Below are 115343 nucleotides of genomic sequence, written 5' to 3'. Positions count from 1 at the left end.
AAGGGCTTTATTGAGCCGCTGTATGACGACCTGTCAGCGGCGGTGCGAGGCGGCTGTGGCCGCAACGGTATCGCAGCTGGTCACGGTGGGTAGAACGGCAGTGGCTGCAAGGAAGTTACTGTGCCACCGTGGTCTCTATGGAGGCATACGCGGACCACCACCACGGCCCTGGCACCGGCCGAAGTCACACCCATGGCCCGACCGAAGCGCACAGCGGCGGGCGCGCCCCCGATCACCACCCCGATCACTACCCCGAGCATCACCACGGCCACGACCAGGGCCGACACGGCGGTCGCGCGGGGCGCAGTCTCGCCCACCGGCTGTCGCACGTCCTCGGGCCGCACTCGCACGAGGCCGCCGCCCGGGTGGACGACGCCCTGGAATCCTCCGGCCGGGGCCTGCGCACGCTCTGGACGTCGCTGCTCGTCCTGGGCCTGACGGCCGGGGCGCAGGCGGCGATCGTCGTACTCTCCGGCTCGGTCGCGCTGCTCGGCGACACCGTCCACAACCTCGCCGACGCCCTCACCGCCGTACCGATCGGCCTGGCCTTCCTGCTCGGCCGCCGGGCCGCCAACCGTCGTTACACCTACGGCTACGGGCGGGCCGAGGACCTCGCCGGGGTGGCCGTGGTGCTCGCGGTGCTGGCCTCCTCGGTCCTTGCCGCGGCCACCGCCGTGGACCGGCTGCTCCACCCGCAGCCGGTCACCCACCTGTGGGCGGTCGTCGGGGCGGCGCTGGTCGGCTGCCTGGGCAACGAGTGGGTGGCCCGCCACCGGATCCGCACCGGGCGTGCGATCGGCTCGGCCGCCCTGGTCGCGGACGGTCTGCACGCCCGTACGGACGGGCTGACCTCGCTGGCCGTACTGCTGGGCGCGGCGGGCAGTGCGCTCGGCTGGAAGCTCGCCGACCCGGTCGTCGGCCTGATCATCACGGGCGCGATCCTGCTGGCGCTGCGCACCTCCGTGCGGGAGGTGGGGCGACGGCTGATGGATGCCGTCGATCCGGCGCTGGTGGACACGGCGGAGCGCGAACTCCGCGCGGTGGCGGGTGTCCAGGGGGTGGGCGCGCTGCGCATGCGCTGGATCGGGCACTCGCTGCGGGCGGAGGCCGAGGTGGTGGTCGACGGCGGGCTGACGGTGATCGCCGGGCACCAGGTGGCGGAGGCGGCCGAACAGGCGCTGATCAGGGCCGTTCCCCGGCTGCTGGCAGCCACCGTGCATATCGACCATCCGCCTCTCGGGGTGAAGCCCTGACGATGGATCATGGTTGGCTCAGGGGTGGGACGGGGGTGTCACCGATGGCCGCACCGGTGCGGCGGACGGCAGACTGCTGGGCATGGAGATCAACGCCGCCCCCGCCGCCACCCGCCCCTCCCTTGCCCGCCGGGCCGGGACCGCTCTCGCCGGGGCGGCCGCCGTGGCCGTTCTTGTGGCGGCCTACGCTCCGGGCTTCGCCTACGCCGACGACGTCGCCGTCCCCGCGGCCCAGGGCCGCGCTCCGCTGTCCGGGACGCCGGACCACCGCCTCGGCCTGCCTCCCCGGACGGCAAGCCGATGACCTACGAGGCCGAGCACACCTTCAAGACGTACGACCGGCTGCCGGCCCGTTGACCTACGCCTCTGCTCGTCTGCCGGGCTCTGCCCCCTGGTGGGTCCGCAGCGCCGCCGCCGCAGGGGCGGCAGCCGTACGCCGCTCCCAATCGGCCCGGTTGCGATCGGAGCAGTCCCGCTGGGCGGACGTCCGTTCGTGCTGGCCGGCCTCGGCGCGGCCCGCCTCGGTGCGGGCCGGCTCGGCGCAGCACTGGCTGGGAATGCGCGCTCTGCCGCCCCGGGTGCGGGCCGGGGCCTCGACCGCCTCGCGCGCGGCGAGGTACGCCTGGACTGCTGCGATGCCGTAGACGGGCTGGATCAGCTGGTGTCCCTTGAAGAAGGGGCGGGCCGGGGCGAACCCCGCCGCGATCACCAGCTCGCGGATCTCGGCTATCTCCTCCTCGGTCCGCGCGGTGAAGCGGACCTCCCAGCCCTTCTTGTACGTGCGGCCGTCCTCGCCGTTGCGGCGGGCCAGGTCTGGCTGGCGGACGTAACCGGGCAGACGGCCGAGACGAAGTTGGGCGGCACGCAGGCCGGCGGACTCATCGCGTGGCATGAGGTGATGGTAGGCAATCGAGAAGGTCGGCCGTGACCTCGGGGTGGTGCTTCACCGTATGGCCTTCGTCACTGTCGGTCAGACGTCCCAGCTCAACAGGCTGCCGTGGATCGACCCCGGCGGAAGTTGCAGATGGCGAAAAATCGGATGGCACAGGCCAACTGCGGTCGAAACCGGCAACAGGATGAACGTCCGTTACGCCGAATGAGTGAGGGTATGGGGACTTTAGTGCAGGGCAGTCCCGATTTCGCGACGGTTGGGTAACAGTGCGTCAGGTCGCCGATGCGGCAGCCGAGCTGTTGGGGAGGGTGTCGGCATGAACTACCAGATTCCTTCTTCGCATCCCTCCCTCGAAGAACTGGCGCGCCGTCAGCAGAACGTCGTCACGGCCAGTCAGCTGCGCGCCCGGGGCGTGCCGGCCAGAGTGGTCGGCGAGCACTGCCGGCGGGGCGGCCCGTGGCAGCGGCTGCTGCCCCGGGTGTACCTGCTGCAGGGTGGCGAGCCGACGCCCGAGCAGCGGATGTGGGCGGCGCTGCTCTACGCGGCGCAGGACGGTCGTGAGGAGGGGCGCCGCGAGGGGGCGGTGATCACGGGTGCGGCCGCGCTGGCGCTGTACGGCTTCGCCTCGGCGCCCCGGCTGCCCGCCGTCACCGAGGTGGACGTCCTGGTGCCCAGGCAGCGGCGGCTTCGGGATGCCGGGGAGGTCCGAATCCGGCGCACCGAGAGGGAGTTGGAGGCCAGATCGGTGCACGGACTGGCCTGCGCACCGGTGCCGCGGGCGGTTGCGGACACCGTGCGCGAGTGGATGGACGAGGGCGCCTTCGAACGCGGCGAGGCCGATGACCGGCTGCTGCGGGCGGTGCTCGGGGAGGCCGTGTCGCGCAGCGGGCCGGCCTGCACGCTGCGGGAGTTGCTGGCCGAGCTGAGGGAGGCCGGGCTGCTGGGCGAGGTCCGGGTGCGGGCGGTGCTGGACGAACTCCTCGCAGCGGAGCGGGAGTCGGTGCTGGACCGGCTGGGCGAGCTGGTGGACGAGTGGCTGCTCCCCGTCCCGCTGACTGGCCCCGAGCTGCGGATGCGCGGTGGCACCTATGTCGCCGTGCCCGACCTGTACTGGCCCCGGGCGGGTGTCGCGGTCGAGGTGGACTCGGAGCTGCGCTGTGTCAGCGAGGGCGAGGCGGCCTGGGTCCGGGGCGGCCAGCACCGGATGGAGTACCTGGGGGTGCGGGTGGTGTACGTCTCCGGTGAGCGCGTCGCCGCCGAGCCCGATGCGGTCGGCGGCGAACTGCGCGAGGCCTTCGTGGCGGGTGGTACGGACGTGGTGGAGCTGGTGGTCACGGAGCGCTGACGCCGACGGACGCCATGAGCTCGCCTGCTCACCTGGGGCTCAGTCGCGGACGATCGGAGTTCCCGTCAATTCGACTCCCGCCGAACGGAGTTCGGCAATGGCCTGCTCGGTGGTCGCGGCGGCGACCCCGGCGGTGAGATCAAGCAGAACGCGGGTGGTGAAGCCCTCCCGCACGGCGTCCAGGGCGGTGGCTCTGACGCAGTGGTCGGTGGCGATGCCCACCACGTCCAGCTCGGTGACGTTCCGCCCGCGCAGCCAGCCGGCGAGCGTCTCGCCCCTCTCGTTGGCGCCCTCGAACCCGCTGTACGCGGCCGCGTGGGAGCCCTTGTCGAAGACCGCCTCGATCGCGCCCGAGATGACGGAGGGCGCGAAGTTGGGGTGGAAGCCGACGCCTTCGGTCCCCGCGACGCAGTGCGCGGGCCAGGAGTCGATGTAGTCGGGCTCGGCGGAGAAGTGCGGACCCGGGTCGACGTGGTGGTCGCGGGTGGCGACGATGTGCGCGTACCCGGGGGCGGACTCGCCGATCAGGTCGGTGATCGCGGCGGCGACCTCGGCGCCGCCGGCGACGGCCAGGCTGCCGCCCTCGCAGAAGTCGTTCTGCACATCGACGACGATCAGTGCCCGGTGCATGGGGTGCTTCCTCGGTGTGGATTCGACGGTGGGGCGGCGTGGTGTCGCCACTCTAGGGAGTGACACGTGCGGGCGGAAGTCTGTCGACCGGTCCCGCCCGGTCGCATGGTCGACCGTTCGTCCCCGATGCGGCGCACGGCGTTCAGGCGCCGGCGGTGAGCAGCTCGGTGGCCAGGACCGGCTCGCCCTTGGACAGCTGGGTGGCCGACAGCGGCAGGGCGGCCCGCGCCCGCCGATGACGCTCCCGGGCGGCGGTCAGCGGCTCGCGCCCGACCACCTCGCCGCCCTGGACCAGCGGGACGTGCAGCAGGTGCGGCGCCAGCTCCTCGGGCACCGGACCGGTGCCGACCACCTCGGCCTCGGCCACGCCGTCCGCGTCGGGGCGGCGGGCGGCCCACTTGAGTCCGCCGACGCTGGTCTTGCCACCGGCCGAGCGCTTGGCGACCGGGACCAGCGGCCCGTCGGGCGTGGTGGCGCGGGCGACCAGTTTGTAGACCATCGCGCAGGTCGGGTGCCCGCTGCCGGTGACCAGGCTGGTGCCGACGCCGTAGCCGTCCACGGGGGCGGCCGCGAGCGCGGCGATGGCGTACTCGTCCAGGTCGGAGGTGACGATGATCCTGGTCTTCTCGGCGCCCAGCTCATCCAGTTGGCGGCGGACTCGGTGGGCGAGCAGGGTGAGGTCGCCGGAGTCGATCCGGACGGCGCCCAGGGTGGGCCCGGCCACCTCGACGGCGGTGCGGACGGCCTCGGCCAGGTCGTAGGTGTCCACCAGCAGGGTGGTTCCCCGGCCCATCGACTCGATCTGCGCGCTGAAGGCGTCCCGCTCGGTGTCGTGCAGCAGGGTGAAGGCGTGCGCGGCGGTGCCGGCGGTCGGGATGCCGTAGGTGTAGCCGGCCTCCAGGTCGGAGGTGGCGCTGAAGCCGGCGATGTAGGCGGCTCGGGCGGCGGCCACGGCGGCGCCCTCGTGGGCCCGGCGGGCGCCCATCTCGATGCAGGGGCGCTCCCCGGCCGCGCTGGTCATCCGCGAGGCGGCGGCGGCGATCGCCGAGTCGTGGTTGAGGATCGACAGGATGACGGTCTCCAGGATCACCGCCTCGGCGAAGCTGCCCTCGACGGTGAGGATCGGCGAGCCGGGGAAGTAGACCTCGCCCTCCGGGTAGCCGTGCACATCGCCGGTGAAACGGTAGTCGGCGAGGAAGCGCAGAGTGTCCTCCTCGACCACGCCCTGGTCGGCGAGCCAGTCCAGCTGCCCGGAGGTGAAGCGGAAGCTCTCGATCGCGTCCAGCAGCCGCCCGGTCCCCGCCACCACGCCGTAGCGGCGGCCGTTGGGCAGCCGCCGGGTGAACACCTCGAAGACCGAGCGGCGGTGTGCGGCCCCGCTGCGCAGGGCTGCCTGCAGCATGGTCAGCTCGTAGCGGTCGGTGAGCAGCGCGGTGGAGCGGTGCGTCGTCATGGCGTCCATACCGATGATGTTACTACCACTTAGCGTCAGAGTGACGATTTCTGCCGGGCGGCGCGCCCCGGATTCGCCCGCACCTTCCCCGGATGGAAGCATGAGAGGCGGAAACCGTGTCCTGATGAGGAGTGTCTGCCGTGAGTGTCGCGCCCGTGGAGATCGAGCGCCCGGAGGTCGAAGGCATTCCGGCACTGGAGCCGGACACCCCGTGGGTGACCATCGTCCACAATGACCCGGTCAACTTGATGAGCTACGTCCAGTACGTCTTCCAGGCCTACTTCGGCTACCCGAAGGACAAGGCCAGGCAGTTGATGATGGAAGTGCACACCAAGGGCCGCACGGTGGTCTCCAGCGGTACGCGCGAGGAGATGGAACGGGACGTCCAGGCGATGCACGGCTACGGCCTGTGGGCCACCCTCCAGCACGACTGAACCGATCAAACAACGAAGACGGGCTGACTGAGACTCATGGCTGGGTTGTTCGAGAGTGCCGGCGGCGGCAGTGCGGCGATCGCGCTGGACGAGCTGGAGGCGTCCATCCTGCGTTCGCTGGAGGTGCAGATGCTGGAGCTGATCGGGCCTGGTCCGGGCGGGGACAGTGACGACCCGCTGGCGGCGCTGTTCGCCGAGGGGCCCACCGAGGCGCCCGCGGATCCGGCGCTGGCCCGGCTCTTCCCGGACGCGTACGGCGAGCCGGGCGAGGCCGCCGATCCGGAGACCACGGCGATGGCCGGCGAGTTCCGCCGCTACACCGAGCTGGACCTGCGGGCCCGCAAGCGCGAGGACGCGCTGGGTGTGATCCACGCGCTGGACGGCCTCGGCGGCGAGGGCGGTGTGGTGAAGGTGCCGGCCGCCGAATGCCGGCACTGGCTCGGCGCGCTGAACGACCTGCGGCTCACCCTGGGGGCCCGCCTGGAGGTCACCGAGGACGACGAGGAGCTCTACCGGCTCCCCGACGGCGACCCGCGCAAACCGCTGGTGATGGCCTACCTCTGGCTGGGCGGCATGCAGGAGTCACTGCTGGCCGCGATGACCGGCTGACGGAGGGTCGCCCACGTCACCCCTTGTCCACCAGTTGGACAAGGGGTGACAGCATTTCCGGTAAATCACCGCAAAATAGGACATGACATGCTCAAATAACGCTCAGATGGGCGCCGGTATCCGGGCGCACCGTGGTAGGACTTCTCCTCTCCCCACGATCCAAGGACGGTTGCCATGGCCGATCAGGTGTACGACGAAGTCGTCGACCCCGTACCGGACGAGGAGGGCTACGCCCGAGGACTGGGCAGCCGCCAGATCCAGATGATCGCCATCGGCGGCGCCATCGGCACCGGCCTCTTCCTCGGCGCGGGCACCGCCATCTCCAAGGCCGGCCCCAGCCTGATCCTCAGCTATGCGGTGGCCGGCCTGGTGATCTTCGCGATCATGCGGGCGCTGGGCGAGCTGCTCACCTACCGCCCGGTCTCCGGCAGCTTCGCCGAGTACGCCCGGGAGTTCCTCGGTCCGTTCGCCGGGTATGTCACCGGCTGGACGTACTGGCTGTTCTGGGTGGTCACCGGCATGGCCGAGACCACCGCCGCCGCCGTGTACGTGAGGTTCTGGGAGCCCGGCATCCCGCAGTGGCTCAGTGCGCTGGCCTTCCTGGTGATCCTCTATGCGGCCAACCTGATCTCGGTGAAGCTCTTCGGCGAGATCGAGTTCTGGTTCTCGATGATCAAGGTGACGGCGATCATCGGCATGATCCTGATCGGCATCGGGGTGCTCACCCTCGGCTTCAGCAAGGCGGGTGACACGGCGTCAATCGGCAATCTGTGGAACGACGGAGGCTTCTTCCCCAAGGGGATCGGCTCGACCGTGATGACCCTGCAGATCGTCATGTTCGCCTACCTCGGAGTCGAACTGGTCGGCGTCACCGCGGGCGAGAGCGAGAACCCGGCCAAGACCCTGCCCCGGGCCATCAACACCCTGCCCTGGCGGATCGCGCTGTTCTACATCGGTGCGCTGATCATCATTCTGGCGCTGGTCCCGTGGCGGGAGTTCCAGCCCGGCGTCAGCCCGTTCGTGGCCGCCTTCGGCAAGGTCGGCATCCCGGCGGCGGCCGGAATCATCAACTTCGTGGTGCTCACCGCCGCGCTCTCCTCCTGCAACTCCGGGATGTACTCCACCGGCCGGATGCTGCGCGACCTCGCCCTGCGCGGTCAGGCACCCGCCAGGATGACCTCCCTCAACGCGCGCAAGACCCCGGCGGCCGCGATCACCGCCTCCTGTCTGCTGATGGGCCTCGGCGTGATCCTCAACTACCTCGCCCCGGCCAAGGCGTTCGAGTACATCACCTCCGTCGCCACCGTCTGCGGCATCTGGACCTGGGCGATGATCCTTATCTGCCAGATCCGCTACCGCGCCGCCTGGAAGGGCGGCCACCTCCCGCCGCCCACCTTCAAGGCGCCCGGCGGGGTGGCCGTCAGCTGGGCCGCGCTGGCCTTCCTGGCCCTGGTCGTGGTCCTGATCGGCTTCGACCCGGACAACCGGATCTCGCTCTATGTCTTCCCCGCCTGGGCGGCACTGCTGGTGATCGGCTACCAGGTGCTCAAGCGCGTCCGTCCCGAGGCCGTCCACGGCCAGGCGCACGACCACCTGCACGCCGGGTCCGGCAGCTGAGACACCGGAACCGGCTTTCGAACCGGGCTGGCTATCCTGACCGCATGCTGACCATCACCCGAGAGCTGCACGACGCGATCGTGGCCCACGCCCGCGCCGATCACCCGGACGAGGCCTGCGGCGTGGTCGCCGGACCGGCCGGCAGCGACCGCCCCGAGCGCTTCATCCCGATGCTCAACGCGGCCCGCTCGCCCACGTTCTACGAGTTCGACTCCGGTGACCTGCTCAAGCTCTACCGCGAGATGGACGACCGGGACGAGGAGCCGGTCGTCGTCTACCACTCGCACACCGCCACCGAGGCGCACCCCTCGCGCACCGACGTCAGCTACGCCTCCGAGCCGAACGCCCACTACGTCCTGGTCTCCACGGCCGAGGGCAACGGCGCAGAGGATCCGTTCGAGTTCCGTTCGTTCCGCATCGTGGACGGCGTGATCACGGAGGAAGACGTCCAGGTCGTCGACGCGTAGCGGCCCTGCCCAGTGCGGACCGAACGGGCCCGCCGCACCCCCGCCGGGGGTGCGGCGGGCCCGTTCGCGTCGGTGCTGTCTCAAGGGGAGAAACGGAAACATCCGCATCGCAAGACGGAGATGTCGATGCGGGGGCGGGAATCTATACGATGAGCCCATGCGTTCCGTCGATGTGAGCAACCAGGCCCCGGGCATCCGCCTCGTGGCGCGCCTGCACGTCGACCTGTGCCGGCTCGCCAGCGCGATCTGTCCCGGCCCCGCCGACGCCAGCTGACCTCGGCACCGACCGCCGCCCCGCCCACCGGGGCCACCCGCCCTGCCGCGAGCCGTGCGGCACCCGAACCCACTCCACAGGAGCTCAGCCATGGCCATCGAGGTCCGCATCCCGACCATCCTCCGCACCTACACCGACGGAGCCAAGGCCGTCGAGGGGGCGGGCAGCAACCTCGGGGAGCTCTTCGCCGACCTCGACACCCGCCACCCGGGCATCGCCGAGCGCCTGCGGGACGAGAGCGGAGAGCTGCGCCGCTTCGTCAACGTCTACCTCAACGACGAGGACGTCCGCTTCCTCGGCGGCGTCGCCACCGAGCTCGCCGACGGCGACAGCGTCACCATCCTCCCGGCCGTGGCCGGCGGCGCCAACTAGCCTTCCGCAGCAGGGCGGCACCGTCGCAGCGCCCTGCCGGATCCTCAACCACCCTCGACCGCCGGAGGCCCCGTGCGCTACGACAGCCCGCTCGAAGCCGTCGGCAACACGCCGCTGGTCCGACTGCCCAGCCTCTCCGCGGCCATCCCGGGGAACGAGAGCGGCCTGGTCAACCTCTGGGCCAAGCTGGAGGACCGCAACCCGACCGGCTCGATCAAGGACCGCCCGGCCCTGCACATGATCGAGCGCGCCGAGGCCGCGGGCAGGCTCACCCCCGGCTGCACCATCCTGGAGCCCACCAGCGGCAACACCGGTATCTCGCTCGCCATGGCGGCCAAGCTCAAGGGCTACCGCATGGTCTGCGTGATGCCGGAGAACACCAGCGAGGAGCGCCGCGAGCTGCTCCGGATGTGGGGCGCCGAGATCATCTCCTCGCCCGCAGCCGGCGGCTCCAACACCGCGGTCAGGATCGCCAAGGAGATCGCGGCCGAGCACCCCGACTGGGTGATGCTGTACCAGTACGGCAACCCGGACAACGCCGGTGCGCACTACGCCACCACAGGGCCGGAGATCCTCGCCGACCTGCCGTCCGTCACGCACTTCGTCGCCGGGCTCGGCACCACCGGCACCCTGATGGGCGTCGGCCGCTACCTGCGCGAGAAGGTCCCCGGCATCCGGATCGTCGCCGCCGAGCCGCGCTACGACGACGTGGTCTACGGGCTGCGCAACCTGGACGAGGGCTTCGTCCCCGAGCTGTACGACGCCGAGGTGCTCAGTACCCGGTTCAGCGTGGGGTCGGCCGACGCGGTGCGCCGCACCCGCGAACTGCTCCAGCAGGAGGGCATCTTCGCGGGAGTGTCCACCGGCGCCGTCCTGCACGCCGCGATCGGGGTCGGCCGCAAGGCCGCCCAGGCCGGGGAGCGGGCGGACGTGGTCTTCGTGGTCGCCGACGGCGGCTGGAAGTACCTCTCCACCGGCATCTACACCGCCGCCTCCACCGAGGAGGCCGTCGAGGCCCTCCAGGGCCAGCTCTGGGCCTGAGCCCTCGTCGGTCCGTACGGCTTCCGGGCGCGGTACCCCTCGGGGTGCCGCGCCCGGTTCCGTCTCCCGCAGGTCTGTGACATTCGGGTAATTATCCGTTCCAAGCTCCTGGTTCGTCACGGATCGACCACAGGGTCCGTTGTGTGACGGAGTACGCCGGTAGGCCGGAAAAGGGTGGTCGCAAGACCCCGAGAGCAGTCTCGGAGACCGTGCCCCTAGGTGGTCCAGATGAGCTCACGCAGCAACGAATTGTGGTCCTATGCGGAGATCGCCCGGCATATCAACGTCCAGCCCGACAGCGTCCGCAGCCTCCGCAGGCACGGCGTGCTCCCGGAGCCGGACCTCACCGACGCCGGAGGCCACCCGCGCTGGTACGCGGACACCATCCGGGCCTGGGCGCGCAATCGGCCCGGTCGCCGCTGAGCACCCGAACGGCTCTGCCCGGGGCACCCGTCCCCGAGCACCCGAACGACTCTCCCCCGAGCGCTCGAACCGCTGCCGCCGGGCGTCCGCACAGTCCCGGCTCCGGCCCGGCCCGTTCTGGTGATTCCAGCCACAGCGCGGCACGGGGACGGGGGCAAAGTGCCCCTCCGCCCTTACTCTCGACAGGCGACCACAGTGCTACCGACAGGTAGTGGCAGCGGGTGTGGACCATGACCCAGCGGGGCGGAGGGGCTCGGCATGAAACTGACCGTGGTGGGGTGCTCGGGGAGCTTCCCGTCCGCCGAATCTCCCTGCTCCAGCTATCTGGTCGAGGCCGACGGCTTCCGCGCCGTGCTGGACCTGGGCAACGGCGCGCTCGGCGCCCTGCAGAACTACTGCGGCCTGTACGAGGTCGACGCCGTCCTGCTCAGCCATCTGCACGCGGACCACTGCGTCGACCTCTGCGCCTACTGGGTCGCCCGCAACTACCGGGTGGAGGGCTGCCCCGCGCCCGTCCCGGTCTACGGCCCGGCCGGGACGGCTGCGCGGCTCGCCCGCGCGTACGACATGCCCGAGGACCCGGGTATGAAGGAGGTATTCGACTTCCACACCCTCAGAGCGGGCAGCTTCAAGCTCGGCCCGCTGGGGATCACCGTCGCACCCGTGAACCACCCGGTCGAGGCGTACGCCTTCCGGATCGAACACGGCGGCCGGAGCCTGGTCTACTCCGGGGACACCGGCGAGAGCGCCGAACTGGTCGAACTCGCCAAGGGCGCCGACCTCTTCCTCTGCGAGGCCGCCTTCACCCACGGCAAGGAGGAGATCGAGGCCGTCCACCTCAACGGCCGCCAGGCCGGCGAGCATGCCGAGGCCGCCGGGGTGGGCCGCCTGGTGCTCACCCACATCCCGCCGTGGACGGACGCCGAGTACAACCGGCGGGATGCCGGCAAGGAGTACCGGGGCCCGATCGAACTCGCCCGCGCCGGCGCGGTCTACGAGGTCTAGGTCTCCGCAGTCGGCAGCCGGGTACCGCCTGCACGCCGCCGCCGGGCGGCTGTGACCCCGTGGATACGAGCGGACCCCGCCCTGGTCGACAGGGCGGGGTCCGTGGGCCGAGGAGGCGTCAGGCCTTGGTGACGTCCTCGATCTCGCCCTCGGGCTCGCGGCCCGGGGTGGGGAGGTTGAACTTGGTGATCGCGAAGCGGAAGAGCACGTAGTACAGCGCCGCGAAGACCAGGCCGATCGGGATGATCAGCCACGGCTCGCTGGCCTTGCTCCAGGCGAGTGCGTAGTCGATCAGGCCGCCGGAGAAGGTGAAGCCGTCGTGGACGCCGAGGGCCCAGGTGACACCCATCGAGAGCGCGGTCAGCACGGCGTGGATCGCGTACAGGACCGGCGCGATGAACATGAAGGAGAACTCGATCGGCTCCGTTACACCGGTGACGAAGGAGGTCAGGGCCAGGGAGATCATCATGCCCAGCACGGCCGGACGGCGCTCGGGGCGGGCACAGTGCGCGATGGCGATGGCGGCGGCCGGGAGCGCGAACATCATGATCGGGTAGAAGCCCGACATGAACTGTCCGGCGGTGGGGTCACCGGCGAAGAAGCGGGTCAGGTCGCCGTGGACGACGGTGCCGTCGGACTTGGTGAAGTCACCGGTCTGGAACCAGGCGTAGGAGTTGACGAACTGGTGCATGCCGACCGGCAGCAGGCCGCGGTTGATCAGGCCGAAGGCTCCGGCGCCGAAGGCACCGGCACCGATCAGGGTGTTGTTCAGGCTGCCGATGGCGTCACCGACCGGGCCCCAGCAGAGGGCGAAGAGCACGCCGACGGCGGTGCCGACGAAGGCCATGATGATCGGGACGAGTCGGCGGCCGTTGAAGAAGCCGAGCCAGTCCACCAGCTTGGTGCGGTGGTACTTCTGCCACAGGACCGCGCTCAGCAGACCGATGACGATACCGCCGAGCACGCCCGGGTTCTGGTACGTCGCGGCGACCCACTTGCCGTTCTCGATGTGGCCCTCGGTGATCGGGAACGCGGTCAGCACGTTCTTGTAGACCAGGAAGCCGACCAGGGCGGCGAGGGCGGTGGAGCCGTCGGCCTTCTTGGCGAAGCCGATCGCGATGCCCACCGCGAAGAGCAGCGGGAGGTTGTCGAAGACAGCCCCGCCTGCGGTGGAGAACACCGCGGCGACCTTGTCCCACTGCAGCCCGTCCTTGCCGAAGACGTCATCCTGGCCCAGCCGCAGCAGCAGGCCGGCTGCGGGCAGGACCGCGATCGGGAGCTGGAGGCTGCGGCCGATCTTCTGAAGGCCCTGGAGCAGGTTCTGGCCGAACTTCTTGGCGGGGGAAGGGGCCGGTGCCGCAGCGGGCGTCGGTGCCTGCGCAGTCGTACTCATGGGGGATGGTTCCTAACGACAGGGCGGGTCGGTCGGGGGAGGTGCTTCGGGGGCCGAACCGCGAACTGGTCTACACCACTAGTGGTGTAGACCAGTTTTGTAGCACGCGCCGACAAGGGGGGGAACCCCTGGAAGCCGTGCGGCTGGGAAGTGCTATGAAATCGAAACCTTGTTGCGGATTGACGATCATGGCCACCGGGCGTGATTTCGATTTTGGAGAGTTGCGCAACAAAAGGCCCCGTCCGCCGCCGGTGCACCGCGCCGGGGCCCGCTCTCGCCCTGCCGCGGTGCACCGATATTCGGGGCAACTGATTCCGGCGGGGCATTCGGCCCCTTTCCAGGATGCCGAAAGGCCCCCGGGCAGTGGGACCGGGAGCCTTCTGCGGACCGGGATCAGGCTTTGGTGACGTCCTCGACCTCGGACTCGTCCTCGCGCCCGGGGGTCTTCAGATCGAACCTCACGATGATGAAGCGGAAGACCGCGTAGTAGACCACCGCGAAGCAGAGTCCGATCGGGATGATCAGCCACGGTCTGGTGGCCAGACCCCAGTTGATCACGTAGTCGATCAGGCCGGCCGAGAAGCTGAAGCCGTCGTGCACCCCCATCGCCCAGGTGACCGCCATGGAGACACCCGTCAGTACGGCGTGCGCACCGTAGAGGGCCGGGGCGATGTAGGCGAAGGAGTACTCGATCGGCTCGGTGACACCGGTGACGAAGGAGGTCAGCGCCACCGAGGTCATCAGGCCGTAGATCTCCTTGCGGCGGTGCGGCTTGGCCGAGTGCGCGATGGCCATCGCGGCGGCGGGCAGTGCGAACATCATGATCGGGAAGAAGCCGGAGGTGAACTGTCCGGCCGTCGGGTCGCCCGCCAGGAAGCGGGGGATGTCGCCGTGGGCCACGGTGCCGTCGGGCTTCGGGTAGTCGCCGAACTGGAACCAGACGAAGGTGTTCAGCAGCTGGTGCATACCGATCAGGAGCAGCGCGCGGTTGGCCAGGCCGAAGATTCCGGAGCCCGTCGCGCCCAGATCGGAGAGCCACCTGCTGAAGGAGGTGAGCCCGTCCCCGATCGGCGGCCAGACCCACAGGCAGAGGCAGGCGAGGGCCAGTCCCACCAGTGCGGTGATCATCGGCACCAGGCGGCGGCCGTTGAAGAAGCCGAGCCAGTCCACCAGCTTGGTGCGGTGGAAGCGCACCCACAGCCAGGCGGACATCAGGCCGATCAGGATGCCGCCCAGCACGCCCGGGTTCTGGTACGTCGCGGCCGCCGCCCTGGCCGAGGTGAAGTCCACGCACTGGTCGCCGACCAGCTCGGTCGGCGCCTTGCAGTCGACCGGGAAGGCGTGCAGCACCTTGTAGTAGACGAGGAAGCCGACGACCGCGGCCAGCGCGGTGGAGCCGTCGGCCTTCTTGGCCATGCCGATGGCCACGCCGATGCAGAACAGCAGCGGAAGGCCGAGCGAGGAGTCCAGCAGGGCGCCACCGGCGGCGGCGAAGACCTTGGCGGCGTCGTCCCAGCCGAGGCCGTCCTTGCCGAAGACGTCGTCCTGGCCGAGCCGGTTCAGCATGCCCGCCGCGGGGAGCACGGCGACCGGCAGCTGAAGGCTGCGCCCCATCTTCTGCAGGCCGCCGTAGAGGTTGTGCCACCGCTGTGTCCGGGGGACTGCCGTGGCACCTGCTGAACTCATCTTCGCCCTCCGGGTGCGCTTGGCCCGCCTGTGACGGCCGTTCGGTCGGTGCGGGTGTCAGGAACACCGGGGGCCGGTCCCGCGTTGTCCGGAGTGCACCTAATATTGGTGTAGACCACTTATCGCAGAGTCGGTCGCGTCGGACCCAGGTCCCACTGATCGTTCATCCTTGGGTGAAGATCAGTAACTCGCGCGCCGAATTGGGCCAAAAGTGGACTAACGTGGCATATCGGCCAGACTCGGGTGATGCTGGTCGCGCTGTTGGGCAGCGCGGCATCTGAGCCCGCATCACCTCCGGCAGTAACCCAACGCACCGAGCAGGACGGCACCCGGCAGAGCAGCCGACGCGCCGAGACAGAGGGAGAAAGACATGGCCAGCAAGGCTGAGAAGATCGTCGCCGGCCTCGGCGGCCTCGACAACATCGAAGAGGTCGAGGGCTGCATCACCCGCCTGCGTACCGAGGTCGTCAACCCCGAACTGGTCGACGAAGCCGCGCTCAAGGCCGCCGGCGCCCACGGTGTCGTCAAGATGGGCACCGCGATCCAGGTCGTCATCGGCACCGACGCCGACCCGATCGCCGGTGAGATCGAGGACATGATGGACTGAGCCGACGGCTCACCACGAAGGCCCGCCGACCCACACGGTCGGCGGGCCTTCGTACTCCCCGGGAACGACTAGGCTCGGAGGCTATGTCACGCATCGACGGCCGCACCCCCGACCAGCTCCGCCCCATCACCATCGAACGGGGCTGGAGCAAGCACGCCGAAGGCTCCGTCCTCATCTCCTACGGCGACACCAAGGTGCTCTGCACCGCAAGCGTCACCGAAGGCGTCCCCCGCTGGCGCAAGGGCAGCGGCGAGGGCTGGGTCACCGCCGAGTACTCCATGCTCCCGCGAGCCACCAACACCCGCGGCGACCGCGAATCCGTCCGCGGCAAGATCGGCGGACGCACCCACGAGATCAGCCGCCTGATCGGCCGCTCGCTGCGCGCCGTCGTCGACCACCGGGCACTCGCCGAGAACACCATCGTCCTCGACTGCGACGTCCTCCAGGCCGACGGCGGCACCCGCACCGCCGCCATCACCGGCGCCTACGTCGCCCTGGTCGACGCCGTCTCCTGGGCCCGCGACAAGAAGCTGCTCCGCGCCAAGGGCCAGCCGATCACCGGCGGCGTCTCCGCCGTCAGCGTCGGCATCATCGACGGCGTCCCGATGCTCGACCTCCAGTACGAGGAGGACGTCCGGGCCGAGACCGACATGAACATCGTCTGCACCGCCGACGGCCGCTTCGTCGAGGTCCAGGGCACCGCCGAAGGCGCCCCCTTCGACCGCGACCTCCTCAACCAGCTGCTCGACCTCGGCAGCCTCGGCTGCGCCGAACTGGACGAGATCCAGCGCAAGGTGCTGGAGGGCTGACCCTCCGTCAGGGGCACGGGCTCCGGGCGCGACCGCTGTACAGGCGGGCCCCGGAGCCCGTACCGTTCGGCACAGTCGTCCGGCCCCGGGAACCGTCGGCGCCCGAACGACCGTCTTCCGCTACCGGACCAGCCCCAGCGCCATCACCGGAGGATCAGCGATGCAGCACAGCATCAACCGCTCCACCACCCTTGCCGTGGCCGCGCTCATCCTTCTCCTCCCACTCAGCGCCGTCAGTTGCTCCGCCACCCAGAAGGCGATCGACTGCGGCAACACCGCCGTGAAGATCACCGGCGATGTCGCGGACGCCTCCACCGCCTTCAACAACGCCGACAAGGACCCACAGGCTGCGGGCCGGGCCATGCAGAAGCTCAAGAAGGACCTCGACCAGCTCGGCCGCAACTCCAGCGACACCGACCTCACCAAGGCCATCGCCGACCTCCAGACCCAGGCCGACAAGGTGCAGCAGGCGGTCGACTCCAAGGAGGCCCCCGACCTCAAGCCGCTCGGCGACGCGGCGGCCAAGCTGAGCAAGGTCTGCACCGGCTGAGCCACTGGTTAGGGTGGGCTGCATGACTACCCGACGCCTCGTCCTCGCCACCCGAAACCAGCACAAGGTCGCCGAGCTGCACGCCATCCTCGGCGACGCCGGCCTGGACGTCGAACTCGTCGGAGCCGACGTCTACCCCGAGATCCCGGACGTGCCCGAGACCGGTGTCACCTTCGCCGAGAACGCCCTGCTGAAAGCGCACGCCCTGGCCCGCGCCACCGGACTGCCCGCCGTCGCCGACGACTCCGGCCTCTGCGTGGACGTCCTGGGCGGCGCACCCGGCATCTTCTCCGCCCGCTGGGCCGGCAAGCACGGCGACGACCGCGCCAACCTGGACCTGCTGCTCGCCCAGCTCTCCGACATCGCCCAGCCGCACCGCGGCGCCCACTTCGCGTGCGCCGCCGCACTCGCCCTCCCCGACGGCACCGAGCGCGTGGTCGAGGGCCGCCTGCTCGGCACTCTGCGCACCGCCCCCTCCGGCGACGGCGGCTTCGGCTACGACCCGATCCTCCAGCCCCTCGGCGACACCCGCACCTGCGCCGAACTCACCCCCGCCGAGAAGAACGCCATCAGCCACCGCGGCCAGGCCTTCCGCGCCCTGGCCCCGGTGGTCGCCGAGCTGCTCGGCTGACGGGATATCGGCGAAAAGGCGAGAGCCCCTTCTCCTTGGATTTGAAGGAGAAGGGGCTCTTTTTCCTGTGCGCCCGGTGGGACTCGAACCCACGACACTGCGATCCTAAGTCGCACCTCTCTAGCCAGCTGGAGTACGGGCGCAGGCTGAAGTCAGCCTACCGTCTGCGAGTCGCGGGAGGGTAATGGGCAACGGGTCCAACTTCAGGCCGCGCGTCCGTCCTTCTTGTTTCGTCCGCAGTAGGTCGGGGTGATGGAGTGACAGTTAGGGCACAGCAAACGGAGGTTCTCGACCCGGTTGTCGAGCCAGTCGCCGTTGATGTGGTCCACCTCCAGTGTCATCGGCTCGCCGAGCCAGGTGGGGGGAGTGCCGCACATGCCGCAGATGTCGGGTTGGCCGATGTGCACCAGCATGGCGCGCAGCCGGTCCCCGGGAGTTCGGTGGCTGCCGGGAGGTAGCTGTACGAGTAGTTCCTCGGGCTTGCGCCGCGGGCCGGTCTTCTTGCCCTTGTTGTGCAGCTGTCCGGTGAAGTGACTGGTGTCGATTCCGTGCAGCTCGATGTTCTCCTTTACTCGTCGTCGGGAGGTACCGCTCTCGACCAGGTCGAGTGCTTGCAGGACGCCGCTGATGCTGAAGCGCTCGGCGACCACTTGCGCCAACACGTCCTTGGAGATCAGCTTTGGGCCGCGCCTGCCGTCGCTCCGGAAGGTGAAGTGCGATGTGTCTATGCCGAAGTCAGCGAGTCGCTTCTTGAAGTACGAGTAGATGCTGTCGTACGGCGTGACGCCCATGTAGTCGAGCATTCCGTTGATGCTGGTGCTGTTGGCAGCGGCCTCCGCCAGTTGTTCCCTGGTGTAGCGGCGACGTCCGTAGTCGGGGCGACCCTGGTTGAAGTGGGTGGTGTCGATGCCGTAGTGCTTGAGGCGCTTGCTGAGGTAGCTGTGGGTGCCGCCTGCCATCGGTACGCCGAGCCTGCGCATCATGTCGTTGACGCTGCTCGACTCGGTGGCGAGTCGAATGAGCAGCTCGCGCGTGTACTTGACCGGCATTGTCGTCCTCCCGGGCTTGATGATGCGCCCGTCCCCCACGGATACGAACGAGTGGTGGGGGAGTGGGGTTACGGGGTGCGGGAGATGAAGATGTGATGAGAGTCACCGCATGGACTTGACAACGGACGGCGGTCAATTGGTGCAGACCTATTGACCCTTCTGGTTCAGACCACATACGGTCACGCCAACCTGCAGCGTGGCAGTCCGGCGAGTTGACCGTGGGTCAGCTGTGGGGTGTGTCCGAAACCCCCACATGCGCGTCCCCCACAGCGCGCCGACACTCACTCCTGGAGGCCGAGTGTTGATCCGAACCATGGCGGAGCAGCGTCCCGCCGCTGCCGGCCGCCGGAACTCCGGTACGCGGGTGGCGTTCGCTGCCGCCGCCGGTTCTAGCAGCCCGAGCACTCCCGCGAGCTGCACCGGCGCGCCGAGCTGGGCCGCGACGACCGCGTACGCCACCACCGGCACCAAGGTCTCGTGGAAGGGCCACTACTACACCAACAGGTGGTGGAGCCAGGGCGAGGACCCCACAACCACCGGCCAGTGGGGTGTCTGGAACGACCTCGGTCCCTGCTGACCCGAGGTGACGGCGCCGGTGCCACCGCGTCGTCGACGAGGCGGTCGGGGCGAAGGCCCGGGCGTCCGAACTCGGCATCGACCTCAGGGCGGTGAACCCCGGTGCCCGGATGAACCGTTCGGCTCCCTCGGTGGACGGACCGGGGGAGCCGAACGGAGCGTCAGGCTGCGGGGATCTTCAGGTCGCGAAGCAGCTTGGCGACGTGCCCGGTGGCCTTGACGTTGTAGAGGGCGTGCTCGACCTTGCCCTGCTCGTCGACGATGACGGTGGAACGGATCACGCCGACCACGGTCTTGCCGTACAGCTGCTTCTCGCCGTAGGCGCCGTACGCCGCGAGGACGGACTTGTCCTCGTCGGAGACCAGGGTGACCTTGAGGTCCTCGGTCTCGCGGAACTTGCCGAGCTTCTCGGGCTTGTCGGGGGAGATGCCGATGATGTCGTACCCGGCGCCGGCGAAGACCTCGAGGTTGTCGGTGAAGTCGCAGGCCTGGGTGGTGCAGCCCGGGGTGAGAGCGGCCGGGTAGAAGTAGACGATCACCTTGCGGCCGAGGTGGTCGGCGAGGGACACCTGCTTGCCGTCGGCGTCGGGCAGGGTGAAGGCGGGGGCGGTGTCGCCGGCCTTGAGGCGCTCGCTCACGATTGGATCTCTCCTCGTGCGTGGACTGGTGGTCGTACCACGGCAAACTTACTACCGTTCCTCTTCGGTGAGCGGGGGGAGTCCGTGGTCACTGCGCACGCCCCGAACGGTGCAACACACAGCTGCACGCACTCGACAGCCAGCAGTTACCGACCCCCCGATGGTGGGTGGGCCGCGCGTACGAGCGGGCCAGCTGACAGACTGACCTCGACGGACGATACGAGTGATCAGGTAAGGGGTGGCCCGAGTGGGCAAGGCCGGCACTGAGGACAAGGCGGCGCGGACGACCGCCCAGATCGAGGCGGACATCGAGCGGACCCGCAAGCAGCTGGCGGTGACCCTGGACGAACTCGCCGTGCGCGTTCACCCGAGCACGGTGGCGGCGCAGACCAAGGCGAAGATGATGGCCTCGGTCGAGCAGAAGGCCGGGCGCGCGTACGTCGCGGCGAGCGGTGCCGTCGAGCAGCTGAAGGCGCAGTTCACGGACGCCAGTGGCCGGCCGCGCCAGGAGCGGATCGTTCCGGCCGCTCTGGTGGGCGTCGGCGTGCTGCTGCTGCTCGCCTCCTCGCGCAGCAGGCGCAAGAAGGGCTGAGCGCGGCCGTACACGGGGTGGGAGGGGCCGGGCCACCGGCCCCTTCGGCTTTGCCGGGTCAGCGTCACGGCGGCGGCGCGGGGCGGGTACCGTCGGGGGCGTGAGCACGAATGCAGAGCAGAGCGAGCAGTACGAGGCGCTGCGCCACGACCGGCTCGGCGAGAAGCTGCCGATCAAGATGTTGCACGACCGGGTACTGGTGAAGACCGAGGCCGGGGAGGGCGAGCGCCGTTCGACCGGTGGCATCCTCATCCCGGCGACCGCGGAGCTGTCCAAGCGCTGCGCGTGGGCCGAGGCGGTCGCCGTCGGTCAGAGCGTGCGGTCGGTGGAGCCGGGGGACCGGGTGCTGTACGACCCGGAGGACAAGTTGGAGGTCGAGGTGCGCGGCGCGACGTACGTGCTGCTGCGCGAGCGCGATCTGCACGCCGTGGCGGCGGTGCGCTTCGGTGACACGGAGGGCTCGACGGGTCTGTACCTCTGACGAGGCCCCCTGGTTGCGAGAAGAGGACGAGCCCTCCCCGGACACCGAGGAGGGCTCGTGCTCTTGGGGTTGTGTACCAGCCGGGTTCAGCGGCCCTGCGCGCAGAGATCGAAATCGCGTGCCGGGTGGGGGCAACGGTCAACATGGCTGTGTCATCAGCCGGTTGGAAAAGTGTTTGTCCGTCAGTCCCGAATGTCGGAGCACGGGTTCAGTGCGTGCCGGATGCTGCGGGGGTCGGGCGGGGACGGGCGGCGAGCCTGGCTTCGCTGAGGGCGAGGCCGGTCACCGAGGCCAGCAGGACGGCGGTGCCGGCCGCGGTCGCGGTGGTGAGGTGCTCGCCGAGGAGGGCGACAGCGATCACGGTGGCGCTGACCGGCTCGATCAGGGCGATCACCGAGGCGGTGGTCGCCCGCACCATGGCGGCTCCGGCGAAGTACAGCGCGTACCCGAGTGCGGTGGGCACGGCGGCGATGTAGACCATCAGGCCGAGGGTGCGTCCGAGCTCCGCCGACTGCGGCCACAGCCCCTCGGCAGCGGCGAACGGGAGCAGGCAGACCGTGCAGACCGCGAAGGAGCGGACGGTGGTGCCGAAGGCGTCCGCCGACCGGCCGGAGCGGCCCTGATGGCGGGTGTAGAGGGTGATGCAGGCGTATCCGGCGGCGGAGAGCAGTGCCCAGGCCACCCCGGCGGGACGGACCTCGCCGCTGCCGCTGCCGTCCCCGAGGACCAGGACGGTGAGTCCGGCCAGCGCACCGGCCACGGCGGTGCCGCCCGCGCCGCCGATCCGCTCACCCATGGCCAGCCGGGCGCCGACGGCGATCAGCACCGGTGCCGCGCCGAGTGTGACCACGGTGGCCACCGCCAGCCCGGTGCCCCGGACGGCTTCGAAGTAGGCGGCCTGGAAGACGGTCAGGCCCAGGCCGTTGACCAGGGTGTCGGTGATCCGTCGGCGGCGTGGCTGCGGCGCGGCCGGACCGGTGCGGTGGCGGCCGGTGGCCAGGGAGGTGAGCAGCAGCAGGGTCAGGCCGCCGATTGCGCGCCAGAAGGTCAGGGCCATCGGGCCCAGGCCGCTGCTGCCGTAGAGCAGTGCGGCGGCAGCGCCCGCGGTGCCCCAGGAGGTGGCGGCGACGGTGATGTAGAGCATGCCCCGCCCGATGGACAGGGTGCGTACGGCAGAAGACACGGGTGTTCTCCCACAGAAGACTCGGATGTCGGTCGTGTGCTCCCGTCTGCGGGCAGCGGCGACCGGCCCGGGGACTCGCGCCCGGGTCAGGGTCTTGTGTGGCCTGCCGCCCGCTCAGGCGGCAGGAGGTGGCAGAACTCCGACGTGCATGGGGGTCACCCTACTCCTGGTCCGTTCACCGGCCGTGGGTGCCGCTGCCGGGGTTCGGGACGGTGGTGGTTTCGGCCGGGTTCCAGGGCAGGCGGCCGGAGGGGAAGCGGCTCGGGAACCCGGGAGGGAGGCCGGGCAGGCTCGGCGAAGGTACGGAGGGCATGGAGGCCGCGGGAGGTGCGGACGGTGTGGGGGCCGGTCTGGGCGAGCGGCTGGGTGCGGGGGACGGCGCCTTGTGGGGCGCGGCCCGGTGCGGAGGGACGTCGGTGGGCTCGTGGTTGTCACCGCTGAGCCGGAGGTCGAAGTCCTTCAGTGGGCTGCCGCGCAGGGCGCCGTCCATGTAGGTGGTCCAGATCGCGGTGGGGAAGGCGCCGCCGTTGATCCGGGCGAGGCCGGCCGTCCCGGCCAGCGGCAGTTTGGCGTGCGTCTTCGGGTTCTCGCGGAACAGGCCGACGGCGGCGGCCAGTTCGGGGGTGTAGCCGGCGAACCAGGCGGAGCGGTTGCTGTCGGTGGTGCCGGTCTTCCCGGCGGCCGGGCGGTCGAGGGAGAGGGCTCGGGCACCGGTGCCGCTGGGGCTGATCACGTCCTCCAGCACGTCGGTGACGGCATCGGCGGTGTCCCGGCTGACGGCGGTGCGAGCGGGGTGCCCCGGCAGTTCGGGGACTCCGCTGTCGCCGGGCCGCTCCAGCCTGAGCACTGACCAAGGGGCGATCGCCCGGCCGTGGTTGGCGAACGTGGCGTATGCGGCGGCCAGGTCGATCGCGCTCGGTGTGGCGGTGCCCAGGGTCATCGAGGTGTTGGCCGGGTCCATGCCGGGGACGGTGTCGGGGAAGCCCAGTTTCACGGCGGTCTGCCGTACCTCGGAGAGTCCGGCGTCCACGCCCTCCTGGGCGTAGACCGAGTTGACGGACTTCATCATGGCGTAACGGAGCGAGGTGGGGCCGTAGTCGATGTCTTCCTCGTTGGGCGGTGCGTACCGGGTCGGGCCGCCGACGACCGGGCGGCGGGAGTCGCCGTCGTACAGGGTGCGGGTGGTGATCCAGTGGCCTTCCTGGGTGGTGCGGTCACCCTCCAGGCCGGCGGCGAGGTCGATCGGCTTGAAGGTGGAGCCGACCTGGTTGTCCTGCCGGGTGGCGTCGTTGAAGGGCTGGCTCGCGTAGTCGGGGCCGCCGTAGACGGCGACGATCCGGCCGGTCGCGGGGTCGATGGAGGCGCCGGCCACCCGGACGTCGGTGTCGGTGTCGGGGCGGGCCTGCGGGTCGAGTTCGGCGGTGAGTTCGCTCTTGACGGCGGCGACGAAGGCGTCCTGCTTGGTCTTCTCGAAGGTGGTGGTGATCTTCCAGCCGCCGGCCTTGAGACTGGCGGCGTCCAGGACTCCGGTGGTGGAGAGGTAGTCGTCGGCGATGCCGACCAGGTAGCCCGCCTGGCCGCTGAGGCCCTTGGTGGGCCGTGCGTCGATCGGCTCGGGGAAGGTGAGCGAGGCGCGGGCACTCTGGTCCAGGAAGCCGAGCGAGACCATGCCGTCCAGTACGTAGTTCCAGCGGGCGATCGCCTTGTCCCGGTTGGCGGGGGTGCTGTTCTTGACGTCGTACGAGCCCGGGGCCTGCAGCAGGACGGCCAGATAGGCTCCCTGGGCGGTCGTCAGGTGGTCCGAGTCCACGCCGTAGTACGCCCGGGCGGCGGTCTGGATGCCGTAGGCGTTGCGGCCGAAGTAGCTGGTGTTGAGGTAGCCCGCCAGGGTCTGGTCCTTGTTCTGCTGCTGGTCGACCTTGAGTGAGATGAACAGCTCCTTGACCTTGCGGGTGAGCGTCTGGTCCTGGGTCAGGTAGTAGTTCTTGACGTACTGCTGGGTGATGGTGGAGCCGCCCTGGGTGCCTCTTCCGGTGGTCGCCACGCTCCGGAGGTTGTACCAGGCGGCGCGGACCATGCCCTTGAGGTCGACTCCCTTGTTGCGGTAGAAGGTGCGGTCCTCGGCGGAGACCACGGCGTGCCGGGTGTCCGGCGGGATCTGCCGGATCGTCACGTCCTCGCGGTTGACCTCGCCGGTGCGGGCCAGCTCGGTGGTCCCGTCCGCGTAGTAGTAGACGTTGCTCTGGGCCACCGCGCGGGCGTTGGGGTCGGGTACGGGGACGAGCAGATAGAGCGTCACGAATGCGGCGATGCCCAGCAGTAGCAGGCCGAGCAGGCTGCCGAGCGCCATCCGCCAGGTCGGCACCAGGCGGCGCCACCGGCGCATCGCCCGGCGCCGGGCCTTGCGGGCGGTGCGCCTGGCGCGGCGGCGGTCGCGGCGGGAGCCCTCGGCGCGGTCCTCTCCCTCCAGCGAGTCGGGCGGTCCGGGCAGGCCGGTCGGACCCGGCGTGCTTCCGGTGGCGGGCGGCTGGTCCGGTGACTCCTGGCTCATGGGTGGATTATGGGCGATTTGGTGCGTAATCAGATGTTTTTGGCTGAGATCGGGGCGCGGGTCGGACTTTGCGCCCCCCGGGGGCTTGCGGCATCGAAAAGCGGCTGCGCCGGGCGACGGCCGGCGCTACGGTGAAAGGTGACAACCACATAGCGCACCCGAGAGCCCGCAGCTCCGCCCGCACCCCGCCACCCCCGGGGGTCCGTCGGTCGGAGCCGATCGGCGCTGCGCGTGCGCAGGTGGTGAGCCGCCGAGTACCGCGCCACAAAAAGTCGACAAGGAGACAATATGGAGATCCCTGTGGGGCTCGGACCGGAGAACGGAGCCCATGCTCCGGACACCGGACAACTCTCCCGTGACGGCCGGTGGGACACCGGACGGCTCTACCTGGCCATCGCCAAGGGAGCCTTCCGCCGCTACTCCACCTATCGCGCGGCCACCGTCGCGGGCACCGTCACCAACACCGTCTTCGGCTTCATCCTCGCCTACACCTTCCTCGCGCTCTGGCAGGCCAGGCCCGGCCTCGGCGGCTACGACACCGCCCAGGCCGTCACCTACATCTGGATCAGCCAGTCCCTGCTGGTCACCGTCGCGGTCTGGGGCGGCGGCTTCCAGGACGAAGTCCAGGACCGGTTCCGCACCGGCGACATCGCCATCGACCTCTACCGCCCGGTGGACTTCCAGGGCTGGTGGCTGGCCACCGACCTCGGCCGGGCCGCCTTCCATCTGGTCGCCCGGGGCCTGCTGCCCACCCTGGTGGGCGCGCTGGCCTTCCACCTCAGACTGCCCACCGACCCGCTGGTCTGGGCCGTCTTCCTGCTCACCGTACTGATCGCCGTGGTGGCCAGCTTCGGACTGCGCTTCCTGGTCTCGCTCACCGGCTTCTGGCTGCACGACTCCGAAGGCATCAGGGCGGTGATGCTGGTGGTGGCGATGTTCTTCTCCGGGATGCTGCTGCCGATCGGCCTCTTCCCCGGCCGGCTCGGCGAACTCGCCCACGTCCTGCCCTGGGCCGCGCTGATCCAGATCCCCACCGACATCCTGCTGGAACGCCGCACCGGGGGAGCCGTGCTCACCGGGATCGCCTTCCAGCTCGTCTGGGCCCTCGTGCTGCTCGCCGCAGGACGCGCCGCCCAGCTGCTCGCGACCCGCAAGGTGGTGGTCCAGGGTGGCTGAACTCCTCGTCCCCGAACCGCAGGTCCGAGGGCCCGAGCCGCAACTCCTCGCCCCCGAGACCCGGATGGCCAGGGTGCGCTGGGCGCTGCGCTCCTGGCGGCTGGTCGCCGCCATGTGGACCCGCGCCACCATGGCCTACCGTGCCTCCTTCTACCTGATGTTCGCCGCAAGCATCGCCGCGACCTCGCTGGACTTCGTCGTCCTGCTGCTGATGTTCCAGCACACCGACAGCCTCGGCGGCTGGTCGCTGCCCGAACTCGGCTTCCTGTACGGGACGTCCGGGCTCTGCCTGGGGCTGGCCAACCTGCTGGTCGGCAGCGCGGACGCGCTCGGCGACCGGATCCGCACCGGCACCCTCGACACCATGCTGATCCGGCCCGCCCCCGCGCTCGCCCAGCTGTGCGCCGAACGCTTCTCGCTGCGCCGCCTCGGCCGTCCCCTCCAGGCCGCCTCCGTGCTCGCCTGGTCGCTCACCGAACTGCACGTCCGGTGGACGGCCGACCGGGTGCTGCTCGTCCCCGTCCTGCTGGTCTGCGGCACCGTCATCTTCGGCGCCGTCTACATCGGTGGCGCCACCCTGCAGTTCTGGTGGGGCGAGGTGAGGGAGCTCCAGAACTCCCTCACCTACGGCGGTGCCACGCTGATCCACTACCCGCCGACCATCTTCGCCAAGGAGCTGGTCGCCGGGGTCGTCTTCGGCATCCCGCTGGCCTTCGTCAACTGGCTGCCCTCCCTGCGCATCCTCGGCAAGCCCGACCCGCTCGGCCTGCCCACCGCCTTCCAGTACGCCTCCCCGATCGCCGCCGCCCTCTGCGTCCTCGCCGCCGCCCTGGCCTGGCGGGCCGGGCTGCGCGCCTACCGCGGCACCGGCAACTGACCACCAACACACAGGAGTTCCCATGAGCCTCATCGAACTGCAGGACATCCGGCGCAGCTTCACCATCCGCACCAAGGCCGGCCGGCTGCGCCGTGAGAAGCGCGAGGTGCACGCCGTGGACGGCCTCAGCTTCAGCATCGACGCCGGTGAGTGCGTCGGCTACATCGGCCCGAACGGCGCCGGCAAGTCCACCACCATCAAGATGCTCACCGGCATCCTCGTCCCCAGCAGTGGACGCCTGCGGGTGGCCGGGGTGGACCCCGCGCGTGAACGGGTCAGGCTGGCCCGGCGGATCGGCGTGGTCTTCGGCCAACGCACCACCCTCTGGTGGGACCTGCCCCTGCGCGACTCGTACGAGCTGGCGCGCCGGATCTACCGCATCCCCGACGCCCGCTACCGCGCCAACCTCGACCGCTGCATCGAACTCCTCGACCTGGGCGGCCTGCTGGACACGCCGGTACGCCAACTCTCGCTCGGGCAGCGGATGCGCGGCGACCTGGCCGCGGCCCTGCTGCACGACCCGCAGGTGCTCTACCTGGACGAGCCGACCATCGGCCTCGACGTGGTCAGCAAGGCCCGGGTGCGGGAGTTCCTGCGGGAGGTCAACACCCGGCAGGGCACCACCGTGCTGCTCACCACCCACGACCTGGTCGACATCGAGCAGTTGTGCGGCCGGGTGATGGTGATCGACCACGGCCGGGTGGTCTACGACGGCAGTCTGGACGGGCTGCACGCCGCCGGGCAGAGCGAGCGCACCCTGGTGGTCGACCTCGCCGAGGCCGGGCCCGCCATCGAGGTCGCCGGAGCCCGCGTGGTCAAGGTCGAGGGCCCGCGCCAGTGGCTCGCCTTCCCCGCCCAGCAGAGCGCCGCACCGATCGTCGCCGCCGTCGCCGCCCGCTACCCGCTCGCCGACCTCTCGGTCCGCGAACCCGCCATCGAGGACGTCATCGCCCGGATGTACGCGGAGGTGGCCATCGGCTGAACGGTGGATGTCCGGGGGTGCGGGTCTAGGCCGTCGGGGTGAGTGCGCAGTGACCTGGGAGTGGCAACGGCGTTAGTCGCCTTGTGACTTCACGAGGGCCGGCGCAGCGGACGGTCTCGCCCGACGTCAGCGTCGTTATCGCCGTCTACAACACCATGCCGTACCTCACCGCCTGTCTGGACTCCCTGGTGGGCCAGAGCATCGGCCATGAACGGATGGAGATCGTCGCCGTCGACGACGGCTCCACCGACGGCGGCGGCGAAGAACTCGACCGGTACGCGGCACTGCATCCCGGGCTGCTCAAGGTCCTGCACCAGGCCAACTCCGGTGGCCCGGCCCACCCCACCAACCGGGGGACGGCCGAGGCCACCGGACGGTACGTGCTCTACCTCGGCGCCGACGACTGGCTCGGCGCCGAGGCCCTGGAACGCATGGTCGCGGCCGCCGACCGCTGGGAGTCTGAGGTCCTGATCCCCAAGCAGGTCGGCGAGAACGGCCGACTCGTCCCGCAGGGCATCTTCGACCGCACCGCCCCCGAGGTCGGCTTCACCGACTCCGCGCTCGCCTGGGCCCTGGCCGACACCAAGCTCTTCCGGCGGGACCTGCTGCAGCGCCACGGCCTGCGAAGGCTGGAGGACCTCCCCGTCCACAGCGACCAGCCGTTCACCCTGGAGGCCCTGCTGCACGCCAAGCGGGTCTCCGTCCTCGCCGACTACGACTACTACCACCTGGTGCTCCGTCAGGACGGCAGCAACGTCACCCACCGCGCCGGGCCACTGGACCGGCTGCGCGGCGTGCGGGCGATCCAGGAGGTCGTCCAACGCCGCACCCGGCCCGGGCCCGAGCGGGACGCCATCCGCAGCCGCCACTTCGGCTGGGAGGTACCGCAGTTGCTCCAGGCGGACTTCCTGCGCCTGGACCACGAGTTGCAACGGCAGGTCTGCGCGGGAATCGCCGCACTGCTGAGCGACTACGCCTCGCCGGCGCTGCTTGCCCGCCTGCCCGTCGCCGACCGGCTGCGGCTGGTCCTCGCGCAGCGCGGTGAACTCGCCGTACTGCGCGGCCTGATCGAGTACGAGCTCGCCAACGGCAGCCCGGCGGCGATTCGCTGGCGCGAACGCGAGTACGCGGGCTACCCCCTCTTCGGCAGCCGCCGACGGCTGCGACTGCCGGTCGAAGTGTTCGCGCTGGCGGATCCGGGCCCGCCCGTCGGGAGTCTGGTGGTGCTGCGGCGGCGAATCATGCGGCGGCTGCCGCCGAAGCTGCGGCGGGCCCTACGGCACAGTCTTGGACGGGCAGTTCGGCGAGGGCTTCCGGCCCGAGCCGGTGCACGAGCGGGCGAGAGGTGAGCGGGATGGACATCTGCGTGGTCGGGCTGGGGAAGATCGGCCTGCCGCTGGCGGTGCAGTACGCCGGGAAGGGCCACCGCGTCACCGGTGCGGACATCGCACCCGAGGTGGTCCGGACGGTCAACGACGGCCGCCCGCCCTTCCCGCGCGAGGCCGAACTCGCCGAGCGGCTCAAGCAGGTGGTGGCCGACGGGCGGCTCACGGCCACCACCGACACGGCGGCGGCCGTCGCGGGGGCGGACGCTGTGGTGATCGTCGTCCCGCTGGTCACCGGCGCGGACGGCACACCGGACTTCTCCCTGCTGGACGCCGCCACCGACGCGGTCGCGGCCGGGCTGTGCCGGGGCACCCTGGTCAGCTACGAGACCACCCTGCCGGTCGGCAGCACCCGGGGACGCTGGGCCAGCCGTCTGGAGGCCGGTTCGGGCCTGTCGGCCGAACGGGACTTCGGGCTCGTCTTCAGCCCCGAACGGGTCCGTACCGGACGGGTCTTCGCCGATCTGCGCCGCTACCCCAAACTGGTCGGCGGGGTGGACGAGCGCTCGGCCCGGCAGGGCATCGAGTTCTACCAGTCGGTGCTCGACTTCGACCCGAGGCCCGACCTGCCGCGCGGCAACGGCGTCTGGGACCTCGGCTCGGCGGAGGCCGCCGAGTTCGCCAAGCTGGCCGAGACCACCTACCGGGACGTCAACATCGCGCTGGTCAACCAGTTCGCGCGCTTCGCCGACCGCTGCGGGGTCGACCTCGCGGCCGTGATCGAGGCGTGCAACTCGCAGCCGTACAGCCATCTGCACCGGCCGGGCATCGCCGTCGGCGGCCACTGCATTCCGGTCTACCCCAGGCTCTATCTGTGGAACGACCCGCACGCGAGCGTGGTCCGGGCCGCGCGGGAGGCCAACGAGACCGTGCCCGCGTACGCGGTCGGGCTGCTGGAGGGTGCGCTCGGCCCGCTGTCCGGGGTCGGGGTGCGGGTGCTCGGCGCCTCCTACCGGGGCGGGGTCAAGGAGACCGCGTACTCGGGCGTCTTCCCGCTCGTCGAGGCACTGCGGGCGGCCAGAGCCGTGCCGTACGTCAGCGACCCGCTGTACACGGAGGCGGAGTTGACGGCACTCGGACTGCCGCCCCACCGGGACGAGCCGGTGACGGCCCTGGTGGTCCAGGCCGACCACCCCGAGTACCGCGAACTGTCGGCGGCGGACTTCCCGTCCGTCCGCGTCCTGCTGGACGGCCGCCGGGTGACCGACCCGTCCCGCTGGGCGGGCGTACGCCACATCGTCCTGGGCGGCGGAGGCCGACCAGTCCCCTGAAGACCGCAGGGTCCGCGCGTCCGTGAAAGCAACCGCAGGTTCCCCGTGGATCCCGTACGGGGAAACCCCGGTGTGATCCCGACTCGGTGGGCTGGAGGGCTCTGCGGCGGGGGCGTCGGGGCAGACTGTCGGGGTGAGCGTCGAAGAGAGGGTCAGGACGGCCTCCGGGGTCAGCTTCACCGCGGCCGACGAGGTCAAGCGCCGGGGTGTCCGGCGGATGAAGACGATTGCGACCGGCCTGCTGGCCTTCGCGACGGTGGTGTTCGGCCTGGCCACCTGGGCGCAGGCGGCCGGGGCCGGTGCCTGGGCGGGCTATGTCGCGGCGGCGGCCGAGGCGGGGATGGTCGGTGCGCTGGCCGACTGGTTCGCCGTGACCGCGCTGTTCCGCCGCCCGTTCGGACTGCCGATCCCGCACACCGCGATCATCCCGACCAAGAAGGACGCCTTCGGCCAATCGCTGGGTGACTTCGTCGGCGACAACTTCCTCTCGGGTGCGGTGGTGCGCGAGCGCCTCGCCGCGATCGGGATCGCCCGGCGTCTCGGCGAGTGGCTGGCCGCGCCGGGCAGCGCCGAACGCGTCACCAGGGAGGCGGCGGCCGCCATTCGCGGCGTCCTCGCAGTGCTGCGCGACGACGACGTCCAGGCGGTGGTGGCCGAGGCGGTGAGCAGGCGGGCCGCCGCCACCTCGGTCGCCGAACCGGCCGGACGCCTGCTCGGCAAGGTGGTCTCGGACGGCGGCCACCGGGGCGTGGTCGACCTGGTCGCCGTCCGCGTGCACGACTGGCTGACCGAGAACCACGAGGAGGTCATCCAGCGCGTCACCCAGCGCACGCCCGGCTGGACGCCCAAGTTCATCGACCATCAGGTGGGCGAGCGGGTCTACAAGGAGCTGATGCGCTTCGTCACCGACATCCGGGACGACCCGCAGCACCCCGCCCGGGGCGCGATCGACAACTTCCTCGCCGACTTCGCCACCGAGCTTCAGCACGACCCCGCGACCATCGCCAGAGTCGAGCGTGCCAAGGCCGATCTGCTCGCCCGCCCCGAGGTGCAGGACCTGATCGCCTCCTCCTGGGCCGCCGTCCGCACACTGGTGATGAGTGCCGCCGAGGACGAGCACAGCGAGCTGCGCCGCCGGATAGCGGTCGGCCTGCGCTCCTTCGGGCAGCGACTCGCCACCGACGCGAGGCTTCAGGCCAAGACGGACGGCTGGTTGCAGGACGCCGCCCAGTACGTGGTGGGGACCTACCGGAGCGAGATCACCTCGCTGATCTCGGAGACCGTGGCAGGCTGGGACGCCGACGACGCCTCCCGCAAGATCGAGGCCAACGTCGGACGGGACCTGCAGTTCATCCGGATCAACGGCACGGTGGTCGGTGCGCTGGCCGGATTGCTGATCCACACCGTGGCCGTTGCACTGGGCGGTTAGCATGCAGGATCTGACAGCTGTGCGAAGGAGAGTGTGTGGTGGCTGAGGCCAGGAGCGGGATCGAGGCGTTCATCGCGGGGATGCCGAAGGCGGAACTGCACGTGCACCACGTCGGTTCGGCCTCGCCCCGGGTGGTCGCCGAGCTGGCCGCGCGCCACGCGGGCAAGTCCAGGGTGCCGACCGACCCGCAGGCGCTCGCCGAGTACTTCACCTTCACCGACTTCGCGCACTTCGTCGAGGTCTACCTGAGCGTGGTCGACCTGATCAGGGACGCCGAGGACGTCCGCGCGCTGACGTACGGCGTGGCCGAGGACATGGCGCGCCAGCAGATCCGCTACGCCGAGCTGACCGTCACCCCGTACTCCTCGGTCAGCCGGGGCATCCCGGACGTCGCCTTCATGGAGGCGATCGAGGACGCCAGGAAGGCGGCCGAGAAGGAGCTCGGCGTCGTCTTGCGCTGGTGCTTCGACATCCCCGGCGAGGCCGGGCTCGCCGCCGCCGAGGAGACCGCACGCCTCGCCGTCGACCTCGCGCCCGAGGGCCTGGTCAGCTTCGGCCTCGGCGGGCCCGAGATCGGCGTGCCGCGCCCGCAGTTCAAGCCGTACTTCGACCGCGCCCGCGCGGCCGGTCTGCGCAGTGTCCCGCACGCCGGTGAGACCACCGGGCCCGAGACGGTCTGGGACGCGCTGCGCGCCCTGGGCGCCGAGCGGATCGGCCACGGAACCCAGGCGGTCAAGGACCCGGCGCTGCTCGACCACCTCGGCGAGCACCGCATCCCGCTGGAGGTCTGCCCGACCTCCAACATCGCCACCCGGGCCGTCGAGCGGATCGAGGAGCACCCGATCAGGCAGATGGTGGACGCCGGCCTGCTGGTCACCGTCAACAGCGACGACCCGCCGATGTTCGGCACCGACCTCAACACCGAGTACGCCGTCGCCGCGCGCCTGCTCGACCTGGACGAGACCGGAGTCGCCGCCCTCGCCAGGAACGCCGTCGAGGCGTCGTTCCTGGACGAGAGCGGCAAGGCCCGGCTGACCGGCGAGATCGACAGCTACCTGGCGGGCTGGACCGCCAAGGGCTGACCGGCGCCCCGCTCCCGGTGCAACCAGGCGCGCTCGGCGAAGCTCCAGGCGGTGGTGGTGAGCAGGTAGATCCCCGCCGCCAGCGGGACCAGCGCGGCGAAGAGCACGGTGCCGAACGAGAGGTACGGCATCAGCGCCGCACCGGGGCCGTCGGGTCCGGCGCCGTCCGTCGGGCCCGCCGGAACGACAGGTAGCCGACGGCGGCCAGGGCGGCGTACAGCAGGCCGAAGACCAGCAGCCGGCCCGGGCCGTGGGCCGAGCCGACGTGCAGCCCCAGCGGGACACCGAAGGCGGTGTGGTGCAGCAGGTCGCCCCGGGTGGTGAACAGGCGGTACATCACCGAGAGGAACGGCGCCTGCGCCAGCATCGGCAGACAGCCCGTGAACGGCGACGCCTTCTCGGCGCGGTACAGCTCGGCCATCGCCGCCTGGAACTTCTCCGGATCCCTGGCGTGCTTGCGCTTCAGCTCGGCGATCTGCGGCGCCAGCCGCAGCCGGGCCTTCTCGCCGCGCGCGGCGGCCCGGGCGAGCGGATGCAGTGCGAGCCGTACGCAGACGGTGAAGACGACGATCGCGAGTGCGGTCGGCAGCACGGTGGCGAGGGCGGCGACGGCGTCGTGGGCCAGGCCCACGGCCGGGTCGAGCACGGTGAGAACGGACATGGTGGAGCGAGCCCTCCGGGGTCTCGTGGCATGAGAGGTCGGCGGAGGGCGGCCGCGTGGGGCCGTTGGGAGCAGCGGGGGTTACGCGGCCGCCGGGGCCGCGCCCGGCGCCCTGGGCCGACGCCGGCCCCGGGCATCCGGATCACGCTGCGGGAGGAAGGCCGTCCGCAAGGCGCGCCTGCGCAGGGTTGCGGAGCGTACGAGAGCCGGGGCCCGGGCCCCGAGCCGTCGGCGGCCCGCCAGGACGCCGGCCGCGACGGCGGCCAGCAGTACCAGGGTCGCGGCGGCGGCAACGGCCGTCAGTCCGGCGGGCCCGAGCAGCAGCTCGCCCGTCAACACCCGCAGCAGGCCGAGCAGTACGGCGATGAACTGCACGGCTGGCCTCCTCGGGTCGGTAGCGGACTCGGCTGCGATCGTACAGCCGGAGAACCTCCGCGCGGGAGTGCCGGTGGGCCCGGAAGGCGGCGCGGTGGTGCGAGGCGTGGCGGATCCGGCACACCTCGCACCAGAAGCCTGCACCGTTCTCTCACCGCCGAGTCCCGCCCGGGCAGTTGGCGGGCGATCCCCGGGCGGCACCTGGTCGTGCTGGGGTAGCTTGGGCCCCCGGAAATCCCGAATGCCAGTACATCGAATGCCAGTACACCAACCGTCGTACCGAGTCGGTGGCAGCAGGACCGAGGAGGCTCGTTTGAGCACGTATCAGCAGGCACCAGGGTGGGGCGGCGGTTTCGCCTCCGTCCCCGTGGGGCACCCGGCGCTGCAGCAGACCGCGGCGCACCACCTGCGCCCCGGCGAGCAGCTGCTCGGCGTGTTCGCGCCTGCGCTGGACGACCTCCTGCCGCTCTACTTCGACGCGCAGCAGACCAAGCACGATCTCCTGTGGGCGCCGGTGCGGGCCGTCGTGAGGTTCCTGCGCGGTGTCTGGCGAGGGATCTGGACCTACTTCCTGCCCCGCTGGTTCGTGGAGATCTTCGTCACCGACCTGAGGTTCCGCCGGCCCTACGGGCTGCGCCTGGAGCGGCGGATGTACCGGGCGATCCGGCGGCCGTTCCACGGCGGCTCGTGGAGCGGCAGCAAGGAGAGCATCGCCTGGACGGTGTGGAAGGCCGTACGGACCACCCCGGGTGAGAAGCTCAGGGCCGATCACGACGATTTCACCCTGGTGCTCACCGGACATCGGATGCTCTTCCTGAGCCGGAAGTGGGGGTTCGAGCGCCACGAGCACTACCAGGCCGTGCCCTTGCTCGAACTGCCGCGCGGCACCTACGGGTTGCGCCGCGACATTCCCAACTCCTGGTTCAACCGCCGCCTCGACCTGACGTTCAGCGACGGTTCGTGGATCGCGCTCAACATGCACAGCGACGATGACCTGAAGCAGCTGTCGGCTCTGCTGGGCTGACCGGTCCGACGGCGACGGGGGGCACCGTGACGAACACGGTGCCCCCCGTCGCCGTATCAGCCCGAGGTTCGAAGGCTCACCCGAAGGCCTGCTCGATCCGGGAGCGGTCGACGCGGTAGGGAGTGGGGTCGCTCTCCAGCCCGAGGTCGTGCCCGAGCTCGCCCTTGACGGCGTCGATGTTGGTCGGGTCCTTGAGGCCGTCCTTGGCCGCGCCCCAGGCGGACTTCCCGGCCGCCCCGGCGAGGCCCTTGACACTGAGGTCGTCGGACCGCTGTGCCCCGTCGTCGAAGCCGAGGGCCTGGTCGAACTGCTGCTGGGCGAACTCCGTCCCCTTCTTGTCGGCGTAGCCGACGGCCTTTCGGGCCGCGAAGTCCTTGAGCCCGTCGCCGACCCCGTCGAGCGACTTGTTGCGCCAGGCGTCCTTGGCCATGTCGCCGACGCCCTTGCCGCCCTGCTCGAAGTCCCTCAGGCCCTGGACCGCGGTCTTGACCTTCTTGACCTCCGAGAGGGCGTTCTTGACGTCCTTGACCTTCCGGACCGCCTTGACCGCGGAGCCCAGCTCCTTGAGGGCCTTGAGGATCTTCTCCAGGTTCTCGGCCAGCTCCGTGGACACCTTGGCGACACGGGCGACGAAGACCGCGATCTCGGCCTCGGTGATCAGCGCGTCGGCGATGAGGCCGATACCCGCCGTCAGGATGGCGATCACCGCCTCGGCGGCGAGCGAGGCGATCAGGGCCTCGATCGCCTCGCTGATGATCTCGACGATCATGCCCTCGGCGAGCGCGCACTCCTGGGCCGCCGAGTTGATGATCTGGGCGGTCTGGAACATGCCCTCGGCGGTGGAGTCGAGGGCCTCCACCACCTCGCCCATGTGGTTGCCGAAGGAGTCGGAGGCATTGCCCTCCCACTGCCCGGCCAGGGTCGTGGCGTTGCCCCGCAGGGCCTCGGCCACGTACTGCACGGCCCTTGCCTGGGCCTGCCACTCTTCGGCGGCGGCGTTCAGCTCCGCGAGGTTTCCGGTGACCTTCTCCAGCACGTCCATCAGGCCGGACTTCTCGAGCGCGTACTGGACGGCCTCGTCCAGCATGCCGCCGATACCGTCCCTGGAGGGGTGGGTCGCCTCGGTGAGCGGAGCCGTGGGCGGCTGCGGGGCGGCCTGGGCCCAGCCGTAGGCCGAGCTTCCGCCCGAGACGGAGGCCAGCCCCGTGTAGGAGCCGCCGGGGGCGGGCATCGTCCGGTAGCCGGCGGACGAGTTGCCGACCGCCGCCCCGACGCCTGCGACGGCCCCGCCGACCGCGCCGATCGCCGAGCCTTCACCGCCCTGCTCGGGGCCGCCGCCCTCGCCCGAGCCGCCGCCCTCGCCGGAGCCGCCGCCCTTGTCTCCGGAGCCGTCGTCGGGCTTCCCGAAGATCGCCTCCTTGGCCTTGTCGACCGCGAAGGTGCCGACGGCCTCGGATCCCTTCTCCTTGATGGTGTCGCCCGTCTTGCCGACGAAGTCCCTGAACCAGCCCTTCGGCGCGTCGCCGCCGTCGGCCGGGGCGTCCCCGCCACCCGGCTCCGTCTCCCCGCTGCCGGGAGTGTGGCCCGGGGTGTGGCCGGGCGTGTGGCCGGGGGTGTGCGGAGTGTCGTCCTGCGACTGCCCGGGATGCCTGCCGGGGGTGACAGGCCCGGTGGAGGGAGCAGGCGAGGGCGCGGGGGCAGGCCGGTCGGGGTGGCCGCTCGGCCGGTGGTCGGGTTCCGGGCTCGGGCTCGGAGTGTGGCTCGGGGTGTGGCTCGGGGTGTGGCCGTGCGACGGCGAGCGGTGGGTACTCACTGTCCGCCCCCGAGAGCCGAGCTGATCTCCTGGTCGTGCGCGGCGTAGTTCTCAGCCGCGTGGTTGAGCCCATCCGCGGTCCCCGTCAAGGCCTCGGAGAGGTCATTGAGGTTCTGCCGGCTCGCGTCGGCGTGCTCCTGGTAGGTGTGCGCCAGGTTCTGAGCGTTCGGCAGGTGCCCGAAGGCGTCGGGCGAGATGACGATGCCCGCGATCGCGGACTGGACCCGACTGAGCTGGTCGAGCTGCTCGGTGATCGTTGACGCATACCTTCCGAGAGCGTCGGGCTGTACCCGAAACCCGGTGTCCCCCATGACCATGTGCCTCTCATCAAGCCAGTGTTGAGCGGCTTATCCTACTGACGCCTTGTCGGGCTGATCGCCAAATAGGGGTCTGCTGGACGTGAAGGTTTGCCGCACAGTTGCAGGTGAGAGCGAGAGGCACAGCACCGTCCCGGTCAGGGGAGACGGACCACCGTCCCCGTGGCCGCGGAGGAGTGTGCGGCCTCCAGGACGGCCAGCGTGGCGACGGCGTCGCGCGGGTCCACCGGCGGCGGTGTGCCGTCGGCCAGGGCGGCGGCGATCCCGGCGTAGTAGGCGGGGTAGTCGCCCGGGTCGGTCGGCACCTTCGACCTGCCCTGGTGGCGGGTGACGGACTCGTCGGTGCCCAGGGTGCCGTACGCGGCGGGGTCGTCCGCGCCCCAGGCCCGGCCGTCGTCCGGGCGTCGGCCCGAGCGGAGATCCGCCTCCTGCGGGTCCATGCCGGACTTGACGTACCCGGCCGCATCGCCGAGCACCCGCAGGCGCGGCCCGGCGAGCGGCGCCAGGGCGCTGGTCCACAGGTGCGAGCGGACGCCACCGGTGTGGGTCAGTGCGAGGAAGGCGTCGTCGTCCACCACCGCGCCGTCCCGCCGTACGTCGACCTCGGCGTACACCGCCTCCACCGGACCGAACAGGGTGAGCGCCTGGTCCACCAGGTGGCTGCCCAGGTCGTACAGGGTGCCGCCGACCTCGGCCGGGTCGGCCAGCTCGCGCCAGCCCGCCTTCGGCTTGGGCCGGAACCGCTCGAACCGGGACTCGAAGCGGTGCACCCGGCCCAGTGCGCCGGAGGTCACCAGCCGGCGGGCGGTCAGGAAGTCGCCGTCCCAGCGGCGGTTCTGGAACACCGAGAGCAGGACGCCGGTGCGCTCCGACAGTTCGCAGAGTTCGCGGGCCTCGGCGGCGGTGGCCGCCAGTGGCTTGTCGACCACGGTCGCCACACCGGCGTGCAGCGCGGCGCGGGTCAGCGGGACATGGGTGCGGTTCGGCGAGGCGATCACCACCAGGTCGAGGCGGTCGGCCTCGGCGAGCAGTTGCTCGGGGGTGTCCAGCGGATGGGCGCCGGGGTGCTCCCGGTGCAGCTGGGCCCGGCGCTCGGGGTTGGCGGTGACCACCGCGTCCAGCCGCAGACCGGGAGTTGTGGCGATCAGCGGGGCATGGAAGGCGGAGCCGGCCAGGCCGTAGCCGATCAGACCGACGCGGAACGGAGAGTGGGACGCGCTGCTCATGCGCTTACTCAATCACGCGCGCCTGCCGGTCCGCTGACACGGCCGCGCCCGGGGTGGCGATGGTGAGCCCGGGCACCGGGCGCGCCGGGGAGGGGGGATCGCAGGCGCGCGGTCGGTGCCCGGGGGTCGGGGGTGAATCGTCTGCCGGAAGCCGTTCAGCGGGCGTGGTTGCCCGCAGCGCGGCGCCGGCGGTTGAGGTACGCGACCGTGCCTCCGGCGAGCACGAAGGACGCGCCGACGGCGGCCGTCATGCCGGTGGCCCGGTCGGTACCGGTCTGGGCGAGCTGCTCGGTGGCCCGGGCTCGGGTTCCGGCAGCCGGTGCGGCAGCCGCAGCCGCAGCCGGGGCCTGGGCCTGCGCGTTGACCGCTGCGGCCGGTACGGCAGCCGGGGCAGCGGCGTTGGCGGCCGGGCTGTCGTGGACGTGCCCGACCCCGCTGTCGGAGGCCGGGAGGGCCGCCGTGCCCGCCGCGCTGCCACTGCCGTCGAAGACCACGTCCGAGCAGGAGTAGAACGCCTCCGGGCTGTCCGAGCGCTGCCAGATCGCGTAGATCAGCTGGCGGCCGGTCCGGCCCGCGGGGATCTTGCCGGGCAGTACGTACTGGCCGTCCACCAGTTGCGGGTCGGTGATCGTCAGGAAGGGCGTCGGCTCCAGGTCCGACCAGCTCAGCGGCTGGGACGGGCGGTAGCTGCTGTTGGTGATGAAGAGTTGGAAGGTGCCCCGGTGCGGCGCGGTGGCGCGGAACCGGAAGGTGAAGTCCGCGCCCGAGGTGAGGTTGGTCGCGGGCCAGTCGGCGCGCGGCAGGTCCAGGCCGGCGAACTCGGTGTTGTTGGCGCTGCACAGCCGGCCGTCGGGGATCAGCCGGCGGTGCTGCCCGTCGGCGTCGCCGATCCGTACACCGTTCCAGTCGTACATGGCCTGGGTGCCGCCGAGCGAGACGGCGGCCTTGCAGGCGTCCGACTTCGGCTGCTCCGGACCTTCCAGATAGCAGCCCTCGACTCTGCTGAGCGGGTTCTGCATCGAGCCGTGCGCGTACGCGGTACCGGAGCCGAGGGCGCCGGCCAGGGCGCAACCGGCGACGGCGAGCGCGGCGACCGTGGTGGTGCGGCGAGCGGACATGGCGGGTGGTGCTCCTTCGCGTGGGGGACCGTGTGCCCGGTGTGGGGCTCGGTGTCTGTGCGTGGGGGCCGGCGCGGGTCGGGTCCGCTCCTCTTCTCCGTACGGTAGCCAGGCGGCGACGGTCGACTGACGGTATGTCAGCTCCCTTAGGGGGCGCTTAAGGAGCCGTTGAGGATACGAGCGGGCCGGGGCGGGGCACCGACGGGTGGAGTCCGGTGGGCGGGACGCGCTGCCCTCGGACAGACGTGCGGATTAGGCTGGGGGTGTTGGGGCAGCCAGTAGCACCCCTCCACCAGCCCGCTCCGGGCGGTGGGGGCGCAGTTCCGTACGGACCGGACGTCCTCCGTACGACCACCGCACGACCTCTGGAGACACGCACGTGGCAGACCGCAAGCCCATCGAGTCCTGGCTGACCGACATGGACGGCGTCCTCATCCACGAGGGCACGCCGATTCCGGGCGCGGAGGAGTTCCTCCGGCGCCTGCGGGAGTCGGGCAAGCCCTTCCTGGTGCTGACCAACAATTCGATCTACACGCCCAGGGACCTCAGCGCCCGCCTGGCCGGGATGGGCCTGGAGGTGCCGGAGGAGTGCATCTGGACCTCCGCGCTGGCGACCGCGAAGTTCCTCAAGGGCCAGCGCCCCGGCGGTACCGCGTATGTCATCGGCGAGGCCGGTCTGACCACCGCGCTCTACCAGGCCGGCTACGTACTGACCGACAACAACCCGGACTACGTGGTGCTCGGCGAGACCCGCACCTACAGCTTCGAGGCGCTGACCAAGGCGATCCGCCTGATCAACGCGGGCGCCCGTTTCATCTGCACCAACCCGGACGAGACCGGCCCGTCCACCGAGGGCGTGCTGCCGGCCACCGGCTCGGTCGCCGCACTGATCACCAAGGCGACCGGCGTCGACCCCTACTTCGTCGGCAAGCCGAACCCGCTGATGATGCGCGAGGCGCTGAACACCGCAGGTGCCCACTCCGAGTCCGCGGTGATGATCGGCGACCGGATGGACACCGACATCGTGGCGGGCATGGAGGCCGGTATGGAGACCATCCTGGTGCTCACCGGGCTCACCGGCGCGGCGGATGTCGAGCGCTACCCGTACCGGCCGGGCCGAGTGGTCAAGTCGATCGCCGACCTGATCGAACTCATCTGAGAGAACCCTTCAGGGCAAGGGGTAACCACCAGGGGCGCGCGCCCCTGGCGGTTACCCCTTGCGCCTAAAGGACCCTGAAAGGGTTCGCGGCTCCGGCTGTCGGTGGGGCTGTGTAGCGTTCGGGGTGCAAGAAGGACGTGCGGTCCGGGCGCAGCCCGGTGGGAGGTTGAGTCGTGACGGAGCTGGCTGAGGTGGCCGTGGGCACGGGGTTCGAGGTGCCGGAGTCCTGGCGCGAGGCGCTGGCAGGCGAGTTGGAGAAGCCGTACTTCGCGGAGCTGGCCGAGTTCGTGGCGCAGCAGCGTGCCGAGCACCAGGTCTTCCCGCCGAGCGGGCAGGAGTTCTCGGCGCTGGAGGCCACGCGCTACCAGGACGTCCGGGTGCTGGTCCTCGGTCAGGACCCGTACCACGACGACGGCCAGGCGCACGGGATGAGCTTCTCGGTGCTGCCCGGCACCAAGACCCCGCCGTCGCTGCGGAACATCTTCAAGGAGCTGCACGCCGACCTCGGCGTCCCGGCGCCGGACAACGGCTATCTGATGCACTGGGCCGAGCAGGGCGTGCTGCTGCTCAACGCGGTGCTCACGGTGCGTGCCCATGAGGCCAACTCGCACAAGGGCAAGGGCTGGGAGAAGTTCACCGACGCGGTCATCAAGGCGGTCAGCGACCGCGAGGAGCCCTGCGTCTTCGTGCTCTGGGGCAACTACGCCAAGAAGAAGCTGCCGCTGATCGACACCTCGAAGCACGTGGTGGTGCAGGGCGCGCACCCGTCGCCGCTCTCGGCCAAGCTGTTCTTCGGCAGCCGTCCGTTCTCGCAGATCAACGAGGCGCTGGCCGGCTTCGGTGCGGAGCCGATCGACTGGCGGGTGCCCGATCTCGCCTCCGCCTGAGGCCGGTTCGGGCACCGGGGGGCCGCTGAGCCGCTGACGCGCGCATGTTCGCCCAACCGCCCCCCGGTCGGCACCGGCTGTGCAAGGCTGGTGCCGACCGTGATGGCGGGGAGGGGCGGTTGTGGTGCGCCTGCGGTGGCGAGTGGTGACGGCGGTCCTACTGGCCGCGCTGTCGGCCGGTGCGGTGGCCGGGTGCGGTGGCGGGGCGTCGGGGGGCGCACGGCCGGCACCGACCGGGGGCGGGGGCGGGTTGCTCGCCCAGCAGTCGGGGCAGACCTTCTTCGTCTCCGACCAGACCGCCGCCGCGCGGCAGTTGGCGCGGACGACCGGCGCCGACGCGAAGACCCTGGCCCGGATCGCCGACCAGCCCTCGGCCCTGTGGCTCGGCGGCCAGGACGCCCGCGCCAAGGCCGAGGACCTGACGCTACGGGCCACCGCGGCAGGGCGAACGGCGCTGATCGTCGCCTATGACATACCGCACCGCGACTGCGGCCAGTTCTCGGCCGGCGGTGCCGCCGACGCCCCCGCCTACCGGGCCTGGATCGACCAGCTCGCCGCCGGTCTGGCCGACCGCGCGGCCTGGGTGGTCCTGGAGCCGGACGCCGTCGCGCACACCCTGGACAGCTGCGGGGTCCCGCCGACGGCCGCCACCGAACGCTACGAGCTACTGACCTACGCGGTACGGGAGTTGAAGAAGCACCCGAAGGTGCGTGTCTACCTCGACGCGGGCAATGCGGGCTGGCTCAAGGACCAGGAGCGGCTGGCCGGGGCCCTGCGTGGCGCAGGGGTCGCGGAGGCCGACGGCTTCTCCGTCAATGTCTCCAACTTCTATACGACGGAACAGAGTTCGGCCTACGGTGACCGACTGTCGGCGCTGCTCGACGGCAAACACTATGTGATCGACACCAGCCGCAACGGCAACGGACCGCTCGGCGACCGCGACTGGTGCAACCCGGCCGGACGGGCCCTGGGCGAGTCCCCGACCACGGAGACCGGCCGACCGGGCGTGGACGCCTACCTCTGGATCAAGAACCCCGGCGAGTCGGACGGCGACTGCGGGCGCGGCGAGCCCAGGGCAGGGGACTTCTGGCTCGGGTACGCCCTGGGTCTGGCGCACGGGAGCTCTTGAGGGGCAACGGTGAACCCGTCAGGGGCGCGGGGCTCTGACGGGTTCACCGTTGCCCCTGGAAGTCAGGCCGTGATCTGGATCCAGCGGGCTACGGAGGGGGTCCCGTTCCGGTCGGTGGCGAAGAGCATGTACCAGCCGGGCGGGAGGAGATCGGGGTTGCGGGGGAGGGCGAGGGAGAGGCCGGTGCCGCCGCGGGAAGTGATGGTGAGGGCGACCGACCGCTGTTCCACGTCGGTGGCGTGGGTGACCGAACTCGGGCGGATCAGCTTGGCGGTGGCGATGTCGCCCGGGTGCGGGGTGGAGACCGTGATGGAGTCGCCCAGCGCGGCTCTGCCGGGAGCGGCGGTGATTTCGGGCCGGTCGCCGTGGAAGAGGTAGGCCGGGGAGTAGATCTCGATCCGCTGCTCGAAGGCGGCGGGCTGGGTGTCGGCCTTGTCGGCGAAGAGCGGGTTGGAGCCGAGCACCACCACCCGGCCGTCGGGGAGCAGCAGCGCCTCGGAGTGGTAGTCGCGGCCGATGGAGGGCTCGGCGGCGGTGGTGAAGCTGTTGGTGTCCGGATGGTAGGTCTGTGCCTTCAGCAGATCGCTGCGGTGCTTGCCCCGGTAGTCGCCGGAGCCGCCGGTGGTGAAGACGGTGTCGTCCGGGAGGATCACGCTGTTGAGGTACCGGGTGCCGCCGGCCGGCAGGTCGGGGCCGGGGGTGAAGTGCGGTTGGGGTGCCGTCAGGTCGGCTATGCCGGTGCGGGCGGTCGAGGCCGGGGACTCGCCGACTCCGCCGCCGCCCAGCACCATCACCTTCTGCTGCTGTGCGGGCGGCAGCAGCACGGAGGAGGAGGTCTCCAGCTGGTCGGGGTCGCGCAGACCGTCGACGGTCTGGAAGCTGTTGTCCTTGAGGTTCCACAGGCCGGGCGTGCGGCCCTTGTCAGCCGGTCCGTAGCCCGCGTTGGAACCCGAGTAGAAGAGCTTGCCGGAGGCCGTCAGGAAGAGCGAGGGGTAGGTGGGGAAGTACCGGTCCGGGGCCTTGGACCAGGTGCGGGTGGCCGGATCGTAGAGCTCGTTGTCGTTGCCGCTGAGGATCTGGCCGGTGTCGTCCAGGCCGGAGACGGTGACCACCTTGCCGTCGCCGAGTCCGGTGAGGGTCGGATACCAGCGTGCGGACGCCATGTCCGGGACCTGCTCGTACAGTTCGGTGTCCGGGTTGAACTCGTAGGCGTTGCGGATGCCCTGGAAGTCCTGCTTGTCCAGGGTCATCGCGGTGCCCATGCCGTAGAGGTTGCGGGCGTCGGCGCCGGTGAGGCCCTTGACCGTGTACTGGGCCGGGTTCCGGTCGACGTACGAGGTGCCTGCGGTGACCGCCTCGACGAAGACCTGCCGCTCGCCGGCGGTGACGGTCACCTTGGTGGCGCCGGTGCCCTTGGAGGCGTTGGCCCTGGCGATGGTCTTCGTGGCGGCGGGCACGGTGACTTCGGCCGTACTGGCGTACTCGCGGCCGTCCGGTGCGGTGAAGACCGTGCCCTTGGGGAAGGTGCGCGCGGCGTCCGGGTTCTCGTTGCGCACCCGCATGGTGCCTGCGGCCTTCTTGACCGCACCGTCCAGTGCCTCGTAGCGCAGTGTGCCGCCGGCCACCAGGACCCGGCCGTCGGGCAGCGAGGTGTGGCCGCCGCAGAACATGTCCACGGGGGTGGGTATCAGCTTGTAGGTGCTCTTCGCCGGGTCCCAGAGCAGGGTCTTGAAGGTGTTGGCGTCGAAGGCGTTCTGGTCGTTTCCCGAGCCGGCGACGATCAGGATCTTCCCGGTGCGCAGCAGGGTCGCGTGGATCGCGTTGATCCGGAACCTGGTCGGCAGCGTCAGGGTCTGCCAGTGGCCGTAGTCGGCCTTGTAACCGGGCTGGTTGATGACGTACTGGTGGTACTGGTCCCCGGCGAAGCCGAGGACGGCCGGTGCGTTCATGCCCCCGACGAGGAGCGCGACGGTGCTGCCCAAGGCGAAACGCCTGGTCCGGCCGCCGGTGTGGCGGATCTTCATGACTGGCCCCCCAGTGCAAATGGACTGCTGGTGTGGTGTGTTGTGCCGTGGCCGGCGAGCGAGGGCGCGGCGGTGCGGCGGTGCGGCGGTGCGACGGTGCGACGGTGCGACGGGGAAGGTGCCGCCCTGCTCAGACGCTTCCGGTGTCCCGGCCGCGGCGGTGGCGCAGCGAGTCGTACGCCAGGATGAGCATCGGCAGCAGGCTGAAGAACAGCGCGATGCAGGCCCAGGTGCGCATGGCGACATGGTTGTGACCGGTGGCGAAGGACGCGGCGAGCGATCCGCCGAAGAGCAGCACCCAGAACAGGTGGATGCGGAAGGTGGCCGGCCGGTCGGGGCTGGCGGAGTCGCCCTTCGGGGTCACCACGAAGCGGCTCTTGCGGCGCATCGCGGCCTGCAGCAGGGAGGCCGCGTAGATCGGCCCGCAGAGCGCGGACATCACCATGCCGGCCACGCCGGAGGACCCGGCGGGCTCGTGCGGGCTGACGTTGTGCCTGCGGTTCCAGGTGTAGAGCAGCACCTGGAGGGCGGCGGCGTCGCTGTAGAGCATCATCCAGATCTGGGAGGAGACGTGCACACCGGACGCCCCGAAGCCCAGGTAGAGCACGCTGGAGACGCCGCCGAGCAGCCAGGTGAGCGCCGCCATCGGGTAGAAGCACACCATCAGCGTGTAGTTGAGCAGCCGGCCGGGCGACAGCCGCCAGGCGGCCCGCCAGTACTGGGTGAGGATCGTCTCGTAGGTGCCGCGGCTCCAGCGCAGCTGCTGCGAGAAGAAGTCCGTCCAGGAGGACGGGCCTTCGCCGACGGCCAGCACATCCGGGGTGTAGACCGACTTCCACTTCGCGCCGGTCACCGGATTGCTCCGGCGGTGGAACTCGAGACCGGTGGCCATGTCCTCGGTGATCGAGTCGTGGAGTCCGCCGATGGACTGCAGGGCCTTGATCCGCACCGCGTTGTTGGTGCCCACGAACATCGGTGCGCCGTAGCGGTTGCCCGCTCGCTGGATCAGCGCGTGGAAGAGGAACTGCTGGCTCTCCGAGAACTTGGTGACGGCGGACGGCGAGCTGTCGTAGTTGCCGTACACCTGCGGGCCGACGACGAAGGCGACGTCCGGGTCGCGGAAGTAGCCGAGCATCCGCTCGCAGAACTCGGGCAGCGGGACGTGGTCGGTGTCCACCGACACCCAGTAGTCGTAGTCGTCGCCGTGGGCCTGGAGCCAGCTGTTGTAGTTGCCGTGCTTGGTGCGTTCGCGATACGTGCCCTTGGGCTGGTTCCACCGGCCGACGCCGTGGCGGCTGAAGTGGCGGGCGCCCAGCCCGGCACAGAGCCGGCGCATCCCCGGGTCGTCGCCCTCGTCCAACAGCCAGACGTCGTACGGTCCTTGGTGGCGGACGGCGAGCGCGGCCGTCAGGGTGGCCCGGACCATCTCCGGGGGCTCCTTGCCCGGAACACAGGTCGTGATGAACGCGACTCTGGTGCCGGTCTCGGGAATCACCGGGACGGGGTCGCGGGCGACCAGGGTGGCGTGCGCGTTGGAGACCACGTTCAGCAGGCGGAAGACCTCGATCAGGGAGACGATCCCGATCATCACCTTGTCCGCGACCGGCAGCCACAGGTGGGTCTCGCCCGGTCGGACCGGCCAGTGTCCGGGGAGCAGCAGCCACACCAGCAGGATCGTCTCCACCACCGGTGCCGCGATCAGCAGCAGCGCGGCACGGAGCCGGTGCGGTTCCTCGCGCAGCAGGCTGCGGTACTGGACGCGGTAGACCGTGCCGGTGGCGGTCGAGGGGTCCGCCGACGGATCGGTCAGCGGCCCGGCCAGTCGGCTGAAGTGCTCGTAGTCGTACGGTGTCTTCCGGCGGCCCGGGCCGTCCGGGGGAGGCGGGTCCTCCTGTCGGCGGTCCTGCGGGTGCGGCAGGGCCCGGCCGGGTAACCGGCGCGGTATCTGCGGTTGTGGGTATGCCTCTGTCTTCGGCATGGCGGTAACTCCCCCCGAGGGACGCAGTGCTGCGCCCCCTGTTGCTGCCCCTGAGCTCGCTGCGGACTCGTCCCCCCGGACTTGTCCTCTGGATCTGTGGTCCCGGGATCGAAGCGCGACCTGATGAACCATCGGAGTCACGACGGTTTCCGGACCGGCACTGCTTCAAGCGGGTACTCCGCCCCCGCCGGAAGCCCGGCTTCGTGGCGCCCGATCCTGTTCGGATCCACTGACGGACCGGATCGTTGCTGAGGGCGAGAGCCGGATGCGATGGCAGGCTCCTGATTGACCCCAACTGTCCTCAGTGCCAAGGGTGATCGCAACCGATGTCGGAAATGACCTCGGTCGGAGGGTGAAGATCTGGCGGAATAGATGCGATGGGCGGCCGATCAGTGCTACCGGCGAGAACCCGTGTTCGATCGAAAAGCGTGCGAACGGCAGCCCGCGAGGCCGGCCGCCTCGGCATGCCCCTGAAACGGCGCAGGGCGACCCGGCCGGCGCCCGAGGCGCCGGCGGAGTCGCCCGGCCACTGGTTGGCCCTGGGAGTCAGCCCGCCGAGCCGGCCGTGCCGAGGAAGCTCGCCCAGCCGCCCGCCGGCTCCTTGCCGACGCCCAGCGTCCGCAACTTCCGCAGCGTGGACTCGTCCTGGACCTCCAGCCACTCCACCAGCTGCCGGAAGGAGACCAGCCGGACCTCGGGCTTGCCCGCGATCGCCTTGAGGGTCTCCTCGACGGCGTCCATGTAGATGCCGCCGTTCCACTGCTCGAAGTGGTTGCCGACGAAGAACGGCGCCCGGTTGGTGGTGTACGCGCGGTCGAAGCCGGCCAGGTACGCCTCCTTGGCCTGGGTCCGCCACTCGTCGTGCTTGGCCGGGTCGCCCTTGGTGCTGCCGGCGGACTGGTTGGCCAGGATGTTGTAGTCCATCGACAGCACCTGGAAGTTGTGCCCGGGGAACGGTATGCCCTGGAGCGGGAAGTCCCAGATCTTGCCGTCCTGGACCTTCTGCGGCCATATCTGGAGCCCGCCGGGCGAACTGGCGTCGTACTTCCACCCGAGCTTGGCGGCCGTCGGCAGCAGTGCCTTCTGGCCCTCGAGACACGGGGTGCGGCCGCCGATCAGTTCCTTCTTGTAGTCGAAGGGCAGCGGATCGACGTCGGTGAAGCCGGTGTTGGTGCGCCACTGGGTAACGAAGGAGACGGCCTGGTCGATCTCGCTCTGCCAGTCCTCGGGGCTCCACTTGTTGACCCCGTTGCCGTCCGACCGGGTCGAGCAGAAGTGCCCGTTGAAGTGCGTGCCGATCTCGTGTCCGGCCAGCCACGCCTGGCTGATCAGCTTCAGCGTGTTCTTCACCGCCCCGTCCGACAGGTACGGGATGTCGGACGCCCCGACCGAGTGCTTCGGCGGGTGGTAGAGGTTCGCCTTGCCCTTCGGCAGCGCGTAAATGCCGGAGAGGAAGAAGGTCATCGTGGCCTTGTACTGCTCGGCCAGCTTCAGGAACCTCGGGAACTGGCCGTCGTCGGTGCCGCCGGCGCCGTCCCAGGAGAACACCACGAACTGCGGCGGGCGCTCGCCCGGCTTGAGCTTCTCCGGCTTCGGCTGGTTGGGCTGGGCGCCGGTGTCGGACGTCGAACCGTCCCCGATCGGCGTTCCCTTGACCGCAGGAGCCCCCGACTTGCCTCCGCTGCCGGCGCCATCGGCGGAGCCCTTGTCCCCGGATCCGGAGCTGCCGCCACTCGAACAGGCGGCGACGGCCCCTAGGGCGGCGGTGGCCGCTGTGGCGCTCAGCACGGTCCTGCGCGAGATGCTGCTCATGGTCTCCCCAGCCGATCGGCGTCCGCGCCCGCAAAACGTCCGGAGGCCCCGGCGGAGGGCATCCGGACGTCCAGGAGAAAACGGACATTTACTGTCTATTACATCTTCAGGATGTCATGCGAACAGACCATCATCCAATGACCCTGCGCACTGTCTGCCATCACGCGGAGTTCGGGCTGCGTGGATGCACCGCCCCGGCGACTGTTGCCCACCTGAGACACTTCGGCGACCGCAGCATCGAGCATCGGTGCAGGTGGAGGCTGGTGAGACGGGTGCTGCCGAGAGGGTGCGGGGAGGCCGGGAGACCTCAGGCGGCCGCCCGGCGGCGGTGACGGCGGATCACCTGGGCGACGGCGGTGCTGATCGCAGTGGCGGCGGTGCACGAGACGGCGAGACTCAGCCAGGCGGTGTTGAACCAGTGGCTGTTCAGCCAGCCCAGGGTGACGATGTAGCCGGCCCAGACCACCGCGGACAGCGCCGACCAGCGAAGGAAGCTCAGGGAATGGTCCGGGGAGTGCCCGACGGCAAGGTCGAGGACCGTCCGCCCGGCCGGGACGAAGCGGGCGATGATCACCATGGCGGCGGCGGCACGATTGGTCCGGCCCGACAGACTCCGCTGGACCCGCTCGACGCTTGCCGCAAGCTCCGGCTTGCCGGCCAGCCGCCGGTTCACCGAAGGCGCGCCCCGGCGGGCCAGTTGGAGCAGCAGGAGGTCGCCGAGGAACGAGGCGAGGGCCACGCCGAGCCCGAGGAACACCGGAGCGCCGGCCACCTGGGAGGTCCGGAGCACAGCGAGGATGACCAGCGTGCCGCTCGGCAGGAAGGGGAGGAAGGCGTCCCCGAGAACGGCGCAGAGAGCCAGGACACAGATCCAGGCAGGGCCGATCAGCGCTATGGCATCCAAGGTCGTTCTCCCTCCAGACCGCCCGGAGGGAGAGGGTGGCTGCTGGGGGCAACGCTAGCGGCTCGACATTTCATGCCATGAAGCACCCCCGGGTGGGCAGGGTCACAGTGTCAGGTCGCGATTCCCGGGCTCTGCGGCTCCCCCTGGCCCCGCGCCGCGGGAGCCCGCGCCGGCGCCCGAGGCATCGGCTCCCGGCGCGGCGGGTGTGCTCGCGCGGGGGGTGTGCCTGCATGAAGGGCGGGTGCCGGAAATTGCGCGAGCCCCCGGAGCGGGGTGCCGCTCCGGGGGCTCGTCCGGGCCTGGCGGAGCTGGTCCAGCCCGCCGGCCTTGCCGGTGAGTGCGGCCGTGGTGCGTGGCCTTCACTGATCACCAAGGGTGCCCGAAACCGGGTCCGATCCGCGACCCCTTCGGCTGGCGACTTTCCTGCGCTGGCGTGAAGTCGCCACCCCTGCGGCCGTGCTGTCGGCCGGTCAGGAACGGGCCGCCCGGCCGACGGCCCCGGCCCGGGCTCCCGTGCGGCACCGGCCTGCGGCCGGCCCCGGTCCCGGCGCCCTGACCTTGGGAACACGCTGCCCCGCTGCCGGGTTGACCCCGCATGCGGGAGCGGAGTCCCGCATCCGATCAGGTCGAGCAGGAGGACAGAGGCATGACCACCGAGGACGAGCAGGCTCCCGACGCGGCACGGCCCACCGGGCAGGCGCTCCCTGATCCCGTCCGTGGCGTGGCCCGGGGCACCGCACCCGCCCCGCTCTCCATCCTCGACCTGGCTACGGTGGGGGAGGGCTACACGCCCGCCGAGGCGCTCGAAGCCACCACCGGGCTCGCCCGCAGCGCGGAGAGCTGGGGATACCACCGCTTCTGGGTGGCCGAGCACCACGGCATGCCGGGCGTCGCCAGCTCCACGCCTGCGGTCCTGCTGTCCCACCTCGGAGCCCACACCCGTACGCTGCGGCTCGGTTCGGGCGGGGTCATGCTGCCCAACCACGCCCCGCTCGCCATCGCCGAGCAGTTCGGGCTGCTGGAAGCCCTGCACCCGGGCCGGATCGACCTCGGTCTCGGCCGGGCCCCCGGCACCGACCAGGCGACGGTCCGCGCGCTGCGCCGAGGAGTCGGCGAGGACGCCGACGACTTCCCGCGCCAGCTGTCCGAGCTGACGCACTTCCTGGACGGCGACTTCCCGGACGGCCACCCGTACGCCAGGCTGACGGCCGTGCCCAGGAGCGAGGCGCGCCCGCCGATCTGGCTGCTCGGTTCGTCCGGCTTCAGCGCTCAGCTGGCCGGCCGGCTCGGCCTGCCGTTCGCCTTCGCCCACCACTTCAGCGCCGCCAACACGGTGCCCGCGCTGGACCTCTACCGGGACAGCTTCCAGCCGTCCGCCGTACTGGACGAGCCCTATGCGCTGATCGGAGTCGGTGCGGTGGCCGCCGCCGATGCGACCGCGGCCCGGCGCCTGGCCCTGTCCGGGGCCCTGGCCATGCTGCGGCTTCGGCGCGGCACCCCCGGTCTGATACCGACCCCCGAGCAGGCGGCGTCGTACCCCTACAGCCAGGTCGAGATGGAGTTTCTCGACAGCTGGCTGGCCAATCTCGTCCTCGGCTCGCCCGGTGAGGTGGCCGACGGCCTGGAGGCCCTGCGCAAGCGGACGGGGGCGAACGAGCTCATGGTCACCTCGCACATCCACGGCCACGAGGCACGCCACCGCTCCTACGGACTGATCGCCGAGGCGTACGGCCTGAGCTGATCCGAGCTCCGGCCCCGCCGCCCCCCGGGTGCCGTGGCGCCGGGGCTCAGCCCACCCGCCCCGCGCGCAGTATGGCGGCGACGCGCTCCGCCCCTCCGGGTTTGGCGAAGTACCAGCCCTGGGCCGTGTCACACCCGGTGAGGCGGAGCCGCTCGGCCTGCGAGGCGTTCTCGATGCCCTCGGCCGTCACGCTGAGCCCGAGTGCGTGCGCGAGCTGGACCATCGCGCCGACGATCTGCTCGTCCGCGTCGGCGCGCCGGCACCGGTTGTCCGGGCGGCCGCCGGGCGCGGGGTCGCGGAAGCCCTCGATGAAGCTGCCGTCCAGCTTCAGGACATGGACCGGGAGCCGGGAGAGGTAGGCGAGGTTGGAGTAGCCCGTACCGAAGTCGTCGATGGCGATCCGTACGCCCATGTCGGCCAGTGCCTGAAGTGCCTGGACAGGACGGCCGCCCGGCCCGAGCACGGCGCTCTCGGTGATTTCGAGTTGCAGCAGCCGGGGCGGCAGCCCGGTGTTCTCCAGCACCTGGGCGACGTCGGCCACCACGTCGGAGTCCCAGATCTGCCGGGCGGCCAGGTTGACGCTCACGAAGATCTCGGTGTCCGGGAACTCCGCCAGCCAGCGCTGGGCCTGACGGCACGATTCCTCCAGCACCCACTTGCCCAGCGGCACGATCGCGCCGGACTCCTCCGCGAGCGGGATGAAGCGGTCGGGCGAGAGCGTGCCGTACCGGGGATGGCGCCACCGTACGAGTGCCTCCGCACCGTGCACCGCGCCGTCCGCAAGCCCCACCAGGGGCTGGTACTCGACGGTGAACTCGCCGCGCTCAAGGGCCGGCCGCAGCGCGGTGGCCAGGCGCTGACGGGTGAGCTGGTGGGCGCCGCGGTCGGGGTCGTAGAGCGTCCAGCGGGCCCGGCCGTCGGCCTTGGACCAGTACAGGGTGGCGTCGGCGTCCTTCAGCAGGTCCGTGGGTGTGGTGTCGTGCACGGGCCGCTCCACCACGCCCACACTCGCGGTGACGACCAGCTGCTGTCCGGCGATGTCGAACGGCTGCTCAAGAGCGGAGATCAGCTCGGCGGCGAGGGAGGTCAGTTGCTCACTGCTGGCACTGTCGGCGACCAGCACGGCGAACTCGTCACCGCCGAGCCTCGCCACCAGCCGTTCCGTGTCCCGCGAGAAGGCACGCTCCAGCCGGGCCGCGACTGCGACCAGCAGCTGGTCGCCGACATGGTGCCCGAGCGTCTCGTTGATCGCGGCGAAACCGTCCAGGTCCACGTAGCAGAGGCCGACCCGGCGAGCTCTGCGGCCATCGGCCCCTCTGGGCTCTGCCGTCACGGTGGCCGCACCGCCCAGCAGCCCGGGTCCTGTCCCCGGCCCGGACTCGTGCTTGAGGTCGGCCGTGCCGCGCGCCTCGGGCGGAGCCTCACCGTCGACGGGCATGAAGGCCGCATTGAGGCGTTCGAAGAACAGCGTCCGGTTCGGGAGCCGGGTGAGCGGGTCGTGCAGCGCCTGGTACGCCAGCCGGTCACCGAGCAGACGCTGTTCGGTGACGTCCTCGACCATGGCCAGCGTGTAGAGGGGGTGCCCCGAGCCGTCGCGGATGAGCGAGATCGTCACGTTGCTCCAGACAGCGCGGCCGTCGCTGTGCTTGAGCCGCTTCTCCACCCGCAGCCGGTCGCGTTCGCCGCGCACCAGCTCCAGGTAGTGCAGCCGGTGGTTCTCCTCGGGGTCGATGATGTCGTGGATGTGGGTGCGGACGAGGTCCGGTACCTCGTGGCCGATCATCGCCGCGAACGCGGGGTTCACCTCGATGATCCGGTCGTCGGAGTCGATCAGCGCCATCCCGATGCCGGCGTCGGCGAAGGCGGCCCGGAAACGGGATTCGCTGGCCCGGAGGGCGGCGAGCAACTCCCTCGTACTGCCGCCCAGCGGGGCGGAGCAGGTGGGGCAGTAGCTGATCGACCGGCCGTCGGACAGGCCGGGGAGCAGCTGGGCCTCGTGCCGTTGCTGCTTGACCTCGACACTGTCGGCCGTACCCTGGGCGGGGCGGCACATGTCTGCGTGCCGCACGCGCTGGCGGTGTGCGTCGGCCCCCTCGTTCCGGCCCGGCACGGCACGCTCCCGTCCGCTGCTGACGCTGATCCGGCCGGCTTTCCGCACCGCGGTGGCCGGCTTCCCGCACTGTCGAGGCCCCCGGAACTCGGTGCAAGGGCGCCTGGTGGAGGCGCTCGGCGAGGAACAGGGCACTGCCGCTGATCATAGGCCGCGCGCGGATCCGGCGGCGACCGCCGCCAGGGTGATTCACCGCGTTCTGGACGGGGAACCGTGCCGTACGCGCTGCGCCCCCGGCGCGCATCCCGAGATGCGCACCAGGGGCGCGTGAAGTGAAGTCGTACCTGCCGGTGTCAGGCCGCGAGATTGGCGGTCAGGGTGATGGTGGTGCCGGTCAGCGCCTGGCTGACCGGGCAGTTGGCCTTGGCGTCCTCGGCGGCCTTGGCGAAGCCGTCCTTGTCGAGACCGGGGACCTGGCCGGTCACGGTGAGGTGGATGCCGGTGATGCCGGTGCCGGGCTGGAACGTCACGTCCGCCTGGGTGTCGAGCTTGGTGGGCGGAGTGCCGGCGCCGGCGAGCACGTGCGAGAGCGCCATCGAGAAGCAGGCGGAGTGCGCGGCGGCGATGAGCTCCTCGGGGCTGGTCTTGCCGTTCGGCTGCTCCGAGCGGGCCGGCCAGGAGACCGGGTACTCACCGATACCGGAGGAGGCGAAGGTCACCTGGCCCTTGCCCTCAAGCAGGTTGCCTTCCCACGCGGTGCGTGCGGTGCGAGTGGTTGCCACGATCAGGTACCTCCTGTGATGGGGGAACTGCTGGTTCGTCACGTCCGGCCATGAAGTGCCATGCGGTGCCAAGACTACGGGTCGACCGGGCGGCAGTGGCCGAAGGCCGGGCGGCCGGCTGCGGCTGTTCACGGTTGCGGTCCGGATAGTGGACGGATGTCCCGAATTCCAAGGGCGCCTTTGCGCTCTCCTGTTAGATTTGCCCAGGCCCGGGGAGGTCCAGGAGGAGCGTGGGTCACCCGGGTGCCGTCCGCACTGCCAGCCTCCGGAGCCGCCCCGATGACTGATCAGCCCACCGAGCCCGCCAGCTCTGCCGCCGCGTCCCTCGAAGCGATCGACGAGGCCGTGCGCGAGGAACTGACCAGTCTCCGCGAGAGCATCGACAATATTGATGCGGCCGTCGTGCACATGCTGGCCGAGCGGTTCAAGGCGACTCAGCGGGTCGGGCGGCTCAAGGCCGAGCACAAGCTCCCGCCGGCCGACCCGGAGCGCGAGCGCACCCAGATCACGCGGCTGCGTGAGCTTGCGGCGGGTGCCCACCTTGATCCGGTGTTCGCGGAGAAGTTCCTCAACTTCATCATCGCCGAGGTGATCCGCCACCACGAGGCGATCGCCCGCGCCTGAACCCCCCACGGGGGGCTGCCGTGGCGTTCGCCTGGAACCGTTCGGAGCCGCTCTGCGTGAGCATCGGCTAAATGCCGGATTTCGTGGCGCTTCGCAGGCAGCGTTAGCGTGCTGTCTTCCCCACTCCCCTGGAGGTGGTCCGCCGGTGGCACGCAAGCGGACGCAGAGCACGGCCCAAAGCACCGGGCACAGGCACCTGCGAGACAACGGCCGGCGCCGGCAGCACAGCCGTGGCGCCCGCCGTGGCAGCGGTGCGCTGCCGGCCGGCGCGGCTGCTCCCGCCGTACAGGCGGTCTGCCTGTGACCACTGGATCACAACCGGCCCCGACCGCACCGCAGGTCGGGCGGCCCCAGCAGGCCCACGGGACCGGCCACTCCCATCAGGACCACCATGCCCACCGGGCCAGGTCCCCGCGCCCCGCGAGGCCGGCCCGTCGGCGCTGGCCGTGGTGGGTGGAGCTGCCGGTGATGGTCGCGGTGGGCCTCCTGGTGGCGTTGATCGTGAAGACCTGCCTGTTCCAGGTGTTCACCATCCCCTCGGGCTCGATGGAGAACACCCTGCGGATCGGCGATCGGGTCGCCGTCAACAAGACCGTGTCCCTCTTCGGGTGGAAACCGAAGGCGGGTGAACCGGTGGTGTTCAAGGACCCGGGTGGCTGGCTGCCCCCGCAGGCGCCCGCCACCGGTCTGATGTCCGGCGTGGTCGGGGATGCTCTGAGCTTTGTCGGCCTGCTGCCGCCCAAGGGGGACAACTACCTGGTCAAGCGCGTGATCGCGACGGGCGGCCAGACCGTCCAGTGCAGCGGCACGACCCTGCGGGTGGACGGCAGGCCGGTGAGCGAGCCGTACCTCCACCCCGGGGACGACTCCTGCGCCGGTCTGGACTTCGGCCCGGTGACCGTGCCCAAGGGCTACGTCTGGGTGGAGGGCGACCACCGCAGCGACTCCGCCGACTCCCGCTTCCACCGGGAGGAGCCGGGCGGCGGCGCCGTGCCGGTGGCGAACGTGGTCGGCCCGGCGTCAGCGGTGGTCTGGCCGCTCAATCACCTCGACTGGTTCGGCTGGACCGGTATCTGACGTCCGGCGGCGATGCCGGCTCCGAGGTCCTCGTCGGCCCCGGCCTCGTCGGTGCTCCCGTCCTCGCCCCCGGCGCCGGAGATGTCGGCCGCTACGGAGGCGGGGTCGGCTCCGGGTCCTGATCGGGGCCCGCCCGTGGCTCCGGCAGCCTCGGCGGGCTTGCTGGTCTGCGCCGCGAAGGCACCGACCAGCACCAGCAGGCCACCCGCCAACTGGGGTGCGCCCAGCTGCTCGCCGAGCAGGAACCAGGCCGTCACCGTGGCGACCACGGCCTCCAGGTTGGCCACCACCGCGGCGACGGCCGGTGACAGGTACTGGACGGAGACGACCCCGGTCAGATAGGCGAGCACCGTCGCTACCAGCACCATCCACGCGGCGGGCAGCAGGGCGGGCAGGCTGTGCCCGTTCATGTTCACGTGGCCGCCGAGGATGCTCCAGTCCGCCTCCCAGGGGCGGGTGAACGCGGTCAGCGCGATGGCGCCGATCAGGAGTCCGTAGGCGCTCACGGCCATCGGGTCCACCGGCCGATCGCCCCGCCGCCCGGCGTCGGCGAGCAGGAAGTAGCCGACCTGGCAGCAGGCCGCACCCAGGCCGAACAGCACGCCGAGCGCGTCGAAGGCCAGGCCGTGCCAGATCTCGACCACGCACGCCAGCCCGGTCACGGCGACCCCGGCGCCGATCGTGGCCGCCCGCGAAACGGGCCGCCGCTGGACGTACTTGATGTAGCCGAGCAGCAGCAGCGGGCCCAGGTACTCGATCAAGAGGGCCACGCCGACCGGGATCCGGGAGAGCGAGGCGAAGTAGCACGCCTGCACACCGGCCACCGCGAGCAGACCGAAGCCCAGCAGCAGACCGGGGCGCCGGCGGAAGGCGTCCCGGTGCCGGTACGCGAGCGGGAGCAGGACCAGTGCGGCGCCGGTCACCCGGAGCCAGACCACGTGCAGGGGTGAGAGACCCGCCTCGATCAGCGGCTTCGCCGCTGTGCCGGACCCGCCGAAGGCGAATGCGGAGACCAGCGCGAGGGGGAGGCCGAGACGTCCGGCCATGGCGCCGGCGGTGGACTTGGAGCTGTGCATCGACGCATTCTGCCAGCCGACAGCGCTCTGGGTAAGGTGCTATCTCGCTTTTTGGTCCTGCACTTTCGGCGGGCCTTCCGCAGCGGACGGTCGGGCGTGCCGGGGAGCGGCCCGCCGGGTGCCTAACCCGTCTGCAGCTGGGTGTTCGGTTGCCCGCTGGGGCCCGGGGCGGGCGTGGTGGTCGGCTGGACCGTCGGGTCCGGCTTGGGTGTCGCGGCGCGGGTCGGGAAGGGCCTGGGAGTGGGCCGGCTCGTGGGCGAGGAGCTGCTGCCACCGGAGCTCGAACCGCCGGACGACGCCCCGGTGCCGGACCCGCCCGCAGGCGCGGACGGCGCGGACGGTGAAGGCGTGACCGCCCCGGCGGCCGGAGTGCTCGACGTGCCGTTGGACGGAGTGCTGGACGGACCGGTCGAGGAGCCCGAGCCCGATGGGCCCGACAGCAGCGGGTTGTCCGGGGAGCCGTCGAAGTCGCTCACCGGCTGCCCGGAGAGGGCTGCCTTCATGTAGGCCGTCCAGACCTGGGTCGGGAACTTGCCACCGGCCGCGGCCGAGACGCCGCCGACCCCGTCCAGGGTGACCTGGGCGCCGCTCGACGGGTCCTGGCCGAACAGCGCGACCGAGGTCACCAGCTCGGGCGTGTAGCCGACGAACCACACCGACCTGGAGTTGTCGGTGGTACCGGTCTTGCCCGCCGTCGGCCGGCCGAGCGCCTGTGCACGGTAACCGGTGCCGCCCGGGTCGCTCACGACGCCCTGCAGCATGCTGGTGACGGCCTGCGCGGCGCCCTTGCCGATCGCCTGGGTCGCCTTGGGTGCGGGCAGGTTGACCTGCTCGCCCTCGTGCTGGAGCGACTTCACGACCCAGGGGGTGATCTGCTGCCCGTCGTTGTCGAGGGTGGCGTACGCCCCGGCCATGTCGAGCACGCTGGGCGTGGCGGTGCCGAGCGGGATCGAGGGGTGGGCGTCGAGCCCGGGGGTGTCGGCCGGCAGGCCCATGGCGACGGCGGTCCGGCGGACCTTCTCCAGGCCGGTGTCCTGGGCGAGCTGGGCGAAGACCGAGTTGACCGACCAGTCGGTGGCCTGCTGGAGCGTCACCCGGCCGTAGTTCGTGCCGCCCTCGTTCGGCGGGGCGTACGGCGTGCCGCGCCCGCCGGTCACCGGTCGGCCGCTGGTGCCGTCGTAGACCGTGTCGGGGCTGATCCGAACGCCGTCCTGGGTGCGTGCGCCGCTGTCCAGGGCGGCGGCCAGTGCGATCGCCTTGAAGGTCGAACCTGCCTGGTAGTCCGCCCGGGTGGCGTTGTCGACCCAGTGCTTTGTGGCGTCGGCGCCGCCGTAGAGCGCCACCACCGCGCCCGTCTTCGGGTCCACCGAGGCGGCGCCGGCCTGGGCGTCGGCGTCCTTCTTCCGCTGCCCGGGCGAGAGCTTGTCGGTGAGCTGCTGCTGGACGGCGTCCTGAAGGTCCTGCTCGCGCTTGGCGTCGACGGTGAGCGTGATGGTGTAGCCGCCCTGGGCGAGCGCCGCGTCGCTGACGATCCCGTGCGAGGTCAGGTAGTCCGTCGCGGTGCCGACCAGGTAGCCCGCCTGGCCGGACAGGCCGGGAGCGCTCTGCGGTTCCTGCACCTTGGGGAAGGTGACGGCGGCGCGTTCGTCGGCGGAGAGCCAGTTCTGCTGGACCATGCCGTCGAGCACGTAGTTCCAGCGGTTGACCGCGTTCTGCTTGCCCTTGGCCGTCGCGGTCGAGACGTCGTACGCGCTCGGCGCGTTGAGCAGGGCGGCCAGGTAGGCACCCTGCGCGGGGTTCAGCCGGCTGGCGTCTATGCCGAAGTACGCCTGTGCGGCGGCCTGTATGCCGTACGCGCCGCGGCCGTAGTACGAGGTGTTGAGGTACCCGGAGAGGATCTCGTCCTTGCTCTGGGTGGCGTCCACCTTGAGCGCGATGAAGAGTTCCTTCACCTTGCGGCTGACGGTCTGCTTCTGGTTGAGATAGGTGTTCTTGACGTACTGCTGGGTGATCGTCGATCCGCCCTGGGTGGCCTGGCCGGTGGCGGTGTTCACGGCGGCCCTGGTCAGGCCCTTCAGATTGACCGCGCCCTCGTGGTAGAAGTTCCGGTCCTCGGCGGCGAGGGCGGCGTGCTGGGCGGCGGGGGAGACCTTGTCGAGGCCGACGTTCTGCCGGTTGGTCTGTCCGGTGCGGGCGATCAGCGTGCCGTCCTGGTAGAGCCAGGTGTTGCTCTGCGCGGTGGCGGCGGCATGTGCGTCCGGGACCTTGACCAGGGTGAGGCCCAGTACGAACAGTCCGACCCCGAGCACGACGGCGGTGACCAGGCCGAGCAGGGTCAGCCGCCAGGTGGGTATCAGTCTGCGCCAGCCGGTCCGGCGCGGCCGCCCGGGGCGCGGGGCGCGGCGGCGGAGGGACAGCGGGCGGCGGCCGGTGGTCGAGGTGCGCGGCAACGTAGAGCCTTTCCAGCGAGCCCTGTGACAGTTGCTCACGCGATCTGGGATGGACGGCAGACCGAATCAGCCTGCCTGAGGTCCTTGTCAGATGTTAGGGACCTTTGTCCCGTTTTGTTTCACGATCCTGTAACTGGACCGGGGTGTCCCTGACGCGGTGGAAGCCGGAAAAGCCTCAGGGCCTCCTCACCGTAGTGAGAAGGCCCTGAGGCTTGTCTGTGCGCCGCCAGGGACTCGAACCCCGGACCCGCTGATTAAGAGTCAGCTGCTCTAACCAACTGAGCTAGCGGCGCCTGCTGACCTGGAGAACAATACACGGTCCGACGGGATGGTCCGAACCGGGCCTCCCGGCCCGCATCGGAAGATGTCCTGCTTGTGGACATTAGGGTGGTTTGGTGCCCAGTTCTCCTGAGCCCGACCGTCCCGAGCCCGACGACGCGGTTCCCGGCGTCCGGCCCCGCAGCCGCCCGTGCTCCGCCTTCCAGGCAGGGCGGGGGGTGTGGTCGCTCGGTGCCGGTCAGCGGCTCCAGGTGCTGCTGGTGGCGCTCTGGCCGGCCGTGCTCGCGCGCAGTGTGCGGGCGTCGGCCTCGTCCTCCCCGGCCGTGCGCCGGACGGACGATCAGGCATGACCGTGGCGGCCGGTGGCCGGGACCCGTTCCGGGAGGCGGCCCTCGCCCGGATCGTCCTGATCGACGGCACCCCGCTGTACGTCAGGTCCGAGGGCCGGGGCCCGGTCTGTGTGCTCAGCGGCGGCCTGGGAAGCAGCTGGTTCGACTGGGATGCCGTCACCGCCCTGCTCGCACCGCATCGGACCGTGGTGCGCTTCGACCGCCCCGGCTACGGCCTCAGTGCCCCCGCGCGGTTCGTCCCCACGGCGGCACGGGAGGCGGAGCGGATCCGTCAGGTCCTGGACGCCCTCGGTCTGCCCGGCCGCTGCACCGTGGCGGGCCACTCCCTCGCGGGGTTCCACGCGGAGACCTTCGCCCGGCTCCACCCGGAGCGTACGGCCGGGCTGGTCCTGCTGGACAGCAGTGTCGAGACCGGGCCGCGACCGCGTCCCGCTCCCGGCCTGCGCGATCTGACGGCCCGTGCGCTCGCCCAGGCGGCTCGCGCACTCGCGATCCCGTACCTGTTCGGACCGGTCGGACGCCGGACGGTCGCCCGGATGAGTACCGTCCGGCGTGCGGATCCGGCGCCGGTCGAGCTGGTCCGCCGCTGCTATCGGCCGAGTCGGGCGCTGCGGGCGGCCCTGCGGGAGAACGCCGCCTACCTGGATGTCGCCGCCCAGCTCGCCGAGCTGCGCCACAGAGCCCCGCTGCCGCCGGTGCCGGTCACCGTGCTGGCGGCCGACGACGGCGGGGGCTCGCGGCGCAACCGGCGCTGGCTCCAGGCGCAGCGCTCTCTCGCGGACTTGCTCGGGGCCGAGTTCCGTACGGTGGCCCCGGTGGGGCACCTGCTGATGTTCGACCGGCCGGATGCGGTGGCCGCCGCGATCCTGGCCGCCCGCTCACCTGCCTAGCGGCGCAGCACCTTGCGGGCCAGCAGGTTGCCCGTCAGCTGCGCGGCCTCGATCACCCAGGGGTCCACCGAGACCGATCCAGGGGTGGCAGACGGTGGGAGGGGGCGCGATGACGCCTGCCTTGGATCCTATGCATGAAAAGCTGCTCATCCTTAAAATGCAAGGCAGAGTTCATGCTGGTTCAAGAGATCGAAACATTCAGGACCGGAAACGCCTGAGGGCCCCTCCATCGAAGTGGAGAGGCCCTCAGGCTTGTCTGTGCGCCGCCAGGGACTCGAACCCCGGACCCGCTGATTAAGAGTCAGCTGCTCTAACCAACTGAGCTAGCGGCGCTTGCTGACGTCGAAGACTTTACGCGATTTCGCGCGAATCTCCGAATCGTGAGCGGACGGTCACCGCAGGTAGCCCCGGCGGGGCCGGGAGCCTCGCCCCCGCTACGCCTCCGGGTAGTGGCAGGCGGCGGTGTGGTCCTGGCCGGGAGCGGCTTCGGTGAGGACGGGTGTCTCCGTCTCGCAGCGGGCGTGGCGGGTGGCGGGGAGGGCGGCGTAGACGGGGCAGCGGGCACGGAAGGGGCAGCCGGTGCGGCGTTCGGTGGGGGAGGGCGGGTCGCCGGCCAGCAGGATGCGCGTCCGGTTGCGCTCGGCGGCCGGATCGGGCAACGGGACGGCCGAGAGCAGCGCCCGGGTGTACGGGTGCCTGGGCTGTTCGAAGACCGCGTCCACCGCACCCGCTTCGACCGTCCGCCCCAGGTACATCACGCTCACCCGGTCGGAGAGGTGCCGGATCACCGAGAGGTCGTGCGAGACGAAGAGGTACGCAAGCCCGAGCTCGGCCTTGAGCTGTTGCAGCAGGTTGAGCACGCCCGCCTGTACGGACACGTCGAGCGCCGACACCGGCTCGTCCAGGACCAGCAGCTGCGGCGACACGGCCAGTGCCCGCGCGATCGAGATCCGCTGGCGCTGCCCGCCCGAGAACTGGTGCGGGTAGCGCGAGGCGTGGGCGGGTTCGAGCCCGACCTGGCGCAGCAGCTCGGGTACGCGCCTGGCGATCAGCTCGCGCGCCGCTCCCTGGGCCAGCAGCGGCTCGGCGATGATGTCCGAGATCGGCATCCTCGGATCGAGGCTGGCCATCGGGTCCTGGAAGACGATCTGGATGTCGGACCGCAGCCGGTGGGCGCTTGCCCGGTCGAGCTGCGCGGTGTCCTGCCCGAGGAGTTCGATCCGTCCGGCCTCGGGCTTGGCGAGGTGCAGCAGCTCGAAGAGCGTGGTGGACTTGCCCGACCCGGACTCGCCGACCAGCCCCAGTGTCTCGCCGCGCCGGATGTCCAGCTCGACGCCGTCCACGGCGTAGACCTCGCCGACCTTCCGCTTGAACACGCTGCCCTTGAGCACCGGGAAGGTCTTGGTCAGCCCGCTGACCCTGAGCACCGGCTCCCGATCCTCCCGAACCGCGGTGTCGGCGACGGCGGGCGCCACCTCGGGCACCGGGTAGACCTCGCTGGGTGCGGGGGCACGCTCCGCCAGCTCGGCCGACCGGACGCAGGCGGCCAGGTGGCCGTCTGCGTCCGGTCGCCCGAGGAGCTCGGGCTCGACGGTGCGGCAGCGGTCCTCGGCGAGCGGGCAGCGGGCGGCGAAGGGGCAGCCGGGCGGCAGCGCCGCGAGCGAGGGCGGCCCGCCGGGGATCGGGACCAGTGGTCCGCCGCTGGTGTCCAGCCGGGGCACGGCGCCGATCAGGCCGAGGGTGTACGGGTGCTGCGGGCGTGCGAACAGCTCGTCCACGCCTGCCGTTTCGACCACGCGCCCGGCGTACATCACCGCGACCCGGTCGGCCATCCCGGCGATCACGCCGAGGTCGTGGCTGACCAGCACCAGTGCCGCGCCGGTCTCCCGCTGCGCGGTGCGCAGCACGTCCAGGACCTGGGCCTGGATGGTGACGTCGAGGGCGGTGGTGGGCTCGTCGGCGAGCAGGATGTCGGGATCGTTGGCGATGGCCATCGCGATCATCGCGCGCTGGCGCATACCGCCGGAGAACTCGTGCGGGAAGCTGTCGAGGGCTCGGTCGGGCGAGGGTATGCCGACCAGGTCGAGGAGTTCGGCGGCCCGCTTGCGCGCCGCCGCCCTGTCCAGGTCCTGGTGGATGCGCAGGGCCTCGACGATCTGGTCGCCGATCCGGTAGACCGGCGTGAAGGCGGAGAGCGGGTCCTGGAAGACCATCGCCACCTTTCGGCCCCGGATCGCGGAGAGTTCCTTGTTGGGCAGGCCGACCAGCTCGCGCCCGTCCAGCTTCACCGAGCCGCTCACCGCCGCGGTGCCGGGCAGCAGGCCCAGAATCGCCAACGATGTGACGGACTTGCCCGAGCCGGACTCGCCGACGATGCCCAGTGTCTCGCCGCGCCGCAGCCGCAGGTCCACGCCGCGCACGGCAGGGACGCCGGCGAAGTCCACCGTCAGGTCGCTGACCGTCAGAAGATCCGTCTCTACGGCCGTGGTCACTTGGAGCTCCGGGAGGTGCGGCGGGTACGGGACTTGCGTGGCGGCCGGGCGCCTTCCGAGGTGGGGTCGAGGGCGTCGCGCAGCCCGTCCCCGATCAGGTTGATCGCCAGGACGAAGAGCACCAGCAGTGCGGCGGCGAAGTAGAACAGCCAGGGGAAGACGGGTGCCTGGTCGGTCCCGGCGGCGAGCAGGGTGCCGAGCGAGACGTCGGGGGCGCGGACGCCGAAGCCGAAGAAGGAGAGTGCGGTCTCGCTCATCACGGCGGCGCCGACCGCGATGGTGGCGTCCGTGATCAGGAAGGAGGCGACGTTCGGCAGGATGTGCCGGACGATGATCCGCAGCGGCCTGACCCCCATGAACTCGGCCGCCCTGACGAACTCGCGCTCCTTGAGCGAGCGCGTCATCGAGCGGACCACCCGGGCGGTGATCATCCAGTTGAAGGCGGCCAGCAGCGCGACGAAGGCGATCCAGCCTGCCCCGCGCAGCTTGGGCGAGATGATGGTGATGATCAGGAAGCTGGGGAAGACCAGCATCAGGTCCACCAGGAAGGTGAGCGCGCGGTCCGTCCAGCCGCCGAAGTACCCGGCGCAGGCGCCGACCAGCGAGGCCACGACGGTGGAGAAGAGAGCCACCAGCAGACCGATGATCAGCGACTTCTGGAGTCCGCGCACGGTCTGGGCGAAGACGTCCTGGCCGAGACCGTTGGTGCCGAACCAGTGCTGACCGGAGGGGGGTTGGCGGATCGCCAGGTAGTCGGGGGTGACGTAGTTCCAGGGCGTCAGAAACGGTCCGCCGAAGGCGAGCAGGAAGAGCAGCAGCACGATCACCGCGCCGACCAGCACCCCGCGCGCCGCCAGCATCTTGCCCAGCACCAGGCGCAGCCGCCCGGCCGGGGCGGCGTCCTCGACCGCCGGGGCCGGGATGCTGCTCTCTGCGATCACAGTAGTCATGTCAGGTCACGCTCTCCTCAGGACCGTACGCGCGGGTCGAGCGCGGCGTGCAGCACGTCCGCGAGGAAGCCCGAGGCCAGCACCACCACGGCGGCGAACAGGTTCACCGCGACCACCGAGTTGATGTCCTGCTCGTTGATGGCCTGGATGAACCACTCGCCCATCCCGTGCCAGCCGAATATGGACTCGGTGAAGGTGGCGCCGGTGAAGATGCCCAGGAAGCTGTAGGCGAACATCGTCGACATCGGGATGATCGCGGTCCGCAGCCCGTGTTTGAGCAGCGCCCGGTTGCGGGTCAGCCCCTTGGCCTCGGCGGTGCGCAGGTAGTCGGAGCCGAGCACGTCCAGCATGGTGCCGCGCTGGTAGCGGCTGTACATCGCAAGGCCGCCGAGGGCCAGCGAGAGCGTGGGCAGCAGCAGGTGCAGCCCCCAGTCGGCGAGATGGGCACCGATGCCGCCGCTCAGCCCCGGGGTCTCGTACCCGGTGAACGGGATCACCTCGTGGCCGACGGCGTCCTTGGCGGCGATGGCGCCGTTCTTGAGCAGCAGCGCCAGCAGGAAGACCGGAGTCGAGAGCAGGACGAACGAGACGAGTGTCAACGTGCGGTCGGAGATGCGGTACTGGCGTACCGCGCTCCAGGCACCGCCCGCCACGCCGAGCAGCATGCCGAGCAGGCTGCCGATCAGGAGCAGCCGCAGCGAGACGACTATTCGACGGCCGAACTCGGCGTTGACCGAGGTGTTGTGGATGGTCCGGCCCAGGTCGGCGTGGAGCACCAGGTCCTTGCTCCACTTGCCGAAGCGCTCGACCACCGGTGTGTGGTCGTTGATGTTCAGCGCGGTCAACTGCCGGTCCACCGAGGCGGCGGAGGGCCGGGGCTGCTTGGCCTCGAAGTACGTGCGGGGGCCGAGCGCGGTGCAGGAGAGCGCGTACGCAAGGAAGATCGCGACGATCAGCAGAGCGGCGTAGTACCCCAGACGCTTGGCCAGATAGCGGATCACCGCCCACCACCGGGAAAACTGTTCGGGTACCTGCCGGGCATGATCAATGGCCTTCGCTGATCGGGTGCTTGACGCACTTTTGCGCAGCAGTTCTACGGCACGAATGGTTGTTCGTCCAGGGGTCGCGGCGCTTGCAGTCTCACCCGGGTGGGAGAAACCGCAGGTCAGAGTCAATCAGCTGGGTGCTTACGGAGTATTGCGGCGGTGTTTCGCCGCGTTGCGATTCAATCAGGTGTGAACACGGGCCCCTGGTGGCCGGGCTGATCCACTGTTACGTTCCTCCTCGCTGGACACCCAATTGGCTGCCCACGATCAAGGCCTGCCACACCCGGCTGCGCCGAATCGTCGAAGAATCTCCGGGGGAACCCCTCATGGACGCATCCACCACAGCCCGCGGCCTGGGCCGGGCCGCCGTTGTCGCGATCGCCCTGGCGCTGACCGTCACCGGCTGCAGCTCCGGCAGCTCGGGCTCCGGCGGTGATGTGGCCAAGACGGTCGTCCCGACCCAGGACGCCGAGGACAACAACCCGCAGCCGCTGGACAAGATCAAGGACGGCGGCGAGCTGCGGCTGGCCCTCCAGCAGTGGATCACCCAGTGGAACCCGTACCAGGTGGACGGGCGCTACGGCGACGCGGTCGACATCATGGGCTATGTCGAGGCGAAGATCTTCCGCTCGGACGCCAAGGGCGTCTTCCACCCGGTGCCGGAGTACCTGACCTCGGCCGAGCTCACCTCCGCCTCGCCGCAGGTGGTGACGTACAAGGTCAACCCCAAGGCCAAGTGGTCGGACGGCAAGCCGATCTCCTACGAGGACTTCAAGGCGGTCTGGCAGGCGGCCAACGGCAAGGCCCCCGGCTACAACATCGCCGACCCGTCCGGCTACGAGCAGATATCCAGCGTGGAAAAGGGTGCCGACGACCAGGAGGTCAAGGTCACCTTCAGCTCGCCGTACGCCGACTGGCAGAACCTCTTCAAGCCGCTGGTGCCGGCCTCCATGCTCGCCAACGCCGATGTGTTCAACAACGGTTCGGTGGAGAAGGTCGCGGTCTTCGGCGGACCGTTCAAGATCGGCAGTATGGACAAGAGCGCGCAGACCGTCACGCTCGTCCGCAACCCCGACTGGTGGGGCACCCCGGCCAAACTGGACAAGATCACCTTCCGGGTGATGGACACCCCCGCGATCACCCAGGCCTTCCTCAACAACGAGGTCGACGAGGCCCCGGCGGGCAACGCCACCGCGTACGGCCAGCTCAAGGACGCCAAGGACACGGTGATCCGCACCGGCACCCCGTGGGACGAGGTGCACATCTCCTTCGGTGGCAACGGTGCGGTGGCCGACCAGACGGTCCGGCAGGCGATCGGCCGGGCGGTCGACCGCGACGCGCTGATCAAGGTGGTCAACCAGGGGGTGCCGGTCGAGTTCAAGAAGCTCGACAACCACCTCTACATGACCAACCAGGCCGGCTACCAGAACAACTCGGGCGACTGGGCCAAGTACTCCCCGGACGTCGCCAAGGGCCTTCTCGACAAGGCGGGTTGGAAGGAGGCCGCGGCCGGACAGCCGCGCACCAAGGACGGCCAGCCGCTGGAACTGCACTTCGTGCTGAGCGACGGCTCGACCCAGGCGCAGCTGGACATGGTCTCCGCCATCCAGAACATGCTGCAGCAGGTCGGGATCAAGATGGACATCGACAAGGTGTCCAGCAAGGAGTACTTCACCAAGTACATCAACCAGGGCAAGTTCGACCTGGCCACCTGGCGCAACACCGGCTCCTTCCCGCTCTCCAACGGTGTGGGCAACTTCCGTGCCCCCGAAGGCGACAACGTGTTCGGGAACTACTCCAAGCTCAGCACCCCCGAGATCGACTCGCTGCTGAAGAAGGCCGCGGGCACGCTCGACCGGAACGAGGCCGACAAGCTCTACAACGAGGCCGACGCCAAGATCTGGGAGCTCGGCCACACCATCGAGCTCTACCAGCGGCCGAGCATCCTGGCCGTCCGTAAGGGGCTGGCCAACGAGGGTGCCAGCAGCCTGGCGGACACCGACATCGCCAAGGTCGGCTGGGAGAAGTGACCGCTCGTCACTGAGCGCATGACGACCAGCAGGCGGCGCTGGCGAGCAGCGCGGTGATCACGAGGCCGGTGGTGCGGACACGGGAGGGCGGTGGATCCGCTTCCTTGTCCCGCCATCGGCCTTGACCTTCCGCGTTGCTCGCAGACCGCCCGTGTCGTCTTTCCAACGTGGGAGGGAATCTATCGAGCCGATCGGGGCGGACAGGACACCTTCCACAGGGCACGCCCGGGAGCCATCGAGCTGTCACCCGGTTCGCGCACTGCACCGTCAACTGTCGCTGACGGGAGCCCAAAACGGTTGGAACCAGGCCACACGGCGTGCCGCAGCGGTACGTGCACCGGGCGTTTGGGGGTGCCAGGATCGCGCTGACGCGACCACCCCGAGCAAGGCGGCACCATGACGGCCTTTTCACCCTGATCGTGCCCGGCGAGACGGTCGCGGCCGCCACCGTCGCCGTGCAGTCCGGGCTGGACGAGCACGAGGCACTCGCCCGGCTGCTGGCCATCGCGGCCGGTGGCCTGCTGCTCTGCTTCGGTGCCTGGTGGATCTACTTCGCCGAACCGATCCACGGCCATCTGCGTTCCAACCGGCAGGCGTTCGTCTGGGGCTACGGGCACTACCCGGTCTTCGCCTCGGCGGCCGCGATCGGCTCGGGCCTCGAGGTCGCGGTCGAGTACGCGGCCGGCCAGGCGCACGTCTCCGCCGGGGCGGCCACGGCCGCGGTGACGGTACCGGCGGCGCTGTACCTGCTCACGGTCTGGCTGCTGCACGCCCGGCACGTCAAGCGGGGGCTGCCCAACTGGTCCTGCCGATCGCCGCGGCGGCCACGCTGACCTGCACCTTCGCCGGGGCGAACGGCGTCCTGGCGGCGGGCCTGGTCGTCGCCGCCACGGTAGCCACCGGGATCACCCTGCGGGCCCGGCAGGGCTGACTGTCGGTGTCCCGTGTGAGCATGGCGTCTTCCGCGACCAGAGGAGAACAGCAATGCCGTCCGCCCACGAACAGCTCGCCGACCTGCCGTACGGGCACCTGCTCGGACCGCACACCGGGCCGCTCGGCAAGGACACCCGGTACGACACCGCCCACTTCGACGGCGGCAGTTACGAGGACCAGGCGGCGAACGGCGCGAGCTTCCTGGAATGCGCCTTCACCGGCGTGGAGCTGAGCGGCGTCAAGCTCCGCCAGGCCAGGTTCAACGAGATCTGGGTGCAGAACAGCCGCTGGGTCGCCGTCTCCGCACCCGAGAGCGAGTGGCAGGACGCCGAACTGCTCGGCACCGTGCTGGCCGGAGTCTCGGCGTACGGGGCGGCGCTGCGCCGGGTGGTGTTCCGGCGCTGCAAGCTGGAGTCCGTCAACCTGCGCGGCGCGGTGCTGCGCGATGTCGTCTTCGAGGACTGCCTGCTGCGCGATGTCGACTTCGGTGAGGCCAGGTTGACCGACTGTTCGTTCCCCGGGAGCTCCCTGGAGGAGGTCCGCCTCGGCACCGCCGGGCTGCGCCAGGTGGACTTGCGCGGCGCCGTGCGGCTCGGACTTCCCGACGGGCCGCAGGGGCTGCGCGGCGCACTCATCTCCACAACCCAACTCTTCGAGCTGGCGCCGCAGTTCGCCCAGGCTCTGGGGATCACCGTTCAGGACCGCTGACATTCCGTTCATCTCGTCGTAGCGAGGCGAAGCGGCGGCGAACAGTCCGACAAACCTTGCTGCACAACCATGGCCTACCGCCCGGACCTGCGCAAAGATGTCGCGCGATCGGTGGCGTGGACACAACGTGTGTGCACAACATCGCGACTGAAGGGATGGTCGGCCGAGATGGCTGAGCTGAGTCGTAGGAAGTTCATGGCGCTGTCCGCGAGTGCGGCGGCGAGTGCGGCGGTGGCGGGTTCGGCGGCGGGTGGCACCGCGACCGCCGCGGCAGCGGGCCTGAGCACCACCGGCACCATCACCGATGCCCAGCACATCGTGATCCTGATGCAGGAGAACCGCAGCTTCGACCACTACTTCGGCACCCTCAAGGGAGTGCGCGGCTTCGCCGACCGCAGCGCCATCCAGATCGCCGGCGGCTACAGCGTCTTCAACCAGCCCAACGGCCTGTTCTCCCGCCAGTACCCGTGGGCCTTCAACCCCGGCGGCTCGGGCCCCGGTTCCACCGCGGAGACCCGGGCCCAGTGCAACGGCGACCTCTCGCACGCCTGGTCCGACCAGCACAAGGCCTGGAACGGCGGCAAGATGGACTCCTGGGTGTCCGCCAAGGGCACCGTCCGCACCCTCGGCTACCTCCAGCGCTCCGACATACCCTTCCACTACGCGCTGGCCGACAACTGGACCATCTGCGACGCGTACTTCTGCTCGGTGCTCAGCGCCACCGGCCCCAACCGCACCTACCACTGGAGCGGAATGATCGACCCGTCGGGCAGCGCCGGTGGCCCGGCGTACGACGGCGGCGACGAGAAGGGCCTGCACTGGCAGACCTACGCGGAGGCGCTGGAGAACGCCGGAGTCAGCTGGAAGGTCTACCAGAACGCCTCCGACAACTTCGGCGACAACGCCCTCGCCTACTTCAACCAGTTCAGCGGTGCCCCGGCGGGCAGCGCGCTGGCCGTCAAGGGCATGGGCTCCGTCCCCAAGGTCACCGGCAGAACCCCGGACGACATCGCCGCCGCCATCAAGGCCGACGTCCTGGGCGGCACGCTCCCGCAGGTCTCCTGGATCGTCGCCGACCAGCAGTCCTCCGAGCACCCGTATGCGACGCCCGAGGACGGCGCGCACTTCGTGCACATGGTGATGGACGCCCTGAACGCGGACGCAGGCGTCTTCAACTCCACCATCCTGCTGATCAATTACGACGAGAACGACGGTTTCTTCGACCACGTCCCCCCGCCGACCGCTCCCGCCGGCACACCGGGCGAGTTCTACAACGGCACCAACATCGGTCTCGGCTTCCGCGTCCCGCTGATCGCCATATCGCCCTGGAGCCGCGGCGGTTGGGTCAACTCCGAGGTCTTCGACCACACCTCGGTGCTGCGCTTCCTGGAGACCTGGACGGCCGCGATGGGCACGCCCGCCAGGTGCGTCAACATCAGCGACTGGCGCCGCAAGGTCTGCGGCGACCTCACCGGCGTCTTCGACTTCGCCAACCCGGTGTACGGGATGCCCTCGCTGCCCGACACCTCGCAGACCATAGGCCTGTCCACCTGCGGCCCGCAGCTCAACCCGTCGCCGGGCAACAACGCCCTGCCGGCGCAGGAGCCCGGCACCCGCCCGGCCCGCGCCCTGCCGTACCAGCCGAACGCCAACCTCGACCACCTGGAGTTCGGCTCCGGCGGGGTGATGAAGGTCTGGCTGAAGATGGCCAACGAGGGCGCGGCGGCGGTCAACCCGGCCCACTTCGCGGCCTACGCCAACGCCTACCGCAGCGGCGGCCCGTGGCAGTACACGGTCGACCCGGGCGGCAACCAGAGCGACTTCTTCAACTGCGGCACCAACTTCGGCAACGGTCCCTACGACCTGAGTGTCACCGGGCCCAACCGTTTCCTGCGCCGCTTCAAGGGCGACGCCACCAAGCCGGGCAAGTCGGTCACCGTCACCGCGTCCTACGCGAACGCCTCGGACACCGGTCAGCCGGCGATCTGGTTCAAGCTGGACAACGCGGGCAGCGCACCGGTCACCTTCACCATCGCGCCCAACGCCTACCGCACCGACGGCCCCTGGGCCTACACCGTCCCGGCCGGCGGCAGCACCAGCGACTACTTCAACGCGGTTGCGTACAACAACGGCTGGTACGACTTCACCGTGACGGTCGACTCCGACCCGAGCTGGTCCCAGCGCTTCTCCGGTCACCTGGAGACCGGCTCCCCCAGCATCAGCGGCTGACCCGTCGAAGCCGGAGAGCCCCTCCCCGCCGGGGAGGGGCTCTCTTCGTCCACCGACCGGGCGGAGAGCACCGAGCGACCTCTTTCACGTCGCTGACCTCGGCGTTCGCCCCCGACATGCGCTGCCCGACAGCCGGTGCCACAGTGGTCGCAGCCCATCGTCCATCGCATCCCGAGGAGGAGACATGGGCCTCAAGGACAGGTTCCACGACAAGGCGCAGGAGCTGAAGCAGCAGGCGAAGGCCGCTCTCGGCGACAAGCCGGAACAGGCGTCGGACGCAATCTCGCAGAAGGCCGAGAAGGCGAAGGACACCACCGACGAGACCCTTGAGCAGGGGCAGCAGAGCGAAGACCGTGACGACTGGTGACCCGAGCGCGCTGCACCACCGGGGCGGCCCCCGTGCAGGGCCACCCCGGTGGCATGCGGGGCGGCGTAGTGTGACAGTGAGGGCAGCCCATCGTCCGATCGGACCAGAGGAGGAGACATGGGCATCTTGAACAGGCTCCGCGGAAAGCCCCATCCGCACGAGGACCCGGCACAGCGCGCGGCCATCGCCCACGACGAGGCGGCCGACGCCTTCGGCGACGAGGCCGAGAAGGCCCGCCAGCAGGCCCAGCACGAGGCCGACCTCGCCGAGCAGGACGCCAGGCGGGCTGCGGACATGACCGCCGAGGGCGATCCCTGGGACTGACCGTTCAGGGCGCGGGGGCTGTGCGAGCAACCCTGGTACCTCCGTCCAGGGTTGGCCGTGCAGCTCTGTGCGCCCTCGGGTCCGCGCGCTGAGTCAGCGCGGTGGCAGCGGTGGGCGGCGCAGGTCGGGCCGGGGGACATCGGGCGGCGGCGGTACGGCGGCCGGGGTGTCCTCCAGCAGGTCCATCGCCAGGCGGACGGCCGTGAGCAGCTCGGTGTGGTGGCTCCTGGCCCAGTCGTGGGGGGAGCGCAGCACCTCGATGTCCGGGTCCACCCCGTGGTTCTCCACCGAGAAGCCGATGCCACCGGTGAACCAGGAGGCGTTCTTCGGTACCGAGATCTGTGTCCCGTCGCCGAGGGAGTGCCGCCCGGTCATCCCGACCACCCCGCCCCAGGTGCGGCTGCCGACCACGGGGCCGATGCCGAGCTGTTTGATCGCGGCGATGATGATGTCGCCGTCCGAGCTGGTGGCGTGGTCGGCCAGCGCCACCACGGGGCCGCGCACCGCATCCCTGGGCCAGCGGACTGGCTCCCGGCCCCGGCTGAAGTCCCAGGCCAGCACCCGGCGGCCGAGTTTCTCCAGCACCAGCTCGGAGACGTTCCCGCCGGCGTTGCCCCGGACGTCCAACACCACGGCGGGCCGGTCGAGTTCGCGTCGCAGGTCGCGGTTGAACTGGGCCCATCCCGAGCCGCCGAGGTCCGGGATGTGCAGATAGCCGCAGTGGCCGTCGCTGAACTCCCGGACCAGGTGCCGCCGTTTGATCACCCAGTCCTGGTAGCGGATCGGCCGTTCGTCGGACAGCGGGGTCACCGCGATCCGCCGCAGGCGGCCGTGCGGTCCGCAGCGGAGGGTGAGTTCGATGGTGGATCCGCCGGTGCCGGCCAGCAGCGGGGCCGGGCCGCGCGCCGGGTCGGGCGGGCGTCCGGCGACGGCGACGAACTCGTCGCCGTCCCGCAGGCCGTAACCGGCGAGCGGGGCACGCGCCCGGGGGTCGGAGGATTCCCCGGGGAGGATGCGGTCGACCAGCCACCGCCCGTCGGGCGCCCGGTGGACGTTGGCACCGAGCAGGCCGAGCGGCTGCTGGACGGGCGCCGGGCCCTCGCCCCGCCGGGCGGGTGTGACGTACGCGTGCGAGGTGCCCAGCTCACCGAGGAGTTCGCGCAGCAGATCGGCGAAGTCGTCGGGGGAGGCGATGCGTTGGAGCAGCGGCTCGTACTGTTCGACCAGTGCGGGCCAGTCGAGGCCGCACATCGCCGGGTCCCAGAACTGGTCCCGGACGATCCTGGCCGCCTCGTGGTACGACTGGCGCCACTCCTCGGCGGGATGCACGGTGTGCGTGATCCGGCGCAGGTCGATGTTCAACGGCATGGCGGGGGAACCGACTTGGTAGAGCTGAAGAGAGCCCGCCGAGTAGACCGAGATCGCGCTTCCGTCGCCGGAGACCGAGAAGCCGTCCAGCTTGTCCACCACCGTGCTGCGGGTGCCGTGCGCCAGGTCGAAGTACTCGAGTGCCGGGCGGCCGGAGATGTCGGCCGGGTTGACGAAGGTCTGGCCGAGGGCCCCGGAGATCGGCCAGCGCAGCCAGACGACGCCGCCGCGCACCGCCGCCGTGGCCGAGTACTTGGAGGCGATCACCGGGAAGGCCGTCAGCCGGGTGGACAGTCCGGGTGCGTCCACCCGCACCGTGCCGTCGCCCTGTGCCACCTCCGGGTCCAGGCCCACCGGGGGCCGCCCGTCGACGGGGGAGGCGAACGGCGACGGGGTGTCGGCCGCCAGCGGCACCAGGTAGGGGCGGCAGCCGAGCGGGAAGGACAGGTCCCCGGTGTGCACGTCGTGCACCGGGTCGAAGCCGCGCCAGGAGAGGAAGACCAGGAAGCGGCCGTCCCTGGTGAACACCGGGTGCTCGTCCTCGAAGCGGCCGCCGGTCACGTCGATCACATGATCCGGCGCATCCACCCTGGCCAGCTTGATACTGCGCAGCGAACGCCCCGCCGTCGGCTGGGACCAGGTCAGCCAGCGCGAGTCCGGCGAGAAGGACGGGCTGGTCACCGGCCCGTACGGGGAGGCGGCCACCTCCCGGACGGTGCCGTCGACGGTGGTGACCAGCAGCAGCCGTCCGTCCGAGGCGGCCACCGCCAGGGTGTGGCCGTCGGGGGTGGCGGCCAGCTCCAGTACCCGGCCGATCCGGCCGGCGGCGATCCTGCGGGGCGGAGCGCCCTCGGGGTCGGCGCCCTGGCTGCCGTCCGGGCCCTTGGCCGCGTCGGCGCGTGAGGGCAGCGCGGCCAGCTCGATCGCGTCGGCGCCCTCGGCGTCGGTGACCCAGGCGGTCTGGCCGGTGTGGCCGAGCAGCACCGGCAGCCTGGTCCGCACGCCGGGCGTGTCGGCGAGTACCCGGGCGGGGCCGTCCCGGTGGCTGAGCCAGTACTGGCTGCCGCGCACGGTGATCACGCCCGCCCGGCCGGTGGCGTCGCAGAGCAGGTCCTTGACCTGGGTGGCGGCCGTGACCTGGTACGGGCGGCGCCCGGCCCGCGAGCCGCCGAGCGGGACCTGGAGCCGGCGCGGGTGCGGGGCGTCCAGGTCGTCCAGCAGCCAGAGGTCGCCGGCGTGCTGGTAGACGATGCGGGTGCCGTCGCTGGCGGCCTCACGTGCGTAGTAGGTGGCGTGGTCGGTGTGGCGGCGCAGGTCGGTGCCGTCGGGGCGGCAGGAGTAGAGATTGCCGACGCCCTCGTGGTCCGAGAGGAAGGCGATCCGGTCGCCGACCGGCATGGGGGAGGCGAGGTGCCCGGGGTGGCCGGGGAGCAGCTGGGTGCGGTCCAGCCAGAGGCGGCCGGTGGCGCCGCCCCGGTAGCGCTTCCAGGCGGCGGGTTCGTGCGGGGCGGCGGCCGTCAGCAGCACCGTGTGCTCGCTGCCGACCTGGGCGTCGTTGACCGGGCCCCACGGCATCCGGCGGCCCGGCGAGCCGTCCTGGGGCAGCGCGTGCGCCCAGGTGTAGTGGGAGAACGGCTCGTGGTACGAGGTCACCGCGAGGATCTCGCCGTCCGGCAGCCAGCCGCGCACCCGGGTGTCCTGGCTGCCCCAGTACGTCAGCCGGGCCGCCTCGCCGCCTTCGGTGGGAGCGGTCCAGACCTCGGGGGTGAGGGACTGCCAGCTGGTCCAGGCGATGACCGCGCCGTCGGGGGAGATCCGGGGGTGGCTGACCCTGGTCCGGTCGCAGCTGACCCGCCAGGCCCGGCCGACCGTGCCGTCCCCGGCGAGCGGGGCGGCCCAGACGTCGTCCTCGGCGGTGCAGGTGAGCAGGCCCCCGCGCAGGTGCGGGTATCTCAGATAGCCGGGCGAGGTCACCACTCCATGCTTCGGCGGCCGGTGGTGGGCCGCAACCCGGGTTGCTCCTCACGTCTCGTCAGCCGGACGGCGCGCCAGAAGGCGGCGACTGCCGGGCCATTGACACCCGGTGCGGCGATTCGCTTCAGTGGTCTAGTCCAAATGGGACGCTGCGCGCTCCCCGCCGACCCCATCCGGCGCACCGGACACCCCCATGTATCGAGGCAGGAGCATCCCCACATGCGAACTCCCCGAACAGCCTCGCTCGGACGCCGGCTGACCCCGCGAACGCCTCAGGGCCTCCCCACCGGAGTGGAGAGGCCCTGAGGCTGTCTGTGCGCCGCCAGGGACTCGAACCCCGGACCCGCTGATTAAGAGTCAGCTGCTCTAACCAACTGAGCTAGCGGCGCCTGCTGACGAAGAGAACATTACCTGGTCAGCGGCCGAAATCTCCAATCGGCTCCGAGGTGGTCCGGCGCCCGGGGGCGGCGCCCGGTGTCAGTCGGCGGACCACGGGGTGATCACGGCCTTGCCCCGGACGCGCCCGGCCTCGACCAGGCGGTGGGCGTCGGCGGCCCGGTCGAGCGGGAAGGTCGCGGAAACCTCCGGGCGGAGTGAACCCGCCTCCCACCGCCGGACCCGGTCGCCGCAGTCGCGGTCGCGGGCAGCATCGGCCTGCCCAGACGGCTGGTCGCGGTACTGGAGAACGAGGGCCTGTTCAACGACGTCACCGCGATCGTGGTCTACTCACTGGCCATCGAGGCGGTCGTCAGCGGCGACTTCTCGCCCGCCCACGCGGCGCTGCGCTTCGTTCTCTCCGCCGTCCTCGCCGTGGTCATCGGCATCGCGCTGGGCTGGCTCAACGCCAGGCTGGCCGGGATGCTGGAAGACCCCACCCAGCAGGTCGCGCTCAACCTGCGCGCGGCCGCCGAGGTCGAGCAGGAGATGATCGCCGCCTCCCGCCGTGAGGTGCTGAGGGCCCGTGGGGAACTCGGGGCCGATCCGGAGATCGCCGACCAGGTGATGCGGGGTCTCGACCTGCGATCGAGGCGCAAGTGACGCTGCGCCAGAACGCGTAGCCGGGACGCGTAGGCTTTGCCGGGGCAGGCCGTCAACGGAGTCGGCGCACACAGCACCCGCTACCGCCGGACCCTCGCGCAACCCTCCCCGCTGGGCCCTGCCGGTATCTGAGAATCCGGATGAGTCAAGGAGCAACCAATGACGGAGAACCCTGTCGGCGGCCGTACCCCGCTGGACCGGCTGCCGCAGTGGACGGCACTGGCCAAGCACCGGGAGGAGATCGGGCAGCAGCATCTGCGCGAGCTGTTCGCCGCGGACCCCGAGCGCGGCAACCGCTACACCGTCGAGGTCGGCGACCTCCGGGTGGACTACGCCAAGCACCTGGTCAACGACGACACCCTGCGTCTGCTGCGCGAGCTGGCCGAGGCTACCGGTGTCGCCGAACTGCGCGACGCCATGTTCCGCGGCGAGAAGATCAACATCACCGAGGACCGGGCCGTCCTGCACACCGCCCTGCGCGCCCCGCGCGACGCGGTGATCGAGGTGGACGGCGAGAACGTCGTCCCCAAGGTGCACGCCGTGCTGGACAAGATGGCCGCCTTCGCCGAGCAGGTCCGCTCGGGCAAGTGGACGGGCCACACCGGCAAGCGGATCAGGAACATCGTCAACATCGGCATCGGCGGTTCCGACCTCGGTCCGGCGATGGCCTACGAGGTCCTGCGCTCCTACACCCAGCGCGACCTCCGGGTCCGCTTCGTCTCCAACGTGGACGGCGCCGACCTGCACGAGGCGCTGCGCGACCTGGACGCCGCCGAGACGCTGTTCATCGTCGCCTCCAAGACCTTCACCACGATCGAGACCATCACCAACGCGATCTCGGCGCGGAACTGGCTGCAGACCGAGCTGCGCAGCGGACTCGACGCGGTCGCCAAGCACTTCGTGGCGCTGTCAACCAACGCCCGGGGCGTCGCCGACTTCGGCATCGACGTGCAGAACATGTTCGAGTTCTGGGACTGGGTCGGCGGCCGCTACTCCTACGACTCGGCGATCGGCCTCTCGCTGATGATCGCGATCGGCCCGGAGAACTTCCGGCAGATGCTGGACGGCTTCCACCTGGTCGACGAGCACTTCCGCACCGCGCCGCCGGAGCAGAACGTCCCGCTGCTGCTCGGGCTGCTCGGTGTCTGGTACGGCGCGTTCTTCGACGCCCAGTCGCACGCGGTGCTGCCGTACTCGCACTACCTCTCCAAGTTCACCGCCTACCTCCAGCAGCTGGACATGGAGTCCAACGGCAAGTCGGTGGACCGCCAGGGCAACCCGGTGAACTGGCAGACCGGCCCCGTGGTCTGGGGCACCCCCGGCACCAACGGCCAGCACGCCTACTACCAGCTGCTGCACCAGGGCACCAAGGTCATCCCGGCCGACTTCATCGGATTCGCCAAGCCGGTCGCCGACCTGCTGCCCGGCCTGGTCGCACAGCACGACCTCCTGATGGCCAACTTCTTCGCCCAGACCCAGGCGCTCGCCTTCGGCAAGACCCCCGAGGAGGTCGCGGCGGAGGGCGTCCCGGCGGAGCTGGTCCCCCACAAGACCTTCAAGGGCAACCACCCGACCAGCACCATCCTGGCCACCGAGCTCACCCCGTCGGTGCTCGGTCAGCTGGTCGCCCTGTACGAGCACAAGGTCTTCGTCCAGGGGGCGGTCTGGAACATCGACTCCTTCGACCAGTGGGGCGTCGAGCTCGGCAAGGTGCTCGCCAGGCGGATCGAGCCGACGCTGCTGACCGGCGAGGGCCTGGAGCAGCTGGACAGCTCCACGGCCGCGCTCGTGGAGCGCTACCGTTCGCTGCGCGGTCGCTGACGATCGTCGGGGCCACTCCTGCCGGGGGTGGCCCCTCGACCGTGCTTCCGTACCCGGATACGCCGAAGGGCCTCTCGCTGCTGCGAGAGGCCCTTCGGCTGTCTGTGCGCCGCCAGGGACTCGAACCCCGGACCCGCTGATTAAGAGTCAGCTGCTCTAACCAACTGAGCTAGCGGCGCCTGCTGACAGAGAAGACTTTAGCAGTGCCCTCGGGCGGAACCAAAATCGAATACCGCCCTGCCGGGGCTCAGGCCGAGGGGAGCGGCCCGGGCTCGTCCTCGGGATCCACGAGCCCGGAAGGCCACGGCCCACGCGGTGCGGGCGTCGCGCCGCCCGCCTGGGCGGCCGGGCTCCGGGAGGCGCGGACGCAGGCCCAGAGCACCGTGGCGGCGCCCGGCAGCCAGGGCTCGCGGGTGTCCGGCGCGACGATCCAGCGGCCCGCGCCCTGGCCGGGGGAGTCCGGCGCGTCCACCATCCGCTGCACCGGCGGGACGGTCACCGCGTCGCCCGCCCCGTGGCAGAGCAGCGGTGGCACCTCGCGCGCCCACTCCTCCCAGGCGAGCAGGGTCCGCAGCCGGGGCGCGGCCCCCGGCTGGACGAAGAGCAGGGTCCGGCCCCGGAACAGGGCGACAGGACCGCAGCCCGGGCCGGAGGTCCACAGCTCGTCCAGGACCCTGCGGCCGAACACCGAGGGCATGCTGATCACGTCGAAGACCCGGCCACAGGGCAGGACCGACGGAGCCCACGGCCGTGACTCCCACAGGGCTCGCATGCTGCGCGGGTACTCGCTCGCGGAGGCCAGCCACACCTCGCCGGCGACCGTGACGTACTCCACGGATTGATAGGTCCAGATGTCCACGTGCAGCAGGGTGACGCCCGGCCCGTGCCCGGCGGAAGGAAAGCCGCGTTTGCCGGACAGCACGGGGTGCGGGGGCGTACCCTTACCGCCCGCATATGCCAGTGGCGAGTGAACCCGCAGGTCCGGCGCCTCCCGACGCCCGCCTCGGTACCCGCCTCAGTGCTCGCCGACGGCCTGCTGCCGCAGCAGGGTGCGGCCGTAGTCGACCATTCTGGCGGCATAGTCCGGCGTCCACTCGACCCGCTCGGCGATCTCGGCGGGGGAGAGCGCGTCGAAGCGGCGGGTGTCGGCGAGCTGCGCCGCCGCTATCGCCTGGAAGTCGGTGGCACGTTCGGCGGCGGCTCGGAAGGCCAGCGTCAACTCGGTCGAGCGGCGCAGCAGTTCGGCCGGATCATCAATGGACTCCAGATCGAAGAAGCGCTCCGGCTCGGGCTCGCCCGCCTGCGGCTCGAAGAGCAGCTGGGCCGGACGCAGTCGGCGGACGGGGGTGCCCGGACCCGGTACGGCCGGCTCGCTGGGGCCGCTCTGGATACGCTGGCCGCTCTGGCCGGAGACCGGTGAGTGGCGATCGGGCATGGGGGGACACCTCCGGGGTGGTGGGTGGGCGCTGCCTCGGGGCACGGGTGGCCGGTATGGGCAACCGGTATCGGCCGCCGTCCATTGTCGCTCGGCGGCGGCCCGTAGCGGAACGGTGTGAGAGCAGGGCGCTATTCCCGGTCCGCGCGCCCGGGTGGCGACGCCTCCCTGGTCGCTACGGTGCGTGTCCGGACGGGGGCGGTGCGCTGCGGCGGGGTGTCCGGAGCGGGGCGCCTGCGGCGGGGCGGGGCAGACGCGGCACATTGACCGGTCGTCAGGACGCGGGGGAGCGCAGGAGCTCACAGCCGGATCCGGTGCTCCTCCAGGTGCTGCAGCACGCAGTGGTTGGCCTCCCAGCCGTCCGGGAACTTGACGGTGACGCCGAGTTGCACCGGCTCGGTGGCCGGATGCTCGTCCAGCAGATCGGCGATCCCGGCCCGGGCCACCACGATGCAGGCGTGCCGGTGTCGGGAGGCGAGGACGCAGAGCCGACCGGTCTCCAGGTGGAAGGCCGTCGCGTCCGGGCGGCCGGAGAGCGGATGGAGGACGACGGTGACGTCGTACTCCCGGCCCTGTAGGCGGTTGGCGGTGTCCACCGTGACGGCGGGCCCGGCGGCGGAGTCCACCGGCACGCCGAGGCCGGTCAGCGCCGCGCGGACGGCGGCGGCCTGGTCCCGGTGCGCCGTGCCGACGGCGATCCGGTCGGCGGTGAGGGGTCTGCCGCTCTGCTCGGAGTGGGCGGTGAGGCCGCGCTCCAGCAGGCGTCGGACGGTGCCCGCCACGGCGGCGACGGCCTGCGGATCCGTCCGTACGGTGTGCCGGGCGGGCAGCTCCAGCAGCGCCCAGCCGTGCTCGGACGCCTCGTCGATCGCCGCGTCCAGCGCCGAACCGTCCGCAGGGACACCCGCAGTCAGCCGCCGGTCCTCGGGGCCGGTGCCGGAGCGGAACGGCGCGTACGGGTAGAACGCCGAGGAGATGAGAGGTGCGGCCGTGGCGGGCAGCCGCCAGGAGACCGGCAACCGGTGCGGCTGGATCTCCGGGTTGTGTGCGAGGAGCGTGACCACCGCGCTGCTGGACGGGTCGTACGAGAGCCCCGCCCACTGGTCCGTACCGACCACCGTGAACGGGTCGAGCTGGCCGGGATCGCCGACGAACAGCGCCCGCTCGAACAGCCGCGCCACCGCGAGCAGCGCGTCCGAACGCATCTGGTACGCCTCGTCGACGATCGCGTGCCGCCACGGCGCCTCGGCCTTCACCCACTGCCACTTGGCCGCCGTGGAGACCACCACGTCGTGCTCCAGCAGATCGCCGACCTTGTCGGACGGGGTCACATTGCCGTGCCGCAGCACCTCGGCCGACGGGCGCGAGTCGCTCGCATGCAGCCGGCCGATGCTCAGCTCCGGACCCTTCTCGGCCAACCTGCCGACCAGGTCGTCCACCTGACTGTTCGTCTGCGCGACGATCATCAGCCGCTCGCCCGCGCCGACCAGCTCCTTGGCGGCCTTCACCACCAGCGTCGACTTGCCGGCGCCGGGCGGCGAATCCACCACCACACCGCGCGGCCCACCCGGGGCCGGGCGGACGGTGGCCTCCAGGATCCTGGCCACGGCGGCATCGGCTGCCGCACCCGGGGAGGCGGCAGCGGCGGCGGACTTCGGGCCGAAGGTGTGCGGGTCGGAGGTCATGGTGCTGGTCATTCCCAGTCTTCGGCGGCGATGGGCGAACGGTCGGCGGCGCCCGGCGGGCCACCGTGTGTCCAGGGGGTGTCGTCCGGATCGGGCAGCGGCGCGGACTGACGTGGCGCCAGCTCGAAGAGGGTGAAGGTGATCCGGTCGCCGGGCTCCGGCAGACTGCCCGGCTCGGGCTCCTTCTTCCGGCCCATCCCGGACAGCACCCGGACGGTGACGGTGCCCTCGGCCGGATCGGACCCGACGACCACGGCCTTCTGCGCGGACTGCCAGTTGGCCCGGTGCACTTCGCGGCCCGGATCGGCGTGCGGGCGGTCGGTGGTGCGGACGGTGACCAGCGGACGGGGCTTGGGCGAGCGACCCGAGGTGTCGTAGTCCGGCGTCACCTCGGTGACCGTGCCCGCGAACGCCTCGCCCGCCAGGCGGCACTCGGCCATCGCCAGCGGATCGTCCAGCGCCTCCTGGACGTCCAGCCTGCTCTGCTCGCGCTCGCGCTGGGCCAGCTTGCGGGCGGCGGTGACGGCATCGTCCTGCTTCGGCTGCGGAGGCTCCCCGGCGGCCAGCCGGTCCCGATGGCCGGTGTAGGACCAGCGGTCGGACTCCCAGCGCTCGGCGAGGTGAGCGGCCGGCGGCAGCGCGTACAGCAGGTCGAGGCCGCGCCAGACGTCGTGCCAGGTGGGGAGCAGCACCTGCTCCAGAACGGAGTGCAGGTGCTCGGACGCCTCCTTGACGCGGAGGCGGGCCTGCTCGGCCTGCGCGGCGTCGACGTGCTGAACGGTGCCTGCGTCCTGAACGGTGCCGGCGGGGCGCCCGGTGTGCTCGGGGTCCTCCCGGAGGGCGGCCAGGGCGGTGTCGTGGCGGGTGATCGCCGGAGCGAGCACCAGCTCGTCGAAACGCGGGTCGGTGACCGGACCGCCCGGCGGGTGGGTGAGCTGGTTGTGGACATCCCGTTCGGTCTCCGCCAGCAGTGCCGTCCGGGCGGCGGTCAGGCCGGGGCGGGGGAAGTGCCAGGCCAGCTGGGCGGCGAGGTGCTGGTCCTCCAGGTGGCTCTGCCCGGTCGCCCAGTGGCGGGCCAGCAGGGCCGTCATCGGCAGCAGCAGACTGGAGCCGGGCACCTGGGCCCGCTCGGTGAGATGCGTCAGCCATCGCCCCAGCAGCGGCACCTGAGTCGGCGCCGGGTACGGGCCCGGGTCGGCGTCCTCCACGGTGCGCCGGAACCGGGTGGACCGGCCGAGCAGTGCCAGGTGCTGGACGCAGGCGCTGTTGGGGACGATCAACTGGGGCGCATCGGTGCAGAGTTCACGGAAGACCTGAGTCTTCTCGCCCGTCTGCGGATCCTTTTCCGAACCCTCGATCTGCTCCACCTCACCGCCGAAGGACTCCAGGTAGGGGAGCAGATCCGCGGCGAGCCGGGCCAGAAAGTCGAAGCGCTGAGTGCGGTTGAGCGGCTGCGGCACGATGTGCAGACGCGGTGCCTGCCGGTCGGTGCCGAGCAGCACGGCGAGCGGCGCCCCCGACTCGCCGGCTGTGGCGAGCGGGACCAGCACCATCGGCCGCTCGGAGAGATGACGGTGCCGCACCGTCGCCAGCGGCTCCGCCCGCCCGCTGCGGACGGCCTCCAGCCGGGCCAGCGTGCTCAGCAGACTCATCGGGCGGACCCCCTGGCGGAGTTGGCGGAGTCGGTGAGGCTGGTGAGGTTGGTGAAGCCGACGGAGCTGCGAGTGCGGCGGGTGCCGGGGGCGGCGGTGGCCGGACCGGGCGGTCGAGTGCGGCGCGCGGTCATCCGGCGGTCCCTGCCAGAGCCTCGGCGCGCAGCGCGGCAGCGTGCGCCAGACGGGCGGCGGCCTCGTCCTCCTCCGTCTGTTCGGTCTCCTCGGTCTGCTCGCTCCGTTCGGCGGATCCGCCGCCGTGTGCCGCTGCCGCCAGCGCCTCGGTGACGGTACGCAGGCTGCCGAGCTCGCCGCGTACGCCCCGGCCGAGTTGCTCGACCGAGTCCGCGCAGCGGGCCTGGGCCCGGCAGTGGAAGCCGAGTTCGCAGCTGGAGAGGCAGTCCGGGCTGTAGGCGGCGGGCAGTGCCGCCACGGCGCCGGCCAGCTCCTCGGTGGGGCGGGTCGGGCTGCCGGCCTCGTCCGGCGCCAGGTCGAAGGTGGTGCCCGGCGGCAGGGCGGCCAGCAACTCCTCGATCCGGGTCAGCCGGGTGAGCTGGCGGCGCGTCGTGGCCAGCTCACGGCGGATGTCCACGGTGACGGCCGTCGGCCGGTTGCTGAAATCCTTCGGGCAGACCAGCAGCACGCTCAACTCCGGGCTGCCGGGCAGCTCCTGCTTCGCGTACGGCGAGTCGGCGACCGCCCGCCCGGCCGTCGCGGCCGCCGCCTCCTGGAGCGCCAGCACGTACACCGCCGCCTGCCGGGCTGCGGCGCCGACCTTCGCCGGATCGGCGGAGCCGTCGAGGACGGGGAACGACTTGATCTCCACGACGCTGCAGCGGCCACCGTGCACCACCACGGCATCCGGCTCCAGGTAGGCCGGACTCCCGGCCACGGTGAGCCGCAGCATCGGGTGGTCGAGCAGTGTCCAGGCTGCCGGTGCGGACGCGGCCTCGGCCAGCGCCTCGCGGGTGCGCTCGGCCCGGACCGCGGGCGTGGAACGGACCAGCAGATCGGGCACCGTCAGCGCAGTCGCCTCGGGCGGCAGCCCCAGGTGGCGGCGGAGCGGCTCCAGCAGGGCGGCGTACCCGTCGTCCTTGAGCCGGGCCTCGAAGACAATGCCCCGGGCTATGGCGAACGGAGACTGGCCGAACGGCGCGGCATGGCCCAGCCGCCCGGCGACGGCGGCCTTGTCCACCCCGGCGGAGTCCAGTACGGCGCGGCGGCGGCAGCCCGGGTTGGCGGCGAGCGCGGCCAGGGCGCGGGCGTCGAGGCTGCGCTGCGGCGCCCGGCCGCGCAGCTCGGAGAGCCGCTGCGCCAGCGGCTCTGCCTGCCCGATGGTCGAGACGTTCATGGTGCGGCCCAGTGTCGCATCCGGGGCCGACAATCCGGGGCGGAACGCCTCGGCCCGGGCGGGCCCTGTCCGGCGGGGGTTCTCCCGGCCCCTGAAGAGCTCGGCATGGCCGGCTTCCGGGGTGCCGACCGGGCTCCGCGCGGGCTTGTGCGGCTGGAGGGTGGGCCGGTACCGCGAGGCGGCCGAAGGGTGGGGGATCATGGTGCTCGGCGACTCGACGGTGAGCCCGGCCGCACCCCACCATGGCTATCCGCCACCCCAGCTGCGAGGAGTTCCCCATGCCCGCCCGAATCGTGCTCGTCCGGCACGGCGAGACCGAGTGGTCGGCCACCGGTCGGCACACCGGCCGTACCGACATCCCGCTCACCGAGGAGGGCCGGGCGATGGCCCGCGCTCTCGGGGCCCGCCTGGCGAAGGCCCCGTGGAACGGACTGCCGGACGCCGTCGTCTACACCAGCCCGCTCTCCCGGGCCAGGGAGACCTGTGAGCTCGCCGGGTTCGGCGACCGCGCGGTGGACCGCCCGGAGCTGATGGAATGGGACTACGGCCAGTACGAGGGCCGCACCGGGGTCGACATCCGGGCCACCGACCACCCCGGCTGGCTGATCTGGCGGGACGGCGTGCCCGGCGGCGAGAAGCTCTCCGACGTCGCCGCCCGCATCGACACCTTCCTCGCCGGACTCAACGACGAGCACGGTACGCCGCACCCCGACACCACCACCATGCACTGCGCCGACCGCGACGTGGTGCTCTTCGCGCACGGCCACCTGCTGCGCATCCTGACGGCCCGTTGGCTTGGTCTGCCGCCCGAGTCCGCCCAGCGCTTCAAGCTGGGGACGGCGGCGCTCTCGGTGCTCTCCTGGGAGTACGGGCTGCCCGCGGTGGAGATCTGGAACGACACCAGCCACCTCCAGGAGCTCCAGGCCCACTGACGAACCCGGACCGCTCCGCCGGAGGCCGCCCGTGGACCCGACCCGCCGTCAGGGTCTCGGGCGGCCTCCGGCTGTGTCCCGCGCGGTCAGGCCGCGACCGTGTTCCGGTACGCGCCGAGGAACTCGGCGACCTCCGCGACCGACCGGTGCGCGCTCAGGTGCTCGGCGGTGTCGGCGAGCATCCCCCGGATCCGCGCGGAGCGGACCTCGCCGAGCAGGGCCACGGCCGCCGAACCGTGCCGCGCCGCCCCCGCGAGGTCCCCTTGGCCGAGGCGGTCGTGGGCCAGCTCGGCGGTGTACAGCACGCGGTTGCGGACGAAGTGCGGGTCCTGGAGAGCTATGGCCCGGCAGGCCCGCTCGCTGGCCCGGTCCCACTCGCCCAGAGCCGACCAGCACTGCGCCTCCAGACCTGCGATCTCGGCCTCGCCGAAGAAGGACATCCACTCCGGGTCGGCTTCCGACTCGCCCCGGTCGAACAGCGTGTACGCGCGGCTCAGCGCGCGCTCGCAGGCCGCCCGGTCGTTGAGCAGCGCCCAGCCCCCGGCCTCGCGCATGGCGAGCAGGGAGAGCAGCCGGTCCGAGTCCAGCCGCCGGGCCGCCGCCTGACCCGCCTGCGCGGCGCGCAGCGCCTCGCGCGGCCGGCCGGCGTCCCTGGCGAGGAAGGCGCTGTTGCAGAACACATGGGTCTCCAGCGCCGCATCGTCGGCCATCCGGGCGGTGGCGAGTGCCTCGGAGTAGAACGACCGGGCGTCGGTCAGCCGGTTGGAGTCGTGTGCCAGCCAGCCGACCGAGATCGCCAACTCGCCTGCCCCGGACTGGAGTCGGCGTTCCGTCGCGGTGCTGTACTCGCCGTCGTTCAGCAGGACGTACGCGTTGCGCAGTGACTGGCCGGCCAGCTCGAAGAGGGTGTCCGCGCCGTGGGCGTCGTCCAGCAGCCGGATGTTCCGGACGGCCTGCTCGACCCCCTGCACCTCGGCGGCCCCCACCTTGCGCGGCAGCGGGAGTTGGGTCACCTGCCGGGCCGACCCGGGCTGGGGCGAGCCGGGTTGGGCCGGCTCCGCGTATGCGGTCCCGGGCTGCGCGGGCTCGGGCCTGGCGAGCCCGGAGAGGACCGACTCCGGCTGGGTGGAGGCTGGTCGGGTGGTGAGCGGGGCCGCGGGCGCCGGGGTTGCGGCGTGGGCCGGCCGGTCAAGGCCGAGCGCCACCGCAAGGGCGGTCGAGCCGCCGCTCAGGAACGTACGGCGACGCACGTCGTCGTTCTCCTCGTCGGGATGGTGCGAATCGGTGAGCAGGAACAGACCGCCCTGCCCGGGGGCGGGCGGTTGCGGCGCGCTCCTCCCGGCGGTGCGGCGACGGACCGCCGTGCGAGGGGTGAAACCGAGATCCTGCAGTGAGCGGTCGGGCCACATGTGCCGGAAGACCCGCTCGTACGCGTAGTTGGGGCAGCGGATCTCACCGGACTCGACCCGCCCCACGTAGCGGGCGTCGCAGGACACGTGCTCGCCGATCTCGCGGGCGGCCCGCCGGATCGCGGTGGCGAACTCCCCGGGGGAGCGGTCGCCCCGCAGGCCCCGCATCACGGTGTTGGGGGAGGCGGCATGGGGGGTGACGGCGGCAGTCGGCGTGGACTGCGGTTCGCCGGGTCGCTTGGCTGCCATGATCTGCGCTCCGAGCTTGTGCTGGGGATCTCGCTGTGGGTTGCGGCTGCTGTGGTTGTGGCTGTCGGGTGGATGCTGGTCGGGTGGGTGTCGTCCGGTGGATGCAGTCCGGTGGGTGCGGCCAGGCGGGTGTGGTCGGGTGCGGGTGGGGGCGTCTGGTGTGGTGAACTGCCTCTGGGCGTCGTGTGTCGAACGGGGCGCCCATGACAGTACCGGGAGTTATGTGGCGAATACGGTGAGTTGCTGGATGATCTGCCCTCAATTCCCCATAATTCGGGCGGCATTGCCGAGTTCTGCCATGAAATGCCATGGCTTGCTGTAGGCGGCCCCGTGGCCTTGGGTGCACTCTTCGCGTTGTCCTGATACTTGGAAGCCCCGGTCTGTACCCCCCACTTGACCGCGAGGCCCGGCTTCCGACCTGACGAGGTGACGGGAGGGCCGCCATGGCCATCGGAGTGCCGCAGTACCGACGGACGGCCGCCGGCGGAGTTGCCCAGGGCCTCGTGCCCGCCCTGGTGCCGGACGGTCCGCGCGGCGCCGAGGGTGCCCGGAGAGGCGGAGGTGCCCGAGGCGTCGAGGGCGGGCTCTCGTCGTTCGCGGGAGGGGGCGGAGCGATCGCTCCGCCCCCCAAGCCGGTCGGTTACGACACCGTCACCGTCCCGATGCGGCACGGGTTGGAGACGGTCGACATCCTGCGGCTCCGCCGAGCCTGCGGAGTCGTGCTCCAGGCCGCAGGCGGCTCCGCGATCTCCTTCCTCGTGCCGGCCGGGACGTCCGAGCTCTGGCACCTGCCGGGCAGCAGTTGTACGCCGGGAGCCGTGCTGTACCCACCCACCGACCCGCGCTGGGTGATGCCACCCTCCGGGCCCGACTGCGTGGCCCGGCCCACGGATGCGTGGGTACTGCGCTCGGCACTCTGCGAGGCCGCCTGCACGTTGACCGCAGGCGGCCTCGGGCCTTTCTGAGGCCGTCCGATCGCGGGGCCGTCCCGACCTTGCCGGGGCCGTCCGATCGCGGGCCGTCCGAGGTTGTCGAGGCTGTCCGACCGCGTTGAGCTGCGGTTCCGCCCGTCGCCCCGGAGATGACGGTCGCCGATAATGGTCGCCATGGGACGCAGCAACAGGGCCGGCAGGGCTCGTACCGAGACCGAGCCGACCCTCGCCGCACCCGGCGGACCCTCCAGCGGCGCGCGTACGCACGCACAGGGCCCGCTCGCCCGCCGGGTCGACTCCGGGCTGGCCGAACTCGTCCCCGACCGCGACCGCCCCCGGGGCTGGACGCTGCTGGTGGACGGTGCGCCGCAGTCCCTGGTGGACCTCGCCGACCCGACCTACCTGGGCTTCGAGTACCAGCGCAGGCTCGGCCACCTGATCGACCTGGCAGCCGCCCCCGGCAAGCCCGTCACCGTGCTGCACCTCGGCGGAGGCGCCCTCACCCTGGCACGCTACGTCGCCGCCACCCGCCCCCGTTCCCGCCAGCAGGTCGCCGAGATCGACGCCGCACTGACCGAACTCGTCCGCGCGGAACTCCCGTTGGAGCGCGGCTGGCAGATCAAGGTCCGTGGCGCCGATGCCCGCGCGGTGCTGGAGCGCACCCCCGAGGGCGTCGTGGACCTGGTCATCGCCGATGTCTTCGCCGGAGCCCGGGTGCCCGCCCACTGCGCGACCGTCGAGTTCGCCACCCTGGCGGCACGGGCACTGGCACCCGGCGGCCGGTACGCCGTGAACATCGCGGACGGTTCGGCCCTGCTCTTCGCCCGCTCCCAGGTCGCGACGCTCCGCGCGGTCTTCCCGGAGGTCTGCCTGGTGGCCGATCCGGCGGTACTGCGCGGCAAGCGCTTCGGGAACCTGATCCTCGCGGCGGCTCAGCAACCGCTCCCGCTGGACGAGTTGGGCCGCCGAGTGGCCTCCGACTCCTACCTCGGCCGGGTCGAGCACGGCCGGTCGCTCGCCGACTTCACCGCCGGCGCCGCACCGGCCACCGACGCCACGGCCGCCCCGTCCCCCGCCCCGCCGCCCGGCGTCTTCCGCTGACCCCGGCGGCCTGTCCTAGTGCCCGCGCGGCAGGCCGCGGTGCTTGTACATCGCGGCGCCGGTGAGCAGCATCCCGCCCGCGATCGGCACCAGTACGGCGGTGAGGTCGCCGTCCCCTTCCACGGGGATGGCGGCGGTGAGGGCGAGCCCGTCCTCGGTCCCGTCCCCGGCCAGCGGCTGCGTCGGATCCAGGACCTGTACGGCCACCGGGTGCATCTCACGGCCGGGCCTGCCGATGCTCGCGGCGGACCCCGGACCCGCACCCGAGCTCGTGGCGTTGCCGCCGGGGGCGTCGGGCGTCGGGGTGGAGGCCGGGTCGGCGTCGGTGGCGTACCGGGCCGGCGTGCCCGGCTCGGCGGTGGAACGCGCCTCGCCGCCGACCGGGCCCGAACGTGAGGCGCGCGGAGCGCCGTCCCCGCGCGCCTGCGGCGGGACACCGGGGAGCAGGACGGCGGCGATCGCGAAGGCATCGGGCACCGTGGTCGCCTGCCCCGGCAGCGGCAGCCCTCCTGCCCTGATCCGGTCCTGGAGCACCTGCTCGACCGGCCCGGCCGAGTGCTTCAGGACCGGCGCGGCGGTACCGGTCAGCGTGTCCAGCAGGGCGGGGGTGTCGGTTCGGCTCACCAGGTCGGCGCCGGGCTCGGCCGTCGTCGCGTACGCGCTGCTCACCCCCAGGCCCAGGCTCCACACTTGGGCGAGCACGGCGCCGCCGACGGCAAGGGCGCGGGGGCGGGGCAGCCGTCCGCCGGTCTGCCGCGCGCTGCGGCCGGGGTCATCGGGCCGGACTGTGGCGGCTGTCGGCTGCGCCGGGATCGCATGATTGGCTCGCACGTGAAGGGAGAACGAGTCCCCGGGGCATGAGGTCACGCAGTCGGTGACTTTCCGTCATCGCCGCAACTCTCGGTGGCGTGCCGGCAGTGGCCCGACGGGCTGGACGCGCTTGTGCGTTGCGAGGCGCCGATCTGCCGGTGCGCCGCGCGCGGTCGGAGGTGTCCGCCGCCTGCGGGCACGGTTTTCGGCCGATCTGACGGTGCTTCGCCAGGGCGGCGTACTTCCCGCTCAGATGCCTCGGAAGGCTGCGCTGCCGAGGCTGTGCAGCGGGCCGATGGAGCCCGTGCGGCCGGTCCGTGGGCGGGGAGCCTGGCCCGGGCCGACTGAGCCCGGGGCAGGCGTGTGTCCGCGTGCGCGGTCCCGCCGTACGACGGTCCGGCGTCGTGGTCCCTGCGGAGCCCCTGGGGTCAGGAGTTGGGGCGCAGGGTCCAGGTGATGGTCATCACACCGGTCACCGCGCCGTCGGCCCGGGTGATCTCGACGGTGACCGGGAACTCCGGGCGCTCGCCCTTGTCCAGCTCGGCGACGATGTCGGCGATCGGGCGGCCGATCGTGGCGGTGGCGGTGACCACGCCCATGGCCAGCTTCTTGTACGCGATCTCGGCGTTCACGGCGAGCGGTACGGCCCGCGAGAGCTGGTCGCTGAAGGCCGCGAGCACGATGCAGCCGCTCGCCGACTCGGCCAGGGTGAACATCGCGCCGGCGTGCGGTCCGCCGACGTGGTTGTGGAACTCCGGCTGGTCCGGCAGCTGCAGGACCGCCCGCTCGGGGGTGGTCTCCAGGTACTGGAGCTTGAGGGTGCGGGCCATCGGGACGGTGGAGTCGAGCAGCTGGCCGATCGAAGGTGTGGTCATGGCGATGATGTTACTAGCGGGTAGCTTCTTCGGGGAGGGGCGCCGGAAATCTTTCCGGACCGCGAGGTGGGAGAGGGTGCGGGCGCCAAGGACCGGAACGCAGAAAAGCCTTGAGGGGCAGATCTCCAGGAGATCTGCCCCTCAAGGCTGTTGGGGTGAGTGACGGGACTCGAACCCGCGGCCACCTGGACCACAACCAGGTGCTCTACCAACTGAGCTACACCCACCATCTGTCCGGCACTTTCCCGCTTTCGCGTTCCCGCTCCGACACAGAGAACTCTACAGGATCCGAGAGGGTGCTCGCGCCAGGGTTCCGGTCCGGCTCCGGATCAGGTCGTGACCCGGCTCCGACCTGGCTCCGTCCCGGCCCTGACCCGGGCTGCGGCAGAGTGTGGGTCAGGTGGTCGGCAGCTGGTACTTCGCGGCGATCGCGCGGGCGGCGTCGGTGTCCGGCCCGGGCTGTTCGACGAACACGGCCTCGCGGTAGTAGCGGAGTTCGGCGATGCTCTCGCGGATGTCCGCGAGAGCCCGGTGGCTGCCGCCCTTCTGCGGGCTGTTGTAGTAGGCGCGCGGGTACCAGCGGCGGGCCAGCTCCTTGATCGAGGAGACGTCCACGATCCGGTAGTGCAGGTGGCCTTCGAGGGCGGGCATGTCCCGAGCCAGGAAGCCCCGGTCGGTAGCGACCGAGTTTCCGCACAGGGGGGTCTTGCCGGCCTCCGGCACGTGCTCGCGGATGTACGCGAGGACGCGCTCCTCGGCCTCGGCGAGCGTCATGCCGTGCTCCAGCTCGTCCAGCAGCCCCGAGGAGGTGTGCATGGTGCGCACGATCTCGGGCATGTTGGCGAGCGCCTCGGCGGGCGGGCGGATGATGACGTCCACTCCGTCGCCGAGGATGTTCAGCTCGGAGTCGGTCACCAGGGCGGCGACCTCGACCAGTGCGTCCCGGTCGAGGTCGAGCCCCGTCATTTCACAGTCGATCCATACCAAACGGTCATTCACGCACCTCACCCTACGGCGCGATCACGTGAGGCGGACAGCTGACGGTCCGCCCCGGGCGGGCGTGCCGCGCTGCCGGCCTCGGTGCTCCCGCCGCCGGTGTCGTCCACCCGGTCGGCACCGTGGTCCTTGCCGGGATCCCCGTGACGCTCCCCCTGACGGTCGGCCTGCGTCGGGCCACCGGCGGTGTGAGGAGCGGCCGTGTGCCCGCCGGTCGTCCGCGAGGTGGTCGCCCGCGAAGCGGCCGGATGAGCACCGGACGGGTGGGCACCGGTCGCGTGGGCGTCCGGGAGTGCGGTGCCGTCGGCGCGGTGGCCCTGGCCGAGCCCACGGGCGGCGGGCCGCCCGTGCACCTCGTCCTCCGCGACCGCATGCTCAACGGTGCGTTCCGCAGGTCGGTCCACCGGCCGGTCCAGCGGGCGTTCGCCCGGCCTGGACGGCCTGACGGCGCCGGCCCCGGGCTGCGGCGGGATGATCGGACGGAGCCGGCCCCTGCCGGGTGGCGGGGCCGTGGCGGATGCGGCCGAACCGGACGCCTGGGCGTTCGGTGACTGGTGCACGGACGGTACTCCTGTCGCCGAGCCGACCGCCGAAGGCCCGGCCGGACCGGCAGCGGTCGGACCGCCGAACCCGGCCCCCGCGGCTCCTGCGCCCGACCCGGGAGCGCCAAGGGACCCCGGAATCCCGCCGAGACCTGGCGTGCCCGTCGGCCCGGGAGCCGTGCCGAGCGCGCTGCCCGTGCCGAGCAATGCGGCGGCGCCTGCCATGCCGGCCAGCCGGTCCGCCGGGTGCCCCTGACCGGGATGTCCCTGCGGTGGGACGGTGGCCGCCGGAACCGGCCGCCGGGCTCGGTAGCTCGTCCGGTACGCAGCCGGAGAGACCCCCAACTGGCGGCGGAAGTGGCCCCGCAGAGCAACCGGCGAGCGGAAGCCGCAGCGGCGCGCGACATCGTCCACGGACAGCTCCGAGGTCTCCAGCAGCCGCTGGGCCTGGAGCACCCGCTGTGTGATCAGCCACTGCAGCGGCGCACTGCCGGTGAGCGTACGGAAGCGGCGGTCGAAGGTCCGACGGCTCATATAGGCGCGGGCGGCGAGCACCTCGACGTCGAACTGCTGGTTGAGGTTCTCCAGCGCCCAGGTCACGACCTCGGCGAGCGGGTCGTTGCCGATCTCCTCAGGTAATGACTGGTCGATGTACTGGGCCTGACCGCCGCCACTGCGCCGGCTCGGCACCACCAGCCGACGGGCCAGCGCGTTGGCCGCCTCCGCTCCGTGGTCGGTACGGACGACATGGAGACAGAGGTCGATTCCGGCGGCCGTACCGGCGGAGGTGAGCACATCGCCGTCGTCGACGAAGAGTTCGCGCGGATCGACGTGGACGCGCGGGTAGCGCTTGGCCAGCGTCGGTGCGTACATCCAGTGGGTGGTGGCCGGACGGCCGTCCAGCAGCCCCGCCGCCGCGAGCACGAAAGCGCCCGTGCAGAGCCCGATGATCCGAGCCCCCTCGTGGTGCGCCTTGCGCAGGGCGGCGATCGCCTCGACCGGGGGCGGCTGTGAGATCGAGCGCCAGGCCGGTACGACGATCGTCCCGGCGCGGGAGAGCGCCTCCAGACCGTACGGGGCGGTGAGGGTCAGCCCGCCGGTGGTGGCGAGCGGGCCTTCCTCGCCCGCACAGACCAGCAGGCGGTATCGGGGGACACCGGCGTCCTGGCGGTCGACGCCGAAGACCGAGAGCGGGATCGAGCTCTCGAAGATCGGAGCGCCACCGAAGATCAGTACGGCGACCGTCTCGCGCCGCCGACGGCCCGACAGTTTCCTTGGCATGGCGGCCAGTACGGGCGCCGAGGAACCCGTGGACCCGGCTGCTGCGGCCGCTGCCGTGGCAGCCGCAGCAGCGCCGACCGTGGCTGCCGCAGTGCCGGCTGAGGCCGTTGCGGCGACTGCCGATCCGTGCTGGGCGGAGAGCTGACCGGCGCCGGGGGTGACCGCCACGAATGACCGGCTGTCAGTCGACACCATCTCGGTGGCCGGCCCTGTGGTTGCGTACGAGGACGCCGACGCCGGGTAACCTGCCTGTCCTGCCGGAAGGTTGGCAGTCGACGCGGCACCCGGGCGGGACGCGAGCGGGCCCTGCGCGCCGTAGTACGGCTTCGCGGGCTGGGGGGCGTTGGCAGAATGGGTAGCGTGCGCGTGGGAGCTGTGCGGGCCTGCCTGCGGCACACGGGGCAGTCTGGCCGCCGGGGCCGGCATCGGCGGCTGTGCGGGCACGCCGCTTCTGGCGGCCCGGCCCGTGCGGCCGATCGGCGACTGGCCGCCGTCAGGACCCACGTCGCTCCTGCTCACCCTGCTCAAGGCGCTCCAGCCCCCTCGGTGGTGTGGTGTGGTGGTGCCGCACTGTTCGCCAAGATCGAATCTACTGGGTGGACCGTTGCCGTTGTGACAAGTTCACCATCCGACGCTATGTCGACATGGCAATTTGGCGTGATGCATTCGATCACGAAGCGTGGCATCCCGCGACCCCTCTGGGAAGGGGGCAGGGGGAACGGTGGCTTGTTGTCGCACGACCCGTCCGAGGGGATCGGGGTGGGCCGCCCGGCTCCGAGCGGTCTGGGCTGCGGCTTTGTCCAACGGGTAGGGGGTGGGCGGAGATTGACCGAAAACAGGCGGTTCACGAAAGGGGCGCGCAGCCTGCCGCCGTGCGCCGCTACGAGCCTGTTGCGCGGTCGCTTCCCCAGTTGCCAGGGGCTCGACCCAGTCCTGGCGGTGCGTGATTAGGGTCGGTCCATGGAACCGCATACGGAGATACGAGGCAGGCTCGAACAGGCCAACGACAACGCTGCCGCGTTCTGGCTCGCCCAGGCGCAGGTCCACGGGTGGGAACACCTCCGGCGCCCCGGCTGGACCGCCGTCCGCTGCGCCCGGGACGCGACCGACGACCATCGTGTGGTGATCACCCGTCGATATCCGGATCCGGTGGCGCTGACTGCGGAGATCAGCGCTCTTTTCCGCACCTGGGGGACGACACATTTCTGCCTGGAGGATCCGTACGGGAAGCTGGACCTCGCCGACCTCGCCGACCTCGCCGGTGAACCCTCGCTGATCATGCCGGTGATGACCCGCGAGCCCGATGCGGTGTCGGACCGCGGCTCTCCCGCCGGGCTGGGTTTCTGGCGAATACTGTGTCAGGTCGGGGCGCTGGGCCCGCGCGGGCGGGAGGGCCGGCTCCGGGTGGTGAAGCCGTTCTGACGGTCGGTGAGGCGGTGGACGCCGATGGGCTGGCCGAGGTGGAACAGGTGGTGGTCGACGGGTTCCCGGTGGCGGCGAGGCAGCCCTGGACCCGGGGTGGGCTGCTGCCGCCGGGGCTGCTCGAACTGCCGGGCTTCCGTGCCTGGCTCGCCCGAGTGGACGCGGCGGACGGGGCGGACACGGTGCATGCGGCGGATGCGGCGGATGCGGCGGCGGGGGCGGACGGGGTGGACGGGCGGCCCGCTGCTGCCTGTGTGACCTACGACAACGGCGAGACGGTGGGCGTCTACTGGGTTGCCACTCTGCCGGACTACCGGTCGAGGGGGCTCGCTCGCGCCGTGCTCTCGCACGCCTTGGAGGCCAATCCGGGGCGGGTCGCCGCACTGACCGCGACTCTGCTCGGCGAACCCCTGTACCGCCGACTCGGCTTCACCGAACAGGGCCTGACCCGCTGGTGGCGTCCGCAGCGACCCTGACCGGTCGGCTGCGGTCACGCCGCAGTGCCCTGGCCCGAGTCCGGCCATGACACCCGTTCAGCCGGTGGGGGCGGCCGGTCGGGCCGTGGAGAGGGTGGCGTACTGCTGCGGGAACGACGCAGCGGCGGCGCTGACGGGATGCCGTCCGTCGGCAACCGACGTGCGTGGGGCGAGGCTTGAGGCGGGGGTGGCGAACGTCCCCCGGCTGCCCGGCCGTTGGTGGGGTCGGGAGCCGGGGGCGTTGCGTGCCGTCAGGACCAGCCCGACCGCCTCGGGGAGACCGGCCGCGCTGAGCGTGGGGCGGTAGCCGTCCTCGGCCCAGGGGCGGCCGTGGTGCAGCCAGACGCTGCGCAGTCCGGTCACCTCGGCCCCCGCGATGTCGGCGGGGGCGTGATCGCCGACCATCCAGGTGTGGGAGGTCCATTCGTGGGTCGGCGGGACGCCGCAGCGCTCGGCGGCGATCTCGAAGATCTGCGGATCGGGCTTCACACAGCGGGCTTCCTCGGAGATCACCCACCCGTCCACCAGGGGAGCGAGGCCGGTGCGGCGGATCTTCTCCAACTGCGCCCGGGTGTTGCCGTTGCTGACGATACCGAGTGTCCAGCCGGCCGCCCTGGCGGAGTGCAGTGCCTGGATGTGCGCCGCAGGGCAGTGGATGTGGGAGTTGATGCCTCGGCGGTAGTGCGCGAGGAGGAATTCGAGGGAGTGGTCGAGTCCGTAACGGCGCTTGGCCGCGCCCAGGACGGTGCTGCGCGGCACATAGCCGCCGCCGTCGATGGCGGCGAACCAGCTCAGGTCACCGGCCGGGAGTCGGTGTTCGTCGAGGAAGTCTTGGGCCCAGGCCCGGAATGCGGCGTCCCTGGGCAGCAGGGTGTTGTCGAGGTCGAACAAGAGCAGCGGCATGCGCTGCATGCTGCCAGTGCGCCGGGGTATGCATCAGGCAATTGCCAGACGTAGGCCCGAACCGGATGTAATTGGCTGAAACCGGAGCGTCACGGATCAACGGGACAGCTGGGACTCAAGGGGCAGTACGGACGATCGACCGGTCCGGAGCCCCCGGGGTCCCCGGATTCGCCGGAGTGGCGGAGATGCTCGATGACAGTCGGGTCACGTTGTGTGGTGGCCCTGTTGCGTCAGCGCGCCTCCTCGGCGAAGCTCCAGGGAACCTCCTTCTCGGCGGGCGTGAGGCCGTCGGTCGGGGGCGCGGAAAGTCGGCGCACGCATCGCCCGTTAGCGGGATCGTCGTCGTTTTGGGGCTCGGCTGCTGGGCCGGGCCTCGGACCCGTCGTACTCTGAAAGGAACAGGTCACAATCGGTGCTGCTCTCCGGAGACCGAATCGGTGTCATGGGCAGGCCTGTTGCCTGGACAGCCACGTCCTTTCCTGTCGGCCCACCCCACTCGAAGAGCCTTGAGCCATGGCTGGTTTTGAGTCCCCCAGGTCTGCTGAGGCAGATGTCGCCGCGCGGCCGCTGGATGAGTTCCCGGAAGCTACCGCGCCCGCAGGGCCAGGTGGTCGCCGCGCCTTGGCCGTCTTCGCCCGCGATGTCGTTCGCCGGGGCTGGCCCAAACCGCGGCAGCGAAAGGGCGAACAGCGGGGGGAGCGGATGGAGGACGCGGTGACGGACGGCACCGGAGTGCCGGTCGGCCGACCGGGCCGAGTCGGAGGTGCGGGCAGTGCCGGTGATCCGGCCCTCCAGGAGCAGGCTGCGCGAGCCTGCGACCCGGTCTTCCAGCACGGCGTAGTAGTCGGCTTCGACGGCTCGCTCTCCAGCGAGCGCGCGCTCGCGTACGCGGTCGGCATGGCGCGCCGCTCCCAGTGCGGGCTGGTGATCGTCCATGTCGCCAACCGTCTGCCGACCACGGTCTGGGCCGGCTGTGAGCCTCCCGTCTTCGTGGACCTCCCGGACCACCGCACGGAGATCCTCGGCCTTGAACTGGCGTGCGCCGACTACCTCGCTGGAGTGCCCTGGATCCTGGTGGAGCGCGGCGGGGACATCTGCCACGAGATCGAGGAGGTCGGCCGTGAGTACGCCGCCGACGCGATCGTGGTGGGAAGCACCCACGGGCTGCTCGGCAAGCTCTTCGGTTCGGTGTCCGGACGACTGGCCAGGCGGGCCAACAGGCCCGTGATCGTCATTCCTTGACCAGGTGTCAGCGTCGGCGTTGGTTTTGTCGTTGCTGCCTGTGCGTGCCTGTCTGCTGCCGCCCGCGCTGATGCGGGCGCAGCTGCCCTCCGGTAGCCCGGGGCCGGGCTACCGGAGCTGCTGCGGTGAAGAGATGCAGTGTTGAAGAGGTACAGCGGTGCGGCGCTGAAGCGGTGCTGTGTCAGGAAGTAACGCCCAACTCCCTTGCGATCAGCATCCGCTGCACCTCGGAGGTGCCCTCGCCGATCTCAAGGATCTTGCAGTCGCGCCAGAACCGCGCGACCGGGAACTCGTTCATGAAGCCGTACCCGCCGTGGATCTGCGTGGCCTCCCGCGCGTTGTCGACGGCGGCTTCGGAGGAGTAGAGCTTGGCGATCGCCGCCTCCTTCTTGAAGGGCTCGGCGTGCAGCAGCCGGGAGGCGGCGTCCCGCCAGGCCAGGCGGGAGGTGTGGGCGCGCATCTCCATGTCGGCGAGCTTGAACTGGATGGCCTGGTTGGCGCCGATGGGCCGGCCGAAGGCCCGGCGCGTACCGGCGTAGAGGAGTGACTGGTCGACGCATCCCTGGGCCAGGCCGGTGGCCAGGGCTGCGATGGCGATGCGGCCTTCGTCGAGGATCCGCAGGAACTGTGCGTAGCCGCGGCCACGCGTGCCCAGCAGATTGACTGCGGGGACTCGGCATTCGGTGAAGGACAGTTCGCGGGTGTCGGAGGCGTTCCACCCGACCTTGGAGTATTTCTTCGAGACCGTGAATCCCGGCGTTCCGGTGGGCACGATGATGGAGGAGATCTCACGGGTTGGCGAGAGTTGCGAGCCATCTTCACTCGAACGAGCGATCGGTTCGGTCAGGGCGGTCACGGTGACCAGGCCCGTGATCTCCGTGCCGGAGTTGGTGATGAAGCACTTCGTACCGTTGATCACCCACTCGTTGGTGGCCTCGTCGAAGCGCGCGGTGGTCCGCGTGGCACCAGCGTCCGAACCGCCCTCCGGCTCGGTCAGCCCGAAGGCCCCGAGCAGCTCGCCGGAGGTCAGCCGGGGCAGCCACTCGCGCTTCTGCTCCTCGGTGCCGAAGCGGTAGATCGGCATCGCACCCAGCGAGACCGCCGCCTCCAGGGTGATGGCCACCGAGGAGTCCACGCGGGCCAGCTCCTCAAGGGCGAGGCAGAGTGCGAAGTAGTCCCCGCCCATGCCCCCGTACTCCTCGGGGAACGGAAGGCCGAAGAGACCCATCCGCCCCATCTCGCGGACGATCTCGTAAGGGAACTCCCCCTGCTCGTAGAACTCCCCGATCTTCGGGGCGACGACATCCTGGGCGAACTCCGCGACGGTGCGCCGCAAGTCCTCGTACTCGTGGTCGAGACGGTGGTCGAGCATGGTGATCCTCCTGGGTCGCAGCTCGGAAGGCCGACGGTGTCGACGGTGTGGTGGCCGCAGAGGCCGGTGGTCCGCGGGGCTGAGCGCGGCCCGGGGCGGTCAGGCCGACTGGTGGAACAGGGCCTGGACAGCCCGGGACGGGCTCGGCCGGCCGAGCTGCCGCGCCATCCAGCCGCTGGTCGCGACCAGGGCGCGCAGATCGACACCGGTTTCGATGCCGAGTCCGTGCAGCATCCAGACCAGGTCCTCGGTGGCGAGGTTGCCGGTCGCGCTCTTGGCGTACGGGCAGCCGCCGAGTCCGCCGGCGGAGGCGTCCACGGTGCTCACCCCGCTGCGCAGTGCGGCCAGGGTGTTGGCCAGCGCCTGTCCGTACGTGTCGTGGAAGTGGACGGCGATCCGTTCGATGGGCACTCCGGCGCGCGTGAAGCCCTGGAGCAGTGCGGTGACCTGCCCGGGGGTGGCCACGCCGATGGTGTCGCCGAGGCTCAGTTCGGTGCAGCCCAGGTCGAGCAGTCGCAGACCGAAGTCGATCACCTGCGACTGCGGGACCGGCCCCTCCCAGGGGTCGCCGAAGCACATCGAGAGGTAGCCGCGAGTCGGGACGCCTGCCTCGGCGGCCCGCCCGACGACCGGTCGGAACATCTCCATGGCCTCGTCGGCCGAGCGGTTGAGGTTCCGCCGGGCGAAGGTCTCGGTGGCGCTGGCGAAGACCGCGATGTCGGTGGCGTGATGAGCGAGGGCGCGGTCGAGTCCGCGCTCGTTCGGGACCAGGACGGGCAGCCGGAGGCCCGGATGGCGCTCCGGCAGCCGGGCCAGCCGCGGCATCAGCTCCTCGGCGTCGGCCAGCTGGGGCACCCACTTGGGGTGGACGAAACTGGTCGCCTCGACGGTGGCCAGCCCCGCGGCGGCGAGCCGTTCGATGAACTCGGCCTTCACCTCGACGGGCACGGCCGACTTCTCGTTCTGCAGTCCGTCGCGCGGCCCCACCTCGTGGATGCGTACCCGAGTGGGCAGCGCCGGGTCCGGTACGGCGTCGGGCAGGCCGAGGTCGACGGCGTCGGGGTCGCGGACGCCGGACGGCCCGTCGGAAGAGGTGGGGGCGGTGGGGGCGGTGGTCATGAGGTCACCTCGACGGATGCGGCCCGGGCCGACCGGGCCTGGGCTGAGGTCTGGGCCGGTGGCTCTTGTCCGGACTGTTCCTGTCCGGGCGTCACCACGGCCAGCAGCTCCTCCATGGCGACCGTGGTGCCGGCGGCGGCGCGCAGCTCGCTGACCGTGCCGTCGTGCGGCGCGGCGATCACGTGCTCCATCTTCATGGCTTCCAGGACCAGGAGCGGCTGGCCGCGCCTGACCTGCTCGCCCACGGCGACCTTGACCACCGTCACGGTGCCCGGCATGGGGGCGGTGAGCCCGCCGTGGTGGGCGGCGGCCGCGGAGCTCCGGTCGGCGACCGGGTCGTACGGGTGGAGCGCCCAGGCGTCGCCGTCGATGCCCAGCCAGGTGACCGGGCCCGATGCGCCGCCGGGGCTGTTGTCGGTGGTGTGTGCGAAGGTGCTCTGCAAGCCGTCGACGGTGAGGTGCACCCGGCCGGCCGCCCGGGTCGCGCGGGCGAGCCTGATGGGGCCCTCGCCGATGCGGATGTGCAGGTCAGGAGTGGTGTCCGTGGACTTGTCAGTGGTGTCCGATACGTTGCGATCGGCGACGGGGCGGACGAGAACGGAGACGGGGTCGTGCCCCGGGAGACGGAGCCGGTGGGTGGTCCAGGCGCCTTCGCCGCCGAGGCGCCAGCCGGACGGCACGGAGAACGGGTCGGTCCAGCCGTTGGGGGCGACGGTGGGGGCCAGGCCCAGATGCCGGGTCAGCGCGGCTGCGTAGTAGAGCGTCTCCATGGGGGATGCGATTGCGGTGCCGCGTGGAGAGAAAGCCGCTACGGAAGGAGGCTCACCATCAGTGATCCTGCCAGTTCCCGTTGCCTGCACCGTTGGTGACGTTTCGTCCGGCTCGCGCGACTGCGCCGTGTACGGGGAGGCGAGCAGCTCGGGGTGCTGCTCGGCGGTGCGTTCGACCAGGCCGGTGTCCAGTCGTCCGGCTGCGACGTCGGGGTGGGCGAGCAGCCGACGCAGGTAGCCGGTGTTGGTGGTCACCCCGAGAATCCGGGTCTCGGCGAGCGCGGCCCGGAGGCGGCGCAGAGCGGTCGGGCGGTCGGGCCCGTACGCGATGACCTTCGCCAGCATGGGGTCGTAGAGGCTGCCGATGTCGGCGCCCGGGCCGACGCCGGAGTCGACGCGGATGCCGGGTCCGCGCGGCTCGTCCAGCAGCAGGATCCGTCCACCGGTGGGCAGGAAGTCCCGCTCCGGGTCCTCGGCACAGATGCGGGCCTCGATGGCGTGGCCCAGGAAGGAGACGTCCGGCTGACTGAACGTCAGAGGTTCGCCTGCGGCGACTCGGAGCTGCCACTCCACCAGGTCGAGCCGCTCAGGTCGGCCAGTGCCGTAGCCGCTTCCGCTGTCGGTGTCGGTGTCGGTGTCGGTGCCGCTGCCGGGGCTGACGGCGATGGCCAGTTCGGTGACGGGGTGTTCCACCTGGAGGCGGGTGTTCATCTCCATGAAGAAGAAGTCGAGGACACCTTCGGGCGCCGGCCCGTCGGGGTCCACGCCCGGCACGATGAACTCCACGGTGCCGGCACCGGTGTAACCGCAGGCCTCGGCGGCCCGGACGGCTGCGGCGCCCATGGCGGCCCGGGTCTCGGGGTTGAGCAGGACGGAGGGTGCCTCTTCGATCAACTTCTGATGGCGGCGCTGCAGGCTGCACTCGCGTTCGCCGAGGTGGACGGTCCGGCCGTGGGTGTCGGCCAGGACCTGGACTTCGATGTGCCTCGGGCGGTCCACCCAGCGTTCGACCAGCAGGGTGTCGTCGCCGAAGGCGGTACGGGCGACCCGGCGGGCGGCGGCCAGTTCCGCGGGCAGGTCGGCCGGGTCGCGGACCAGCCGCATGCCCTTGCCGCCGCCACCGGCGGACGGCTTGAGCAGTACTGGGTAGCCGATCTCGGCGGCGGCCGTGGTGAGTTCGGCATCGGTCGGGTTGCCGCCCTGGCTCCCGGGGACGACGGGTACCCCGGCGGCGCGGACGGCCTCCTTGGCGTTGATCTTGTCGCCCATCAGCTCCACAGCCGTGGGCGGCGGTCCGACGAAGGCCAGTCCGGCCTCCGCGCAGGCGCGGGCGAAGGCCGCGTTCTCGGCCAGGAAGCCGTATCCGGGGTGGACGGCCTGGGCCCCGGTGCGGCGGGCGGCCGCCAGGATCTGGTCCGTCCGCAGGTAGGTCTCGATCGCCGAGCTGTCGCTGTGCCCGGCCGGGCCGAGCCGGACCGCGACATCGGCCTCGCGGACGTGCAGAGCGTCGGCGTCGGCGTCGCTGAAGACGGCGACCGAGCGGATACCGAGCTTCCGGAGGGTACGGATCACCCGTACCGCGATCTCGCCTCGGTTGGCGACCAGAACTGTGTCGAACATGGGAGGTGTTCCTCCGGGTCGAGGGAAACCGTGGGGTGGGGCCGGAAGCGGCCGGGCCGACGGCAGGGCGAGCGGGTTGGGCCGGGGGCCCGTGGCTCACATGCGGAAGACGCCGTACGGCCTGGGCTCCGCGAGCGGTGCGTTGGCGCAGGCGGTGAGGGCGAGACCGAGCACGGTGCGGGTGTCCATCGGGTCGATCACGCCGTCGTCCCAGAGCCGGGCCGTCGAGTAGTAGGCGTTGCCCTGCCGTTCGTACTGCTCCCGCACGGGCCGCTTGAACTGCTCCTCCGCCTCGGCGGGCCACTCCTCGCCCTGCGCCTCCAACTGGTCGCGGCGCACGGTGGCCAGGACGGAGGCCGCCTGCTCGCCGCCCATGACCGAGATCTTCGCCCCGGGCCACATCCAGAGGAAGCGAGGTGAGTAAGCCCGGCCGCACATCGAGTAGTTGCCCGCACCGTACGAGCCGCCGATCACCACCGTCAGCTTCGGCACCCGGGTGCAGGCGACGGCCGTGACCATCTTGGCGCCGTGCTTGGCGATGCCACCCGCCTCGTACTGCCGCCCGACCATGAAGCCGGTGATGTTCTGCAGGAAGAGAAGGGGGATGCCGCGCTGGTCGCACAGTTCGATGAAGTGGGCCCCCTTGAGGGCGGATTCGGCGAACAGCACGCCGTTGTTGGCGACGATCCCGACCGGGTGGCCGTGGATCCGGGCGAAGCCGGTGACCAACGTGGCGCCGTACTCCGCCTTGAACTCGGCGAACCGGCTGCCGTCCACGATCCGGGCGATCACCTCGCGGACGTCGTACGGAGTCCGGGGATCGACGGGCACTGCGCCGTAGAGACTCGCCGGGTCCACCGCGGGTGGCTCCGCAGCCGTCAGCGGCCAGGGCTTGCCGGGCCGGGCGCCGAGTTCGGAGACGATGGTCCGGACGATGGACAGCGCATGGGCGTCGTCCTCGGCCAGATGGTCCGTCACGCCCGAGGTGCGGGAGTGGAGTTCGCCTCCGCCCAACTCCTCGGCGGTGACGACCTCGCCGGTCGCCGCCTTCACCAGCGGAGGACCGCCGAGGAAGATGGTGCCCTGGTTGCGGACGATCACCGCCTGGTCGCTCATCGCCGGGACGTAGGCACCGCCTGCGGTGCACGAACCGAGCACCGCCGCGATCTGCGGGATCCCGGCTGCGGAGAGCCGTGCCTGGTTGTAGAAGATCCGCCCGAAGTGGTCGCGGTCAGGGAAGACCTCGTCCTGCATCGGGAGGAAGGCGCCACCGGAGTCCACCAGGTAGATACAGGGGAGGCGGTTCTCCAGTGCGACCTCCTGGGCCCGGAGGTGTTTCTTCACCGTCATCGGGTAGTACGTGCCGCCCTTGACGGTGGCGTCGTTGGCGACCACCACCACCTCGCGGCCGGCTACCCGTCCGATCCCGGCGATCACGCCGGCCGCAGGGGCGGCGCCGTCGTACAGCCCGTCGGCCGCCAGTGGGCCCAGCTCCAGGAACGGGGAGGCCGGGTCGAGCAGGGTGTCCACCCGGTCGCGCGGCAGCAGCTTGCCCCGGGAGGTGTGCCGGGCGCGGGCCTTGGCCCCGCCGCCGAGCGCGGCGGCCGCGAGTTTCTCCCGCAGCTCGGCCACCAGGGCCTGGTGCGCGGCGGTGTTCGAACGGTAGGCCGCCGATCCGGCGTCCACCGCGCTCTCCAGCCGGGGAGCCGGTGCGGCCGAGGCCGCTGAGGCGCTGGTCTCGTACGGACCCTCGCCGATGAACGGTCCCGGAGCCGTGCCTGCTGGTGGGGCGGCGGCCGAACCGACGGTTGAGAAGACCATCCCAGGAGCTCCCTTGCCCTCGGAGCCAGGTGGGCAGGCGGACAGGTGAGTCCGCCGCCTTGTTAATGAGCGTTAACTCCTGCGCCCAGGTTAACCGCCGATAACCCCACTGTCTACGATGGACGTCATGTCGAACGCCCAGGCTTCCCCCGCGCTCTCACGCCGCGACCAGATCCGGAAGGAGGCGGCGCGGCTCTTCGCGGCCCGCGGCTTTCTCGGTGTCGGCGTCGATGAGATCGGCAAGGCGGTCGGCATCAGCGGCCCCGGTCTCTACCGCCACTTCTCGGGCAAGGACGCGATGCTCGCCGATCTCCTGGTCGGCATCAGCGAGCGCCTGCTGGACGAGGGCCGTCGCCGGGCCGGTGATGCGCTGGACGCGACAGGTGCGCTCGACGCCCTGATCAGCGGGCATGTGGACTTCGCGCTGGACGATCGGGACTTGATCATCCTGCACGACCGCGAACTGCTCCACCTCAAGGAGGAGGACCGGCGGCGCGTGCGACGCCTCCAGCGGGGCTATGTCGAGCTCTGGGTCGACGTGGTCCGTGAGGCCTTCCCCGCACTCGCCAAGCCCGGCGCCGAGCAGATCGCCCGGACGGCCGTCCATGCGGTCTTCGGCCTGCTCAACTCGACCCCGCACAGTGCCGGTCCGCAGAAGGCGCAGGGCGAGGGGCCCGGCCTGGCCCGGGACGGCATGGCGGCGCTGCTGCACAGCCTGGCGCAGGGGGCGTTCGCTGCCGCAGCCGCTGCTGCCGAGGTATCCGCCTGATCGGGCCATGGCCGTAGTGGATCGGGCCCCGTCGGATCGGACCTCGTCTGATCGGACCCCGGCGGATCGGACCCTGCGAGGCCGGCCGCGCGGGCCCGCCGTTCGCCGGTCGGTCCTAGGACCATCGGAGGTCCCGTCTCGGGCAGCTCGGCCGGTGCGGTGTGGTCGCCGACTTGTCCACCCTGGTGGGAGACGGGAAGCAGGCTCGGTCGCGTGCTGTTCGAGTCTCTGTAGACCTGTCGAATCTCGATGGACTCCGGCCCGACCGAATGGTTAGTATCCCTAAATATGCCTGAGACTCACGGATCCACAGCGGAGCTTTCGCCAGGCGGTACCGGCGACCGAGACCTGTCCGGCACAAGCTCGGCATTCCCCCGGTCGGCGCACGCCCCCCATGCGCCGGTCGAAGCCACTCCCGAGCCACCGGCCGAGCCGGGCTGGCTCACCAGACTTTCGCGCTACTGCTGGCGCTACCGCAGGAACGTACTGCTGTCCTTCGGGGCGTCGCTGGTGGGCATGGCCATCACGGCCGTCGTCCCGCTGATCACCAAGTTGATCATCGACGACGTGATCACCGCCCACACGCGGTCGCTCGCGCCCTGGGCAGCCGTGCTGCTGCTGGCGGCAGTCCTCGTCTTTCTCTGCACCCAGATCCGCCGCTACTACGGCGGTCAGCTCGCGCTGGACGTGCAGCATGACCTGCGGACCGACCTCTTCCGATCCCTCACCAGGCTGGATGGCGCCCGCCAGGACTCACTCGACACCGGCCAGGTGGTCGGACGGGCCACCTCCGACCTCCAGCTGATCAACGGCCTGCTGTCCATGCTGCCGATGATGACGGGCAACTTCCTGATGTTCGGGATGTCCGTGCTGGTGATGCTCTGGCTCTCCCCGCCGCTCACTCTGGTCGCCCTGGTCATGGGCCCGCTGCTGTGGTGGATCGCGACCCTCAGCCGCAAGCGGCTGTTCCCCGCCACCTGGGCGGCGCAGCAGGAGGCGGCGGCCGTCGCCGGCGTGGTGGACGGAGCCATCGGTGGCGTCCGCGTGGTCAAGGGCTTCGGCCAGGAGGCGCAGGAGCGCGCCAAGCTGGAGGGGGCATCGCGCAGCCTCTACGGCGCGCGGCTCCGTTCGATCCGGCTCAACAGCCGCTACACCCCGGCGATGCAGGCCGTTCCGGCGCTCGGGCAGGTCGCCGTGCTCGCACTCGGCGGCTGGCTCGCCGTCCGGGGTCAGATCTCGCTCGGCACCTTCGTGGCCTTCTCCGCCTATCTGGCGCAGATGACCAGCCCGGTCCGGATGCTCACCATGCTGATCACCGTCGGCCAGCAGGCACGCGCCGGTGTGGAGCGGGTACTCCAGCTGGTCGACCAGCAGCCGGTGGTGCAGGAGCGTCCGGACGCGGCAGGCCTGGTCCTGTCCGCCACGGACCAGCACCGCAGCGACCGTAGTGACCGTGCTCGCACCGATGCCTCGGCCGCAGGCACCGCGACGGCTCCGGTGTCCGCCGTCCCGGGCGCACCCGCGCTCCAGTTCGACCGGGTGGACTTCGGCTTCGGCGGTTCGCAGGACGGTGAGCTCGGTGGCGAGTTCAGTGACGAGTTCGGTGACGAGTTCGGTGGTGGGCTCGGTGGTGGGCTCGTCCTCAGGCAGCTGAGTCTCGAACTGGCCGAGGGGGAGACCCTGGCGCTGATCGGTGCCTCCGGTTCGGGCAAGTCGACGGTCGCGCAGCTCGTACCCAGGTTCTACGACCCGACTGCGGGCAGCGTCCGGCTGTACGGTCACGACCTGCGCGATCTCACCCTCGACTCGGTGCGGGGTGCCGTGGGCATCGTCCCCGAGGACAGCTTCCTCTTCTCCGACAGCGTCCGGGTCAACATCGCCTACGGCCGCCCTGATGCGACCGACGATCAGATCGAGGCGGCAGCCCGGGCCGCGCAGGCCGACGGCTTCATCCGTGGGCTCCCCGACGGCTATGACACCAAGGTCGGCGAGCAGGGACTCACCCTGTCGGGCGGCCAGCGCCAGCGCATAGCCCTCGCACGCGCGATCCTGAGCGACCCGCGGCTGCTGTTGCTGGACGACGCGACCTCCGCAGTGGATCCGCAGATCGAGGCGGAGATCCACGAGGCGCTGCGCAGCGTGATGGCCGGCCGGACCACGCTCCTCATCGCCCACCGCAGGTCCACGCTGCACCTCGCCGACCGGATAGCCGTCCTGGACCGAGGCCGTCTGATCGACATAGGCAGTCACGAGGAACTCGAACGCCGATGTCCCCAGTACCGAGCGCTGATCACCGACTTCGGCACCGCCGCCCTCGGCGCCGGTGCCGCGACCGGACAACCCACTGCCGGACAGCCCGCCACCGGTCCGGCCGCCACCGGTCCGGCCACCGGTCCGGCCGCCAGTCCTGCCGCCGCTCCCGCTGACGGCGCGCCGCACCGGCAGGAGCCGCAGGACACGGCGGGCACGCAGAGCCGGAGCACGCAGAGCAGGCAGGACAAGGCGGCGTCGCCGGAACTGCTCGCCAAGGTGGCCGTGCTGCCGCCCGCCACCGACACCCCGGACATCCCGGTCCCCGCCGCCGAGGCGGGCGATCCCGACTTCAGCCTCCGCCGTCTGCTGGCGCCCTTCCGCCGTCCACTGGCACTGGCACTGCTGCTGGTCGCCCTGGACGCCGCCGCCGGGCTCGTCCTCCCGGTACTGATCCGGCACGGCATCGACAACGGTGTCAGCAGGGCCGCGATGACCGGGGTGGCGGCGGCCGCGCTGGCTGCGCTCGTGGTCGTCCTGTTCGACTGGCTGGTCCAGAGCGCGGAGACCAGAGTCAGCGGACGGACCGGGGAGCGCGTCCTCTACACCCTGCGGCTCAAGATCTTCGCTCACCTGAACCGGCTCGGTCTGGACTACTACGAGCGCGAGCTGTCCGGCAAGATCATGACGCGGATGACCACCGACGTGGACTCCATCTCCAGCTTCCTGCAGACCGGCGTCGTCACCGCCGTGATCAGCGTGCTCACCTTCTTCGGGATCTTGGTCGCGCTACTGATCATCGACGCGGGCCTGGCCCTGGTCGTGTTCACGGTGCTCCCACTGCTGGTCGTCGCGACCATCGTGTTCCGCCGCAAGTCGACCGCGCAGTACCAGATCTCGCGGGACCTGATCAGCACGGTCAACGCGGACCTCCAGGAGAACGTGGCCGGTATGCGGATCGTCCAGGCGTTCCGTCGGCAGGACATCAACACGATGCGGTTCGTGGCACGCGGGCTGGAGTACCGCGATGCGCGGGCCCGGGCGCAGCTGTACATCTCGCTGTACTTCCCGTTCGTGCAGTTCCTGTCCAGCGTGGCCGCCGCCCTGGTCCTGATCGTGGGGGCCTCCCGGGTGGACACGGGCACGCTCACCATCGGTGCGCTGGTCGCGTACCTGCTGTACATCGACCTCTTCTTCGCCCCGGTCAACCAGCTCTCGCAGATCTTCGACGGTTACCAGCAGGCGTCCGTCGGCCTCGGCCGGATCCGGGACCTGCTGCGGACACCGACCAGTACCCCCGATGCCGAACACCCCTTGCCGGTGAGGAAGCTGCGCGGCGAGATCCGCTTCGAGAACGTCAGCTTTGCCTACAACGGTGGCGGCGAGGGGAGTTCTGACGTCCTGTCGGCCATCGACCTGCACATCCCGGCCGGGCAGACCGTGGCTCTGGTCGGCGAGACGGGCGCGGGGAAGTCCACGCTGGTCAAGCTGGTCGCCCGGTTCTACGACGCGACCGGCGGCACCGTCCGGATCGACGGCACCGACATCACCCGGTACGACCTCGCGCAGTACCGGCACCGGCTCGGAGTCGTCCCGCAGGAGGCGTACCTCTTCGCGGGGACGGTACGTGAGGCCATCGCGTACGGCCGGACCACCGCCGGTGACGCCGAAGTGGAAGCGGCGGCGCGAGCGGTCGGCGCACACGAGATGATCACCGAGTTGTCCGGCGGCTACGACCACGAGGTGACCGCCCGGGGCCGGAACCTCTCCGCCGGGCAGCGCCAGCTGATCGCGCTCGCCCGAGCCGAACTGGTCGACCCGGACGTACTGCTTCTCGACGAGGCCACCGCCGCACTCGACCTCGCCACCGAGGCCGCGGTCAACAACGCGGCAGAACGGCTGAGTGGCGGGCGGACGACCCTGGTCATCGCCCACCGCCTGACGACCGCTCAGCGCGCCGACCGGGTCGTGGTCCTGGACCGGGGCCGGGTGGTCGAGGACGGTACGCACGACGAACTGCTGTGTCGGGACGGCGCGTACGCCGCCCTGTGGCGGGCCTTCGTCGCGGACGGGCAGTCCGGCCGGGACGCGCACGCGACGCCGGTGCCGGCCGTCGGCTGAGCCCGGCAAATCCTGACGGGAGCTCTTCTCGGAGATGCTCCGACACCCGGCAGGGCCGGTCAGGCAGAGGTCACGCAGCGATGAGCGAGGACAGCAGCGGCGAGGCGTCGATCCCGTGCGGGAGTCCGCTGACCTGGCCGTCGCCGACCTCGATCACCCGCCAGCCCGTTCCGTCCGCCCGCCGTGCGAGGTCCGTGGTGATGAAGCGGCAGCCCAGCGCGCGCACCAGGGGCTGCACCTCGGAGAGGTCCGGGTCGGTCTCGGTCTGCGGACTGTCGGGGTGCGGGCCGATCAGGACCGGTTCGCCGTCCACCCACCAGACCCGGGCCTCCACGGCCCGGCCCTCTGCGTCGCGCTCGAACTCCTCGAACCGGCGCAGCACCACACCACCGGCCAGGAACTCGCCTTGCAGTTCCACGAAACGGGAGACCACCCTCGTCAGCGCGGGCAGGTCGGCCAGCTCGGGCACGTAACAGGCTTCGGCCCATTCGTGCTTGCGGGACTTGACGTAGTCCTTGACGACGGCCGGTCCGTGGCCGCCGATCCGCTGTGCGGCGTCGGCCAGCGCAGCGGGATCGGGCGCAGTGCCGGGTGGCCAGGAGTCCGGCAGCCACGCGCTCGGTGGCGTCGCACCCTCGAAGACCGAGTACCAGCCGGGAAGTTCATGGGCATCGGCATAGGCGGCGGGCGAGGTCAGCAGGGTGCAGCCGCGTGCCGCCAGCGCGGTGGCGAGGGCGGCGTACGCCGGTACCGGCATCATCCAGCCCCGGTACCAGAGCGGCCCGTGACCCTCGGGCACCCGGCGGACCGCCGACACGGCGTCCCCGGCGAGCAGCGCGTCGTGATCGACCAGGGCGTACTCTCCACCCAACTCGCGTACCAGCTGGGCTTCCCAGACGAAGTGCGGATCGGGCCGGCGGGGCGCCAGCGGATCGGAAGGCAGGATGATCGCGGGTACGGGCATGGGCCTCAGGTTAGAGCCGGGGCGGCGCCCGGGTACCGGAATTCCCGTGCCGGACGGGACGAAGTCGTGCCGCCGTCCGGTGACCGAATCCGCAGGGCGGTTTCTCGCTCGACAGTGTCGGTGTCCTCTGCGAGGGTGAGCCGATGCGAACTCCCAGGAACGCGGCGCGAACTGCGGTGCTGGCCCCCGACGGTGCGGTCTTCCTGCTGAGGTCCGACAACATCGAGGTCGGTGTGCACTGGACCATGCCCGGTGGCGGGACGGAGGCGGGGGAGTCCCCGGAGGAGGGGGCGCGCCGCGAGCTGGAGGAGGAGACCGGCTGGACCGATCTCGCCCCGGGGCCGCTGCTCTGCACCTGGGAACACGACTTCACCTGGTACGGCATCCGGGTGCGACAGCACGAGCACATCTTCCTCACCCATGGCCCCAGACGCGGGCCGCTCGGTGACGTCAGCGCGGTGCACGCGGCGGACAAGATCCTCGACTGGCGCTGGTGGAGCCCGGCCGACCTGGCCGACGAGAGGGCTGAGGCGCTCTGGCCGCCGCAACTGCCCCGACTGCTCGCGGCCGTCCGGGAGAGCTTGTGGACCGGCCCCGGGGCGCAGCTGCCGGCCCCGGTGCACCTCGGCTATGTGCCGAACCAGGGACGCAGCCGGAAGCCGCACCGCCGGACCCTTCCGTAGCCGACGACAGCTGCGGCCGGCTCAACTGCGGCTGCCCGCGCCTCTCCGGTGCTGCGTCCGCCAGTCGCGCAGCTCCAGCTCACGGTCGTGCAGAGCATCCGGATTCATCAGTACCGTGAGCCGGGCCTCGGACAGTTCGTCGAAGGTCAGGCCGGTCTCCGCAAGGAGTGGATCGGTCGGTACGGACACCGCAATCGCGGTGCGCCAGGACGGCAGTACGACCAGGCTGGTCCCCCGGCTCAGCCGTACCAGCTCGACCGGCACCCGGCACGGGCTCAACGCACCGGAGGCCGTCGCGGGTTCGGCATACGTCGGCGAAGCGCCGATCAGAATGCCCATCGGCGTCTGCGGCGAGGTGGACGTCGGCTCCTGTGCCTGAGCTGGTGCCGTGATGGCGGCCAACGGCTGTGCGGTGTCGCCGCTTCCGGTGCCCGGCGTGCTTCCGGCACCCGGATCCGGCTCCACCTCCGGCTCGTGGCGCGGGTGCAGACGGCTCAACCGGCGGGACGGCGTCGGTCGCCGGAGCTGCCGGAACTGCTGCCAACTCTGCAGTGATCCCGTCAGGATCGCCGGGTCGTCGAAGGCCGCGTTCCGTGGAGACGCCACCAGCACCGTTCCGGCGAGCTCCAACAGCCGCCGCACCTCGGCCTCCGGCTGTCGGCAGGCCTCCGCCAGCCACTGGATGTCGGCCCCCTGTTCGTACGCCGCGCGCAGTCTGCCGGCCAGCCCGGCGAGCAGCCAGGCCGCGGTGGTCGCCTCGGCGTCCGACGCATCGTGGCCGGCCGTCGAGGGCTGGTCCGAGGAGTTGCCGGATGCGGACTGGTCGAGCGAGGTCATCGGTACGGGCCCTCCGAAATGCTGTTCATACGATCCTCCCGTACGACCGTGTGACGAGCCAAGAGGGGACGGCAGACTGACGGATCGTGATCCATGCTCCCGACCGCGGTCGCACCGCTCGCACCGGTCCTGCTGGTGCCGCTGGTCGCGTCGGTCGCATCGGAGCTCCTTCGGCGCCGAATACGGCAGCGGCTCGGCCGTGCTCATCGAGGATCGACAGGTAAACCGGTGGAGAGACCGACCGGGTAGGCGCTACCCTCGAAGCCATGAAGCATCTGTCACGCCGCTGCTGGTGGCCGTCCTAGGACGGCTCCCGCTTCAGCATGACCACAGGGCCGTCCGTAAGGGCGGCCCTGTTGCGTTTCCTTCCTTCGCGGGCCGCACCGACGGACGTGCCACCGGTCAACCGCCACCGGTCAACCACCGCCGCGCCGACGCTTCGTCGACGCGCGCACCGTCACCCCGCTCGAAGGAGACCCCGCAGTGCAGACCAGCACCGTCCAGATCCAGCAGGACCCGGCCCGCTACCGAGTCCTCACCGGAGACCGCCCCACCGGACCGCTCCACCTAGGCCACTACTTCGGCACCCTGCAGAACCGGGTCTGCCTGCAGCAACTCGGAGTCGAACTCTTCCTGGTCATCGCCGACTACCAGGTGCTCACCGATCGCGACACCGCGGACCGTCCCGCCGAACGGGCGGAGGATCTCGTCCTCGACTACCTCGCCGCCGGAGTCGATCCCGAGCGGGCCACGATCTTCACCCACAGCGCGGTGCCCGCCCTCAACCAGCTGCTGCTGCCCTTCCTGAGCCTGGTCAGCGTCGCCGAACTCCAGCGAAACCCCACGGTCAAGGACGAGATTGCGCACTCCCAGCAGAACTCCGTCAGCGGACTGATGTTCACCTACCCCGTGCACCAGGCCGCCGACATCCTGTTCTGCAAGGCGAACCTCGTCCCTGTCGGCCAGGACCAGCTGCCACACCTGGAGACCACGCGCACCATCGCCCGCCGCTTCAACGACCGCTACGCCACCACCGTCTTCCCCACACCCGAGGCGCTGCTCTCCGACGCCCCGCTGCTCCTCGGCACCGACGGCGGCAAGATGAGCAAGAGCCGAGGCAACGCGATCGCCCTGGGCGCGGACACGGACCAGACCGCCCAGATGATCCGAGGAGCCAAGACCGACACCGAGCGGCGGATCAGCTACGACCCCGAACAGCGCCCCGAAGTGTCCAGCCTGCTTCTGCTGGGGGCCCTCTGCGAAGGACTCCAGCCGCAGGACGTCGCCGAGGAGATCGGTGACGGCGGTTCCGCAACGCTGAAGCGGCGCGTCACCGAAGCGGTCAACGAGTACCTGCGCCCGATCCGCGCCCGCCGTGCCGAACTCGCGGCTGACCGCGCCCACCTGCGCGCAGTCCTCCGGGCCGGCAACGAACGCGCCAACGCCGTCGCAGACGTCACGCTGGCCGAGGTCCGTGAGGTGATGGGCATGCGGTGAAGCCGAAGCTCTCCGGCCAGCTCCGGCCCTGAGGGTGAGCAGGGCCGGACCTCGGCCGTAGAACGGAACCGACATGGAGCAGAACCGGTCCGGTGTGCGAGTCGGCCGATGCCGCTCGGGTGATCCGGACTCACCCGAGCGGGCGTACCGTTGACGTCCGATGACCGTATGTCGTCTCCCGGGGGAGGAGCCTGCCGATGGCTCGGCGCCAGCCACACCACACCGACCGCCGCCCACACCGTCTGGTACCCGGCGACCGCGTCGCACTGGTCGGACCGAGCAGCCCGGTCGACCTTGACCGACTCGCAGCAGGCACCGAAATCCTCCGCAGCTGGGGACTTGAGGTCATATCGTCCGAACACCTCCACGACACCCATCCGACGCTCAGTCACCTGGCCGGTTCGGACGCCGCTCGCGCCGCCGACTTCCAGCGCGCCTGGCTCGATCCCACGATCGCGGCCGTCATCTGCGCCCGAGGCGGGTACGGCGTGCAGCGGATGGTCGACCTGCTCGACTGGGACGCGCTCCGCGCGGCCCCGCCGAAGGTCATGGCGGGATTCAGCGACGTCACCGTTCTGCACGAGGCCGTCGCCCAGCACCTGGACATCCCGACCCTCTACGGGCCGATGGCTTCGGGCGCCACCTTCGTCGACGACGGCCCGACCGCCGAACACCTCCGTCGCACCCTCTTCCACCCGGCCGACACCCAGATCCTCACCTCGCCGACCGCCGAGCCCCTGGTACCCGGGCAGGCGCGCGGCATAACGGCGGGCGGCTGCGCCTCCGCCCTGGCCACCGACCGAGGCACCCCGACCGCGCGGCCGTCCTTCGCGGGCACGATCCTCCTCCTGGAGGACGTCAACGAGCATCCGTACCAGCTCGACCGCATCCTCACGCAGCTCCTCCGCTCCGGCGCACTCGACGGCGTCGCGGGCATCGCCCTCGGCTCCTGGGCCGGGTGCGGCACGCTCGACCGGGTGCGCAGGGTCATGCTCGATCGGCTGGCCCCGCTCGGCGTACCCGTTCTCTGGGAGCTCGGCTTCGGACACGGCCCGTCCACCCTCACCGTGCCCCTTGGCGTCCCAGCCCGTCTTGACGCCGATGCGGGCACGCTCACGCTGGAGGAGCCGGCTCTCCGCGAGGACACCCGGTGAGTCGAGGGCACCCGGTGAGTAGGGTGCGGCCATGCATGTGGACGGCCACCGCAAGGGCGGCACCCCCTCCTCCGACGGACTCGCGTCCCTCTCTGCCGCAGGCGACGCCGGACAAGGCGGCCGCGCAGTCGACGGAAACGGCGAGGCACACCTGATCAGCGGACGCGCCGAGATCGTCGAGCTGGCCAACGGGTTGCTGCACAGCCGTACCCGCAGCGTCGGCCGAACCATCCTCGGACTGGCCGGCCCGCCCGGTGCGGGGAAGTCCACTCTCGCCCGCCACCTGGTCGAAGAGATCAACCGCCTGAACGGCACCGGCACCGCCGCGTACCTCCCCCTTGACGGATTCCATCTCTCCAACACCCAGCTCGAACGCCTCGGACTGCGTGACCGCAAGGGCTCACCCGCCACCTTCGACGCCTGGGGCTACGTCGCTCTGCTGCGCCGAGTCCTGGCCGAGCGCTTCCACGATGTGTACACCCCCGACTTCGACCGCGAGCTCGACGAACCGGTCGCCGCCCGGCACGTCATCCGGCCACACACCCGACTCGTCATCACCGAAGGCAACTACCTCGCCAATGCGGACACGCCTTGGTCCGAGGTACGGACCCTCCTCCACGAGGTCTGGTACGTGGACACGGACGACCAGCTGCGGGACGCCCGCCTGATGCAGCGCCACCTGGCCGGTGGCCGGGATGCCGACGCAGCCCGTCACTGGATCACGTCGAACGACCACCCGAACGGTGAGTACGTCAAGGCCGGTCGGGAGGCATGTACCCGGATCATCGGCAGTTGGGTTTGCCCGTAGCCGGCGATGGGGGTAGTGTTCTCTAGTCGCTCGGCAGGGAGCACCGGACACGCATCGGCGCGGACGGTCCCGGGGTGGCCAATCCCCTGAAACACCATTTCTTCTCTCCGTGCTGAGTTGCGCCTCGTCGCATCTCGGTGCGAATTGTTGTGTGTTTTTCTGGATTGTGGCCGGATTCGCTTTGTGAAGCGGGGATCGGCTAAGGTTTGAAGCGTCGGAGAGGCCGTCAGGCCGGTTCCGGCAAAAGCCTCCTGAAGGCCGGGAAGCGTGAAAGACGGTCAGAGAGATCTGATAGAGTCGGAAACGCCGAAAGGCCGAAGGAAAGCGAGTCGGGTGAGCGAAACTCCGGAAAACGGAGCGGAAAACATCTGATAAGCTGGAAACACGAAAGAACGAAGCGCCCGGAGGGCCCGCTGGAAGGCGGCTCGAAGGAAGCGTCCGTTCCTTGAGAACTCAACAGCGTGCCAAAAGTCAAC

Annotated in this window: 98 protein-coding genes, 6 tRNA genes and 5 pseudogenes; 55 read left to right on the top strand and 54 right to left on the bottom strand. The window is 71.1% G+C overall.

The window, feature by feature from the left end:
• The first annotated feature begins 137 nt into the window (after positions 1-137).
• Both P3T39_RS17880 and P3T39_RS17875 read left to right on the top strand, forming a co-directional pair.
• A complete protein-coding gene (locus tag P3T39_RS17880) occupies positions 138-1253 on the top strand; it encodes a cation diffusion facilitator family transporter (RefSeq protein WP_280698754.1) in 1116 nt (371 codons plus the stop codon).
• A gap of 13 nt (positions 1254-1266) precedes the next feature.
• Positions 1267-1557 (top strand): hypothetical protein, encoded by a 291-nt coding sequence (locus P3T39_RS17875; protein ID WP_280698752.1) that lies wholly within the window; start codon positions 1267-1269, stop codon positions 1555-1557.
• Between the two features lie 54 nt (positions 1558-1611).
• Here P3T39_RS17875 and P3T39_RS17870 read toward each other — a convergent pair whose 3' ends face one another.
• On the bottom strand, positions 1612-2145 hold the full coding sequence (locus P3T39_RS17870) for a hypothetical protein (RefSeq protein WP_280698750.1): 534 nt from the start codon (positions 2143-2145) through the stop codon (positions 1612-1614).
• Between the two features lie 316 nt (positions 2146-2461).
• On the opposite strand from P3T39_RS17870, the gene P3T39_RS17865 reads away from it, so the two are divergent.
• Positions 2462-3490: a hypothetical protein gene (locus tag P3T39_RS17865; protein WP_280698748.1), complete on the top strand. Its 1029-nt coding sequence runs from the start codon at positions 2462-2464 to the stop codon at positions 3488-3490.
• A 39-nt stretch (positions 3491-3529) separates the two neighbouring features.
• Here the strand turns inward: P3T39_RS17865 and P3T39_RS17860 are convergent, their stop codons facing one another.
• A complete protein-coding gene (locus P3T39_RS17860) occupies positions 3530-4120 on the bottom strand; it encodes an isochorismatase family protein (protein ID WP_280698746.1) in 591 nt (196 codons plus the stop codon).
• 142 nt (positions 4121-4262) lie between these two features.
• Entirely contained in the window at positions 4263-5582 is a 1320-nt protein-coding gene (locus tag P3T39_RS17855; protein ID WP_280698743.1) for a nicotinate phosphoribosyltransferase, read from the bottom strand.
• A 131-nt stretch (positions 5583-5713) separates the two neighbouring features.
• On the opposite strand from P3T39_RS17855, the gene clpS reads away from it, so the two are divergent.
• From clpS to P3T39_RS17815, 9 genes are all read left to right on the top strand, one after another.
• Complete coding sequence (gene clpS, locus P3T39_RS17850) at positions 5714-6007, top strand: ATP-dependent Clp protease adapter ClpS (protein WP_280698741.1); 294 nt, start codon at positions 5714-5716, stop codon at positions 6005-6007.
• 36 nt (positions 6008-6043) lie between these two features.
• On the top strand, positions 6044-6616 hold the full coding sequence (locus P3T39_RS17845; protein ID WP_280698739.1) for a DUF2017 domain-containing protein: 573 nt from the start codon (positions 6044-6046) through the stop codon (positions 6614-6616).
• Between the two features lie 174 nt (positions 6617-6790).
• Entirely contained in the window at positions 6791-8233 is a 1443-nt protein-coding gene (locus P3T39_RS17840) for an amino acid permease (protein ID WP_280698737.1), read from the top strand.
• Positions 8234-8277: 44 nt separating this feature from the next.
• Complete coding sequence (locus P3T39_RS17835) at positions 8278-8700, top strand: M67 family metallopeptidase (RefSeq protein WP_280698734.1); 423 nt, start codon at positions 8278-8280, stop codon at positions 8698-8700.
• A 157-nt stretch (positions 8701-8857) separates the two neighbouring features.
• Positions 8858-8974, top strand: coding sequence for a putative leader peptide (locus P3T39_RS37575; protein ID WP_348534355.1), 117 nt, complete (start codon positions 8858-8860; stop codon positions 8972-8974).
• Between the two features lie 90 nt (positions 8975-9064).
• Positions 9065-9346, top strand: a complete 282-nt coding sequence (locus tag P3T39_RS17830; protein WP_280698733.1) for a MoaD/ThiS family protein — start codon at positions 9065-9067, stop codon at positions 9344-9346.
• A gap of 72 nt (positions 9347-9418) precedes the next feature.
• Positions 9419-10387 carry a cysteine synthase gene (locus tag P3T39_RS17825; RefSeq protein WP_280698731.1) on the top strand — a complete coding sequence of 323 codons (969 nt, stop codon included), beginning with the start codon at positions 9419-9421 and terminating at the stop codon, positions 10385-10387.
• A 228-nt stretch (positions 10388-10615) separates the two neighbouring features.
• Positions 10616-10810, top strand: coding sequence for a MarR family transcriptional regulator (locus P3T39_RS17820; RefSeq protein ID WP_280698729.1), 195 nt, complete (start codon positions 10616-10618; stop codon positions 10808-10810).
• 258 nt (positions 10811-11068) lie between these two features.
• Complete coding sequence (locus P3T39_RS17815) at positions 11069-11815, top strand: MBL fold metallo-hydrolase (RefSeq protein WP_280698727.1); 747 nt, start codon at positions 11069-11071, stop codon at positions 11813-11815.
• A gap of 118 nt (positions 11816-11933) precedes the next feature.
• On the opposite strand, the gene P3T39_RS17810 is transcribed toward P3T39_RS17815, so the two are convergent.
• Positions 11934-13208 carry a PTS transporter subunit EIIC gene (locus tag P3T39_RS17810; RefSeq protein ID WP_280698725.1) on the bottom strand — a complete coding sequence of 425 codons (1275 nt, stop codon included), beginning with the start codon at positions 13206-13208 and terminating at the stop codon, positions 11934-11936.
• A 393-nt stretch (positions 13209-13601) separates the two neighbouring features.
• Positions 13602-14894, bottom strand: a complete 1293-nt coding sequence (locus P3T39_RS17805; protein WP_280698723.1) for a PTS transporter subunit EIIC — start codon at positions 14892-14894, stop codon at positions 13602-13604.
• 370 nt (positions 14895-15264) lie between these two features.
• Between P3T39_RS17805 and P3T39_RS17800 the strand changes: the two genes are divergently transcribed.
• From P3T39_RS17800 to rdgB, 4 genes are all read left to right on the top strand, one after another.
• Complete coding sequence (locus tag P3T39_RS17800; RefSeq protein WP_280698722.1) at positions 15265-15501, top strand: PTS glucose/sucrose transporter subunit IIB; 237 nt, start codon at positions 15265-15267, stop codon at positions 15499-15501.
• Positions 15502-15584: 83 nt separating this feature from the next.
• Positions 15585-16310, top strand: coding sequence for a ribonuclease PH (gene rph / locus P3T39_RS17795; RefSeq protein WP_280698718.1), 726 nt, complete (start codon positions 15585-15587; stop codon positions 16308-16310).
• A gap of 160 nt (positions 16311-16470) precedes the next feature.
• The gene (locus P3T39_RS17790) at positions 16471-16860 is read left to right on the top strand and encodes a hypothetical protein (protein ID WP_280698716.1); all 390 of its coding nucleotides are present in this window, start codon (positions 16471-16473) and stop codon (positions 16858-16860) included.
• A 22-nt stretch (positions 16861-16882) separates the two neighbouring features.
• Entirely contained in the window at positions 16883-17491 is a 609-nt protein-coding gene (gene rdgB, locus P3T39_RS17785) for an RdgB/HAM1 family non-canonical purine NTP pyrophosphatase (protein ID WP_280698714.1), read from the top strand.
• A gap of 68 nt (positions 17492-17559) precedes the next feature.
• On the opposite strand, the gene P3T39_RS17780 is transcribed toward rdgB, so the two are convergent.
• Positions 17560-17634: transfer RNA gene (locus tag P3T39_RS17780), tRNA-Leu, on the bottom strand.
• 60 nt (positions 17635-17694) lie between these two features.
• The gene (locus P3T39_RS17775; protein WP_280698712.1) at positions 17695-18540 is read right to left on the bottom strand and encodes an HNH endonuclease; all 846 of its coding nucleotides are present in this window, start codon (positions 18538-18540) and stop codon (positions 17695-17697) included.
• A gap of 313 nt (positions 18541-18853) precedes the next feature.
• On the opposite strand from P3T39_RS17775, the gene P3T39_RS17770 reads away from it, so the two are divergent.
• A complete protein-coding gene (locus tag P3T39_RS17770; RefSeq protein WP_280698710.1) occupies positions 18854-19117 on the top strand; it encodes a hypothetical protein in 264 nt (87 codons plus the stop codon).
• 160 nt (positions 19118-19277) lie between these two features.
• Here P3T39_RS17770 and bcp read toward each other — a convergent pair whose 3' ends face one another.
• On the bottom strand, positions 19278-19754 hold the full coding sequence (gene bcp / locus P3T39_RS17765) for a thioredoxin-dependent thiol peroxidase (RefSeq protein WP_280698709.1): 477 nt from the start codon (positions 19752-19754) through the stop codon (positions 19278-19280).
• Positions 19755-20001: 247 nt separating this feature from the next.
• On the opposite strand from bcp, the gene P3T39_RS17760 reads away from it, so the two are divergent.
• The gene (locus tag P3T39_RS17760) at positions 20002-20346 is read left to right on the top strand and encodes a DUF3618 domain-containing protein (protein ID WP_280698707.1); all 345 of its coding nucleotides are present in this window, start codon (positions 20002-20004) and stop codon (positions 20344-20346) included.
• Positions 20347-20524: 178 nt separating this feature from the next.
• The gene (locus P3T39_RS17755; protein ID WP_280698916.1) at positions 20525-20827 is read left to right on the top strand and encodes a co-chaperone GroES; all 303 of its coding nucleotides are present in this window, start codon (positions 20525-20527) and stop codon (positions 20825-20827) included.
• Between the two features lie 208 nt (positions 20828-21035).
• On the opposite strand, the gene P3T39_RS17750 is transcribed toward P3T39_RS17755, so the two are convergent.
• Both P3T39_RS17750 and P3T39_RS17745 read right to left on the bottom strand, forming a co-directional pair.
• Positions 21036-22010 (bottom strand): EamA family transporter, encoded by a 975-nt coding sequence (locus P3T39_RS17750; protein WP_280698704.1) that lies wholly within the window; start codon positions 22008-22010, stop codon positions 21036-21038.
• Positions 22011-22185: 175 nt separating this feature from the next.
• Positions 22186-24561, bottom strand: coding sequence for a transglycosylase domain-containing protein (locus P3T39_RS17745; protein WP_280698702.1), 2376 nt, complete (start codon positions 24559-24561; stop codon positions 22186-22188).
• A gap of 288 nt (positions 24562-24849) precedes the next feature.
• On the opposite strand from P3T39_RS17745, the gene P3T39_RS17740 reads away from it, so the two are divergent.
• The 7 genes from P3T39_RS17740 to P3T39_RS17710 all read left to right on the top strand — a co-directional run bounded on the left by P3T39_RS17740 (position 24850) and on the right by P3T39_RS17710 (position 32763).
• Positions 24850-25737, top strand: coding sequence for an ABC-2 family transporter protein (locus P3T39_RS17740; RefSeq protein ID WP_280698700.1), 888 nt, complete (start codon positions 24850-24852; stop codon positions 25735-25737).
• Entirely contained in the window at positions 25730-26614 is an 885-nt protein-coding gene (locus P3T39_RS17735; RefSeq protein ID WP_280698698.1) for an ABC-2 family transporter protein, read from the top strand. Before P3T39_RS17740 ends, P3T39_RS17735 begins: the two co-directional genes overlap by 8 nt.
• Before the next feature lie 22 nt (positions 26615-26636).
• Complete coding sequence (locus tag P3T39_RS17730) at positions 26637-27596, top strand: ATP-binding cassette domain-containing protein (RefSeq protein WP_280698694.1); 960 nt, start codon at positions 26637-26639, stop codon at positions 27594-27596.
• Between the two features lie 83 nt (positions 27597-27679).
• Positions 27680-28945, top strand: a complete 1266-nt coding sequence (locus P3T39_RS17725; RefSeq protein ID WP_280698693.1) for a glycosyltransferase — start codon at positions 27680-27682, stop codon at positions 28943-28945.
• Positions 28946-28950: 5 nt separating this feature from the next.
• Entirely contained in the window at positions 28951-30252 is a 1302-nt protein-coding gene (locus tag P3T39_RS17720; RefSeq protein WP_280698692.1) for a nucleotide sugar dehydrogenase, read from the top strand.
• 133 nt (positions 30253-30385) lie between these two features.
• On the top strand, positions 30386-31681 hold the full coding sequence (locus P3T39_RS17715; protein ID WP_280698685.1) for a DUF445 domain-containing protein: 1296 nt from the start codon (positions 30386-30388) through the stop codon (positions 31679-31681).
• A gap of 80 nt (positions 31682-31761) precedes the next feature.
• Positions 31762-32763, top strand: a complete 1002-nt coding sequence (locus tag P3T39_RS17710) for an adenosine deaminase (protein ID WP_280698914.1) — start codon at positions 31762-31764, stop codon at positions 32761-32763.
• On the opposite strand, the gene P3T39_RS17705 is transcribed toward P3T39_RS17710, so the two are convergent.
• The 3 genes from P3T39_RS17705 to P3T39_RS17695 all read right to left on the bottom strand — a co-directional run bounded on the left by P3T39_RS17705 (position 32733) and on the right by P3T39_RS17695 (position 33799).
• A complete protein-coding gene (locus P3T39_RS17705; protein WP_280698683.1) occupies positions 32733-32894 on the bottom strand; it encodes a hypothetical protein in 162 nt (53 codons plus the stop codon). The genes P3T39_RS17710 and P3T39_RS17705 overlap by 31 nt on opposite strands.
• Positions 32894-33424, bottom strand: a complete 531-nt coding sequence (locus P3T39_RS17700) for a YidC/Oxa1 family membrane protein insertase (RefSeq protein ID WP_280698681.1) — start codon at positions 33422-33424, stop codon at positions 32894-32896. Before P3T39_RS17700 ends, P3T39_RS17705 begins: the two co-directional genes overlap by 1 nt.
• A gap of 81 nt (positions 33425-33505) precedes the next feature.
• On the bottom strand, positions 33506-33799 hold the full coding sequence (locus P3T39_RS17695; RefSeq protein ID WP_280698679.1) for a DUF6412 domain-containing protein: 294 nt from the start codon (positions 33797-33799) through the stop codon (positions 33506-33508).
• Between the two features lie 313 nt (positions 33800-34112).
• Here P3T39_RS17695 and P3T39_RS17690 point away from each other — a divergent pair, with 313 nt between their 5' ends.
• The gene (locus P3T39_RS17690) at positions 34113-34823 is read left to right on the top strand and encodes a hypothetical protein (protein WP_280698677.1); all 711 of its coding nucleotides are present in this window, start codon (positions 34113-34115) and stop codon (positions 34821-34823) included.
• A gap of 76 nt (positions 34824-34899) precedes the next feature.
• Here the strand turns inward: P3T39_RS17690 and P3T39_RS17685 are convergent, their stop codons facing one another.
• The 4 genes from P3T39_RS17685 to P3T39_RS17670 all read right to left on the bottom strand — a co-directional run bounded on the left by P3T39_RS17685 (position 34900) and on the right by P3T39_RS17670 (position 39297).
• Complete coding sequence (locus P3T39_RS17685) at positions 34900-36636, bottom strand: hypothetical protein (protein ID WP_280698675.1); 1737 nt, start codon at positions 36634-36636, stop codon at positions 34900-34902.
• Positions 36633-36953, bottom strand: coding sequence for a type VII secretion target (locus P3T39_RS17680; RefSeq protein ID WP_280698673.1), 321 nt, complete (start codon positions 36951-36953; stop codon positions 36633-36635). Before P3T39_RS17680 ends, P3T39_RS17685 begins: the two co-directional genes overlap by 4 nt.
• A gap of 137 nt (positions 36954-37090) precedes the next feature.
• The gene (locus P3T39_RS17675; protein WP_280698671.1) at positions 37091-38179 is read right to left on the bottom strand and encodes a Gfo/Idh/MocA family oxidoreductase; all 1089 of its coding nucleotides are present in this window, start codon (positions 38177-38179) and stop codon (positions 37091-37093) included.
• 155 nt (positions 38180-38334) lie between these two features.
• Positions 38335-39297: a lytic polysaccharide monooxygenase gene (locus P3T39_RS17670; protein ID WP_280698669.1), complete on the bottom strand. Its 963-nt coding sequence runs from the start codon at positions 39295-39297 to the stop codon at positions 38335-38337.
• A 379-nt stretch (positions 39298-39676) separates the two neighbouring features.
• Between P3T39_RS17670 and P3T39_RS17665 the strand changes: the two genes are divergently transcribed.
• The 3 genes from P3T39_RS17665 (at position 39677) to P3T39_RS17655 (ending at position 42472) form a co-directional block, all read left to right on the top strand.
• Complete coding sequence (locus P3T39_RS17665) at positions 39677-40456, top strand: HAD-IIA family hydrolase (protein ID WP_280698667.1); 780 nt, start codon at positions 39677-39679, stop codon at positions 40454-40456.
• 173 nt (positions 40457-40629) lie between these two features.
• Entirely contained in the window at positions 40630-41343 is a 714-nt protein-coding gene (locus P3T39_RS17660; protein WP_280698665.1) for a uracil-DNA glycosylase, read from the top strand.
• A 121-nt stretch (positions 41344-41464) separates the two neighbouring features.
• On the top strand, positions 41465-42472 hold the full coding sequence (locus P3T39_RS17655) for a glycoside hydrolase family 6 protein (protein WP_280698664.1): 1008 nt from the start codon (positions 41465-41467) through the stop codon (positions 42470-42472).
• Between the two features lie 62 nt (positions 42473-42534).
• Here the strand turns inward: P3T39_RS17655 and P3T39_RS17650 are convergent, their stop codons facing one another.
• The 4 genes from P3T39_RS17650 to P3T39_RS17635 form a co-directional block, all read right to left on the bottom strand.
• On the bottom strand, positions 42535-44496 hold the full coding sequence (locus tag P3T39_RS17650; RefSeq protein WP_280698662.1) for a kelch motif-containing protein: 1962 nt from the start codon (positions 44494-44496) through the stop codon (positions 42535-42537).
• 130 nt (positions 44497-44626) lie between these two features.
• Positions 44627-46474, bottom strand: coding sequence for a cellulose synthase catalytic subunit (locus P3T39_RS17645; protein WP_280698660.1), 1848 nt, complete (start codon positions 46472-46474; stop codon positions 44627-44629).
• A 546-nt stretch (positions 46475-47020) separates the two neighbouring features.
• Positions 47021-48286 carry a hypothetical protein gene (locus P3T39_RS17640; RefSeq protein WP_280698658.1) on the bottom strand — a complete coding sequence of 422 codons (1266 nt, stop codon included), beginning with the start codon at positions 48284-48286 and terminating at the stop codon, positions 47021-47023.
• Between the two features lie 307 nt (positions 48287-48593).
• On the bottom strand, positions 48594-49190 hold the full coding sequence (locus P3T39_RS17635) for a hypothetical protein (protein WP_280698656.1): 597 nt from the start codon (positions 49188-49190) through the stop codon (positions 48594-48596).
• Between the two features lie 646 nt (positions 49191-49836).
• On the opposite strand from P3T39_RS17635, the gene P3T39_RS17630 reads away from it, so the two are divergent.
• A complete protein-coding gene (locus tag P3T39_RS17630) occupies positions 49837-50931 on the top strand; it encodes an LLM class flavin-dependent oxidoreductase (RefSeq protein WP_280698654.1) in 1095 nt (364 codons plus the stop codon).
• Between the two features lie 46 nt (positions 50932-50977).
• On the opposite strand, the gene P3T39_RS17625 is transcribed toward P3T39_RS17630, so the two are convergent.
• Together P3T39_RS17625 and P3T39_RS17620 are read right to left on the bottom strand one after the other, a co-directional pair.
• Complete coding sequence (locus tag P3T39_RS17625) at positions 50978-52999, bottom strand: bifunctional diguanylate cyclase/phosphodiesterase (protein ID WP_280698652.1); 2022 nt, start codon at positions 52997-52999, stop codon at positions 50978-50980.
• 335 nt (positions 53000-53334) lie between these two features.
• Positions 53335-53763: an OsmC family protein gene (locus P3T39_RS17620; protein ID WP_280698650.1), complete on the bottom strand. Its 429-nt coding sequence runs from the start codon at positions 53761-53763 to the stop codon at positions 53335-53337.
• Positions 53764-54042: 279 nt separating this feature from the next.
• Here P3T39_RS17620 and P3T39_RS17615 point away from each other — a divergent pair, with 279 nt between their 5' ends.
• Positions 54043-54387 (top strand): chorismate mutase, encoded by a 345-nt coding sequence (locus tag P3T39_RS17615; protein ID WP_280698645.1) that lies wholly within the window; start codon positions 54043-54045, stop codon positions 54385-54387.
• A gap of 300 nt (positions 54388-54687) precedes the next feature.
• Positions 54688-55464, top strand: a complete 777-nt coding sequence (lepB, locus tag P3T39_RS17610) for a signal peptidase I (protein ID WP_280698644.1) — start codon at positions 54688-54690, stop codon at positions 55462-55464.
• On the opposite strand, the gene P3T39_RS17605 is transcribed toward lepB, so the two are convergent.
• The 3 genes from P3T39_RS17605 to P3T39_RS17595 all read right to left on the bottom strand — a co-directional run bounded on the left by P3T39_RS17605 (position 55431) and on the right by P3T39_RS17595 (position 59283).
• Positions 55431-56540 (bottom strand): DMT family transporter, encoded by a 1110-nt coding sequence (locus tag P3T39_RS17605; RefSeq protein WP_280698642.1) that lies wholly within the window; start codon positions 56538-56540, stop codon positions 55431-55433. The genes lepB and P3T39_RS17605 overlap by 34 nt on opposite strands.
• Positions 56541-56662: 122 nt before the next feature.
• The gene (locus P3T39_RS17600; RefSeq protein WP_280698640.1) at positions 56663-58990 is read right to left on the bottom strand and encodes a transglycosylase domain-containing protein; all 2328 of its coding nucleotides are present in this window, start codon (positions 58988-58990) and stop codon (positions 56663-56665) included.
• Between the two features lie 219 nt (positions 58991-59209).
• Positions 59210-59283: transfer RNA gene (locus P3T39_RS17595), tRNA-Lys, on the bottom strand.
• Positions 59284-59385: 102 nt separating this feature from the next.
• On the opposite strand from P3T39_RS17595, the gene P3T39_RS17590 reads away from it, so the two are divergent.
• Positions 59386-59619, top strand: a complete 234-nt coding sequence (locus P3T39_RS17590; RefSeq protein WP_280698638.1) for a hypothetical protein — start codon at positions 59386-59388, stop codon at positions 59617-59619.
• Entirely contained in the window at positions 59616-60509 is an 894-nt protein-coding gene (locus P3T39_RS17585) for an alpha/beta hydrolase (protein ID WP_280698636.1), read from the top strand. Before P3T39_RS17590 ends, P3T39_RS17585 begins: the two co-directional genes overlap by 4 nt.
• Before the next feature lie 259 nt (positions 60510-60768).
• Here P3T39_RS17585 and P3T39_RS17580 read toward each other — a convergent pair.
• From P3T39_RS17580 to P3T39_RS17565, 4 genes are all read right to left on the bottom strand, one after another.
• Positions 60769-60842 (bottom strand) — tRNA-Lys (locus P3T39_RS17580).
• Positions 60843-60943: 101 nt separating this feature from the next.
• On the bottom strand, positions 60944-63001 hold the full coding sequence (locus P3T39_RS17575; protein WP_280698634.1) for an ABC transporter ATP-binding protein: 2058 nt from the start codon (positions 62999-63001) through the stop codon (positions 60944-60946).
• Positions 62998-63951 carry an ABC transporter permease gene (locus P3T39_RS17570; protein WP_280698632.1) on the bottom strand — a complete coding sequence of 318 codons (954 nt, stop codon included), beginning with the start codon at positions 63949-63951 and terminating at the stop codon, positions 62998-63000. The genes P3T39_RS17575 and P3T39_RS17570 overlap by 4 nt, the downstream gene beginning before the upstream one ends.
• 17 nt (positions 63952-63968) lie before the next feature.
• Entirely contained in the window at positions 63969-64952 is a 984-nt protein-coding gene (locus tag P3T39_RS17565) for an ABC transporter permease (RefSeq protein ID WP_280698629.1), read from the bottom strand.
• A gap of 371 nt (positions 64953-65323) precedes the next feature.
• Here P3T39_RS17565 and P3T39_RS17560 point away from each other — a divergent pair, with 371 nt between their 5' ends.
• From P3T39_RS17560 to P3T39_RS17535, 6 genes and pseudogenes are all read left to right on the top strand, one after another.
• Positions 65324-67027, top strand: coding sequence for an ABC transporter family substrate-binding protein (locus P3T39_RS17560; protein ID WP_280698627.1), 1704 nt, complete (start codon positions 65324-65326; stop codon positions 67025-67027).
• Between the two features lie 401 nt (positions 67028-67428).
• Positions 67429-67958: pseudogene (locus tag P3T39_RS17555) on the top strand (low temperature requirement protein A); the annotation flags it as partial.
• A gap of 53 nt (positions 67959-68011) precedes the next feature.
• Complete coding sequence (locus P3T39_RS17550; protein ID WP_280698625.1) at positions 68012-68668, top strand: pentapeptide repeat-containing protein; 657 nt, start codon at positions 68012-68014, stop codon at positions 68666-68668.
• Positions 68669-68836: 168 nt separating this feature from the next.
• Entirely contained in the window at positions 68837-70897 is a 2061-nt protein-coding gene (locus P3T39_RS17545) for a phospholipase C, phosphocholine-specific (RefSeq protein WP_280698623.1), read from the top strand.
• A gap of 184 nt (positions 70898-71081) precedes the next feature.
• Positions 71082-71264: a hypothetical protein gene (locus P3T39_RS17540; protein WP_280698620.1), complete on the top strand. Its 183-nt coding sequence runs from the start codon at positions 71082-71084 to the stop codon at positions 71262-71264.
• 117 nt (positions 71265-71381) lie between these two features.
• Positions 71382-71588, top strand: coding sequence for a hypothetical protein (locus P3T39_RS17535; protein ID WP_280698618.1), 207 nt, complete (start codon positions 71382-71384; stop codon positions 71586-71588).
• Positions 71589-71681: 93 nt separating this feature from the next.
• On the opposite strand, the gene P3T39_RS17530 is transcribed toward P3T39_RS17535, so the two are convergent.
• From P3T39_RS17530 to P3T39_RS17520, 3 genes and pseudogenes are all read right to left on the bottom strand, one after another.
• Entirely contained in the window at positions 71682-74930 is a 3249-nt protein-coding gene (locus P3T39_RS17530) for a S41 family peptidase (RefSeq protein ID WP_280698615.1), read from the bottom strand.
• A gap of 315 nt (positions 74931-75245) precedes the next feature.
• Positions 75246-75319, bottom strand: a tRNA-Lys gene (locus P3T39_RS17525).
• 88 nt (positions 75320-75407) lie between these two features.
• A pseudogene (locus P3T39_RS17520) lies at positions 75408-75491 on the bottom strand (hypothetical protein); the annotation flags it as partial.
• 48 nt (positions 75492-75539) lie between these two features.
• Between P3T39_RS17520 and P3T39_RS17515 the strand changes: the two are divergent.
• Positions 75540-75827: pseudogene (locus P3T39_RS17515) on the top strand (cation:proton antiporter); the annotation flags it as partial.
• A gap of 300 nt (positions 75828-76127) precedes the next feature.
• Positions 76128-77789 carry a glucose-6-phosphate isomerase gene (gene pgi / locus P3T39_RS17510; protein WP_280698613.1) on the top strand — a complete coding sequence of 554 codons (1662 nt, stop codon included), beginning with the start codon at positions 76128-76130 and terminating at the stop codon, positions 77787-77789.
• A 105-nt stretch (positions 77790-77894) separates the two neighbouring features.
• Here the strand turns inward: pgi and P3T39_RS17505 are convergent.
• The 7 genes from P3T39_RS17505 to P3T39_RS17475 all read right to left on the bottom strand — a co-directional run bounded on the left by P3T39_RS17505 (position 77895) and on the right by P3T39_RS17475 (position 83912).
• Positions 77895-77968, bottom strand: a tRNA-Lys gene (locus P3T39_RS17505).
• Between the two features lie 68 nt (positions 77969-78036).
• Entirely contained in the window at positions 78037-78648 is a 612-nt protein-coding gene (locus tag P3T39_RS17500; RefSeq protein WP_280698609.1) for a bifunctional DNA primase/polymerase, read from the bottom strand.
• A gap of 156 nt (positions 78649-78804) precedes the next feature.
• Positions 78805-79224, bottom strand: coding sequence for a hypothetical protein (locus tag P3T39_RS17495; RefSeq protein ID WP_280698607.1), 420 nt, complete (start codon positions 79222-79224; stop codon positions 78805-78807).
• A 299-nt stretch (positions 79225-79523) separates the two neighbouring features.
• A complete protein-coding gene (locus P3T39_RS17490) occupies positions 79524-80909 on the bottom strand; it encodes an AAA domain-containing protein (RefSeq protein WP_280698912.1) in 1386 nt (461 codons plus the stop codon).
• An 8-nt stretch (positions 80910-80917) separates the two neighbouring features.
• Positions 80918-82561, bottom strand: a complete 1644-nt coding sequence (locus P3T39_RS17485; RefSeq protein WP_280698605.1) for a hypothetical protein — start codon at positions 82559-82561, stop codon at positions 80918-80920.
• Entirely contained in the window at positions 82558-82695 is a 138-nt protein-coding gene (locus tag P3T39_RS17480) for a hypothetical protein (RefSeq protein WP_280698603.1), read from the bottom strand. The genes P3T39_RS17485 and P3T39_RS17480 overlap by 4 nt, the downstream gene beginning before the upstream one ends.
• The gene (locus P3T39_RS17475; RefSeq protein WP_280698910.1) at positions 82692-83912 is read right to left on the bottom strand and encodes a hypothetical protein; all 1221 of its coding nucleotides are present in this window, start codon (positions 83910-83912) and stop codon (positions 82692-82694) included. Before P3T39_RS17475 ends, P3T39_RS17480 begins: the two co-directional genes overlap by 4 nt.
• Positions 83913-84190: 278 nt before the next feature.
• On the opposite strand from P3T39_RS17475, the gene P3T39_RS17470 reads away from it, so the two are divergent.
• Positions 84191-84844, top strand: a complete 654-nt coding sequence (locus tag P3T39_RS17470; RefSeq protein ID WP_280698601.1) for a histidine phosphatase family protein — start codon at positions 84191-84193, stop codon at positions 84842-84844.
• A gap of 86 nt (positions 84845-84930) precedes the next feature.
• Here the strand turns inward: P3T39_RS17470 and P3T39_RS17465 are convergent, their stop codons facing one another.
• Positions 84931-86502, bottom strand: a complete 1572-nt coding sequence (locus P3T39_RS17465) for a tetratricopeptide repeat protein (protein ID WP_280698599.1) — start codon at positions 86500-86502, stop codon at positions 84931-84933.
• A 443-nt stretch (positions 86503-86945) separates the two neighbouring features.
• On the opposite strand from P3T39_RS17465, the gene P3T39_RS17460 reads away from it, so the two are divergent.
• Positions 86946-87467, top strand: a complete 522-nt coding sequence (locus P3T39_RS17460) for a hypothetical protein (RefSeq protein ID WP_280698597.1) — start codon at positions 86946-86948, stop codon at positions 87465-87467.
• 132 nt (positions 87468-87599) lie between these two features.
• The gene (locus P3T39_RS17455; RefSeq protein ID WP_280698596.1) at positions 87600-88535 is read left to right on the top strand and encodes a fused MFS/spermidine synthase; all 936 of its coding nucleotides are present in this window, start codon (positions 87600-87602) and stop codon (positions 88533-88535) included.
• A gap of 15 nt (positions 88536-88550) precedes the next feature.
• Here the strand turns inward: P3T39_RS17455 and P3T39_RS17450 are convergent, their stop codons facing one another.
• From P3T39_RS17450 to P3T39_RS17430, 5 genes and pseudogenes are all read right to left on the bottom strand, one after another.
• Positions 88551-89366, bottom strand: coding sequence for a hypothetical protein (locus tag P3T39_RS17450; RefSeq protein WP_280698595.1), 816 nt, complete (start codon positions 89364-89366; stop codon positions 88551-88553).
• A gap of 407 nt (positions 89367-89773) precedes the next feature.
• Complete coding sequence (locus tag P3T39_RS17445; protein ID WP_280698594.1) at positions 89774-90220, bottom strand: DUF4442 domain-containing protein; 447 nt, start codon at positions 90218-90220, stop codon at positions 89774-89776.
• A gap of 151 nt (positions 90221-90371) precedes the next feature.
• Positions 90372-90447, bottom strand: a tRNA-His gene (locus tag P3T39_RS17440).
• Positions 90448-90616: 169 nt separating this feature from the next.
• Entirely contained in the window at positions 90617-91219 is a 603-nt protein-coding gene (gene orn / locus P3T39_RS17435) for an oligoribonuclease (RefSeq protein ID WP_280698593.1), read from the bottom strand.
• An 833-nt stretch (positions 91220-92052) separates the two neighbouring features.
• Positions 92053-93039 (bottom strand): annotated as a pseudogene (locus tag P3T39_RS17430) (helix-turn-helix domain-containing protein); the annotation flags it as partial.
• Between the two features lie 960 nt (positions 93040-93999).
• On the opposite strand from P3T39_RS17430, the gene P3T39_RS17425 reads away from it, so the two are divergent.
• Positions 94000-94461, top strand: a complete 462-nt coding sequence (locus tag P3T39_RS17425) for a hypothetical protein (RefSeq protein WP_280698592.1) — start codon at positions 94000-94002, stop codon at positions 94459-94461.
• A gap of 14 nt (positions 94462-94475) precedes the next feature.
• Positions 94476-94937, top strand: a complete 462-nt coding sequence (locus tag P3T39_RS17420) for a GNAT family N-acetyltransferase (RefSeq protein WP_280698591.1) — start codon at positions 94476-94478, stop codon at positions 94935-94937.
• 57 nt (positions 94938-94994) lie between these two features.
• Here the strand turns inward: P3T39_RS17420 and P3T39_RS17415 are convergent, their stop codons facing one another.
• Positions 94995-95840 (bottom strand): HAD family hydrolase, encoded by an 846-nt coding sequence (locus P3T39_RS17415; protein ID WP_280698590.1) that lies wholly within the window; start codon positions 95838-95840, stop codon positions 94995-94997.
• Positions 95841-96647: 807 nt separating this feature from the next.
• On the opposite strand from P3T39_RS17415, the pseudogene P3T39_RS17410 reads away from it, so the two are divergent.
• A pseudogene (locus P3T39_RS17410) lies at positions 96648-97082 on the top strand (universal stress protein); the annotation flags it as partial.
• Positions 97083-97263: 181 nt separating this feature from the next.
• Here the strand turns inward: P3T39_RS17410 and P3T39_RS17405 are convergent.
• From P3T39_RS17405 to P3T39_RS17390, 4 genes are all read right to left on the bottom strand, one after another.
• Positions 97264-98454: an acyl-CoA dehydrogenase family protein gene (locus tag P3T39_RS17405; RefSeq protein ID WP_280698588.1), complete on the bottom strand. Its 1191-nt coding sequence runs from the start codon at positions 98452-98454 to the stop codon at positions 97264-97266.
• Positions 98455-98553: 99 nt separating this feature from the next.
• Positions 98554-99573, bottom strand: coding sequence for a hydroxymethylglutaryl-CoA lyase (locus tag P3T39_RS17400; RefSeq protein ID WP_280698587.1), 1020 nt, complete (start codon positions 99571-99573; stop codon positions 98554-98556).
• Complete coding sequence (locus tag P3T39_RS17395) at positions 99570-101963, bottom strand: biotin carboxylase N-terminal domain-containing protein (protein ID WP_280698586.1); 2394 nt, start codon at positions 101961-101963, stop codon at positions 99570-99572. Before P3T39_RS17395 ends, P3T39_RS17400 begins: the two co-directional genes overlap by 4 nt.
• Before the next feature lie 96 nt (positions 101964-102059).
• On the bottom strand, positions 102060-103784 hold the full coding sequence (locus tag P3T39_RS17390; RefSeq protein WP_280698585.1) for a carboxyl transferase domain-containing protein: 1725 nt from the start codon (positions 103782-103784) through the stop codon (positions 102060-102062).
• Between the two features lie 127 nt (positions 103785-103911).
• Here P3T39_RS17390 and P3T39_RS17385 point away from each other — a divergent pair, with 127 nt between their 5' ends.
• Positions 103912-104553: a TetR/AcrR family transcriptional regulator gene (locus P3T39_RS17385; RefSeq protein WP_280698584.1), complete on the top strand. Its 642-nt coding sequence runs from the start codon at positions 103912-103914 to the stop codon at positions 104551-104553.
• Positions 104554-104841: 288 nt separating this feature from the next.
• Positions 104842-108924 carry an ABC transporter ATP-binding protein gene (locus P3T39_RS17380; RefSeq protein WP_280698583.1) on the top strand — a complete coding sequence of 1361 codons (4083 nt, stop codon included), beginning with the start codon at positions 104842-104844 and terminating at the stop codon, positions 108922-108924.
• A 70-nt stretch (positions 108925-108994) separates the two neighbouring features.
• Here P3T39_RS17380 and P3T39_RS17375 read toward each other — a convergent pair whose 3' ends face one another.
• Positions 108995-109888: an ATP-grasp domain-containing protein gene (locus P3T39_RS17375; RefSeq protein ID WP_280698582.1), complete on the bottom strand. Its 894-nt coding sequence runs from the start codon at positions 109886-109888 to the stop codon at positions 108995-108997.
• Between the two features lie 143 nt (positions 109889-110031).
• Here P3T39_RS17375 and P3T39_RS17370 point away from each other — a divergent pair, with 143 nt between their 5' ends.
• Entirely contained in the window at positions 110032-110571 is a 540-nt protein-coding gene (locus P3T39_RS17370) for an NUDIX domain-containing protein (protein ID WP_280698581.1), read from the top strand.
• Positions 110572-110592: 21 nt separating this feature from the next.
• On the opposite strand, the gene P3T39_RS17365 is transcribed toward P3T39_RS17370, so the two are convergent.
• Entirely contained in the window at positions 110593-111408 is an 816-nt protein-coding gene (locus P3T39_RS17365; RefSeq protein WP_280698580.1) for a hypothetical protein, read from the bottom strand.
• A gap of 483 nt (positions 111409-111891) precedes the next feature.
• Here P3T39_RS17365 and trpS point away from each other — a divergent pair, with 483 nt between their 5' ends.
• From trpS to P3T39_RS17350, 3 genes are all read left to right on the top strand, one after another.
• Positions 111892-112905 (top strand): tryptophan--tRNA ligase, encoded by a 1014-nt coding sequence (gene trpS / locus P3T39_RS17360; RefSeq protein WP_280698579.1) that lies wholly within the window; start codon positions 111892-111894, stop codon positions 112903-112905.
• A 197-nt stretch (positions 112906-113102) separates the two neighbouring features.
• The gene (locus P3T39_RS17355; RefSeq protein ID WP_280698578.1) at positions 113103-114059 is read left to right on the top strand and encodes an LD-carboxypeptidase; all 957 of its coding nucleotides are present in this window, start codon (positions 113103-113105) and stop codon (positions 114057-114059) included.
• Between the two features lie 31 nt (positions 114060-114090).
• The gene (locus tag P3T39_RS17350; protein WP_280698577.1) at positions 114091-114867 is read left to right on the top strand and encodes a nucleoside/nucleotide kinase family protein; all 777 of its coding nucleotides are present in this window, start codon (positions 114091-114093) and stop codon (positions 114865-114867) included.
• Positions 114868-115093: 226 nt separating this feature from the next.
• Here P3T39_RS17350 and P3T39_RS17345 read toward each other — a convergent pair.
• Positions 115094-115343: hypothetical protein (locus P3T39_RS17345; protein WP_280698576.1), on the bottom strand; the 250-nt coding region annotated here is incomplete at its 5' end.

The organism is Kitasatospora sp. GP82 (assembly GCF_029892105.1).
Taxonomy (GTDB): Bacteria; Actinomycetota; Actinomycetes; order Streptomycetales; family Streptomycetaceae; genus Kitasatospora.
This window is presented reverse-complemented; position numbering and strand designations above follow the sequence as displayed.

Bases quoted from the DNA above. Each gene is read 5' to 3' on its own strand.
- P3T39_RS17545 (WP_280698623.1), top strand. From the start codon at position 68,837: ATGGCTGAGCTGAGTCGTAGGAAGTTCATGGCGCTGTCCGCGAGTGCG.
- P3T39_RS17490 (WP_280698912.1), bottom strand. From the start codon at position 80,909: ATGACCTCCGACCCGCACACCTTCGGCCCGAAGTCCGCCGCCGCTGCC.
- P3T39_RS17395 (WP_280698586.1), bottom strand. From the start codon at position 101,963: ATGTTCGACACAGTTCTGGTCGCCAACCGAGGCGAGATCGCGGTACGG.
- P3T39_RS17350 (WP_280698577.1), top strand. From the start codon at position 114,091: ATGCATGTGGACGGCCACCGCAAGGGCGGCACCCCCTCCTCCGACGGA.
- P3T39_RS17700 (WP_280698681.1), bottom strand. From the start codon at position 33,424: ATGTCCGTTCTCACCGTGCTCGACCCGGCCGTGGGCCTGGCCCACGAC.
- P3T39_RS17550 (WP_280698625.1), top strand. From the start codon at position 68,012: ATGCCGTCCGCCCACGAACAGCTCGCCGACCTGCCGTACGGGCACCTG.
- P3T39_RS17740 (WP_280698700.1), top strand. From the start codon at position 24,850: ATGGAGATCCCTGTGGGGCTCGGACCGGAGAACGGAGCCCATGCTCCG.
- P3T39_RS17365 (WP_280698580.1), bottom strand. From the start codon at position 111,408: ATGACCTCGCTCGACCAGTCCGCATCCGGCAACTCCTCGGACCAGCCC.
- P3T39_RS17480 (WP_280698603.1), bottom strand. From the start codon at position 82,695: ATGACCGCGCGCCGCACTCGACCGCCCGGTCCGGCCACCGCCGCCCCC.
- P3T39_RS17830 (WP_280698733.1), top strand. From the start codon at position 9,065: ATGGCCATCGAGGTCCGCATCCCGACCATCCTCCGCACCTACACCGAC.
- P3T39_RS17495 (WP_280698607.1), bottom strand. From the start codon at position 79,224: ATGCCCGATCGCCACTCACCGGTCTCCGGCCAGAGCGGCCAGCGTATC.
- P3T39_RS17860 (WP_280698746.1), bottom strand. From the start codon at position 4,120: ATGCACCGGGCACTGATCGTCGTCGATGTGCAGAACGACTTCTGCGAG.
- P3T39_RS17705 (WP_280698683.1), bottom strand. From the start codon at position 32,894: ATGCCGTACCTCTCGTTCGGCACCGTGCTCTTCGCCGCGCTGGTCCCG.
- P3T39_RS17745 (WP_280698702.1), bottom strand. From the start codon at position 24,561: ATGAGCCAGGAGTCACCGGACCAGCCGCCCGCCACCGGAAGCACGCCG.
- P3T39_RS17540 (WP_280698620.1), top strand. From the start codon at position 71,082: ATGGGCCTCAAGGACAGGTTCCACGACAAGGCGCAGGAGCTGAAGCAG.
- P3T39_RS17770 (WP_280698710.1), top strand. From the start codon at position 18,854: ATGGCGGAGCAGCGTCCCGCCGCTGCCGGCCGCCGGAACTCCGGTACG.
- P3T39_RS17445 (WP_280698594.1), bottom strand. From the start codon at position 90,220: ATGACCACACCTTCGATCGGCCAGCTGCTCGACTCCACCGTCCCGATG.
- P3T39_RS17455 (WP_280698596.1), top strand. From the start codon at position 87,600: ATGGTCGCCATGGGACGCAGCAACAGGGCCGGCAGGGCTCGTACCGAG.
- P3T39_RS17855 (WP_280698743.1), bottom strand. From the start codon at position 5,582: ATGGACGCCATGACGACGCACCGCTCCACCGCGCTGCTCACCGACCGC.
- P3T39_RS17840 (WP_280698737.1), top strand. From the start codon at position 6,791: ATGGCCGATCAGGTGTACGACGAAGTCGTCGACCCCGTACCGGACGAG.
- P3T39_RS17585 (WP_280698636.1), top strand. From the start codon at position 59,616: ATGACCGTGGCGGCCGGTGGCCGGGACCCGTTCCGGGAGGCGGCCCTC.
- P3T39_RS17370 (WP_280698581.1), top strand. From the start codon at position 110,032: ATGCGAACTCCCAGGAACGCGGCGCGAACTGCGGTGCTGGCCCCCGAC.
- rph (WP_280698718.1), top strand. From the start codon at position 15,585: ATGTCACGCATCGACGGCCGCACCCCCGACCAGCTCCGCCCCATCACC.
- P3T39_RS17615 (WP_280698645.1), top strand. From the start codon at position 54,043: ATGACTGATCAGCCCACCGAGCCCGCCAGCTCTGCCGCCGCGTCCCTC.
- P3T39_RS17805 (WP_280698723.1), bottom strand. From the start codon at position 14,894: ATGAGTTCAGCAGGTGCCACGGCAGTCCCCCGGACACAGCGGTGGCAC.
- P3T39_RS17630 (WP_280698654.1), top strand. From the start codon at position 49,837: ATGACCACCGAGGACGAGCAGGCTCCCGACGCGGCACGGCCCACCGGG.
- P3T39_RS17380 (WP_280698583.1), top strand. From the start codon at position 104,842: ATGCCTGAGACTCACGGATCCACAGCGGAGCTTTCGCCAGGCGGTACC.
- P3T39_RS17390 (WP_280698585.1), bottom strand. From the start codon at position 103,784: ATGGTCTTCTCAACCGTCGGTTCGGCCGCCGCCCCACCAGCAGGCACG.
- P3T39_RS17800 (WP_280698722.1), top strand. From the start codon at position 15,265: ATGGCCAGCAAGGCTGAGAAGATCGTCGCCGGCCTCGGCGGCCTCGAC.
- P3T39_RS37575 (WP_348534355.1), top strand. From the start codon at position 8,858: ATGCGTTCCGTCGATGTGAGCAACCAGGCCCCGGGCATCCGCCTCGTG.
- P3T39_RS17865 (WP_280698748.1), top strand. From the start codon at position 2,462: ATGAACTACCAGATTCCTTCTTCGCATCCCTCCCTCGAAGAACTGGCG.
- P3T39_RS17415 (WP_280698590.1), bottom strand. From the start codon at position 95,840: ATGCCGCTGCTCTTGTTCGACCTCGACAACACCCTGCTGCCCAGGGAC.
- P3T39_RS17675 (WP_280698671.1), bottom strand. From the start codon at position 38,179: ATGAGCAGCGCGTCCCACTCTCCGTTCCGCGTCGGTCTGATCGGCTAC.
- P3T39_RS17645 (WP_280698660.1), bottom strand. From the start codon at position 46,474: ATGCCGAAGACAGAGGCATACCCACAACCGCAGATACCGCGCCGGTTA.
- P3T39_RS17650 (WP_280698662.1), bottom strand. From the start codon at position 44,496: ATGAAGATCCGCCACACCGGCGGCCGGACCAGGCGTTTCGCCTTGGGC.
- P3T39_RS17870 (WP_280698750.1), bottom strand. From the start codon at position 2,145: ATGCCACGCGATGAGTCCGCCGGCCTGCGTGCCGCCCAACTTCGTCTC.
- P3T39_RS17535 (WP_280698618.1), top strand. From the start codon at position 71,382: ATGGGCATCTTGAACAGGCTCCGCGGAAAGCCCCATCCGCACGAGGAC.
- P3T39_RS17680 (WP_280698673.1), bottom strand. From the start codon at position 36,953: ATGGTCATGGGGGACACCGGGTTTCGGGTACAGCCCGACGCTCTCGGA.
- P3T39_RS17425 (WP_280698592.1), top strand. From the start codon at position 94,000: ATGGAACCGCATACGGAGATACGAGGCAGGCTCGAACAGGCCAACGAC.
- P3T39_RS17640 (WP_280698658.1), bottom strand. From the start codon at position 48,286: ATGAGCAGCATCTCGCGCAGGACCGTGCTGAGCGCCACAGCGGCCACC.
- P3T39_RS17710 (WP_280698914.1), top strand. From the start codon at position 31,762: ATGCCGAAGGCGGAACTGCACGTGCACCACGTCGGTTCGGCCTCGCCC.
- P3T39_RS17385 (WP_280698584.1), top strand. From the start codon at position 103,912: ATGTCGAACGCCCAGGCTTCCCCCGCGCTCTCACGCCGCGACCAGATC.
- P3T39_RS17730 (WP_280698694.1), top strand. From the start codon at position 26,637: ATGAGCCTCATCGAACTGCAGGACATCCGGCGCAGCTTCACCATCCGC.
- rdgB (WP_280698714.1), top strand. From the start codon at position 16,883: ATGACTACCCGACGCCTCGTCCTCGCCACCCGAAACCAGCACAAGGTC.
- P3T39_RS17400 (WP_280698587.1), bottom strand. From the start codon at position 99,573: ATGACCACCGCCCCCACCGCCCCCACCTCTTCCGACGGGCCGTCCGGC.
- P3T39_RS17355 (WP_280698578.1), top strand. From the start codon at position 113,103: ATGGCTCGGCGCCAGCCACACCACACCGACCGCCGCCCACACCGTCTG.
- P3T39_RS17820 (WP_280698729.1), top strand. From the start codon at position 10,616: ATGAGCTCACGCAGCAACGAATTGTGGTCCTATGCGGAGATCGCCCGG.
- P3T39_RS17835 (WP_280698734.1), top strand. From the start codon at position 8,278: ATGCTGACCATCACCCGAGAGCTGCACGACGCGATCGTGGCCCACGCC.
- P3T39_RS17485 (WP_280698605.1), bottom strand. From the start codon at position 82,561: ATGAGTCTGCTGAGCACGCTGGCCCGGCTGGAGGCCGTCCGCAGCGGG.
- P3T39_RS17845 (WP_280698739.1), top strand. From the start codon at position 6,044: ATGGCTGGGTTGTTCGAGAGTGCCGGCGGCGGCAGTGCGGCGATCGCG.
- P3T39_RS17815 (WP_280698727.1), top strand. From the start codon at position 11,069: ATGAAACTGACCGTGGTGGGGTGCTCGGGGAGCTTCCCGTCCGCCGAA.
- P3T39_RS17670 (WP_280698669.1), bottom strand. From the start codon at position 39,297: ATGTCCGCTCGCCGCACCACCACGGTCGCCGCGCTCGCCGTCGCCGGT.
- P3T39_RS17880 (WP_280698754.1), top strand. From the start codon at position 138: ATGGAGGCATACGCGGACCACCACCACGGCCCTGGCACCGGCCGAAGT.
- P3T39_RS17475 (WP_280698910.1), bottom strand. From the start codon at position 83,912: ATGAACGTCTCGACCATCGGGCAGGCAGAGCCGCTGGCGCAGCGGCTC.
- P3T39_RS17570 (WP_280698632.1), bottom strand. From the start codon at position 63,951: ATGACTACTGTGATCGCAGAGAGCAGCATCCCGGCCCCGGCGGTCGAG.
- pgi (WP_280698613.1), top strand. From the start codon at position 76,128: ATGACGGAGAACCCTGTCGGCGGCCGTACCCCGCTGGACCGGCTGCCG.
- P3T39_RS17405 (WP_280698588.1), bottom strand. From the start codon at position 98,454: ATGCTCGACCACCGTCTCGACCACGAGTACGAGGACTTGCGGCGCACC.
- P3T39_RS17775 (WP_280698712.1), bottom strand. From the start codon at position 18,540: ATGCCGGTCAAGTACACGCGCGAGCTGCTCATTCGACTCGCCACCGAG.
- P3T39_RS17720 (WP_280698692.1), top strand. From the start codon at position 28,951: ATGGACATCTGCGTGGTCGGGCTGGGGAAGATCGGCCTGCCGCTGGCG.
- P3T39_RS17375 (WP_280698582.1), bottom strand. From the start codon at position 109,888: ATGCCCGTACCCGCGATCATCCTGCCTTCCGATCCGCTGGCGCCCCGC.
- P3T39_RS17560 (WP_280698627.1), top strand. From the start codon at position 65,324: ATGGACGCATCCACCACAGCCCGCGGCCTGGGCCGGGCCGCCGTTGTC.
- P3T39_RS17465 (WP_280698599.1), bottom strand. From the start codon at position 86,502: ATGGCAGCCAAGCGACCCGGCGAACCGCAGTCCACGCCGACTGCCGCC.
- P3T39_RS17755 (WP_280698916.1), top strand. From the start codon at position 20,525: ATGTTGCACGACCGGGTACTGGTGAAGACCGAGGCCGGGGAGGGCGAG.
- P3T39_RS17470 (WP_280698601.1), top strand. From the start codon at position 84,191: ATGCCCGCCCGAATCGTGCTCGTCCGGCACGGCGAGACCGAGTGGTCG.
- P3T39_RS17460 (WP_280698597.1), top strand. From the start codon at position 86,946: ATGGCCATCGGAGTGCCGCAGTACCGACGGACGGCCGCCGGCGGAGTT.
- P3T39_RS17810 (WP_280698725.1), bottom strand. From the start codon at position 13,208: ATGAGTACGACTGCGCAGGCACCGACGCCCGCTGCGGCACCGGCCCCT.
- P3T39_RS17790 (WP_280698716.1), top strand. From the start codon at position 16,471: ATGCAGCACAGCATCAACCGCTCCACCACCCTTGCCGTGGCCGCGCTC.
- P3T39_RS17605 (WP_280698642.1), bottom strand. From the start codon at position 56,540: ATGCACAGCTCCAAGTCCACCGCCGGCGCCATGGCCGGACGTCTCGGC.